This is a genomic window from Blastococcus haudaquaticus (assembly GCF_900230285.1).
Lineage (GTDB): Bacteria > Actinomycetota > Actinomycetes > Mycobacteriales > Geodermatophilaceae > Blastococcus_B > Blastococcus_B haudaquaticus.
In genome coordinates, this window is sequence record NZ_OCNK01000001.1 from 284,811 (window position 1) to 399,428 (window position 114,618).

Consider the following 114,618-nt stretch of genomic DNA (forward strand, 5'->3'; position numbering starts at 1 on the left):
TCGCCCAGGGGCTTGGCGTCGTCGATCCAGCCGAGGAACTGCCAGATGGCGCGGAAGTCGTCGATGTCGTTGATCAGCGGGGTGCCGGTCAGCGCCATCAGGAGCGGCCGCGGCACCCGCGACCGGATGCGCTCGGACAGCTGGAGCACGTGCTGGGAGCGCTGCGACGACTTGTTCTTGATGAAGTGCGCCTCGTCGACGACCATCCCGCGGAAGCCGAAGTCCCCCAGCCAGCCCACATGGCGGTCGAGCACCTCGTAGTTGAGGACGACGATGTCGGCGAAGCCGTCGACGGTGTCGCCGTTGCCCTGGACCACGGTGGCCGCGCGGTGCGGCGTCCAACGGCCGGCCTCGCGGGCCCAGTTGGTCTTGACGACGTTGGGCACGACGACGAGCAGCGGATAGGCGTCGGCCGCCTCGGCGGCGAGCAGCGCCTGGGCGGTCTTGCCGAGGCCCGGCTCGTCGGCGAGCAGGAAGGTCCGGTGTCCGGCCGCGGCCGCGGCGACCAGCTGCCCCTGGTGCGGCATGAGCTCGGCACCCGGCGGCGTGAACCGCGCGGTGGGGAACGGCAGCGCCATGCAGGCCGGCGCCCCGGCGCCGGCGCGCTCGAAGGAGTTGAACAGCGGGGCGAGCAGCTCCCAGCCACCGAGGCGGTTGGCGCGGGGTGCCCGCTGCGGGGCGGCGGAGAAGTCGGGGGCCAGGAAGGGGTTCGCCAGCTGCCGCGAGACCACCGACTGCGGCACGACCCGGCGCTCGGGAGCCGCGGGCGCGGTCACGGGCTCGGCCGGCGGCGCCTCCTCCACCTGGGGCTCGACGCCTGCGGCCCGCTGCAGCTCGCGCGCGAGGGCGCGGGCCGCGTCGGAGGCGACGGCGTCCTCGCCGAGCAGCGCGAGGAGCGCTGCGTCGCGGACGGCGGTCCTGGCGAGGATGGTGGCGATCCCGTCCAGGCGCTTGAGCTGCTCGGCCCGGTGAGCGGCGGTCGCACCCACCTCCGCCCGCACCCGGGCGCGCTCCTCCCGCGCCAGCAGCGCCACCGCCTGGAACTTCGTGCGCACGGCAGGCGTGACCCGGCCGCGCGACACCGCCGCCTCGACCTCCCGGACCGCCCGGGCGAGCACCGCGATCGCGTCGTCCCCGTCGCGGACCCGCCGCTGGTTGCGCGGTGCGGACCGGCGAGTGCCCGCCGGGGGCTGACCTCGTCGCGCCACGCACTTCCTCCTTCTGGTACCCGGGACCCCCGCCATGGCGGAGTGCCGCGCGCGGTCCCGTCCTCGTGGCGATGGCTGTCGCGCACAAAGTGGAACGGCCCTCACAGTGACTGTGAGGGCCGTTCCATCGTGGTAGCGGGGGCAGGATTCGAACCTGCGACCTCTGGGTTATGAGCCCAGCGAGCTACCGAGCTGCTCCACCCCGCGTCGGTAGAAGGAACTCTACCAGCCGCATCGAGGGGGCGGACACGGGCCCCGCGCCCGCCCCCTCGGAGGACGTCGGACTCAGCCCCCCGGCGTGGCGCCTGCCGCCTGCTGCGCCGTCTGGTAGGCGGTGACCGCCTCCTGCAGGTCCTCGAGGGCCTGCCCCTGACCGGCGAAGTCGCCGTTGCGCTGCGCCGTCTCCAGCGCCTGCAGCGCCGACTGGATGTCGGCGACCGCCTGGTCGAGCGACGGGCTGCCCGACGTCCCGTCCCCGGTGTCGGGAGGCGTCGTCGGTTCGGTCGGCTCCGTCGTCGGGTCGTCCGGCTCGTCGGTGGCCGGCGCGTCACCGCTGTCCACGGCCGACTCACCGGCTCCCGCACCGAAGACCTGGTCGAGCGCCTCCGACAGGGTGTTGGCGTAACCGACGCGGTCGCCGTAGTTGACCAGCACCTTCTGCAGCAGCGGGAACGAGTTCTCCCCCGTGCCCTGGACGTAGAGCGGCTCGACGTAGAGCAGCCCGTCCTCACCGATGGGCAGCGTCAGCAGGTTGCCGAAGACCGCCCGGGACTCCTGGCTGTTGAACAGCGTCAGGTCCGGTCTCACCTGGTTGTTGGTGATGAACGACTGCTGGACCTGCTGCGGGCCCCGGAACGGGGTGTTGCCGGGCAACCGCAGCACCTGGATCTCCCCGTAGGTGTCGGGGTCGCTGGACGCCGAGATGAACGAGGAGAGGTTCTCCCGGTTGAACGCGTTCAGCGCGCTGGTCAGCTGGAACGACGCCTCGTCGTCCCCGGGGCGCTGGGCCAGGATGTAGTACGGCGGCTGCGCGGCGTCGGTGTCCTGCGTCGGGTCGTCGGGCACCTGCCAGCGGTCGTTCTGGTTGTAGAAGTCGACCGGGTTCGACACGTGGTAGCGCGTCAGGATGTCCCGCTGCAGCTTGAAGAGGTCCTCCGGGTAGCGGACGTGGCTCATCAGCTCCTCGGGGATGTCGTCGTAGTCGGTGACCGTCTCCGGGAACGCCTTCATGTAGGTCTGGAGGACCGGGTCCTCCTCGTCCCACTCGTACAGCGTCACCGTGCCGTCGTACGCGTCGACCGTCGCCTTCACCGAGTTCCGGATGTAGTTGAACTGGTTGTTCGGCAGCGCCGTCGTCCCGGCCCCCGTCAGCGAGTCGGCCGCCGTCGTGCCCAGGTCGCGGAGCTCGGCGTACGGGTAGGCGTCCGACGTCGTGTATCCGTCGAGGATCCAGGTCACGCGCCCGTCGATCACCGCCGGGTACGGGTCGCCGTCCACCTCGAGGAAGGGGGCCGCCTTCTCCACCCGGTCCCGCGGGTCACGGACGTAGAGCACCTTGGACTCGTCGTTGACCGCACCGGAGAGCAGGAAGTTCCGCTCGCGGTAGTAGATGGCGAAGGTCAGCTGCCGGAAGAAGCTGCCGATCTCCACCCCGCCCTCGCCGTCGTAGGTGTTGTTGACCTGCCCCTCGTCGGAGGCGCCGTCCTCCGGACGGTCGAACTCGCGCGGCTCGGAGTCCTCGGGAGCGCCCACGACGGAGTACACGTCCTGGCCGTTCTGCTGGATCAGCTCCCCGTAGTAGATGCGCGGCTGCTCGACGTCGATGTTGCCGACGGTCGGCAGGTCACGGGTGGTGAAGTTCGGCTCGCCGCCCTCCTGGCCGGCCACCACCTCGTTCGCCGGCGCGGCGACGAAGCCGTTGCCGTGCGTGTAGACGGTGTGCCGGTTGATCCAGCTGTCCTGGTTCTCCGACAGCCCGGAGCTGTTGAGCTCGCGCACCGCGACCACGTAGTCCCGCGTCTCGCCGTCGATCGTGTAGCGGTCGATGTCGAGCTTCTCCGGGAAGCCGTAGACGTTGCGGATCTGCTGGCGCGCGGTGAAGGTCTCCGACAGCACGTTCGGGTCCAGCAGCCGCGCATTCGGGATCGTCTCGGTGTCGTTGCGCAGCTCCGCCTGGGCGGCGTCGGTGTCCACCGAGTCACCCGTGGCGTCCTGGGCGTAGTTGACGTACTCGATGTCGGAGAGGTTGTAGGCGTCGAGCGTGGACGCGATCGCCCGCTCGATGTACGGCGCCTCCTTCTGGTCGGCGCTGGGTCGGACCACGAACTGCTGCACGATGGCCGGGTAGGCCACCCCGATGACCAGGCTCGAGATCAGCAGCAGGACCAGCGCAGCCGCCGGCAGCAGGAAGTTGCGCACGAAGATGTTGGCGAAGAAGGCGATCGCGCACACGGCCGCGACGAACACCAGGATCGTCTTCGGCACCAGCAGCGCGTTGACGTCGGTGTAGCTGGCGCCGGTGAAGACGTCACCGCGGTCGGAGTAGACCAGCCCGTAGCGGTCCAGCCAGTAGGCGACCGCCTTGAGCGCGACGAACAGCCCGAGCAGGACCGACAGCTGCACGCGCGCCGCCGCGGTGAGCTTCTGCCCCGGCGTCTGCAGACGGAGCCCGCCGAACACGTAGTGGGTGAGCACGGCGCCGATGAGCGCGAGCAGCACGATGGCGAACCCGAAGCCCAGGGCCAGCCGGTAGAACGGGTAGTCGAAGACGAAGAACGACAGGTCGACGCCGAACTGCGGGTCGGTCCGGCCGAAGTCCGTGCTGTTGCGGAAGGTCAGCCAGGTCTGCCAGCTGCCCTGCGCCGTGAACCCGGCGAACAGGCCGAGGACGACGGCCACCGCGGTCAGCACCAGCCCGCGGCGGGGCTCCAGCGACTGGCGGTAGCGCTCGAGGTTCTGCTGCTCCAGCGACATCGGCCGGAAGGTCGGCCGGAACCGGTAGGCCAGGTGGATCGACGCCGCGACCAGGCCACCGGTGGCCACGCCGGCGACGGCGAACAGCAGCGCCCGGGTCTGGAGCTCCGTCCAGAAGACCTCGGTGTAGCCGGTCTCGTCGAACCAGAGGTAGTCGACGTAGACGTTGGTCAGCGTGCCGATGGCCGTGAACAGCACCAGCAGCACGGCGACGGCGCCGAGGACCAGCTTCGCGCGGCGCGACAGGGTCGGCACCGGCACGGGGGGCCGCATGGCCACGAGCGCTCTCCTTCAGTTGCGTTGAGTTGCAGACGTGCGGTGTCCCCGGGAGCGGAGCCGCATCGGGTCGAGCACGGTCGAACGGTCCGCGGGAATCCCCGGTCATCCCAGCACAACGCGTGGGCGACGCCGGGGTTCCCCGCGTGGTGAGGGGGTCAGCAGGTCTCCGGCGTCCGTCCGGCACGCAGGTCCGCGAGCGCGTCCAGGGCGTCGTCGAGCGTGGCGACACGAGCCAGGGGGAAGCCGGGATCCGCCGCGGCGGCGGCCTCGGCGCAGTTGCCCTCGGGGACCAGGAAGAGCTCGGCGCCGATCTCGCGCGCGGCGACCATCTTCAGCGGGATCCCGCCGATGGGCCCGACCGCGCCCTCGGCGTCGATCGTGCCCGTCCCGGCGATCACCGCTCCCCCGGTCAGGTCGTCGTCGCCCACCAGATCGAGGATGCCCAGCGTCAGCATCAGCCCCGCCGAGGGACCACCGACGTCCTCCACCTGGATGTCCACGTCGAAGGGGGCGACCGGCTGCTCGAGGATGGTGATGCCCAGGAGCGAGCCCTCGCGCTCCTCGGCCGGGCGGGTGGTGACCGTGGCCGTGCCCGGCTCGCCGAGCCGCGTGTAGGACACCGTCACGGTCGAGCCACCCGGGATCTCTGTCAGGACCTCGTCGAGGGTCTCGGTGTCGGGCGTCGGGACGCCGTCGACGGCCTCGAGGGCGTCCCCCTCCTCGAGGGCGCCGTCGGACGGGGAGTCGTCGGCGAGCCCCTGCACGACCACCTTCACCGGGTAGCCGAGCCGGCCCAGCGCGACGGTCATCGCCGCCTGCTCCGACGTCAGGAACGCCTGCCGGTTGGCCCGGCGGGTGTCCTCCTCCGAGCGGTCCGGGGGGTAGACGGACTCCTCGGGGACCACGCTCACCTCGTCGTCGAACCAGCCGCGGACCGCCTGCACCAGGCTGAGGCCTCCTCGGCTGACCCCGACGGTCGTCAGGTTCAGGTTGCCCTCGACCTCGTTCCGGTCCCGGCCCTCGACGCTGATGATCGGCTCGCCGTCGATGTCCCCGAGGGTGTTGAACGTCGGTCCGGGCACCTGCGCGACGTAGGGCACCGGCAGCGTCGTCCCCAGGAGTCCGAAGAGGACGAGGAGCACGACACCGGCGGTCAGGACGGCGATCCGGCGGGTCACGACGGGCGAGCCTATGCCGCGGTCCTGGGAGATGCCGTCCGCCCAGGGCGCAAGGAGGTGCGCACCCGGCGAAGATCACGCGTCTACCGTGGACGCATGAGTGACGTCCCGTTCGGCTTCGGACCGTCCGACCGCGACCCCGAGCGCCGGGAACCCGGCCCCGGGGGCAACCCCGCCGGCGACCCCTTCGGCCTCGGCGCCCTGTTCGGCGGCATCGCCGGCGGCGGCTCGCCGGAGGACGTCATGGGCAAGATGCCGCTGTTCGCCGAGCTGCAGAAGCTCATGAACTGGTCCGGCGGCCCGGTGAACTGGGACCTGGCCCGCCAGGGCGCGATCAGCCAGCTCGCCGCGGGGCACCAGCCGTCGTCGGACGCCGAGCGGACCGCGGTCGCCGAGTCGCTGCGCCTGGCCGACCTCTGGCTGGACCAGGTGACCGAGCTGCCGTCGGGCATCGACCGGACGGCGGCCTGGTCGCGGGTCGAGTGGGTCGAGAAGACGCTGCCCGCGTGGGGTGCGCTCATCGACCCGCTGGCGGAGAAGGTGGTCGCGGCGATGACCAGCGCGCTGCCCCAGGAGGCCGCGATGGCCTTCGGCCCGGTCGCCGGGATCATGGGCAGGATGGGCGGGCTGATGTTCGGCGCCCAGGTCGGCCAGGCGCTGGGGAAGCTCGCCGACGAGGTCGTCACCAGCACCGATGTCGGACTGCCGCTCGCGCCGGCGGGGGTCGGCGTGCTCGTGCCGCAGAACGTTGCTGCCTTCGCGGCCGGCCTCGACCGGCCGGCCGACGAGGTCCGGCTCTTCCTCGCGCTGCGCGAGGCGGCATCCCAGCGGCTCTTCGCGCACGTCCCGTGGCTGCGGCAGCAGCTGCAGGACGCGGTGCACGCCTACGCCCGCGGGATCACGATCGACCGGGAGGCGATCGAGCGCGGTCTCACCGAGGCGATGTCGGGGATGGAGGGGGGCATCGACCCCAGCAACCCGGAAAGCATCCAGCAGCTGCTGGGCAGCGGCGTCCTCGAGCCCGAGGAGACCCCCGAGCAGCACATGGCGCTGCGCCGCCTCGAGACCCTGCTGGCGCTGGTCGAGGGCTGGGTGGACACCGTCGTCGCCGAGGCCGCGAAGGACCGGCTGCCGGGGCACTCGGCGCTGGCCGAGACGATGCGGCGGCGTCGGGCCTCCGGCGGGCCCGCCGAGCAGACCTTCGCCACGCTCGTCGGCCTCGAGCTGCGCCCGCGCCGGCTGCGCGACGCGGCGACCGTCTGGGGCGCCATGACCCAGCAGCACGGGTCGGACGCACGCGACGGGCTGTGGTCGCACCCCGACCTGCTGCCGACGTCCGACGACCTCGACGAGCCGCTGGACTTCGTGGCACGGCAGGGCCTGGACGACGAGCTGGCCGCGCTCACCGCCGACGACGCGGAGAAGAAGCCGGACGACGACGAGGGCGGGGAGCGCGAGGGCTGAGAAAGGACCCCCTCCTCCCCACCCCTCGCCAGCTCGGGGCGGTGCCCTGGAGGGGGCCTCAGTCCACGAGGTCGGCGGAGTCGCCGTCGGGCACGGTGCCGTCCGTGGCGGCCAGCTCGACGCCCTCCAGGAAGCCGCGGGCGCGCTCGGCGAGCGGGTAGCGCGCGACCAGCGCCCAGAAGTTGGCGTCGTGCCCGGGCTCGAGCAGGTGCACCAGCTCGTGGACCAGGACGTAGTCCACGACGTACTCCGGCATCGACCGCAGCCGGCTCGACAACCGGATGCTCCCGTCCGCCGGCGTGCAGGAGCCCCAGCGGCGGTTCTGGTTGTCCACCCACCGGACGCTGACCGGCTCCGCCAGCCCGTCGAGATGGGCGGCCGACAGCATCCGGGCACGGACCATGAGCTCGTCGTCGCCACCCAGCGAGCGGCGGCGGCGCTCCTCGCGCGTCTGCAGCTTCGCGACCATCTGGGCCACCCAGCGCCGCTCCTCGGCCGGGCTGAAGGCCGCGGGGATGAGGACGACGGTGCGCCCCTTCTCCCGGTAGGCGGTCACCGTCCGACGGCGCCGCGCGCTGCGACGCACCTCCACGGCGCCGATGTCGCCGGGACCGCCGGTGAGGTCCGGACGCCCCGCGGGGCTCTCGTCCGCCGGTCGCCGGGGCCGGGCAGCGGCCACCGCGCGACCGACCCGGCCGGTGGAGGACGACGGGTCGATCGGCTCGGGGTACGCGTCAGCGTCGGGAGTCGATCCGGGCACGCAGGCACCGTAAGGCACCGCGGGGACAGCGCGCCTCCGCGAGGGCACCCACTCGGGTGCACGTCGCACGGACGGTGGACACGACCGCCGCTCCACCCGGTGACAAGGGTTGCGCGCCGTGGCCGGTCCACAGTGTTGATACCGGCGAATCCGCTGGTGGACGGCGCGGGATGCGGTTCCGCCGGGAACTTGTCCCCGGTCGTGTCCCCGGTCCGCGCACAGGGACACGCCGAGTGGTCCCCACGCGCTCCACAGAGTTGTCCACAGGCTGTGGGTGGGACGGCCCGGACAGCGGCGACGGGCCGGCCGGCGTCGCCACCGCGGGTCCCCGCCCGGCTGTCGGCACGGGTAGCGTCCCTGGCCAACGGCGCCCGGCGCGTGCCGAGGCACCCCGAGTTCGAGGAGATTCCGTGGCGGAGAGCTACAACGGCTACTGCGTGAAGTGCAAGGAGAAGCGCGACTTCGACGGCGAGGTCAAGGTCAGCGAGTCCGGCCGCCGCATGGCACAGGGCACCTGCCCGGTCTGCGGCACCAAGATGAACCGGATCCTCGGCAAGGCCTGACGAAGCACCACCCTTCCCCCCACGCCTCGCACGCTCGGCGCGGGACCCTGAAGGGCGGCCGCTCCAGCACGTCACCACGGCGGCGCCCCTCAGGGGCGCCGCCGTTCGTCGTCCGGGGGCCTGTGGACGACGGCAGCGGCGGCCGGCCGCCGCTGCGACGCTGCCCGGGTGAGTGACACCGTCCACCCCCTCCTCCCCGTCGCCACCCCTCTCCTGCACGACGGGCACGGCACCGTGCAGGTGGGCGGAGTCGATGCCGCCGACGGGCTGGTGCTCGGCCCCGACGGTGCCGCGGTCCTGGCCCTGCTGCGCGGCCTGGACGGCCGCCGGGCGCAGCGGACGGTCCTCGGCGACGCCGCCCGCGCAGGCCTCGATCCCGAGACCGTCGCGCAGGTCCTCGACGGTCTGCGGAACGCCGGCCTCGTCGTCGACCTCGACGCGACGGACCTGCTCGCCTCCGACACCGGGCCCGCCGCGGCCGCCCGGACCGCGGCGGAGCTGCCGACCGCACTGACCCGGCCCGGCGGCTGGCGGGCCCGACGGCAGGCGGCGGTCGTGGTGGACGGCGCCACGCGGGTCGGGACCCCGCTGGCGGCGATGCTGGCCGCCAGCGGCGTCGGCCGGGTGACGGTCCGGGACCCCGGCCTCACGGCTGCGGGGGACGCCGTCGTCGGCGGCCTCACCGCCGAGGACGAGGGACGCCCACGCGCCCTCGCCGCCGCCGACGCGGTCCGCCGGGCCAGCCCGCTCACCGACCTGCGGCCGCTGCCCACCGATGCGGTCGCCGACCTGGTGGTGCTCGCCCGCCCGTGGGCGGCCTCCGACCCCCTGGTCGCGGGGCTCCAGCGGTCCGGGGTTCCGCACCTGGTCGCCACCGTCCGGGGGCAGACCGGCGTGGTCGGCCCGCTCGTCGTCCCCGGGGCCACCAGCTGCCTGCACTGCGCCGACCTCCACCGCAGGGACGCCGACCCGCGCTGGCCCCGCCTGGCCGCACAGCTCACCGCGGCCGAGCCGCCCGCGAGCGGCTCGACGGTCACCTGCCTGCTCACGGCGGCCACGGCAGCTCTGCAGGTGCTGGCCTTCCTCGACGGCTCGGCGGCACCGGGGGTCCTGGAGGCGACGGTCGAGCTGCGCCCACCGCACAGCGGCCCACGGGTGCGCCGCTGGCCGCCGCACGCCGGATGCCCGTGCGGGGCAGCCGGGTCCACCACCGCCGGCAACCCGCCCACCCCCGCGAGCGACCCGGTCCCCCCTCCCGCGGGCACGGAACGGCCTCGGCAGGGAACAATGGGCGGCTGACCGAGCTCACGAGCTCACCGAGACGACACGGGGCCGCCTGACGGGGGCGCGACCGCCGGCGAGGAGGAACGCGTGAGTGACGACGGACCGGTGATGCCACGAGGCTCGGTCTCCCGGACCGCGCGGCTGGCGTCGCTCCCCCTCGGGGCCGCCGGTCGCGCCACGCTCGGCCTGGGCAAGCGGCTCTCCGGCCGGGACGCGGATGCTGTCGCCGCGGAGCTGCAGCAGCGCACGGCCGAGCAGCTGTTCGCCGTTCTGGGCCAGCTCAAGGGCGGGGCGATGAAGCTCGGCCAGACGCTGTCGGTGTTCGAGGCGGCCGTCCCGGAGGAGGTCGCGGCGCCCTATCGCGAGGCGTTGACGAAGCTCCAGGAGGAAGCCCCGCCGATGCCGGTGCGCACCGTGCACGCGGTTCTGGCCCAGCAGCTCGGCGGCACGTGGCGGACCCGGTTCGCCGAGTTCGACGACCAGCCGGCGGCCGCGGCCAGCATCGGCCAGGTGCACCGGGCGACGTGGCGCGACGGCCGCGACGTCGCGGTGAAGATCCAGTACCCGGGCGCGGCGACCGCCCTCATGGCCGACCTCAACCAGCTGGCGCGTTTCGCCCGGCTCTTCGCGGCGCTCTTCCCCGGGATGGACGTCAAGCCGCTGATCGCCGAGCTGAAGGCGCGGGTCGTCGAGGAGCTGGACTACGGGCTGGAGGCCGACGCCCAGCGCGCGTTCGCCGCCGCCTACGCCGGTGACGAGCAGATCGTCGTCCCGCGGGTGGTGGCCAGCGCGCCGAAGGTGATCGTCTCGGAGTGGCTGGAGGGGACGCCGCTGTCGCGGATAATCGCCGACGGCACCCGTGAGCAGCGGGACCGCGCCGGTCACCTGCTGGCCGTCCTGCACTTCTCCGGTCCGCAGCGGGCCGGGATGCTGCACGCCGACCCGCACCCCGGGAACTTCCGGCTGCTGGCCGACGGCCGGCTCGGCGTCATCGACTTCGGGGCCACCGCCCGGCTGCCCGACGGCCATCCCGAGCCCATCGGCCGGCTGCTGCGCTGGGCCCTGGCCGGCAAGGCGGACGAGGTGCTGGCCGACCTGCGGGCCGAGGGGTTCGTCCGGCCGAACGTGGAGATCGACGCCCAGGGGGTGCACGACTTCCTGCGCCCGATGCTCGACCCCATCGCGCAGCAGCACTTCCACTTCACCCGCGCGTGGATGCAGGAGCAGGCGGCGCGGATCGCCGACCCGCGGTCGGATGCCAGCCGGCTCGGCCGCCAGCTGAACCTGCCTCCGGCGTACCTGCTCATCCACCGGGTGACGATCGGCTCCATCGGTGTGCTCTGCCAGCTCGACGCGGCGGGCGACTTCCGCGGCGTCCTCGAGGAATGGCTCCCCGGCTTCGTGGAGTGAGAGTCGCGGCGAGTGGGACCCGGAGGGTTCCGCGCAGCCGCGACTGACCGTCGTCTGGCTGTGTCGTGCCGAGTGGGGCCCGGAGGGTCCCGCGATGGCGCGACGGAGGGCTCCGCGCCATCGGGGGACGGCTCCTGGCCGCGGTGTGCTCCGGAGGAGCACAGATCACTCAGTAGACGGCTGCGCTGGCTCGGGCGGCGCGACGCACCGCACGCTCCGCGCGACGAGCCGCGCGGCGGGCCAGGTAGAGACGACGTGCTCGGGAAGCCGCTGCGGCCTCCGCCTGCATCTCGCTCATTCTGCTCTGGGCCAGCTCGTGCTCGAGCATGTACATGGCAGTTCCTTCGGGACGGGTGCTCAGACCCCTGCCGAGCGACAGGGGGACGTGCTCGGTGCCGTTCATGCGGCGACCACCTTGCGGGGACGGCCCCGCGGACGCTTGCGGGCGATGACGGTGCCGCGTTCGAAGATCTCGCCGCCCCAGACACCCCAGGGCTCGGCCCGGTCCAGCGCGCCGGCCAGGCAGGCGGTCCGGATCGGGCACTCGGCACACAGCGCCTTGGCCTGCTCGAGCAGCGCCGGGCTCTCGGCGAACCACAGCTCCGGGTCCTCGACCCGGCACGGAAGGGGACGCCGCACCGGCGCGGGAGCCAGTGGCGCGGGTCGTCTCGGCGGGAAGCCCCCGGTCCAGGGGAGCCCGGGTCGGCGGTGGGACGTCGGGCGGTCGATCGTCTGCTGCACTGCCGCTCCTCCTCGTTCTCGTCGTCTGCGACGGCCGACGGTGTCCCGCCGACCGGAAGTCGGTGTCGGGAGTCGCGGACAAAGAAGAAGGCCGCGGATCCCGGGGTTCGGGTTCCGCGGCCTCGTGGAGGACCGGTCGAGCGCTTAGCTCTGCGGTCTCCTCGAGGAGTGGATCCCGAGGGTGGTGCCGTTGTTGTCGAAGGTCGTGCTCTCGTAGGCCGGGTTCACGACGTCGTGGCCGATGGGCCGGCGCGTGGCGGGGCGGAGGCGGAGCGCGATGGCGGCTGCGGGCAGACCCGTCCCCTGGACCGGGGCGAAGGGCGCGGCGATGCGCAGTGCCGGGTTCTCGAGGGAACCGGTGCACAGGCCCGGGCCGAAGACCGGGCGCACGTCGAGGCCGCCCGTGCCGAGGAGATCGGCGGGGGCCTTCGTCCACATGGTGCTGATCACGAGAACCCCCTCCTTCCACGGTGTCGGCCCTGGCTGGACAGCCAGGAGCACGGGGCGTCGAGCTCTTGTGTGCGGGAACACTATGACTCCGGCGCGGAGCGGGTCAATCGAATTAACCGCGACTTCGCCAGGACGTGGACAGCCGTTCGGTCCGCGGCGTCCGAGCGCCGGAGGACCGGGGCCGCTCAGCCCGTGACGGCCGCCAGCACGTCCTCGCCGTACAGCTCGAGCTTGCGGGCACCGATGCCCGGCAGGCCGGAGAGCTCCATCAGGTTCGTAGGCCGCGTCTCGGCGATGGCCTGCAGCGTCGCGTCGGTGAACACGACGTAGGCCGGCACCGACGCCGACTGCGCCGCCTGGCTGCGCCACGCGCGCAGCCGCTCGAAGAGCTCCCCCGCTTCACCCTCGAGGACCACCTTCTGCCGCTTCGCCGGCCGGCGCCCGGGCGCCGGCGCCGTAGGGCTCGACCCCGGGGCGAGGCCGTCGAGGAACCGGCTGCGCGGACGGGCCCGCTTCGCCCCCGGGTTGCGGCCCAGCGACCAGGACAGCGTCAGCTGCTCCCGGGCGCGGGTCACCGCGACGTAGAGCAGGCGGCGCTCCTCCTCCACGGCATCGGGCCGGGACAGCGACTGGGCGATCGGCACCACGCCGTCGACCAGGCCCACCACGAAGACGACGTCCCACTCGAGGCCCTTGGCCGCGTGCATCGACGCCAGCGTCACGCCCTGCACGGTCGGCGCGTGCTGGGCGTTCGCGCGCTCGGCGAGGTGCCCCACGAAGCCGGCGAGGTCGAGGGCCGGGTTCTCGGCGACCAGGTCGACGGCGAGGTCGACGAGCGCCGCGAGCGACTGCCAGCGGTCGCGGGCCGCTCCTCCGGCGGGCGGGCGGTGCTCGGCCCAGCCGACGGACGCCAGCACGTCGCGGACCGTCGGCACCAGGGCGCCCGGGTCGCTCCCGCCTGCGGCGGCGCCCCGCAGGAGCAGCACCGCCTCCCGCACCTCGGGCCGCTCGAAGAACCGCTCGCCGCCCTTCAGCACGTAGGGCACGCCGACGTCGGCCAGCGCCGCCTCGTAGACCTGGGACTGGGCGTTGATCCGGAAGAGGATCGCGATCTCGGCGGCCGGCATCCCGGAGTCGATCAGCGCCTTGCACCGGGCGGCCACCGCGGCCGCCTCGGCCGGCTCGTCGGGGTGCTCGACGAAGGTCGGCTCGCCGGCGTCCGGACGCTGACCCAGCAGCCGGAGACCCGGCAGGCCCTTGCGCTTGGCCGCCTGCCCGATCAGCCGGTTCGCCAGGCCGACCACTTGCGGGGTGGACCGGTAATCGCGCTCCAGCTTGACGACGGCCGAGTCGGGATAGCGGTCGGCGAAGCCCAGGAGGTAGTCGGGGTCGGCGCCGGTGAAGGAGTAGATGGTCTGGTTGGGGTCGCCGACGACGCAGACCTCGGCCCGCCCGCCCAGCCAGGCGTCGAGCAGCCGCTGCTGCAGCGGGTTGACGTCCTGGTACTCGTCGACGACGAAGTGGCGGTACTGGGCCCGCACCTCGCGCGCCACCGCCGGGTGCTCCTCGATGGCGTAGGCGGTGACGAGCAGCAGGTCCTCGAAGTCCAGCGCACCGTCGCGCTGCTTGGCCGACTCGTAGCTGGCGTACACGGCGGCGACGGCCGCGGCCTCGAAGGGCGGTTCCCGACCGGCCGCCTTGGCCCGCGCGGGGTAGTCGTCGGGCGTGGCGAGCGTGGTCTTGGCCCACTCGATCTCGCTGGCCAGGTCGCGCAGGCTGGTGCGGTCGGTGGACAGCCGCGACCGCGAGGCCGCCGTGGCCACCAGGCGGAGCTTGTTCTCGACCAGCGACGGCATCGGGCCGCCCAGCACCCGGGGCGCGAAGTAGCGCAGCTGCCGCATCGCCGCCGCGTGGAAGGTCCGGGCCTGCACTCCGCCGACGTCGAGGGCGGCCAGTCGCCCCCGCAGCTCACCGGCGGCGCGGGCCGTGAACGTCACGGCCAGCACCTGCTCCGGGACGTACACCCCGGAATGGACGCCGTAGGCGATGCGGTGGGTGATCGTGCGCGTCTTGCCCGTGCCCGCGCCGGCGAGGATGCACACCGGCCCGACGACGGCCTGTGCCGCCTCGCGCTGCTCGTCGTCGAGGGCGGCGAGCACGGCCTCCGCCCGGGAGGCCGGCTCGGCGCCGGGTCGTACGGCTCCGACCTGCGTCATCGTCGCCTCCCTCCGGGTCGCGGTCCACGTGCGCCCTGATCCTCTCAGCAGGGAGGGACGCCCCGGGGAAGCATCCCCAGGGGACGGGCGTTGACAGTCCTGCACACCGGCCACCCCTCCTGGGGGTGGACCGTCCCGGAGCTACCAGGGAGGATCCCCCTCGATGACGTCGACCCCCACGGCCCCCGTGACCATGTACACCACTGACTGGTGTGGTTACTGCGTGCGCCTCAAGAAGCTGATGCAGCGCGAGGGGATCGCGTTCGACGAGGTCAACATCGAGCACGACGCCCAGGCCGCGGAGCTGGTCATGAAGGCCAACGGGGGCAACCGGACGGTGCCGACCCTGCTGTTCGCCGACGGCGTCGCCCTCACCAATCCCACCATCGACCAGGTCAGGGCCCAGTTGGGCCCCGTGCCGGAGGCGTGAGCAGCAGGTGATCCCCGGTCCCCGGCCCTCGGCAGGGCATGATCGCCCCGCAGAGGGCCGTGACCGCGGCACCGAAGCCACCGGGCGGCCGGTCCCGGACACGTCGAGGGAGGCCGCCGCCGTGATCCCGGCTCCCGAGACGTCGTCGACCGGCGCGTGCCCGGCCCCGCCGGTCGCCCTCACCCGCACCCCCCGCGGCTGGTCGGTGCAGTCGCCCGCGGGCAGCGAGGCCGCCGGCGACCTGGTCGAGGGACTCTCCCTCGCCGACATCGTCGCCGAGGAGTTCGGCGTGCTCACGGAGCCCGACCGGACGGCCCGCCGGTCCGCCCGGGGAACGGCGACGGCGCCGGCGGAACCGATCGACCCCGCCGCAGCACGGGTGGCCGAGCTCGAGCGCACGGTCGCGCAGCTCGAGCACGCCCTGGCCGCACGGGTGTCGACCGAGCGGGCCATCGGCGTCCTCGCCGAACGCCACGGCACGGACGCCCGGGCGGCGTTCGAGGCGCTGCGCCGGGACGCCCGCTCGCAGGGGCGGCCCGTGGCGGAGCTCGCGCGCGAGGTGCTCGACGGCCTCGGCGCCGCGACGGCACCCCCGGCGACGCCGCCGGCTCCACCGGCCCCGGGCGGCCGGTCCCTGGCCGCGCCCGGCGTCCGTCCGCCGTCCGTCGTCGTCGCCGTGGCACCGTCGGCCCGGCGTCCCGCGAACGTGCCACCTGTCGTGACCGCTGCGGACGGCGTTTCCTGACCCGACCGGAGCCGCTCGGCCCGCAGGCCCTCACCGATCGTCTGGCCGCCCTGCTGGCGGCGTCGGAGCCCGAGCCCGGAGCGGCAGCGCTGCGCGTGGCCGTCGACGGTCCGGACGCGGCCGCCCCGGCCGAGCTCGCTCGCGCGGTGGCCGACCGCCTCCCGGCGCTGGGGCGGCCGGCCGTCGTCGTCCCGGCGGCGGGGTTCTACCGGCCGGCCTCGCTGCGCCTCGAGCACGGCCGCACCGATCCCGACGCCCGGTACACCGACTGGCTCGACGCCGGCGCGCTCGCCCGGGAGGTGCTCACGCCGCTGGGCCCCGGGGGCTCCGGGACGTACCTGCCGGTGCTGTGGGACGTGGCCCGGGACCGGGCCGCGCGTGCCCGCCCGCAGCCGGCCCCGGAGCGGGGCGTCGTGCTCGTGCCCGGAGCACTGCTGCAGGGGATCGGGTTGCCGTTCGACGTCGTCCTGCACCTGCGGATGTCACCGGCGGCCCGACGGCGGCTGACGCCGCCGGAGCAGGCCTGGGAGCTGCCTGCCTTCGACCGTTACGACGAGGAGGTGGACCCGGCGGGCCTGGCCGACGCCGTCGTGCTGGCCGACCACCCCGACCGGCCGGCGTTGCTGCTCGCGGGCCGGTTCAGCTGAGGTCGCGGTTCAACCAGCGGTCGAGGATGTTGCGGGCGATGGAGACGGGAGGCGGCAGCGCCGCCGGCCCGGCCCCGCTGCGCAGCTCCTCCCGCGTGAACCAGCGGGCCTCCTCGATCTCGGTGGGGTCGAGGACGATCTCCTCCTCCCCCTCCACCCGCGCGACGAAGCCCAGCATCAGCGACTGCGGGAAGGGCCAGGGCTGGCTGCCGACGTAGCGGATGTCGGTCACCCGGAGACCCACCTCCTCGGCGACCTCGCGGACGACTGCGGCCTCGGCCGACTCCCCCGGTTCCACGAACCCCGCGAGGATGGAGAACCGGCCGGGCGGCCAGACCGCCTGCCGACCCAGCAGCACGCGATCCGCGCCGTCGTGCACGAGCATGATCACGGCCGGGTCGGTGCGCGGGAAGATCTCGGCACCGGTGCTGGGATCGCGCTGGCTCCAGCCGGCCCGCTCGATGGTGGTCGCCGTGCCGCTGAGCGGGCTGAACCGGTTGCGCTCGTGCCACTCCAGGATGCCGATGGCCTCGACCAGCAGGCCGGCGTCGAGGTCGCTCAGGTCGGCCCCCGTCTCCCGCAGCCCCGACCAGGAGTCCACCGCCCGGCCGTTGACGGTCAACGAGCGCTCACCCCGGACCGCGGCGTACGGGACGCCGTCCGCCTCGCCCAGGTACACCGCGCCGACCGGCAGCTCCGGCTGCTCGTCCCAGACCAGCTGGGGGCCGTCGGACCCCTCGGCCACCGGGACCGTGCGCTGCGCGTCGACGGTGAGCACGCGGACCGGCCGGCCCTCGCAGGGGTCGGGCAGGGCGCGCGCGAGGTGGTTCCGGTCGTGGGCGACCCGGGACAGCACCGGGACGTCGCCGACGGTCGGCCGGCTGTCCTCCGGCCAGGCCGACGCGGGGACCGTCATGCCGGCGTGCTCGCTCGCACGCTGACCGGCGCGAGGGCGCCCAGCGCCCCGGCGACCCGCTCGGCATCGCCGACGACGATCGCGGTGAGCGCGGTCGATGACAAGTAGCGGTGCGAGGCCTCCTGGACCTGCTCGACGGTCACCTCGGCGAGCGCCTGCTGGTGCTCGGCGAGCCAACCCGGGGGGAGGCCGGCGCCGACGAGGGCGGAGACGGTGCTGGCCAGGCCGGCGTGCGTCGCCGTCGACAGCGCCATGCTGCCGAGGATGTACCGGCGGGCCCCGTCGAGCTCGGCCTCGGTGACCGGCAGCAGCGCCATCCGGCCGAGCTCGTACCAGGTCTCCAGCAGGGCCGGGGCCGTGACCTCCGTGGCGACGTCCGCCTCGACCAGGAACGACGAGCCCGCCGCCTGGTGGTCGACGGAGCTGCGCGGGCTGTAGGTGTAGCCGCGCCGCTCCCGGATGTTCTCGACCAGGCGGGAGGAGAAGTAGCCGCCGTAGATCATGTTGGCCAGGCGCACCGCGGGCAGATCGGGGTCGGTCCGGCCAGGGGCGGGTCCGCCGAGCCGGATGTTGGACTGCACCGCACCGGGACGGTCGACCAGCTCGATGCCGGCTCCCAGCAGGTCCGGCGCCGGCGGCGCCTCCACGGCGTGCCCCGTGCCGGCCCACTCCCCCAGCGCCGCGGCGACCGCGTCGGCGGCGGCCGCCGGCTCGATGTCACCGACCAGGACGAGCGCGCTGCCGGCGGGCAGCAGCCGCTGCCGGTGCAGTTCGCGCAGCGCGTCGCCGTCGACGGCGCTCACCAGCGCGGGATCCGGCAGCGTGATGGCGTAGGGGTGGTCGCCGTACCGGCGGGCGGCCAGCGCGCCGCGCGCGATGACCCCGGGCTGGGAGAGCGCGATCCCGATCCGCTCCGCCACCCGGTCGCGCTCGCCCTCGACCTCGTCGTCGGGGTAGGTGGCGCTGGTCAGCAGCTCGGCGAGGATGCCCAGCACGGGAGCGAGGCCGCCCGGCAGGAGGGTCGTGGCGAACAGCAGCCGGTCGGGGTCGCTGCCGACCGACAGCTCGGCCCCGTGCCCCTGGAGCAGCTGGGCGATGCCGGTCTGGTCGTGCGCCGCCGTCCCGAGCAGCACCGCCCCGGACAGCACCGAACCGCGGGCGGTGTGCAGGCCGGCGTCCGCCGCCGTCGTCGCGGCGAACGGCACGCGCAGGCGCAGCTCGATCAGCGGGACACCGGGCCGGGGCACCACGACCAGGCGCAGCCCGTTGGGGAGCGTCGACTCCACCGCCGTCGGGACCGGCTGGGGGCGCGGCTCACCGAGCGGCGGGATCAGGGACAGGTCGAGACTCATCGCCGTCCTCCGGTGGCACGCAGTTCGAGCACGGCGGCGGTGCCCGGATCCAGGCCCCGGGCTGCGGCCTGGACCTGGTCGGGCGTCACGGCGGCGAGCCGGGCGGCGAGCTCTCCCGCGAGCTCGGCGCGGCCGTGCACGAGCTCCGCCGCGGCGAAGCCGAGGGTGCGGCCGAGCACCGAGTCGGCCTGGCGCAGGAGCTGGGCCTCGGTCCGCGCCTGCACGCGCTGCAACTCGTCGGCCGGGACGCCGTCCTCGGCGATGCGGCGCACCTCCTCGTGCACCGCGGCCTGCACCCGCTCCGCGGGCACGGCTGCGGGGTGGTGCACCTGGGTGGTCAGCAGGGTCGCGTCCCGGACGTCGAAGGGGTCGCCGAACAGGCCGACGTAGCTGCTCTGCGCAATCGCGATGCGGTCGCCGTGCACCAGCCGCCGCTCGAGCCGGGAGGCGTCGCCCTCGCTGAGCACCTCGGCCAGCAGCACCGTGCCCAGGTAGCTGTCGAAGTTCCCCACCGGGTCGGGCACCCGCCAGCCGATGGCCAGGGCCGGCGCGGGGGCCAGCGCGTCCTCGACGACCGCCGTCCGTGCGCTCGTGGGCGCCGGCTCGCCCGTGGGCGGGAGCGGGGGCACCGGGCGGGCGGCGACGGGGCCGAACCAGCGCTGCACGAGCCGCTCGGTCTCGGTCACGTCGAGGTCGCCGCCGATGCAGAGGACGGCGTTGCCCGGCGCGTAGTAGCGGGAGAAGAAGTCGGTGGCGTCGTCGACGGTGGAGGACTCCAGGTCGACGAAGGAGCCGTAGCCGTCGTGGGTGTTGGCGAAGCTCTCGAAGGCGATCTGCGGCAGCTGCAGCCAGGGGAAGGCGCCGTAGGGCCGGTTGAGCACGTTGACCCGGATCTCCTCCTTCACCACGTCGATCTGGTTGCGAAGGTTCTCCTCGGTGATCGCCGGCGCGGCCATGCGGTCGGCCTCGAGGAAGAGGGCCCGCTCCAGCGCCTCGGCCGGCAGCGCCTCGAAGTAGTTCGTGTAGTCCTGGTGGGTCGAGCCGTTGAACGTGCCGCCGGCGGCCTGGACGAGGCGGGCGTGCTCCATCTTCGGGACGTTGGCCGATCCCTGGAACATCATGTGCTCGAAGAGGTGGGCGAAGCCCGTGCGCCCCTCGGGTTCGTTGCGCATCCCCACGTCGTAGAAGACGCTCACCGCCACGACGGGCACGCTCCGGTCCGGGGCGAGGACGACGCGCAGGCCGTTGTCCAGGGTGAACCGCTCCACCGGGTGCCGCAGGGTCAGTTCCGTACCGGCTGCAGTCACGCCGACGACAGTAATCGGGTACGGGACGATGGACCGGTCGCGGGGCCCGGAGGGCTCCCGACCGGGACATGTGGAGACGCTCAGCGCAGCCCGGGAACGGCTCCTGGAGGCGGTGCGATCCGGAGGATCGCCATGTCAGAGCACGTCGACGTCCTCGATCACCCGGTCGATGACGCCGTACAGCTCGGCGTGGGTGTTGGGGATGGAGATGTAGAGCAGCGCCGGCGTCGTGCGGCCGACGTCGATCAGCAGCAGCGCGGCCCGCTCGCCGCTGGCGTCGTAACCGGGCGCGTCCCAGGCCAGCTGGAACTCGTAGAGGTACGCCGCGTGCCCGTCGACGTCGCGGGACTCCTCGCGCAGCACCGTGCGCTCGTTGGGCCGGGGGTAGTAGTTGAAGCGCACGCTGTCGGCGACGGCCAGCGTCGTGCTCTGCAGCGTCGAGGGCCCCGACCAGCCGAGGCCCTCGGCCAGCGGGCCCGACGTGCACTGGGCGATGAAGGTCGAGCCCTCCGGGGTGAGGTCCTGGGTGACGAAGTACTGCCCGGCCATCGCGGTGACCTCCGCCTGCATGCCGAGGTCGAACTCGTACCAGTTCTCGCCCAGGTAGGGGTAGGAGATCCCGGACGCCTCGTCGATGATCCGCACGGTCCCCGGGGGGAACTCCGGGCCGACGGACGGCGCGGGCACGCCGGACGGTGCCGGGTCCTGCGCCACTGGGTCGGCACCGGACCGCCCGAGGAACACCGCCGCGACGACGACGGCGACGAGCACCAGCACCGAGACCCCGACGATCCAGGCCGTGCGGGCGCTGCTGCCCGGCGAGTCCGGTTCGGCCGGCGGCACGGGTGGCGGCAGGGGTGCTGGAGGAGCGAGGACGGGCGAGGACTGCACGGCCACACCGGGACCGGCCGGCGTCGCGACCTCCGACCAGCTCACGCCGTTCCACCAGCGCACCAGACCCGCGGTCCCGTCGGGGTCGGGGTACCAGCCGGGTGGCGGGGCCGGCTGATCGGGTCCGGTCACGCCGCCAGCCTAGGTCCGCGCGGACGACCGGTACGGTTCCCGCCTCTGGGAGGAGGTGCCGTGTCCCCTGCTCCACCGGCCGCGGACCAGGCGGCCGTCGTCGCGCGGCTGCGCGCCGCCGGCTGCGTCTTCGCCGAGGAGGAGGCGGGCCTGCTGCTCGCCGGCGCCCAGTCGGCGACCGAGCTGGAGGAGCTGGTGCGCCGCCGCGTCGGGGGTGAGCCACTGGAGCAGCTGCTCGGCTGGGCGGAGTTCTGCGGTCTGCGGATCGCCGTGGCACCCGGGGTGTTCGTGCCGCGGCGCAGGTCGGAGCTGCTGGTCGAGCAGGCCGCGGCCCTGGCTCCCTCGTCGGCGGTGGTCGTCGACCTCTGCTGCGGATCGGGTGCGGTCGCCGCGGCGCTGACCGCCGTCCTGGACCGGCCCGAGGTACACGCCTCGGACGTCGACCCGGCGGCGGTGGCCTGCGCACGGCGCAACCTGCCGCAGGCGCAGGTCCACGCCGGCGACCTGTTCGACGCGCTGCCGGCGGCGCTGCGCGGGCGGGTCGACGTCCTCGTGGCGAACGTGCCGTACGTGCCCACCGCAGCCATCGCCCTCATGCCGCCCGAGGCGCGCGACCACGAGCCGCGCGTGGCGCTCGACGGTGGCGACGACGGCCTGCGCGTCGCCGGCCGCGTGGTGGCCGGGGCCGGGCAGTGGCTCGCCGCGGGTGGGTCCCTGCTCTTCGAGGTCGGGGAGGCGCAGGTCTCGGCCGCGACCGCGCTCGTGGTCGACGGCGGGCTGGTCCCGAGGATCGTCACCGACGACGAGACCGGGGCGACGGTCGTCGTCGGCACCTCGTTCCGCGGCCGACCGGGTCAGTAGCCGCGGTCGGCGCTGTCCTGCCACCAGGAACGCAGGTCCGACAGTCCCTCCGTGCCGCCGCCGCGCAGTTCCGCGAAGCCGACGACGCCGAGGTCGTCCCAGTACCAGCGGAGCTGGGGGTCGCCGTCGGGGTCGACGCTGCAGGCGATCCGGCCGACCTCCTCGTCGTCGGAGTTCCTCAGCTGCACCCACCCCTCGGGCGTGTCGGAGGTTCCGCAGTCGTAGACGTTCTCGAGCTCCGCGAGCTCGCGTTCCCGGACGACGGACTCCACCTGCGCCTGGGCGGCGTCGGCCGCGAGGACGGAGTAGGTCGCCGTCGGGAAGCCCTCCGGCTGGCCGTCCGCGGGGCAGCTGAGCACGTACAGCTCGTCGCCGCCCGGCGTCCCGGCGCTGCACTCGTCGCGCTGGAGTTCGGCGGGGAGCGCGAACCAGACCAGGCGCTCGGCGGCGTCCCTCCGCCCGTCGCGGGCGTCGTCGACGCGACCGTCGAGGACCACGAGGACGACCGTCATCAGCACCACCGCGGCCAGCGCGGCGGTCGCGACGATCCACGGAGCGCGGGCGGCGAGGTCCCGCCGCTGCGGCACTGCCGGGACGCCGCCGGGCGGCCGCTCCCCCGCGGTGCCCCCCAGCCGGGTCCGGGATCGTCCGCCGTCGCCGTCCACCGCGCCGACCGTCGTCGGGACGTCGTCCGGCGGGGGCAGGGCGACACCGCTGGCAGCCAGCGCGGCACGTGCGGCGGCCGCCAGTCGGCCGGCGGTCTGCCAGCGGGCCTCCGGGTCCTTGGCCAGCCCGCGGAGGACGACGCCGTCCAGCGCGGCGGGCAGCGCCGGCACCAGCCGCGACGGCGGCGCCGGGTCCTCGTGCAGGTGGGCGTACATCAGCGCGATCGGCTCACCGGACGCGAACGGGCGGCGGCCGGTCAGCAGCTCGTAGAGCACGCAGGCCAGGGAGTAGACGTCGGAGCGGGCGTCGGGCGCGTTGGGCCCGTACCGCTCGGGCGCCATGTACTCCGTGCTGCCGATTGCGGTTCCCGTGGCGGTGAGCGCCGGGCCGGTGCCCTCGTCGGCCACCCGCGCGATGCCGAAGTCCGCGAGGTACGCGAAGTCCTCCCCCGCCGCCGAGGTCGCGAGGTCGCCGCCGTCCGCGCGCGGGACGAGGAGGACGTTGGACGGCTTCACGTCGCGGTGGACCAGCCCGCCGGCGTGCGCGGCATCGAGGGCGCGGGCGATCTGCCCGATCAGGTCGACCGCCCGGGCGGGGTCCAGGGGGCCGCTGCGGCGCAGCAGGGAGTCGAGGTTCTCGCCCTCGACCAGCCGCATGTCCAGGAACAGCTGCCCGTCGATCTCGCCGTACCGGTGGATCGGGATGACGTGCGGCTCGTTGAGACGCGCGGCGATCTGCGCCTCGCGCCGGAACCGGCTGCGGTAGCTCTCGTCCTGCGCCCACTGCGGGTGCAGCACCTTGAGGGCCACGTCCCGCTCGTGCTCGGCGTCGTGGGCGCGGAGGACCCGGCCCATGCCACCGCTGCCCAGGACGCCGAGGACCCGGTACGGGCCGAAGCGCTCCCCGGGGGGCGTGCTCACCGACCGCCTCGCGGAAGGGCGGCCAGCTCCCGCCAGAGGTGCGCGGCGGCTTCGGCGCCCCGCGGCAGCATCGACAGCAGGACGCGCTCGTTGGGTGAGTGGATCCGGTCGGTGGGCAGGCCGATGCCGAGGAACAGGAGTGGGGCGCCCAGTGCCTCGACGAGGTCGGCCTCGGGACCGCTGCCGCCCTCCCGGGTCAGCAGCACGTCCTCCGCCGGGGTGTCGAAGGCCTGACCGATGGCGCGAAGCAGGGCGTCCATCGCCGGGGAGTCCAGGTCGCTGGCGCACGGGGACACGCCGCCCGGCGGGGTGTGCACCTCGGCCTCGATGCCCTCGGGGGTGTGGGCGTCCACCCACGCCCGGAGCTGCGGGCCGACGTCCTCCGGTCGCTGGTCGGAGACCAGGCGGAAGGTGATCTTCGCGTGCGCATCGGCCGGGATGATCGTCTTGTGCCCGGGGCCGGTGTAGCCGCCCCACATGCCGTTGACCTCGGCGGTCGGCCGGGCGCCGGTGCGTTCGAGCGTGCTGAAACCCGCCTCGCCGTACGTGGCCCGGGATGCGGCCGGTCCGTCCAGCCAGGCCTGCTCGTCGAAGGGCACCCGGCTCATGAGCTCGCGCTCGCGGTCGCCGAGCGGGCGCACCTTGTCGTAGAAGCCGGGCAGGGTGACGCGGCCCTGGTCGTCGTGCAGCGCCGCCAGCAGCTGGGCCATCGCGTGGAGCGGGTTGGGGACGGCGCCGCCGAAGGAGCCGGAGTGCAGGTCGACGGCCGGTCCGCGCAGGGTGATCTCGGCGTCGGCCAGCCCGCGCATGGCGGTCACCGCGCTGGGGACGTCGGGCGCGGCCATGCCGGTGTCGCTGACGACGACCACGTCGCAGTCGAGGCGGTCGCGGCGGTCCTGCAGGAGCGCCGGGAAGTGCGGCGACCCGGACTCCTCCTCCCCCTCGATCAACACCTTGACGGTGACCGCCGGGGTGTCGCGGCCGGTGGCGGCGAGGTGCGCGCGCAGACCCAGCAGGTGGACGACCAGCACGCCCTTGTCGTCGCTCGCACCGCGGCCGTGCAGCTCCGGGCCGTCCGGGCCGTCGACCCGGGTCGGCTCGAACGGCGGGTGCACCCACAGTTCCGGCGGGTCGACCGGCTGGACGTCGTGGTGCCCGTAGACGAGTGCGACCGGCGCGTCGGCGTCGGCCGATGGCCACTCGGCGAAGACGGCGGGGGCGCCCGGCGTCGGCCAGATCTCGACCGTGGGGAAGCCGGTGCGGCGCAGCGCGTCGGCGAGCCACTCGGCGCTCGCGGCGACGTCGGGCGCGTGCGCGGGGTCGGCGGAGATCGACGGGATGCGGACCCAGGCCTCGAGGTCGCGGTGCAGGTCGTCGAGGTGCTCGAGCACGTAGTCGCGTTCGGGACTGCTCACGACGCGGAACGGTAGTGCCGTCGGCGCGCGGACCCGCGTCCGGCTAGCGTCCGGGGCATGGGCGGAGAGCTGCTGCGGACCGACGTCGGCGACCTGACCTTCGACGTGCGCGTCGACGGTCCCGAGGACGGGCGGCCGGTGCTGCTGCTGCACGGATTCCCGCAGACGTCGGCGTCCTGGGCGTCGGTCACCCCGCTGCTCGCGCAGGCCGGGCTGCGGACCTATGCGCCCGACCAGCTCGGCTACTCCCCCGGCGCCCGCCCGGACGAGGTCGAGGCCTACGCCATGCAGAACCTCGCGCAGGTGACGGCGGACCTGATGACGGCGCTGGAGACCCCGGTCGCGGACGTCGTCGGGCACGACTGGGGCGCGAACGTCGCGTGGACGCTGGCGGCCTGGCACTCCGACCGGGTCCGCTCCCTGACGGCGGTGTCGGTTCCGCACCCGACCGCCTACACCGCTGCCTTCCGCGCAGACCCCGAGCAGAAGGAGCGGTCGAGCTACATCCGGCTGTTCTGGCAGGCGGGCAAGGCCGAGGAGGTGCTGCTCGCCGACGACGCGCGGCGGCTGCGGCGGATGCTGTCGGGCGGCGAGCAGGACTCCGGGATCCCGGCCGAGGCGATCGAGGAGTACGTCGCCGTGCTGTCCGCGCCGGGTGCGCTGACCGCGGCGCTGAACTGGTACCGGGCGATGAGCTCCGACACGCGGGTGGACCCGGTCGAGGTGCCGACGACGTACGTGTGGAGCGACAAGGACATGGCGATCGGGCGGACCGCGGCCGAGGCCTGCGCCAACTACGTGACCGGCGACTACCGGTTCGTCGAGCTCGCCGGCATCACGCACTGGATCCCGGAGCAGGCGCCGGAGCAGCTGGTCCGCGCGATCCTGGACCGCGTCGCGAGCAGTTGACCCACACGGTCCGGTTCGCTGCCACCCCCGCTGAGCACACCGGCTGGGACGTCTTGCCGTACCTGGACGACGTTCCTCTCACGGAACTCGTGGCGGACTACGAGCAGGCCCGCGACTTCGACGTGGTGGGCGGCTACGGACCGCTGTGGTTCGACGCCGGCAGCCGGGAGGTCTTTCGGCGGACCTTGCTCCCACGGCCGGCCGACAGACCTGCACGCCGGTGGCTGCCCGGCGGCTCTCGGCGTGGTCATGTGAGCCTGCTCGAGTGCGAGTGCGAGGTCCCCGGGTGCTGGCCGTTCCATGCCCGGATCGACCAGATCGACGGGCTGGTTCGCTGGCACTCCTTCGCTCAGCCGCACCGCCCGGACCGGGACTACTCCGGCCTGGGTCCCTTCGAGTTCGAGCTGCCTGCCTACCGCCGCGCGGTCGACGTACTGCTGGATCGGTGAACCGCGCTGCCCGTGACGCTCAGTCGTCCGCGCCGGTGACCAGGTTGAGCAGGCCGGCCTCGCCGAGCAGGTCGACCGGGCGCAGGGTCACGTTGGCGGCGACGTGGTGGAAGCCGGCGCTGACCCGCTCCACGGGGACACCGGTAAGCCTGGCCCAGCCGAGCCGGTAGGCGGCCAGCTGCACCGCCGCGGCAGCGAGCTCGGCGCCCGACGGCGGCGGTCCGGTCTTCCAGTCGATGACCTCGAAGCCGCCGTCCTCGCGCTGGAAGACCGCGTCGATCCGCCCGCGCAGGGTGAGCGGACCGAGCGGCGTCTCGAAGGGCACCTCCACCTCGGCGGGCTGGCGGTCGGCCCACTCGCTGGCGAGGAACGCCGCCTGCAGCTCCGCCAGCGCCCCGTCCGGAGCGGCGAACTCGTCCCCGGATCCGGGCAGCTCGTCGAGGTCCACCAGCTTGGCCGCGCCGAACCGTTCCTCGAGCCAGGCATGGAAGGCCGTCCCCCGCCGGGCCTGGGGAGCGGGCGCCGCCGGCATGGGTCGGCGCAGCCGGCGGGCCAGCTCGGCCGGATCGCGGCGCAGGGTGACCAGCGCGGACACCGACAGGTGCGAGGGCAGCGGGACGTCGACCGTGGGGCTGGCGTGCCGGGCGCGCTCGCGCAGGAGCAGGTCAGCGTCGCGGACCCACTGCTCGACCAGCGGGTCACCGCCGTCGAGGACCTGCTCCGCGTCGAGCGGGTGCGCCGCGGTGCCGGTGACCAGGTCGGCGGCGGCGGTCAGCGCGCGACGACGTCCGAACGACAGCGGGTCGGCGGGCCAGATCCCGACCGGCCACTCGGCCAGTGCGGGGTTGGTGGCGTCGTCGGCGGGCGGCTCCGCCCAGTGCACGACGGTGCCGGCGCCGTCCTCGCAGGCCTGCCGGGCGGTGAGCAGCAGGGACGACGGTCCGCAGGGCTTGACGCCGTCACGCCACCAGCTGCCGGAGCACAGCAGCAGGTGCCGCGCACGCGTGACCGCGACGTAGCCGAGCCGGATCTCCTCGGCGGTGCCGAAGTCCTTCCACTCCTGGACGTAGTCCTCGAGCGCCTGCCGGACGGCGGCCTGGTCGCCCGAGCCCGGCACCGGGAGGCGCAGCCGCGGCAGCTCCTCGCGGTCGGTGAGCCGCAGGTCGGCGGGGACGGCGCCTGGGTCGCGGATCCAGGAGTCGCTGGTGTCGGCCTTCGACGGGAACTGGTCGGTGGTGAGACCGGGAACGGCGACGACGTCCCACTCCAGCCCCTTCGCCGAGTGACCGGTGAGCAGCTGGACGGCCTCGGGGTTGACCGCGACCTCGCCGGGTTCCAGGCCGCGCTCGCGCTCCTCGGCGTCGCGGAGGTAGCCGAGGAAGGCCGGCAGCGAGGGCAGCTCGGCCAGCTCGGTGAACTCCGCGGCCACGCCGTGCAGGGCGTCGAGGTGCGCCCGCGCACCCGCCGGGCTCGCGCCGGGGGCACTGGCGAGCTCGGTCTCGAGGCCGAGGGCGCGGGCGACCTCGTCGACCAGGTCGGGCAGGGACTCGCTCAGCCGGTTGCGCAGGTGCGCCAGCTCGCCGCCGAGCCGCCGCAGCCGCCGGTAGCCGGCCTGCGAGTAGGCGTCGGGGCCGCCGAGGTCGTCGAGCGCCTCCACGATGCTGCCGCGCTCCGCCGGGGCCTCGACGACCGGCTGACCATCGGCCGGGGCGGCGGGCCGGCGGGAGTGGACGAGGGCGCGCGCCCGCGCCTCGAGGGCGGCGAGGTCGCGAGGGCCGATGCGCCAGCGGGCCCCGGTGAGCAGGCGGCCCAGCGCGTCTCCCGCCGTCGGGTCGACCAGCACGGTGAGCGTGGCGATGACGTCGGAGACCTCGGGCACCTCCAGCAGTCCGCCGAGGCCCACGACCTCGACCGGCAGCCCGCGCTCGCGCAGGGCGGCGGCGATGCCGGGCAGCTGTTTGCGTGCCCGCACCAGCACCGCGACCGTCGGCCGCTTCCCGTCCCTGCCGCCGAACTCGGGGTCGGTGCCCAGCCAGCAGGCGGCCAGCCGGTCGGCCAGCGCCTCGGTCTCGTCCGCGATGGTGTCGTAGAGGCCGACGGTGACCGCCCCCCGGCCGGCGGTGGGCGCGGGCGCGAGGTCGGGCAGGGGCTGCTCGGGCGGCGGCAGCATGCCGGACACCGCGTTGGCGACGGCGAGGACGGCGTCGTCGTTGCGCCAGCTGGTGGCCAGGGTCAGCCGCTCGGCGGCGCGGCCGGGCAGGCCGGGGAAGGTGCGGTCGAAGCGCTCGATGGTGCCCGCCGAGGCTCCGCGCCAGCCGTAGATGGACTGCCTGGGGTCGCCGACGGCCAGCACCGGGTGCCCGCTGTCGCCCCCGAAGAGCGCCTCGAGCATGCGCAGCTGGCCGACGCTGGTGTCCTGGTACTCGTCGAGCAGCACGGCCTTCCAGCGGGCGCGCTCGCGACGGCCCACCTCGGCGGAGGCGACGGCGATCCGCGCCGCGTAGGCGACCTGGTCGGCGTAGTCGATGGCACCGGCCGAGCGCTTGCGGGCCTCGAACGCCTCGACCAGCGGCAGGAGGGCGACCCGTGCCTTCTGCCGCGCGAGCATCTCCACCACCGGCGCGTACGGCCCCTTCTTGCGCGGGGCGTCGGCGTAGCCCGCGATGTGCGACTCCAGCCGGGCGGTCCAGGCACGCAGGGCCGCCGGGCTGATGTCGTGCTCGCCGAGGTCGGCGGCCAGGGCCAGCACGTCCTCGACGGTGGTGAGCAGCGTGAGCGGGACGTCGCTCATGTCGCCGGTGTACGCCGTGACCACCTGCGCGGCCTGACCCCAGCACATGGCCGGGCCGAGCACGCCGGCACCGGGCTCGACGCCGATGCGCAGACCGTGCTCGGCCACCAGGGCGGCCGCGTAGCCGTGGTAGGTCGAGACGGTCGGCTGGGCGATCTCCAGCCGCTCGCGCAGGTCTCGCTCGGTGTCCGGGTGCCGGGCCAGGGCACCCAGCCGCAGCCGGATCCGCTCGTTGAGCTCGCTGGCCGCCTTGCGGGTGAAGGTGAGACCGAGGATCTCCTCCGGAGCCACCACGCCGTTGGCGACCAGCCAGGAGACCCGCGCCGCCATCGTCTCGGTCTTGCCCGACCCGGCACCGGCGACGACGACCAGCGGCCGGTCGGCCGGCGCCTCGACGACCCGGGCCTGCTCCGGCGACGGCGCGTAGGAGAGCCCGCAGCGGGCGGCGACCTCCGCCGGCGTCAGCCACCGCCGGGCTGCCGGCTGCTCAGGTACGGCGACCGAGAAGAGGTCGTCGAAGGACAGCTGCTCGGCGGATGCGCCGGCTCTCGGCGTCACGCCGTCACCTGCCGGCCGGGCTCCTGCAGCGGGCAGCTGCGCCGGGCCGGGCAGCGCGCGCAGTGCGACCCGGTGCGCACCTCGAACGTCGCCGCGCCCATGCCCTCGCCGACCTGCGCGAGCAGCTCCCCGGCCCAGGTCTCCCCCACCGGCACGTCGGACGGCAGCGGCTCCTGGTGCTGCTCCTTGGCCTTGGCGCCGGTGCCCACCTGGAGCAGTGCCGCCCCGCCGGGCACGCTGCCGTGGTCGCCGAAGGCCCCCGCCGTGATCGCGACCTGGTAAGCCGCCAGCTGGCCGTGCTCCTCGGTGTTCTTGGCCGCGGTCTTCCCCGTCTTGAGGTCGACGACGACCAACCGGCCCTGGGCGTCGCGCTCCAGCCGGTCGACCTGTCCCCGGATGCGGGCACGGCCGACCGTCACGTCGAAGTCCTCCTCGGCGCCGATCAGCTCGCGTCCGTTCGCCGCGTGCCAGCGGAGGAACTTGTCGAGCATCTCCTGCGCGGTGATCCGCTGCCGCTGGTCGGACCACCCGGGGCCGAGGTCCAGCTGGTCGAGTTCCGCGGCGAGGACCGCGGGCGCCTCGGCCGGCGGCAGCCCGTCGGCCACCTGCTGGGCGACCGCGTGCACCGCAGATCCGACGGTGCGGGTCGTGTCGGGGGACGCCTCCGCCCCGACCGCGCCCAGCACCCACCGGAGCGGGCACCGCTGGAAGGTCTCGATGGCGGACGGCCGGACCCGGACGGCGTCCTCCTCGGGCACCAGTGGGGCGTCGTCGGACAGCGGGGCCAGCCCCCACCAGCTGGTCGGCGCCGCGCCCGCGACCCCCTCGTCGGCGAGCCGGCGCAGCACCGAGGCCGCGGCCGACCGGCGGTGCGCCGGTGTCTGCGGATCGGTCAGCGCCCGGCGCAGGTCGGCCACCAGCGCCGGCAAGGTGAGCGAGCGGGGCAGCTCGGTCAGCGGCCGGCCGGCCTCGGGCGGCGGCGCCACGAGGTCGAGGAAGCGGGAGGCGGTCGCGCCGGCGTCGGGGCCGTCGAGGGCACCCTCGACCGCGGTGACGACCAGGCGCCTCCGGGCGCGGGTGGCGGCGACGTAGAACAGCCGCCGCTCCTCGGCGAGCGCGAGGGTGCGGCGGTCGACGGCGGTGCCGTCGACCCCTGAGGCCCGCTCGACCAGTTCCTCCGTGCCGAGCAGGGTGGACCGCTCGCGCAGGTCGGGCCAGACGCCCTCCTGCACGCCGGCGACGCAGACCAGGTCCCATTCGAGGCCCTTGGACGCGTGCGCCGTCAGCAGCCGGACGGTCTCCCCCGCCACCGCCCGCGCGGCGCCGGTGTCCCCCGGCAGCTCCTGGGCGGAGAGGTGCGCGACGAACGCGCGGACGTCCGCGGAGGGCAGGCGGTCGACGAAGCCGGCGGCCGCGTCGAACAGCGCGACGACGGCGTCGAGGTCGCGGTCGGCCACCGCGCCCGAGGGCCCACCGGCCGCGCTGGCCTTCGCCCACCGGGGGGCCAGCCCGCTGGCCTGCCACATGGCCCAGAGCACGTCCTCCGCCGTGCCGTCGTGGGCGAGCGCGAGGCGGCCGGCCGAGAGGACGGCCGCCACCCGCAGCGCGGGCCGGGCGACGTGCTCGGGCAGCGCGTCGAGCAACGTGTCGTCGCCCAGCGCCAGGGCGAGCGGTGCACCCCGCTCGGCCGGGTCCACGCCCTGCTTGACCAGGGCGATCCGGACCGCGCGCCGGAGCCGCCGCAGGTCCAGCACCGTGGCACCGCCCAGGGGTGACGCGAGCAGGGCCTCCGCGGCCGGCTCGTCCAGGCCCACGGCGGTCCCCGCGGCCTCGGGACCCGCACCGGGCGCCGGGAGGAGGGCACCGAGGGCGGTCAGGAAGGGGGCGACGGCGGGCTGACCGGCGAGGGGCAGCTCGTCGGCGGAGACCGCGACCGGGACCCCCGCCGAGGCCAGCGCACGGCGCAGCGGTCCGAGCGCCACGGCGGTGCGCACCACGACGGCCATCTCCGACCACGGCACGCCCTGGAGCAGGTGCGCCCGGCGCAGGACGTCGGCGAGATAGGCCGCCTCCACCGCGGCGGACCCGAAGACGTGCACCTCCGCCGTGCCGGGGTCGGTGGCCCCGCCGGCGACGAGACGACGGTGCTCCCACGGCCCGGGCAGCCCGTCGGCCACCCGGCGGGTGATGCGCAGCAGCTCGTCGCCCGACCGGCGGCAGACCCCGAGCGACACCCGCCCGGCGGCCCGCCCGTCGGTGTGCCGGAACCGCTCGGTGAACTCGACGATGCCGCGAGGCTCGGCCCCACGGAAGGCGTAGATGGCCTGATCGGGGTCTCCGACGGCGACGAGGTTCCCCCCTCCCCCGGCGAGCAGCGCGAGCAGCTCCACCTGGGCGGGGTCGGTGTCCTGGTACTCGTCGACGAAGAGCCAGCGGGCCCGCTCCCGTTCCTGGCGCAGCAGCTCGGGGTCGTCCTCGAGCTCCGCGATCGCGGCGCGCACCAGCTCGGCGGGGTCGTAGCCCGACGCGTCGCCGCGGCTGACCGTGGCGAACGTCGTCACGTTCTCGTACTGCTCCTGGAACGCCGCGGCGAGCACCCAGTGGTCGCGACCGGTCTCCCGGCCCCAGGCCGCCAGCTGCTTCGAGCCGACCCCGCGCTCGGTGGCGCGCATGAGCAGGTCGCGCAGCTCGGTGCGGAAGCCTGCTGTGCCGAGTGCCGGCGCGAGGGCCGCCGGCCAGCGGACGGCACCTTCCTCCTCCGCGTCGCCGCGGAGCAGCTCGGCCACGACGGCGTCCTGCTCCGCGGAGGTGAGCAGGCGGGGCGGGGCGTCGCCACGGAGCAGCGCGGCGCGGCGGAGGACGCCGTAGGCGTAGGAGTGGAACGTGCGGGCCAGCGGCTCGCGGATGGTGCGGGCGACGCGTCCGGTGATGCGGGTGCGGAGCTCGGCGGCCGCCTTGCGGCTGAAGGTCAGGACGAGGATCTGCTCGGGGTCGATGCCCGCCTCGATGCGTGCGGCGACGGCCTCGACGATCGTCGTCGTCTTGCCCGTACCGGGGCCGGCGAGGACCAGCAGCGGGCCGGACCCGTGGTCGACGACGGCCTGCTGGGTGGGGTCGAGCTGCGGGGCCGAGAGCCGTGCAGCCTCACCGACGACGAGCCGGTAGACCGGCGCCGTTCCCCCCTGTGCCACCCCCCGATGGAATCACGGCGGACCGACACTTCGGGTGCGGCTGGTACGAGTGGGAGCAGCGCCTCAGATCAGGGCGAGGGCCGCCTCGACCTGGACGGCCTCGAGCATCAGGTCGGCTGCGGTCGTCAGCCAGCCGGCGACCTGCAGCAACGGCCACTCGCCCTCGTTGTCCAGGGACGCCGTCGCTGCGACGAGCGCGGCCTGGGCCACGGCACTGCACGCGATGTTGTTCATGCCCTGGTAGTCGGCATCCGCGGCGCCGGGCTGTAGGTCACGCCCGGAATTGGTCCGCACGGGGCAGCCGGATACGCGCCCGCAACGCAGCCGATCACCCCGGGACATCGCGGAGCCACAGCACGAGCGTGCCGGGCCGGCCGGAGGGGTCGGCCGGCGCGAATCCGAGCCGCTCGTACAGGTGCCGCGCCGGGTTGCCCTCCTCCACGCTCAGGCTGAGCGCACCCAGTGATCGGCGTCGCGCCTCCGTGAGCGCCGCCTCCATCAGCCGCGCACCCAGGCCGGCGCCCCGGTAGCCGGGGAGCACGCACACGCTCAGCTCGGGGACGTCGGCACGGACGAAGCCGTAGCCCGGGGCGTCCGCCGGGAACGTCGTCGCCCAGACCACACCGGTGGGCTCTGACCCGATGGTCGACACGAACCCGAAGTCGGGGACCGATCGGTAGTAGGCAGCCAGGTGCGGATCGTCGTCCACCTGGGCAAGGGTGAAGCGCTGCCGGCACCAGTTCACGTTCAGCCACGTCGCGACGCGGCGCAGGAAGGTGTCGGACACCTGCAGAGGCCTCATGGCCAGCGGACCTCGGACAGCACCACGCGCCCGTCCCGCATGGGCACGCCCTCGGCGGCCAGCAGCTCCAGCTGCCGCACGCGGACCGGCTCCGCGACCGTCCCGTCGGCACGGACGACGCGGTACCAGGCCACCGCACCCCCGCCGGAGGACAGCGCCCGCGCGACCCGGCGGGGACCGATGCCGATCAGCTCCCCGATCGCGCCGTAGGTGGTCACCCGGCCGGGCGGGATCCGGTCGACGACGTCGAACACCGCCTCGTCGACGTCGGCGGGGTCGGGTGTCACCCGACGATCATGGCAAGCGATGTCCCTGAGGCGGCCAGAACCGGGGCCGGAATCTCCGGCGGAGGGGCAGCGTCCGCGGGAGCGACGGCTCAGCCCCGACGACCGAACCGGGCCAGCAGCCGGGTCTGCGGCGGCGCGGAGGCCGGCACGTCCAGCGCCGGGTCGATGATCCCGGGGATCCCGTCCACCGGCAGCCGCTCGGCGTAGACGAGACCGGCGGTCACCAGCTCGCCGTCCAGGACGACGTCGCCGTCGGTGGCCCGGGCGAGGTCCCAGGCGTGCACGGTGAGGTCCGCCGTCATCTCGAAGATGTAGTCGGTGGCCGGGGTCGGGCCGCGGGAGAGGTGCACGGTGCGCACCAGGGCGTCGTCCTCGGCGAAGGCGGAGAGCGAGCCGTCGGCGGCGGTCTCCCAGCCGGCGACCGGGTCGTCGCCGAGCAGGTCGTCGGTGCCGTCGGGGAAGCGGCCCTCGATGAGGTCGACCGGTTCCCCGGCCAGCAGCGGCGGCACCCACAGCTGCTCGGTCACCAGGTGCGCGACGAGGTCGGCGACGGTCCACCCGGGGAGCGACTCGTCGTCCCACTGACCAGGCTCCACGGCGTCGACCCGGTCGGTGAACTGGTTCTGGGCGCGCTGGAAGAGCTCGAGCAGCTCCACGGGCGAGAAGTCAGCCATGCGGGACAGTCAACATGCCGAGGGCCTGGCCCGCTCCCGGGGCGGGGAAGCGGAACCAGGCCCTCGGATCCTGCGGTCGACAGGCCGGCCACGCAGCATGTCGACAGTTCGTGGCGTCAGTAGGTGGGGAGCGCCTTGTCGATGCGGGTCGCCCACGCGGTGACGCCGCCCTGGACGTGCACGGCGTCCTTGAAGCCGGCGTTCTTGACCGCGGCCAGTGCCTCGGCCGAGCGCACACCCGTCTTGCAGTGGATGACGATCGGCTTGTCGTTGGGCAGCTGGGACAGGGCCCGGCCGGAGAGGATCTCGTCCTTGGGGATCAGCTTCGCGCCGGGGATGGAGACGATCTCGTACTCGTTCGGCTCCCGGACGTCGATCAGCTCGAAGTCCTTGCCGGCGTCCATCATGTCCTTGAGCTCGTCGACGGTGATCGTCGAGCCGGCCGCCGCCTCCTGGGCCTCGACCGAGACGACGCCGCAGAAGGCCTCGTAGTCGATGAGCCCGGTGATCGGCTCGCCCTCGGGGTCCTTGCGCACCTTGATCTCGCGGAACGTCATCTCGAGGGCGTCGTAGACCATGAGCCGGCCGAGCAGCGTGTCACCGATGCCGGTGATCAGCTTGACCGCCTCGGTGGCCTGGATGGCGCCGACCGTCGCGCAGAGCACGCCGAGCACGCCACCCTCGGCGCAGCTGGGGACCATCCCGGGCGGCGGGGGCACCGGGTACAGGTCGCGGTAGTTCGGGCCGTGCTCGTTCCAGAAGACCGAGACCTGCCCGTCGAAGCGGTAGATCGAGCCCCAGACGTAGGGCTTGTTCAGCAGCACGCACGCGTCGTTGACCAGGTAGCGCGTGGCGAAGTTGTCGGTGCCGTCGACGATGAGGTCGTAGTCGGCGAAGATCTCCAGCACGTTCTCGCTGTCCAGGCGCGTCTCGTGCAGCCGGACGTCGATCAGCGGGTTGATCTCCTTGATCGAGTCGCGCGCGCTCTCGGCCTTCGACCGGCCGACGTCGGACTGCCCGTGGATGATCTGGCGCTGCAGGTTGGACTCGTCGACGGTGTCGAACTCGACGATGCCGAGCGTGCCGACGCCGGCCGCGGCCAAGTACATGAGCACGGGCGAGCCGAGGCCGCCGGCGCCGACGGCGAGCACCTTGGCGTTCTTCAGTCGCTTCTGCCCGTCCATCCCGACGTCGGGGATGATCAGGTGGCGGCTGTAGCGGCGGACCTCCTCGATCGAGAGGTCGGCGGCGGGCTCCACCAGGGGTGGCAGGGACACGAGTTGCTCCTCAGTTCCTCGACAACGGCCCCAGGGACCGGCGTTCATGCGGACAACAGCGTGGCACGCAGCGGGATTCCCCCGGTCCGGCACCCGGTTCTGTCGTACCCCTCCTCCAGGCTCCGGGCTGCTCGCCGTCGGGGCGGGCCCCTGGGACCGCGAGGAGGCGACGTGCCGGATCGGCGCCCGCACATCGGTGTGGCCACCTGCCGTCTGGCACCCGATCTCGACGAGGACGGGCCCCTGCTGCTCGACGCGCTGGCGGCAGCCGGCGCCGACAGCAGCGTCGGTCTCTGGGACGACGACGCCGTCGACTGGGGGTCCTTCGACACCGTGCTCGTCCGCAGCACCTGGGACTACCCCGTCGCGTCGCGACGAGTTCCTCGCCTGGTCGCAGCGGTGCCGCCGGCTCACGAACCCGGCTGACGTCCTCGCCTGGAACACGAACAAGCGCTACCTCGACGACCTGTCCCGAGCGGGGGTCGCCACCGTTCCCACCGCCTTCATCGGGCCGGGGGACGCCGTCCCACGCGGATGGGGCGCCGGCGGCGACGTCGTCGTCAAGCCGGCGGTGAGCGGCAGCGCCGCGGACACCGGACGGTTCCGCCGTCCGGACGAGCCGGCCGCGGCGGAGCTCGTAGCAGCCCTGCACGCTCAGGGCCGGACGGCGATGGTCCAGCCGTACCTCGCGGGCATCGACACCGAGGGCGAGACGAGTCTGGTCTTCCTGGGCGGCCGCTTCTCGCACGCCGTCCGCCGTGAACCCCTGCTCGCCGGGAGCGGAGTGCGCCGGCCCGTCGTGGTGGCGGACGTGCTCGCCACGGTCCGCGCTGTCGAACCGACCGGCGAGCAGCTGTCCCTGGCGGAGCGGACGCTGGACGCCGTCCCCGGCGGCCCGGGGCGGCTCGGTTACGCCCGCGTCGACGTCATCCCGGGCCCGGACGGGCCGGTGCTGCTGGAACTCGAGGCGACCGACTGCTTCCTGTTCCTGGCCTTCGCCTCGCCGGCTGCCCGGATGCGTCTGGCCGAGCACGTGCTGCGGCCGGTCACGGGCACCCGCCCGAGCTGACCCGCGGTCGGATGCCGCTCAGGGATAGGGCCAGGCGTTCTTCTGGCAGCCGTCCAGGCCGAGGGTCTGCTGCTGCATCACCGGCGCCGGCTGGCCGGCGCCCGGGCAGTCCAGGTGGCCGTTGCCGAACACGTGGCCGACCTCGTGGTTGACGACGTAGAGGCGGTAGGTCGCGACGTCGCCCTCGTAGTCGGGAACGGCGGTGGCCCAGCGCGCGAGGTTGATGACGGCGCGCTCCCCGTAGCGGCAGGAGGTGTAGCCGCCGGTCCCGACGCCGGGGCAGTACCTCTCCATGCTGCCCGGGCTGACCAGGCTCACCTTGAAGTCGAACGCGCCGGCCTGCGCCTCGGCGACGCCCACGCGCTGGAAGGAGCGCTGCCCGCCGTTGCCCCACGAGCGGGGGTCGCCCAGCGTGGCCTCGACCGCCTGCGCAAAGCCCGCGCCGTCCACCCCGATGCCGTCCTCGACCTCGACGATGAAGCGGTTGAGGGGTCCGGCGCCGTAGACCCCCGAGCTGCCGTCCACGACCGAGAGCGATCCCGCTCCCTCCTCCACGTAGCTCTCCACGCCGACGGTGGGCGCCGGCTCGGTGGGGTCGACGTCACCCTCGGCCGGCGCGGGAGGAGCAGCCTCCGCGACCGGCGGTGCCGTCGACCGTGCCGCCGTCGTGGCCGAGGCGGCTCCGGTGGTCCCCGTCGGCACCCGGGGTGTGGTGAGGGCGAGGTCCACGAGCACCGCGATGGTGGCGAGGGTCAGGATCGGGATCGCGTAGGCCCGCCATCCGTAGCGCTGCACGAAGGTCGCGAGGCGCCCTCGCGACTGCGCGGACGTGCGGCCGCGCAGCGGCTCGGGGACGTCGGTCCGGGCGACGAGCGGGGCCGGCCGGTCGGCGGTGCGCACCGCCGGGCCACGGGGAGGGACCGTGCGTGCCGACGACGGGAGCGGGGTCCGGGCGCGGGCACGGCGGTCCGCACCGGGGCGACCGCCCGGAGGACGGCCGTCACCGGAGCGTCCTCCTCCTGGCGGCACTCGTGCTCCTCGTCCGTCCTGCGGCCTCAGCGGCTCAGCGTCTCACGCTCCGTGGCGTGTCGACAGCAGCGTGCGGCTCACGGCACGCCGCCGTCTCCTCCACCATCCCCAGCACGGCCCGGGCCGTCTCCTCCGGCGCCTCCAGCATGGCCACGTGACCCACCCGGTCCAGGATCGCCAGCCGGGCGTCGGGGACGACGGACGCCAGCCGTGGGGCCATCGAGGGGTCGACCAGCTTGTCGCGAGCCCCCCACAGCACGAGCGTCGGCGCCTGCAGCGTGCGCGCGGCCCGCCAGGCGTTCGCCGCCCCCACGCGCAGGTAGGACGTGATCAGCCCCCGCATGCTGCGGGTCAGCGCGTGGTCGGCCCACGGCTGCTCGGAGCGCTCGCGCATCTCCTGGACCGCCTGCTCCACGCGCTCCGGCGGCACCCTGCCCGGTTCGCCGAAGCACATGCGGATCATCGCCCGGACGCTCTCCTCCGGCGTGATGCCACCCATCCTCCGGGCGGCCAGCGAGGGGATGCCGGGCACGAGGAGGAGCAGCAGCGCGCGGCTGAACGCGGGCGGCACCCGGTAGACCGGCATGGCCGGCGACACCAGCGTGAGGGTGGCCACCAGGTCGGGACGACGCGAGGCGACGAGCAGGCTGGCCAGCCCGCCCAGGGAGTTGCCGAGCAGGTGCACCGGCCGTCCCTGGGCCGGTCCGGGCTGGGCGATGACGTGCTCCAGGACGTCGATCACCGCCCGGACGTGGCCGCGGATCGAGTACCGGCCGCGCGGCGGCGGTTGCGATCGGCCGAACCCCGGGAGGTCGAGCGCCCAGCCGTCGAAGCGGACCGAGAGCAGCGCCGCGAGGTCGGTCCAGTTCGTCGACGCGCCGCCCAGCCCGTGGACGTAGAGGGCCCGCTCCCGCGGTGCCTCGTCGTCGGGCCCGTCGATGGGCCCGGTCCACGGGGTGGTGCGCACGAAGACCTCGCCACCGCGCACGGGCAGCGGCCCGCCCGGCCAGGGCGGGACCAGGGACGTGAGCTGGGGCAACGGGGTGGCCGACGGGCGTGCGGCCGGGACATCGGCCGCCGCGACGTCGGGCGGAGGGGCCTCGGACATCACATCGACGGTAATCCCCGGCCGGGCGACGTGCGGCCGGGGAACCCGCCGGTAACATCCCCCGTGCCATGCAGCCGCCCCGTCCCGCCATCGTGAACAGCCGGCGCACGTCCCGGCTACCCCGGGGGGCCCGCCGGCTGCAGCTGCTGCGCGCCGCCCAGGACGTCTTCGTCGCCCAGGGCTTCCACGCCGCGGCGATGGACGACATCGCCGACCGGGCCGGCGTCAGCAAGCCGGTGCTGTACCAGCACTTCCCCGGAAAGCGGGAGCTCTACCTGGCCCTGCTCGAGGAGCACGTCTCCGAGCTGGGCGAGCGGGTCGCCCAGGCGATGGGCGGCACCGATGACAACCGGGCGCGCGTGGACGGCGCCGTCGGGGCGTACTTCGACTTCATCGACGCCGAGGGCGAGGCGTTCCGCCTGGTCTTCGAGTCCGACCTGCGCAACGACGCCGACGTCCGGGCCATCGTCGACCGCGGGACCAGCGTCTGCGTCGAGGCGATCGCCGAGGTGATCGCGGCCGACACCGGCGGCGACCCCGAACGCGCACTGCTGCTGGCGTCCGGACTCACCGGGCTGGCCGAGACCAGCGCACGCTGGTGGCTGCCCCGCAAGGGCACCGTGTCGCGCGACGAGGCGGTGTCACTCATGTCCTCGCTCGCCTGGCGGGGCATCTCCGGCTTCCCGCGCGTCGACGGGGACCAGCGCTGAGAGAACGGCCGGTCGGGCGCCTCGCGTTCGCTGACGGCGCACCGGCGCGCCGGGCCCCCTGGCCCGCGGCTGGGCTAGCGTGGGGGCAGTCGCGAGAACCGAGGAGGCATCGCCCACGTGGAAGTCAAGATCGGCGTCCAGCACTCCCCCCGGGAGCTGGTCATCGACAGCCCCAAGACCCCCGATGAGATCGAGAAGGACATCGCCGCGGCCATGTCCGGCTCGACCAAGGACGGCCTGCTGACCCTGGTCGACGAGCGGGGTCGTCGCGTCGTCGTCCCCGTCGACCGGATCGCCTACGTCGAGATCGCACAGCCCGACCAGCGCCGGGTGGGCTTCATCGCCGGCGCCTGAGGTCCTGAGACGGCCCCGGTGCAGGGGCCCGCGCCGAGCTTGCGAGGCGTGGGGGGCACCGGGGTCCTTTCACAGGTCGACGACGGTCCGCCAGTGCTCCCGAGGGCCGGCGGTCTCGGCCACCAGCTCGGCGTAGAGGGCGGCCACGCGGTCGGGGTGGATCTGCCGGTCCTCCCCCACCAGGCCGCGCACCGTCACCGTGGCCACGTGGATGCCCTCCGGTGCCAGAGCCCTGGCCTGGACCTCGGTGAGCGCGCGCAGCGCCGCCTTCTGCACGCCGAGGCTCGCCATGGAGGTGATCGGCCGGTCGGCCGAGCCACTGCCGGTGACCAGGACCGTCCCCGAGCCGCGCTCCCTCATGCCGGGCAGCACCGCGCGGACCGCCGTCTGCAGACCGACCACCCCTGCCGCGAGGTCGGCCAGCAGGTCGCCGGGGGCCAGCTCCGGGACGGCCGACTGCCGGCCGACGGAGACGTTGTAGAGCAGGACGTCGACCGGGCCGAGCGCCGCGGTGAGCGTGTCGACGGCGGCGGTCAGCGACACCGGGTCCCCCGCCTCGGCCGCCGCCCACTCGGTGCGCACCCCGTCGGCGCGGAGCGCGGTGCCGAGCTCGGCGAGCGCGGCCTCGCGCCGGGCCACCAGCCCCACGGCGTGACCCGCGGCGGCGAAGCGGCGGGCCGTGGCGGCCGAGATGCCCGGTCCCGCGCCGACGACGAGGAAGTGCTGCCGAACGGCCCCGGCGCAGGGGCCCGCGTCGAGCGTGCGAGGCGTGGTGGGCATCGGGGTCCTTCAGGGGTTGAGACCGAGCGCCTTCATGCGCTTGGTGTGTGCACTCGTGATGCGCTCGATGAGGAGCGCCACGCCCCGGATGTCGCCGGTGCCCGCGATGATCAGCTCGGCCAGGCGGTCGTGCTCGGCGATGACCGCCTGCGACTGGCTCATCGCCTCGCCGACGAGCCGGCGGCCCCAGAGGGACAGCCGGCCGGGGACCTTGCGATCGGCCTTGACGGCCGCGCGGACCTCGCGGACGGCGAAGTCCGCGTGGCCGGTGTCGGCGAGCACGTCGAGCACCAGCGCCCGGTCGGGGTCGGGGAGGAACGCGGCGATCTCCCGGTAGAAGTCGGTGGCCAGTCCGTCGCCGACGTAGGCCTTCACCAGACCCTCGAGCCAGGTGCTCGGCCGGGTGCTCTCGTGGAAGGCGTCGAGGGCCGGGACGAACGGCGTCATGGCCACGGCCGGGTCGACACCCAGCTCCGCCAGCCGGTCGGTGAGCTGCACGTGGTGGGTGATCTCCGCCGCGGCCATCCTGGCGAGCGCGGCCCGGCCGGTCAGGGTCGGGGCGAGCCGCGCATCCTCGGCCAGCCGGTCGAACGCGGTGAGCTCCGCGTAGGCGAGGGCGCCCAGCAGATCCACGACGGCACTGCTGTCGACCGGGGTCGTCACACACATCTCCTGGAGCCGCGGGGTCGCCGATGCCGGGCGCAGCAGGTGGCGCAGGTCACCCCCGGAGCGCGGCGCGCAGAGGCTAACCGGTCGCCGCGCTACCATGGGAATCGGTGTACCCCCGGGTGCGCTGTGAATCTGTGCGCTGACAACCGCTGGATGACGCCCGCAACGGGCTGTCTCCCGGGCCTGACGCCCGGTCTGCTGGCCGCGTCGGCGCTGGAACCTCGATCCCGCGACAACCGACCGGGACAGGTCCGACGCGGCGGAATTCCGCGGCCGGAGCCGGTCCCCCCAGCAGACCAGAGGCGAGAGCACTGACCTCCACCGAGAACACCCCCACGTCCCCCAGCACCGACCCCAGCACCGACCCCAGCACCGACGAGGCCACCCAGGCCCCCACCGAAGCGGTCGCCCTCGAGCACGCCGAGACCGGCGCCCCCGCTCCCGAGGAGCTCGTGTCGCAGGTCGAGGAGCTCGGCGGCGCGCCCGTCGCGCCCGACAGCCCGCTGTTCAGCGACTTCGACGTGCACCCCGACGTCATCGCCGCCCTGGCCGAGGTCGGGATCACCCGCACCTTCGCCATCCAGGAGCTGACCCTCCCGCTCGCGCTGGCCGGCCACGACCTCATCGGTCAGGCCCGCACCGGCACCGGCAAGACCCTCGGCTTCGGCGTGCCGATGCTGCAGCGCGTCGTCCCCCCGGCCGAGGGCGGCGACGGTGTCCCGCAGGCGCTGGTCGTCGTCCCCACCCGTGAGCTGTGCGTGCAGGTCTCCCGCGACCTGTCCGCCGCCGGCGCCAAGCGCGGCATCCGCGTGCAGGCCATCTACGGCGGCCGGGCGTTCGAGCCGCAGGTCGAGTCGCTGCAGAAGGGTGTCGAGATCGTCGTCGGCACGCCCGGGCGGCTGCTGGACCTGGCTCAGCGGGGCAGCCTGATCCTGGGCAAGGTGAAGGTGCTCGTCCTCGACGAGGCCGACGAGATGCTCGACCTGGGCTTCCTGCCCGACATCGAGCGCATCCTGGCGATGGTCCCGGACAAGCGGCAGACGATGCTGTTCTCCGCGACGATGCCCGGCCCGATCGTGACGCTGTCGCGGTCGTTCATGACCCAGCCGACGCACATCCGGGCGCACGGCAACGACGAGGGCTCGACCGTCCCGCAGACGACGCAGTTCATCTACCGGGCGCACAACCTGGACAAGCCCGAGCTGCTCTCCCGCGTGCTGCAGTCGCGTGACCGCGGCCTGGTGATGGTCTTCTGCCGCACCAAGCGCACCGCGCAGAAGGTCGCCGACGAGCTCGTCGACCGCGGGTTCGCCGCCGCCGCCGTGCACGGCGACCTCGGCCAGGGCGCCCGCGAGCAGGCACTGCGGGCCTTCCGCAGCGGCAAGGTCGACGTGCTGGTCGCCACCGACGTCGCCGCCCGTGGCATCGACGTCACGGGCGTCAGCCACGTCGTCAACTACCAGTGTCCCGAGGACGAGAAGACCTACGTGCACCGCATCGGCCGCACCGGCCGCGCCGGCAGCACCGGCGTGGCAGTCACGCTCGTCGACTGGGACGACATCCCCCGGTGGCAGCTGATCAACAAGGCGCTGGACCTCGGGTTCACCGACCCGCCGGAGACGTACTCGACGTCGCCGTGGGTCTACACCGACCTCGACGTGCCGACGACCGCGACCGGCCGGCTGCCCCGCTCGCAGCGCACCCGCGAGGGCCTGGACGCCGAGACCCTCGAGGACCTCGGCGAGACCGGCAAGCGCAACCGGCCGGCCCCGTCCGGTGGCCGCGGGGACTCGGGCGGGCGGGGCGACCAGCGTGGCCCCTCCGGCGGACGCCAGGGCGAGCCGTCGACCCGGTCCGGTGACGGCGAGGAAGGCGGCAAGAGCCGTCCGCGTCGCCGTACCCGCGGTACCGGTACGCCGACCGCCGAGGGCGCCGAGGCAGCTCCGGCCGCGGCGTCGGACAGCGCCCCGTCCGAGGGCTCCTCGGGCAAGCCCCGCCGCCGCCGCCGTCGCGGCGGCGCCAACCGTGGTGGTGGCGGCTCCGAGTCCGCCGCCTGATGAAGGACCCCTCTGCCCCCCACCGCTCGCACGCTCGCGGCGGGGCCCTGCAGAGGGGCCGTTCCATTCCGTCCCGTCCGCCGTTGCGGGTCTGGGTCTGGGCGGCGGCCACCGTCGCACTGCTGCTCGTCGCGACCCTGCTGTGGCGGGGCTCCGACGCTGCCGCCACGACGAGCACGACCGCAGCGCCGGCCGACGTCCCCTCGGGGACGCCGGCCGGTGCCGTCTCCGAGGCCTGGGCCGCCGAAGGGACCCTCCTGCCGGGGACCGTCGTCGGTCAGGGCCGGGTGCTCGTGGGGTCGACCCACGGCGTGCAGGCGCGGGACCCGCTCACCGGCGACGAGGTCTGGCGCTACACGCGCTCCAACGCGCGGATGTGCGGGCTCACCGCCACCGACGGCGTCGCGGTCGCCGTGTTCGCCACCGAGGACCGGTGCGACGAGGCGGTCGCCCTCGACGCCGGGACCGGTGTCCGGGTCTGGACCCGCAGCCTCAACCTCGCCGGGGACGCCGTCCTCGACTCCACGTCGGCGATCGTGCTGGCCAGCAATCCCACCGGGGTCATGACACTCGACCCGACCGGCAACAACGTGCGCTGGCGGTACCCCGCTCCCGAGACCTGCCGCCTGCTGGGGGCCGACGCGGGAACCACCGGCGTCGTCGTCCTCGAGCGCTGCGGCGACGCGACCGACGTGACGGTCCGCCTGCTGGACGGCTTCGCGGGTTCGGAGAACTGGAGCCGCTCCCTGCCCGTGGGCGAGGGGGAACCGGTGCAGCTGCTGGGAGCCGACGTCGTGGTGACGGTCCGCGTCGGCGACGAGGTGCAGACCCTGACCGGCCCCGACGGCACCGAGCTGTCGCGGATGCCGCTCCCGGAGGGGACGACGGACGTGCAGCAGGTGACGGCCGGGACGGTGTCGCTGGTGCGCACGGACGCCGTCGTGACCGCGCTGGACACCTCGTCTGGAGCTCCGCTCTGGGACGCACCGGCGGTGGGGCTGCCGGTGACCGCCGCCGGCCCCAAGGACGCCGCCCGCCCGGCCCCCATCCTCCTCCCCGACGAGGACGGGTTCTCCTCCCGCGATCCGCTCACCGGCACCGAACTCGGGCGCTACGCCGTCGAGGGGCCGCCCTCCGGCGGCGCGGCCTCGGCGGTCGGACCGGTCGTGGTGCTGCGCCTGGACGACCGGGTGCTCGCCTACTCCTGACCCGCGGCTGCACGCGTCGCCGCGGCGGGGTTCACTGGGGACCATGGTCCTGCCCGGCGGCCCCGATTACACGGTGCCCCTCGCCATCGCCCCCGACGACCTGCGGCAGCTCGCCGACCACGACGCCGAGCACCGGACGTTCCCCGGCCGCGCCGGGCCGCTGGCCGCGCTCGACACCGGCGGCGAAGCGGTCCGCGGGACCGCCCTGCTCGTCGCCGGGTACACCGGCAGCAAGGAGGACTTCGCGCCCCTGCTGGCCCCGCTGTCCGACGCCGGATACCGCGTCGTGGCGATCGACCAGCGCGGGCAGTACGAGTCACCGGGCCCCGACGACCCCGCCGCCTACTCCGTGCAGGAGCTCGGGCTGGACGTCGTGGCGGTCGCCCGGGTCCTGCGCGCGGAATCCGGCGAGCCGCTGCACCTGGTGGGCCACAGCTTCGGCGGCCTGGTCACCCGTGCCGCCGTCCTGAGCGAGCCGGACCTCTTCACCTCGTTCACGCTGCTCGGGTCCGGCCCCTCGGAGCTGACGGGCCGCCGCGCGGAGCTGCTCGACCACCTCGGCCCGCTGCTGGACGCTGGCGGCGTGCCCCTGGTGCACGAGACGCTCGAGCAGGTGGCGATGACCGATCCCAAGGCGCAGGCCGTGCCGGCGCCGACGCGCGAGTTCTACTCCCGCCGCTTCCTGCGCAACTCCGCGGCGGGGCTGCGCGGGATGGCCGACGCGATGCTCTCCGAGCCGGACCGGGTGGCCGAGCTGGCCGCGGTCGGGCTGCCGCTGCTGGTGGCGCACGGCGAGGCCGACGACGCGTGGCTGCCCTCCGTGCAGGCAGACATGGCGCAGCGGCTCGGTGCCCGCCACGAGGTCATCAACAACTCGATCCACTCCCCCGCCGTCGAGAACCCCCCGCGCACGCTGGAGGTGCTGCTCGACTTCTGGGCCGGCGCCTCGGCATCGTCGTGACCGCGCTCCCGTCGGGCTGGACGGCCGAGGAGGACCGGCTGGGCTTCTTCGGGCCCGACAGCATCAGCTGGCGGATCCATTCCGACCCCTCGTTCTCGGTGGGCGGCCTCCGGGCGCTGCTGCTCCAGGCGCTGCACCCGGTGGCGATGGACGGCGTCGCCCGCTTCTCCGGCGGCTTCCGCGAGGAGCCCTGGCCGCGGCTGATCCGTACCGCCACCTACGTGGACACGCTGACCTTCGGCACCCGCGCCGAGGCGGTCCAGGCGGTCGAGCGCGTGCGCGGCATCCACCGCCGGCTGGGGTCGACCGAGGAGACGACCGGCCGCACCTACCGGGTGGACGACCCGGACCTGCTGCTGTGGGTGCACTGCTGCGAGGTGGACTCGCTGCTCAGCGTCGCCCGCCGCGCCGGGGTGCCGCTCAGCGACGAGGACGCCGACCGGTACGTCGCCGAGCAGGTGACCTCGGCCGAGCTGATCGGCGTCCCGCGTGCAGAGGTACCGGCGTCCGTGGCCGCGCTGGACGAGTACTTCACCACGATCCGCCTCGAGCTCGCCGTCACGCCGGCCGCCCGGGACGCCTACCGGCTCATCACCGTGCCGCCCATGCCGACGTGGGTGCGGTACCTGACGCCGGCCCAGGGCGCCTGGGGCGGGCTGGCGGCGCTGGCCGTCGCGCTCCTGCCGCAGTGGGCACGCCGGATGTACTCGTGGCCCGGGCTGGGGCTGACCGACGCCGCGGCGACGGGGGCGCTTCGGGCGTTCCGGCAGACGACGCTGCGGCTCCCCCAACGCGCCCGCCGGTCTCCGATCGTCTGGGCCGGCTGGGACCGCGTGGCGGAGGCTCCGGCCGCCTAACCGGCGGCGGCGTCGTCCTCCGGCAGGAAGCTCCAGGTCTCCCGGGCCGGGACGGCGGCCTGCCCGGTCGGGCAGCTGGGCCGGAAGTCGCACCAGCCGCACTGCGTGCCGGGAACGGCGGGGAACGCCGCGTCGGGGTCCTCCCCCGCCGCCATCCGCTCCGTGGCGTCGGTGATGTCGACGGCGATGTCCTCCGCGCGCCGGGCGTGGTTGGCCAGTGACCGTTCGGTGTGGTCGAAGGCGGCGACGGTGCCGCTGGGCACGTGGTGCAGCTCCACCCGGCTGCACGGGCGGCGCATGGTCCGGCGGACGGCCAGGACGTAGAGCGCCAGCGCCTGCGAGCCGCAGGCCTCGTCGTCGGTGCAGACGGAGCGGCCGGTCTTGTAGTCGACGACCACCAGCTCGTCCCCGCGCTCGTCGATCCGGTCCACCCGGCCCGACAGCGTCATGCGCTCGGTCATGGTGCTGACGGTCCGTTCCCGCGCCCGTGGCTCCTCGGTCGGATCGAGCCCCGCGACGTAGTCGGTGAGCCAGCCCGCCGCACGGGCCCGCCAGCGGTCGGACTGCTCGGTGTCCCGGAAGCCGGCCGGCGTCCAGTCCGCGTACAGCAGCTGACGGGCCGCGCCGGGTGTGCGCTTCTCGACGGGCAGGTCCCACCACGAGGACAGCACCTTGTGCAGCGCCGTCCCGACCGTGTGGTGCGCGAAACGGGGGCCGCGGGCCGGGGTCGGCCGGTCGACGTTGGCGTACCGATAGCGGCGCGGGCAGTCGGAGAAGTCGGCCAGCGACTTGGGTGAGGCGCGGAGCAGCCGCTTCGGCATACCGGGCAGGAGTGCCTCACCGGCGTCCGACACGTTCCGCATGCCGGCCACGGTAGAGGCCCCTGCCGACGGTCCGTTCTCAGTCCCGGAAGGGCGCGCTCCCCGTGCCGGCGGCGAGGATCGCCTGGAACTGGTCCGGCGCCGTCGTGCAGGCCGCGATGGGGGTCGTCTTGTTGGTGCCGTGGTAGTCGCTGGAGCCGGTCACGATCATCCCGAGGTCGTCGGCGAGGCTCCGCAGGTGCCGCCGCTCGTCCTCGGAGTGGTCCGGATGGTCGACCTCCAGGCCGAGCAGACCGGACTCCACCATGGCCGCGACGGCCTCGTCACCGACGACGCGGCCACGCTTGGTGGCCAGGCCGTGGGCGAAGACGGGAACGCCACCGGCCGCCCGGACGAGGGCGATGCCCTCGCGAACGTCGGTGTCGGCCTTGGTCACGTAGTAGGGGCTGCGGTGGTGCAGCAGGGTGGCGAAGGCGTGGTCGACGGAGTCGGCGGCCCCGGCCTCGACCAGGGCGCGGGCGATGTGCGGGCGACCGACCACGCCGCCCTCGGAACGCTCCACGATCCGGTCCCAGGTGATGCCGTAGCCCGCGTCCGCGAGCGCACGGACGATGCGCTCACCTCGCTCCAGCCGCTCGTCGCGGAGCCGCGCCCGCTCCGCCGCGAACCCCGGGTGGAGCGGGTCGAAGAGGTAGGCGAGGAGGTGGACGCTGATCGGCGGCTGGTCGTCGGGGAACCACCGGCAGGACAGCTCCATGCCGGGGACGACGGTCAGGCCCGCGGGTCGGGCGGCCTCGGCCACCGACCAGCCGGCGGTGGTGTCGTGGTCGGTCAGGGCGACGACGTCGAGACCAGCCGCGCGCGCGGTGGCGAGCAGCTCGGCAGGGGTCTCGGTGCCGTCGGAGACCGAGGAGTGGGTGTGCAGGTCGATCCGCATCGCCGCCCAGCCTCCCGCACTCCGGTGACGAACGCCCGCTGCGGGTCCCGCCGCGCCGGCCGGGGCTCGGGAGTCAGCCCTGGCGCGGCAGGCCCTGGATCGGTTCCGTGTCCTGGCGACCCGCGGCCGGTGTCGGTGTCGGTGGAGGCGGGGGCTCGGGGTTGCCCTCGTCGTCCCCGCTGGCGGCCGCGCCCCCGCCGGAGCCGCCGCCCCAGTCGCTGCTGAACAGCAGGGCGCTGACCCGGCGGTAGAGGACGTCGGCGCCCGGCAGGAAGGTGATCTCCGACAGCGCCTGCTGCTGGCCGGCCGACTCGAACCGGAAGGTTCCGTACCCGAGCAGTTGTCCGAGCAGGGTCTCCTTCCAGGTCAGGTCGGTGATCCGGCGCAGCGGCAACAGGGTCACCGTCCGCACGATGACGCCGGAGGTCAGCAGGACGCGGCGGGTGCTGACGATGAAGTGCCGCATCCACCACTCCCCGACCCGCAGCCCGTAGTAGACGAGCGCGCCCACGATCACCAGGAGCCCGGCGGAGCTGGTCACCCGGTTCTCCGGGTCGAAGAGCAGGAGCCAGACGCCCGCCACGAACACGGGCAGGAACTTGGCGGTCGGCTCGATGAGCACCGCCCAGTGCCGACGGGTGGCGACGACCGCCGTCTCGCCGGGCAGCAGGTACTTCTCGACGTCCTTGCTGGCCCGGGGCGGGAGCTCGAGGGGCGCGGGACCGGTCACGCGGCGGGGCGGGCTAGACGAGCGAGCCGACGAACTGGGCGAGGGAGGACGCCGCGTCGCCGAGCGCCTGCCCGGCGCTGCGCACCAGCTCGGCGGACTGCTCGGGGGCCTGGATGACGTAGAAGACGACGAATGCCACGACCAACCAGGTGACGACCTTCTTGAGGTTCACCGCCACCTCCACGGGTGAGCTCGTGCGGGCAGGCTCGGGTGCTTCGAGCCTGCGGGTACAGGGTCCACCCGGGTGCGGCGGACGGCTTCGTCCCATGGGTAACAGATGCCCCAGCCGTCGCACGGGCGACGCGCCGATCATGAAGCGGACCGGTCGGGTTCCGGGTCACCTGCCCGGGAGCAGGTGCTCGCTCGGCGGCCCCAGCGGAAGGTCGGGGTAGATGCGGTCGCGCAGGTCGAGGAGCTGGAGCTGCTCGGCCAGGAGCCAGGCGGCGCTCATGGGCCACATGACCAGCCACAGCCAGACGCCGTAGGCCTCCCCCACGAAGGCGGCGCGGTCGTCCGTCGTGGGCACGGCCCAGAGCGGGGCGTGCTGCCCGGCCGCCTTGACGTCGACCGAGGACGGGCCCTCGATCACCTCGCCCGGGTCGAGCCCGGGCAGTCCCGCGTACCCGCAGCCGACACCCGTCCCGGGTTCCTCGGCCACCAGCACGAGTTCGGCGGAGCCGCCGAGCGGCGCGGGGCCCGCGCAGTCGACGACGATGGCGCGGGCCCCGGGCTCCCCGCCCCACGCCATCCCGGTGACCGACCAGCCCACCGGCATCGGGTCGGGCACCCACGCGGGGACACGGGCGTCGGCAGTGACCGCCGAAATCGCGTCGTGAGCGACGAGGACCGTGTGGTGCAGGGGTGTGACCGCACCGTGCACGTGGCACCAGGCCTCCGCGGTGGAACCGGGTCGGACGACCAGGGCCTCGCCGCATCGGGGGCAGACCGGCGTGACGCTCATCGGGCATCACCGTCCTGGGACAGCCGGGAATCGTCAAGCCGGTGCGCGGAGGCACGGCGCGCCGGCACCCACTCGATGCGTACCGTGCCGGGCGTGCCCGCCGACGGAGTCCGCGACGGGGACCGATCGGTCGTGGCGTGCGTCGGCGCGGTGGTGCTGGACCCGGCCGGCCGGCTCCTGCTGATCCGCCGCGGCCACGATCCGCACGCGGGCCTGTGGTCCCTCCCCGGAGGGCGGGTCGAGCCCGGCGAGACCCTCGAGCAGGCGGTCCGCCGGGAGGTGCTCGAGGAGACCGGCCTGACGGTGCACGTCGGATACGTCCTCGGGCGGGTCCGCATCCCGGCCGGCGACGTCGTGTACGAGGTCGCGGACCTGAGCTGCACCCTCCATCCGCCGGACCAGCGGGCGGTCGCCGGAGATGACGCCACCGACGTCGTGCTCGCCGACGCGGCCACTCTGCACCGGCTGCCGTGCACGCCGGGCCTGGTGGAGATCCTCCGGGGCTGGGGCGTGCCGGTCTGACCCTCCTCCGTCCCGCGCCGCCCGGAGCTCATGCCGCCGCTCCGGTCAGCGGGGCGTGGGCTCCGGACGACCCGGCTGCTCGCCGCCGCGGGCCTCGCCGTAGGACTGCTTGGGCACCATGACCTTGCGGCGGAAGATGCAGACGACCGTGCCGTCCTGCTTGTAGCCGATCGTCTCGACGTACACCACGCCGCGGTCGTCCTTGGACTTGGACGGCGTCTTGTCGAGGACGGTCGTCTCGCCGTAGATCGTGTCGCCGTGGAACGTGGGGGCCACGTGGCGGAGCGACTCGACCTCCAGGTTGGCGATCGCCTTCCCCGAGACGTCCGGGACGCTCATGCCGAGCAGGAGCGAGTAGATGTAGTTGCCCACGACGACGTTCTTGCCGAAGTCGGTCGTCTTCTCCGCGTAGTTCACGTCCATGTGCAGCGGGTGGTGGTTCATCGTGAGCAGGCAGAACAGGTGGTCGTCGTACTCGGTGACGGTCTTCCCGGGCCAGTGCTTGTAGACGGCCCCGACCTCGAACTCCTCGTAGTACCGACCGAACTGCATCTGCTGGCTCCCGACCTCGGTGAATGAGCCGGGCGTCCGGCGTCGGGGGCTGCCTCCCGCTCGGCAGGCGACCGCCCACCACGACCGGTGACCCGTCTGGACGGGTCGTGATCTTACGGGCGGCCGCCTGCCACGGCTCCGCGTGCCGCCGACCGACGGCACCGCGGGCCGGACAGGCGGCGCGGGAGGACGCCCGGGCTCAGATCAGTGCCCCGATGCGGGCCGCCATGTCGGCCTCGTGCTGCTGGTACGAGGAGGCGACGTTGCCGAGCAGGGTCCCCATCCCGGTCAGCGCGTCGCTGACCCCCTGGGCGGACATCCGCCACTGCTCGTAGAGCTCGCTGAACTGGACGGCCGCCTGGCTGTCGGTCCACCCGTCCAGGACCGAGGTGTTGATGCTGCTGGACAGGCCGGCGTGCCTTCCGGCGGTCTCGGCGGCCTCGGCACGGCACTGCCCCGCCATGGTGTGCAGGGTCGCGATGTCGACCTTCACGGTTCCTCCTCGGGTCCGGGTCCCTCCCGGTCGGAGCGAACGCTAGGTCGTCGGGCGCCGCCCCCTCCGCTTCTGTCCACAGGGCCCCGGTTGTCCACAGAAGCGGCCGCTCCGCCCCGGAGGACCGGCTCTCTCGTCCAGGATCCGGGCGTGACCACCTCACTCCCCGGCAGCGCCGTCGGCACGGTCGCCACCCGGTGCTGGACCCTGTCGGGCGACACGGGGACCGTCGACGTCGAGGTCACCGCGGCGCCCCAGCACCGTCTCCTCGATGTCCTGCCGGTGCTGGGCCGCATGCTCGGGCGGCCCGTCCGGATGCTCTGCGCCGGAGGCGGATGGCTGACCGACGAGACCCCGCTCAGCGATCCGGCACTCGACCACGGCGCCGTCCTGGGCCTGGACCGACAGCTCCCACGTCCGGAGTTCGAAGGTGGGTCCACCGCGCTCGAGCTCCGGGTCATCGGTGGACCCGACGCCGGGCGCTCCGTACCGCTCGGTCAGGGCCGGCACGTCATCGGCCGCGGGGGCGATTGCGCCATCCGGCTGCCCGACCCGGACGTGTCCCGTCGGCACGCAACGGTCCGCGTGGGCGGCGGAGCGGTCACCGTCGCCGATCTCGCGTCCAGCAACGGCAGCCGGCTCGACGACGAGGAGCTCACCGCCGAGCCGCTCGAGTGGTCTGCAGGCGCGGTCCTCCGGTTGGGCGCCAGCGCCCTGACCCTGGCCGGCCAGTCCGTCCCGGCCCCTGTCCCGGGGGCGGGACCCGACGGACGACGGCAGTGGCGGCCGGCACCCCGTTTCCCCCCGGCGGTACCGGACGTGGAGATCCGGTTCCCGCAGCCACCGACCCCGGCTCCTCGGCGCCGCCTGGCCTGGGCGGCGGTCGCCCTGCCGGCCGTCGCCGGCGTGACCATGGCCTGGCTGCTGCACACCCCGACGTTCCTGTTCTTCGCGCTCCTGAGTCCGGTGGTGGCCCTCGGGACCTGGCTCTCGGACCGCTGGTCCGGTCGCCGCAGTGGTCGACGCGAGACCCTCGCCCACGCGCAGGAGGTCGAGGCCGCCGAGGCGCTGCTGGTGGACGCCGTGCGGGCCGACCTCCGGGCTGCCGAGGACGCTCATCCCGACCTGGCCGCACTAGCCGCGGCCGCGCGACGGAGGACGCCTCCGCTGTGGAGCCGCGCCCGGCAGGACGAGGACGCTCTCGCCGTGCGGATCGGCAGCGGCCCGGGCCCCACCCGGGTGATCCGCGTCGAGGCTGAGGGCACACGTGCTCCGGCGTCCGCGCCGCACGTTCCGGTCGTGGCCGACCTCCGCGCGACCGGTGGGCTCGCCGTCGTGGGTCCGCGCGAACGGACGGCAGGGGTGCTCAGGTCCGTGGTGGCACAGCTGTGCACCCTGCACGCCCCAGGAGAGCTCGACGTCGTCCTCGTGACGCCCCTCGACAGGCTGGCTTCATGGCGGTGGACCCGCTGGTTGCCACACCTGGACCGGGACGCGGTGCACCTGCGGCCCGATGCCCCCGCGAGCACCACGCAACCGGACGACGACGAGGTCGCCCATCGCCTCGCCGCCCTCGTAGCGCGGAGACGCGCCATGGTGGCCGGTCCGGCACCGGCACGGCCCGGCTGGCTGCTCGTGGTCGTCGACGGTCCATTGGATGCGCGGAGCGCCGCCACGCTGCGAGCGGGGCGGGACGCGGGGCTGGTGACGGTCACCGTCGCCGACGACGTGGGGGACGTGCAGGTCGAGGTCGACGCGCTCCTCCGGCTGACCGGTGAGACCGGCGACATCGGCGTCCTGACCCGGCGTGGTGCCCCGGACCGCGGTGCGCTGGCCGTCGATCGCCTCCCGGCCGCGCAGGCCGACCGGCTGGCGCGGGATCTCGCAGCGCTGACACCCGCGACCAGCGGGAACACGCTCCCCCGCCACGTCCGGTTGGTCGACATGACCGCCGGCGCCCAGGCGGACGATCTCGTGCAGTGGTCCCGCGACCGGGACCGGCTGGTCGCGACGGTGGGGCGTACGGCGGACGCCCCGGTGCAGGTGGACCTGTGCCGTCAGGGACCGCACGCGCTCGTCGCCGGGACCACCGGTTCGGGCAAGTCGGAGCTGCTCCAGACGCTCATCGCGGGGCTCGCACTGAACCACCCGCCCGACCGCTGCTCGTTCCTGCTCGTCGACTACAAGGGAGGCGCCGCCTTCGCCGAGGCCGCGTCACTGCCGCACACCGTCGGGCTCGTCACCGACCTGGACGGGCAGACCACCGCACGGGCGCTGCGGTCCCTCGGCGCCGAACTCACCCGCCGGGAAGCCGTGCTGGCCGCTCACGGGGTCGCCGACATCGCGTCCCTACCGGCAGCGGCCGACCTGGCCCGTCTCGTCATCGTCGTGGACGAGTTCGCCGGACTCTCGGAGGAGCTGCCGGAGTTCGTCCCGGGCCTGGTGGCGATCGCCCAGCGCGGACGCTCGCTCGGGGTCCACCTGGTGCTCGCCACGCAGCGGCCGAGCGGGGTGGTCTCCCCCGAGATCCGCGCCAACTGCAGCCTCCGGATCTGCCTGCGCACCACCGACGAGGCGGAGTCCCGCGACGTGCTGGGGACGCCAGACGCCGCCCACCTCCCACTCGAGATACCGGGCAGGGCGTGGCTCCGGTCAGGGAGTGCTCCACCGACGGCGCTGCAGGTGGCCCGGGTGGCCGGTCGCCCGGCGGCGCGGAGCGCCGACCGGCCCACGGCGCGGCGCTGGGTCTGGCCCGCGGCATCACCGAGCGAGGAGGACCGACGCCCCGAGGCCGGCGACAGTGATCTGGCCAGGATGTGCCGGGTGCTCGCGGACCACTGCCGGACCGCTGGGGTGCCGACTCCCCACCGCCCATGGCGTCCGCCACTCGCCGACCGCATCACACCGCAGGAGCTCGAGACGGGGCGTGCCGGGTCGCGGCCCGACCTGTTGCCGGTGGCACTCGTCGACCGCCCGGAGCAGCAGTCCCAGGACGTCCTCGAGCTCGATCTCGCCGAGGGCGGCACGTGGCTGGTGGTCGGTGGCCCGCGGAGCGGACGGACCACCCTGCTCCGGACGGTGCTCGGCGAGGCGGCCGGGCGGCTGGGGCCCGACGAGCTCCATGTCCACGTCCTGGAAGCCGGCGCGGGGCCGCTGTCGGCGGCGGCGGACTTGCCGCACACCGGCACGGTCGTGAACGGCGAGGATGCCCTGCGGACCGTCCGACTGGTCGACCGTCTCGCCCAGGAGGTGGCGGCCCGACGGGCGGGGACCGACGCAGACCGCCGCCCACGGATCCTGTTGCTGGTCGACGGTGTCGAGGCCGTCAGCACTCTCCTCGACGAGAGCGACCCGGGCCGGGGCTCCGCGAGCCTGCTGCGGTTGATGCGGGACGGGGGCGCGGCCGGTCTCACCTGCGTCGCCACCGCCGATCGGGCCGTCCCGGGCGGGCGGCTGGCGGCTGTGGCGCAGCAGCGCCTGGTGCTGCCCCTGACCGAGCGGGCCGACTACGCCGTGGCCGGCATCCCCACCGCCAGGGTTCCGGGGCACCGCCCGCCGGGCCGCGCCCTGGTGGGTGAGGACGGCCGGGAATGCCAGATCGCACTGCCCCGGCCGATCGTGCCGGCCCACCCGAGGGGGCGGCCGTTCCCCGAGCCGTTGCGCGTCGTCGAACTGCCCTCCGATCCCCGGCTGCCCCTTCCGGCGCCCCCGAGTCCCGGGAGCCCGCCGGTCCGCGAGGGTCTCGTCCTACCCGTCGGGCCTGGTGGCGACGAGGGCCGTCCGCTGACCGTGGATCTGCACCGCACCGGGGGCCTGCTGGTCACCGGTCCGCCGGGGAGCGGCCGCACGTCCGCGCTCACGGCCTTCGCCCAGCACCTCCAGGCCCTCGGCGCTGCCGTCCTCCTCCTCGGACCGTGGGCACGGAGCCCCGAGGTCGGCCAGTCGGTCCCGGGCGCCGTACTGCTCGACGGAGCAGATACTGCGGGAGTCGACCGGTGGCTCAGCGATCTCGCCGGGCGCCGGGGGGTCGTCGTGGCCGACGACGTCGGGGCACCCGCCCAGGCGCCCGCTCTTCTCCTCCCGGCCCTCGGTAGCGCCGGGCTGCCGCTCATCGCGGCAGCGCACGCCGGACAGCTGTCCTCTCACTACCAGGGCCCGGTGGCGGTGTTGCGTCGCGGCCGGTCCGGCCTCCTGCTGTGCCCGGGACCCGGCGACGCGGAAGTCCTGGGCGTCCGGCTCCCCCGCACGCCGGTGCCGCAGCGCCCGGGCAGCGGCTGGCTGGTCAGCGGCACCGCGCTGCAACGGGTGCAGGTCGCCCGGCGCCGCCCGTCTCCACCGGCGGAGGACGACCGCCAGGCGGAGGGTCACAGCAGCTCGAGCGCCGAGCCCATCTCCTGCCGCGCGTACCAGGCCAGCTCGTGACCCTCGGCCTGGTCCACGACGAACTGCGCGTCCTCGCTGCCCATGTCGGCCTCCAGCACCACGTTCACGGCGGCCCGGACGTCGTCCTCCGCGTCGGCACCGTCGATGTGCGCACTGGCCACCGCGGACACGTCGACCGCCGTCTCGATCCTGACCGCTCCACGATCGGTGTCCGGGTCGTCGATCGGCTGCACGGCGGCGTCCGGGACGTCCGCGGCCACCACCACGCGGCGCCGCGCCGCGGTCGGATCGATGTCGACGAGTCGCAGGCTGGCACGGGCCGCGGCGAGGAGCGCCGCGTACTCGAGCTCCTCCTCGTCCGCCTCGGCATCGCTGACCTCGTAGAACTGCCGCAGCTGAGGCGTCACCGCGAAGGCCGTGTGCGGCCCGGGCAGGGTGCCCTCGTCCACCAGCGTCCGCAGGACCGTGGTGGTGGCAGGCAGGTACACGCGCACCCGGGTCGCTCCCTTCGTCGGAAAGAGCGACCGTATCCCGCGGCGTCGCTCAGCCGGCCGCCTCCACGAGCTCGGCGACCTCCTGCTCGACCAGATCGGCCAGGACGTCGACGTCCCCCACCCCGTCCCTGTCGGCGTTGAAGCCGAAGTAGACCCGGCCGTCGTAGCTCGTCATCCCGATGGAGAGCCCCTGCCCACGGGCGAGCGGGACCACCGGGAACACCTCGAGCATCCGGCTGCCCGCCGCGTACAGCGGGACCTGCGGACCGGGCACGTTGGTGACCACGAGGTTGAACAGCCGGCGCGACAGCCCCCGCGCGGCACGGGCTCCCAGCGCGTGCAGCGTCGGGGGCGCGAACCCGGTAAGCGCGATCAGGCTGTCGGCACCCACCGACTGCCCGTGCAGGGCGACCCCCCGCATCGCGTAGCTGAGCCTGGTGAGCCGGACCCGCGGGTTGGGCTCACCGACCGGGAGGTCCACGAGGTAGGAGGACACCCGGTTGCCGGCCTGCGCGTCCTCGTCCTTCACCGACACCGGCACGAGAGCCCGCACCGACGTCCCGGCCACCACCGGCTCGCCGCGCGAGAGCAACCACTCCCGCAGTGCCCCTGTCACGACCGTCAGCAGGACGTCGTTCACCGTCCCGCCGTGCGCCTTCCGGATCCGCTTGAGGTCCTCGAGCTCCGCACGCGCGACCGCGACCCGCCGCTGCCGCCCGACCGACGCGTTCAACGGGCTGGTGGGCGCCGACATGATGGTCTTCCGAGCCGTGCGCAGCAGCCCTCCGGCCACCCCGGTGAGACGAGCGGCGGTGGATCGGACATCGGTCACCGCGCCCCGCACCGTGTCCACGACGGCCGAGGGACGGCGCACGTACTCGTCGAGCGCCTCCCACACCAACTCGGCGGCGCCGGGCGCACGCTGGGGCCGCCACGGCTCGGCGGCCGGCGTAGGAGCGGCCGGGTCGACGTCGAGCAGCACCTGGCCGATGTCCAGCGCACCCAGCCCGTCGACCAGCGCGGGGTGGGTCTTCGTGACGACCGCGACCCGGCCGTCGGAGAGCCCCTCGACGAGGTACGCCTCCCACAGGGGGCGCCGACGGTCCAGCGGCCGTGAGGTCAGCCGGGAGACCAGGTCCAGCAACTGGTTCTCGGTGCCCGGACGGGGCAGCCCGGACCGACGGACGTGGTAGGCGATGTCGAAGTCGGCGTCGTCCACCCACACCGGGTTGGCGAGCTGGCCCGGAACCTCCATCACCCGCTGGCGGTAGCGAGGGACGAGGGACAGCCGCGCCTCGATCAGGTCGGCCAGGGCGTCCACTCCGCCGGGCGGTCGCTCGAGGATGAGCACACCGCCCACGTGCATCGGGGTGTCCGGTTCCTCCAGGTAGATGAAGGACGCGTCCAGTCCGGTCAGCCGCTCGACCATCGGTCTCCTCACGGTCAGTGGCCCACGCTACGACGGCACGGGGATACCGCTCACCTCGAGGATCGCGCAGCCACCCGGTCGCGCCGTCGGCCCCGTCGGGCCGAGGGCAGCTGGACCCCGGCCACCGCTGCGGCCAGTGCCTGCAGCTCGACCCGCAGAGGAGAGGCCCCGGCCACCTCCGCGAGCGTGCGTCCCGACGCCAGAGCGGCGTCCGTGGCCCGGCGGTCCGCGGGAAGGAAGAACCGCACCTCGCGGCCTGCGAAGCGCTCGAGCGCCTCCCCGATCTCCCGGCGTGGGTCGCCGGGTACCGGTCCGCGCCGGACCTGGTTGACCACGAGCACCGGGTCGACACCGGGAAGCACGTCCCGGAGTTCTCCGAGGGACCGGATGCTGCGCTGGAGGGCCACCGGGTCGGCGCCGCTGACGCACACGACGGTGTCGGCCGCCTCCAGCACCGCCAGCGTGGCTCCGTTGCGCCGGGGAGCGACAGTGTCGAAGGAGAGCTCCTCGTCATCCTCGAGGCTGAACGCGCAGTCGACCACCGTCACGTCGGCCAGGCGCCGCGCCTCCTCGAGCACCGCAGTCACGGCCCGCGGACGCAGTTCCGGCCAGCGATCGGCTCGCGCCAGCCCGGTGAGCACCCGCAGCTGGGGACGGACCGCCCACGCCAGCCGGACCAGTCCGGCGGCGTCCAGGGTGCCGCTCGCCGCCAGCCGGGCCGCGCCCGCCAGCCCCGGCGACTCGTCGAGCAGCCCGAGCAGCTGGGCCACGACCCCGCCGTAGACGTCGGCGTCCACGAGCAGCGTGGAGACGTCGAGACGGGACAGCTCGTCGGCGATCCCGACCGCGACCGTGGTCCGGCCGGGTGCCCCGGTGGGCCCCCACACGGCGATCACCCGTCCCCGCCCGGCCGGCCGGGACCCGGGGAGCTCCGCACCCCCCAGCACCGGCAGCGCGGCACGCGGGTCGGCGACGTCCCGGATCGCCGACGACGTGCCCGCGACCGCTTCCCGCAACGCCCGGGCGATCGCGTCCGGGTCTGCGTCGGCAGGGAGCACCTGGAGCACGCCCAGCTGTCGCAGCCGCTCGGCGGCCCGCTCGTCGCCCGGCTCCACCAGACCGACGACCGCCACGCCGGCCGCCTCCAGCCGCGCGACCGCGTCGCTGTCGAGCCGCCGGAGCTCGGCCGAGAGGAGGGCAGCCTGTCCGGTCCCGGTCGCCGCCACGGCGAGCAGCTCGGACACGTCCACGCAGCGCCGGACCACCGTCACCCCGTGGTCGTCGCGGTCGAGCGCGCCGACGAGCTCGGACTCCCATGCGGCGCCCGTCACCGCCGTGAAGACCTGCAGGGCCATCAGCCGGCAGGTCCCGCCGGTGCGGGCGGGGTGACCCCGTCAACGGGGCTCCCGGTGGCCGGGGCGTCGCCCGCGTCGCCGCGACGTGGCGTCACCGTCCCGGCCGCCACGCCGTCGCCGTCCACCGACTCGTGGACCACGACCACCAGCGGGCGCCCCGCGATCGCAGCGAGCACGTCGGCCGCGTCGTCCGCCGACACGGCCACCACGACCTGCACGGCGGTGGTGGGCGTGGAGAGGACACCCTCCGAGCGCCCCGAGAGTGCCTGGACCGGCGCCCTGGAGACCACGAGGGACACGCTGCCGTCGGCGACCGCTGTCGCGCCGGCGGCCGGATCCGCGACGGCGTAGACGTCGACGAGCTGACCTCGCCGCAGTCCCGGCGGCACGTATCCCGACTGCACCGGCAGGGCGAGCTGCACGAGCTCGTCGCTCTCCTCGAGTGCCGACCGGGGCAGCAGCTCCCCCTCGCGCACCGCGCGCGCCAGGGTCCGCCCCTCCGGCCGGGTGTCGGTGGAGAGGTAGGCGCCGGCGGCGGCATCCAGCCGGACGTCGACGGCGAGCAGGTCGTCGGAGGTGAGCTCGGTCCCCGCTGCCAGGTCACCGGCGACGGCCCACACCGGCACGGTCGCGTCCGCGGCGCTCACGACGCGGGCCCCGAGCAGCACCGAGGTCAGCACGAGCAGGACGCCGAGCACCAGCCGGAGGTCCAGCCAGCGGGGCGGGCGCACCCGACGAGGGGTCGGACCCGGCAGCGCGTCCGTCGCCGCGGACGGGGCGACCGGGGTCCGGACGGCGGTCACTGCACGCTCACCTCTTCCAGCACGTCGTGGCGCTCGACCGCCGGCGATCGAGCGTGTCGCTCTCCTACGTACCGGCATGACGGCGTTCGAGTGCAGATGATGCGTCATGCGCGCGTTGGCGCGCACTCGTCATCCACACGTTCGGGTGTGGAGAACTGGCACCTGTCCCCGAACGGGCTGACAGACTGGCCGCGACCGGACGGAGACGACTGATGCCCACACCCCGATTCCTGACCCTCGACGACGTCGCGGAGATCCTCAACGTCTCGTGGTCGCAGGCGTACGCCCTGGTGCGCCGCAAGGAGCTGATCGCCATCCAGATCGGTGGCCGCGGTCAGTGGCGGGTGGAGGTCGACGAGCTCGAGCGCTTCATCCAGCAGAAGTACGCCGAGGCGCGCGCCGGCACGGTCCCGGCCGAGCCGGCCGCGCCGTCGGAGGCGCCGTCGGAGGCAGTGTCGGAGGCGTAGTCGGCGGAGTAGTCGGAGGAGTAGTCCTCCGGCACCCGTTACCCCGCAGGGCCTCAGCCGAGGCCGGGTAGACCCGTCCGCACCACGGCGACGGCGTCGATGACCACGGCCCGCACCCCTTGGACCGCCTCGCTCCGGCGCGGGGCGTCGCCGGGATGCTCCGCGAGCTCGACGAAGTCGGCCCCGACCCGGTCGAGGGTGCCGGTGAGCGTTCCGCCGTCGTCGAGCACCACCTGGACCGCACTGCGGTCCCGCGCCAGGCCCCGCAGCGCCCACCGCAGGTCCAGTCGGCTGCGTACGGCCCCGGCCGGCTCGGCCGGAGCCGTCCGCCGCCCGAGCCCTCCGACAGCGCGCACGGCGCCGAGCGCGACCAGCAGCTCGCGGCCCTGACCGTCGTCCAGCAGGAACCAGTCGACCCCGTGGTCGACCAGGGTGCCGGTGACCTGCCCGGCCCCTCGGACGGTGATGTGCAGCGGTGAGCCCTGTGCCCCGGCGAGCCGCTCCCTGAGGTGCACCGCCCCGACCTCGGCGCGTGACCGGGACGCCGACTCGGCGCGCTCGGACGCCATCTCCTCGGCCTCGAACTGCGACTGCAGGTCCTCGAACAGCTGCTGCCAACGCATCGCGCACCTCCTTCGTCAACCCTAGATCTACACCAATGCTTGCGTTTGCGTGTGTTTGCTCGCTTTAGTGTGTATCCAGCAATGAGGGAGGCGAGCAATGACGGTGCGACGACTGGCGCTGACCGGAGCGTCCATGGGTGTCGTCGCGGTGGTGCTCGCAGCGCTCACCCCGGAGGCCACCGCGATGACCGGAGCGCTGGCTGCGCCCCAACAAACCGTCGACACCGTCGGCGCGGACGCACTCGTCCTGGCCGCCGCGGGACTCCTCGCCTGGGTGGTGTGGGCATGGGGAGCCCTCGGCCTGGCCCTCACCGCCGCGTCCGCCCTGCCGGGGGCGCTCGGCGGCGCGGCCCTTCTGGCCACGCAGGTGGTCCTGCCGGCCGGGGCCCGGCGCGGTGCGGCACTCGTCCTGGGGCTCGGTCTGGGCGTGGCCGCCCCCCTGACCGGGGTGGCAGTCACCGTCATGGCGCCGCCCGCCGCCGCCGCTCCCGCCGCTCCCGCCGCTCCCGCCGCGCCGGCCGACGCCGTACCGGACTGGCCGCACAGCGCCGCCCCGGCCGTGGCACCGGAGGTCGCGCAGGTGCCCGACTGGCCCGCCGACCTCGCCGTCCCCGCGACCGACGGATCGCACGTGGTCGTGCGGGGCGACTGCCTGTGGCACATCGCCTCGTCGTGGCTCACCACCCGGGCCGGGGCGCCACCGACGGACGTCGAGGTCGCGCAGGCGGTGCGGACGTGGTGGGCGGTCAACGCGGACGTCATCGGTCCCGACCCCGACCTGCTCCTCCCCGGTCAGGTGCTCCGCGCCCCCGAGGGGTCATGAGCCCGCGCGTCACCTCCCCGCCGACGACCGCCCACCCGACACCGAGCCAGGGAGTCCCCCGATGACCGCCTCCACCCGCGCACCCGAGCCGCTCGCCCAGGCCGCACCCCGGCCGTTGCGGCTGAGGCTCGTCGCGACACCGCAGCCCCCGCTGGAGGACGAGCGGCTGCCGCTGCGACTCGTCGTCCCGGGCGCCGCCACCCCGCGACCGACGCACCGTCCTGGTCCCCGTCCCCGGGCCGGGCGCGTCGTCGGAGGACCGGACGCGGACTTCGGTCCGTCCTTCTCCACCCGGGCCGATCTCCCCGAGCCCCGCGACACCGGCCGACGCCTGATCGTCTGCGCCCTGGAGGCGCTGACCGGGCGGCGACCGCTCACCCAGGTCCGGTCGATGGTCTCGCTCGGGGTCTTCACCGCACTGAGCCAGGGCCGCCGGCCACGCTGGTGCACCGAGGGCTCCGCCCCCCTGCTCGTCGGCCCCGTGCACGTGTGCGAGCCGGTCGACGGCGTCGCCGAGATCAGCGCCGTCGTCCGTCGGGGCGGCCGGGCGCACGCCGTGGCCGCCCGGCTGGAGGGCATCGACGGGCGCTGGCGCTGCACCGCCCTGCAGATCGGTTGAGGCCCGTCCGGAGGCTCGCCCCGAGCGTGCGAGGGACGGGGTACTTCATCAGCGGCCGGCAGCCCCGTGGCACTGCTTGTACTTCTTGCCCGACCCGCAGGGGCAGGGCGCATTCCGCGGGGTCTCCTTGGTGCCGGAGACCGTCGCCGACTTGGCGGCCTTCGCCTTGCCCGACTCCCCTGCCGAGGCGTCCAGGCTGGGCGCGGAGTAGCTGAGCTGCTCCGGGCTGCGCCGCGGCGCCTCCAGACCCTTCACGTCCAGCTCCGGCCCGGTGCCCGACGGCGCCGGTGCCACCGGGGCGGCAGCAGCCGCAGCCGGCTTGGCAGCTGCCGACCGACGGGCGGTGGGCGTCGCCGCCCCGTTGCCCGCTGCGGCCGGAGCCGGCGCGACAGGAGCCGACGGAGCCGCGGCCGACTGGCCCTGCGCGGCGAGCTTCGCCTCGGCCGCCTGCCGGGCCAGGACCCGGGCGGTGCCCTCCTGAGCGGCGGCGAGCGCCTTGGCCTCGGCCTCGTCCTGCTTGGCCTTGGTCTCGGCGTCCTGCTGCTCCTTGGTCTTCACCTCGAGGTTGAACAGGAAGCCGACGGACTCCTCCTTGATGCCGTCGAGCATCGCCCTGAACATGTCGTAGCCCTCGCGCTGGTACTCCACGACCGGATCGCGGTTGGCCATCGCGCGCAGGTGGATGCCGGCCCGCAGGTAGTCCATCTCGTAGAGGTGCTCGCGCCACTTGCGGTCGAGCACGCTGAGCAGCACCCGCCGCTCGAGCTCCCGGGTGACCTCCGAGCCCAGCGTCGCCTCGCGCTCCTCGTAGGCGCGGTGCACGTCGTCCAGGAGCTCCTGCTTCAGGACCTCGGCCGTCAGCGAGGACTGGTCGCCGTCGCTGACCCGGTCCAGCAGGTCCTGGATCTCCAGGCGCACGGGGTAGAGGGCCTTGAGGCCGGTCCACAGCTGCTCGAGGTCCCAGTCCTCGGCGTAGCCGATCTCGGTCGCGCCGTCGACGTAGGCGCCGATGACGTCGTCGACCATCGACTGGATCTGCACGTGGAGGTCCTCGCCGTCGAGCACCTTGCGGCGCTCGTCGTAGATGACCATGCGCTGGCGGTTGAGGACCTCGTCGTACTTGAGGACGTCCTTGCGGACCTCGAAGTTCTGCTGCTCGACCTGGGTCTGCGCCGAGAGGATCGCCCGGCTGACCATCTTCGACTCGATCGGCTGGTCGTCGGGCACCCGGAGGGTGTTCATCATCGACTCGAGCATCGGGCCGTTGAAGCGGCGCATCAGGTCGTCGCCCAGGGAGAGGTAGAACCGCGACTCCCCCGGGTCGCCCTGACGTCCGGAGCGACCGCGCAGCTGGTTGTCGATCCGCCGGCTCTCGTGCCGCTCGGTGCCCAGCACGTAGAGACCGCCGGCCTCCACGACCTGCTCGTGCTCGGCCTTCACCTGCGCCTTCGCCTCGGCCAGGGCGTCGTCCCAGGCCGCCTCGTACTCCTCCGGCGTCTCCGCGGGCGACAGGCCCCGGGCGCGCAGGTTCTCGTCGGCGATGAACTCCGGGTTCCCGCCCAGCACGATGTCGGTACCGCGACCGGCCATGTTGGTGGCCACGGTGACCGCGCCGAGCCGACCGGCCTGCGCGATGATCGCGGCCTCGCGGGCGTGGTTCTTCGCGTTCAGCACCTCGTGCGGGATGCCCCGCTTGAGCAGGTACTTGGCCAGGATCTCGGACTTCTCGACGCTCGCCGTACCGGCCAGCACCGGCTGACCGGCCTCGTGCCGCTCGGCGATGTCCTCGACGACCGAGTCGAACTTGGCCTTCTCCGTCTTGTAGATGACGTCGGAGCGGTCCTCGCGGACCATCGGCCGGTTCGTCGGGATCGGGACGACGCCCAGCTTGTAGGTCTGGTTGAGCTCGGCGGCCTCGGTCTGGGCCGTACCGGTCATCCCGGACAGCTTCTCGTAGAGCCGGAAGTAGTTCTGCAGCGTGATCGTGGCGAGCGTCTGGTTCTCGTCCTTGATCTGCACCTTCTCCTTGGCCTCGATGGCCTGGTGCATGCCTTCGTTGTACCGGCGGCCGGACAGCACGCGCCCGGTGAACTCGTCGACGATGAGGACCTCGCCGTTGGTGACGATGTACTGCTGGTCCTTGTGGAAGAGCTCCTTGGCCTTCAGCGAGTTGTTCAGGTAGCTGATCAGCGGGGTGTTCGCCGCCTCGTACAGGTTGTCGATGCCGAGCTGGTCCTCGACGAACTCGACGCCCTCCTCGGTGATGGCGACGGTGCGCTTGCCCTCCTCCACCTCGTAGTGGACGTCGCGCTTGAGCATCGGGGCGATCCGGGCGAACTCCCCGTACCACTTGGCGCTGGTCTCGGCGGGGCCGCTGATGATCAGCGGGGTGCGGGCCTCGTCGATGAGGATCGAGTCCACCTCGTCGACGATCGCGAAGTGGTGGCCGCGCTGCACGAGGTCGGCCTTGCTCCACGCCATGTTGTCGCGCAGGTAGTCGAAGCCGAACTCGTTGTTGGTGCCGTGGGTGATGTCGCAGGCGTACTGCTCGCGGCGGACGTCGGGGCGCTGGCCGGAGACGATCGTGCCGACGGTGAGGCCGAGGAAGCGGTGCACCCGGCCCATCCACTCGGCGTCGCGCGAGGCGAGGTAGTCGTTGGTGGTGACGACGTGCACGCCGTCGCCGGCGAGCGCGTTCAGGTAGGCCGGCAGCACGCCGGTCAGCGTCTTGCCCTCGCCGGTCTTCATCTCGGCGATGTTGCCGAGGTGCAGCGCGGCCCCGCCCATGAGCTGGACCCGGTAGTGCCGCTGCCCCAGCGTCCGGGTGGCCGCCTCGCGGACGACGGCGAACGCCTCGGGGAGCAGCGCGTCGAGGGACTCCCCGTCGGCGTACCGCTCCTTGAACTCGTCGGTCTTGGCCCGCAGTTCCGCGTCGCTGAGCGCGCCGGTCTCGTCGGCGTAGGACTCGACCGCATCGGCGATCTTGGACAGACGTCGGACGAGCTTGCCCTCGCCGGCACGGAGAAGCTTCTGGAACACCACGACCCCAGCGTAGGCGGCCCGCGCGCCCGGATCAGCCAGTACGGCCCGGTCGGTCCGTCCGTAACCTTCCCGCGTGCCCCACGATCCCCACGCCCTCGGCCCCGGCCTGCTCGAGCTGCTCACCGAGCGGCACCTGGCCACCCTCACCACGCTGCGCGCCGACGGCACCCCGCACGTGGTCCCGGTCGGCGTCACCTACGACCCGGCGACCGCGACCGCCCGGGTGATCACCTCCGGCACGTCGGCGAAGGCGCGGCACGTCCGCGCGGGGCAGCAGCGCGTGGCGGTCTGCCAGGTGGAGGGCCGGCGGTGGATCACCCTCGAGGGGACGGCGGTTGTGCGCGACGACGCGGCCGCGGTCGCCGACGCCGTCGCCCGCTACGCCGTCCGCTACCGGCAGCCGCGGGAGAACCCGGCCCGCGTGGTCATCGAGATCTCGGTCGACCGCGTGCTGGGGAACGGTTGACACTCCCCTGGTGACCCAGCAGCTCACCGCCCTCGACCTCAGCGGGGTCGACCTCGCCACCGAGTCGATGCGCACGCAGCGCCTTCTCCTGCGCCCGTTCCGCATCGACGACGTCGAGGCCGTCCACCGGGCCTCCCAGGACGAGGACACCCAGCGCTGGATCAGCGCCATCCCCGTGCCGTACACCCGCGAGGACGCGCGCCGGTTCGTCGAGGACATGGCCATGCGCGAGCGCACCGACCGGCTCGGGCTCTCGGTCGTCGTCGAGGACGAGGACGGCTTCGCCGGCACCGCCGGCATCTACCTCCGGCCCGGCCGGCTCGGCCCCGAGATCGGCTACACGGTCGCGCCGTGGGCCCGGGGTCGCGGCTACGCGACGGAGACCGCGCGGGCGCTCGCCGACTGGGGACTCGCCCACGGGGCGCCGCGGGTGCACCTCTACGTCGACGTCCGGAACGATCCCTCGCTGGTCGTGGCCCGGCGGGCGGGGTTCACCCGGGAAGGCGTGGTGCGGGGCTGCCTGGAGTACCGGGACGGGACCCGCGGGGACGCCGCGCTGTTCGGCCGCCTGCCCGGCGACTGAGCGCGCCGGTCGGCTGCGGGTGGGCGGCAGATCCGCCGCCCACCCGCAGCACCGGTCAGACGGGACAGGTCAGACGGGGGAGACGGCCTGTGGCTGGGCCGTTCGGGTGGGGACGGCGCCGTTCTGCGGCACCTCGGTGAGCCGGATGAGGCCGTAGTCGTAGGCGTGCCGGCGGTAGACGACCGTCGGCTGACCGGTGTCGGCGCACTGGAAGAGGAAGAAGTCGTGGCCGACCAGCTCCATCTCGTGCAGCGCCTGGTCGACGGTCATGGGAGTGGCGGGGTGGTGCTTCTCGCGGACGACGCGCCCCGGCAGGTGCTCGTCGAGATCGGTGACGTGCGTCCCCTCGGCGAGCTGACGGTCCAGTTCGAGGGCATCCACGGCGCCCATGTCGGCGACCATGTTCCCGGCCACCCGCACGCTGGCCGGTGTCCGCCGGCCGTGGTGCACCCGGCGACGGTCCGCCGCGCGACGCAGCCGGTTGTCGAGCTTCCCGGTAGCGAGGTCGAGCGCGGCGTAGAAGTCGGGGCCGGCGGCTTCGGCCCGGACGACGGGGCCCTTGCCCCGCAGGGTGATCTCCACGCGCTGGCAGGTGTCGGACTGGCGAGGGTTCTTCTCGTGGAAGAGCTCGACGTCGATGCGGGACAGCTTGGCGTCGAACCGCTCCAGCTGACCGACCTTGTCCTCGACGTGTTGGCGGTAGTGCTCCGGAACCTCGACGTTGCGACCTCGGACCACGATCTCCATGGGACCTCCCGGTTGAGCCGGTTGTAGGTCACTTCGACGCTAGTCCCTGTTCACCTGTCCCGACAGTCGATCGAGAGGGCCGCGGCGGACGATCTGGACCCGTTGGCGGACAACCTGCAGGTCGGGTCGGGAAGGGCCGTCCGGAGGCGTCCGCGGGGTCGTGGCGACGACCGCGGCGAGCAGCGGCGGGCTCCCCGGTGGCAGCCCGGACGCGAGGGCCGCGGCGGCCTCGGTGAGCGTGGCGCCCGTCGTGACGACGTCGTCGACGAGGACCAGCAGGGCACCCGGCGGGGCGATCGCACCGGCGGCCCGCGCGAACGACCCGGCGAGGTTCGCCCGCCGCTGTGCGGTGGACAGCCCCGCGGAGTCCCGCACCCGACCGCGCCGGGCGAGCAGCCGCGCCTCGGTCGCCGGGATCCCTGCGGCACACAGCTCGGTGACGGCCCGGGCGGCCAGCTCCCGCACGTGGTCGCGACCCCGGGAGCGCAGGGCCGCCCGTGAACTGGGCACGGGGACGAGCGCCACGGACCGCCGCGGCCCCGGCACGGCGGAGACGACCGCCGCCACGGCCAGTGCGAGCGCGGCACCCAGCGGAGCGGCCAGCTCGACCCGCCCGCGCTCCTTGAACTCGATGACGACGGGGCGCACCCGACCGGCGTACGCGCCCGCCGCCGCCGTCGGCGGGAAGCCCCACGGGACGCGACGCGGTGCCGCGGTGCAGGGCCGGGCGAGCAGCGCGGCGCACCCGGGACACAGCATCGGGCCGGGGATCCCGCAGCCGGCGCAGGTCCGGGGCAGGACCAGGTCGGCCAGCGCGGCGATCACGGCCCGGCCCACCCCGTCAGCCTGACGCCTGGGCGGCGCCCGCGCGCCGCCCGTCGCCGATATGTGGACGCCGGGCTACAGGGGGTAGAAGGGCGCCGTCCCGGGCAGCGGCTCCTGGCCGCGCACCAGCGTCGCCCAGGTGCCGCCGAAGAGCTGCCAGATGGTCCCCCCGGCGTCCACCAGCGGCTGCCGGTTGGGCGCCGCCGCGATCGACCGCGGCTGGCTGGGCAGTCCGGCCGTGGGCAGCTCGGTCAGCCCCCAGCCGTCGACACCGACGGACCAGGGCACGATCCGGTCCTCCCCCGGGTCCCCGGCCAGGACCAGCAGGCTGCCGCTGTCACGCCACGCGACGTCGACGACGCGGGTCAGGTCCGGCGCGATGGCCCGGAAGTCCCGCAGCGCCACGCTCCCGTCCTCGGCCCTGACCACCGTCCCCACGTAGAGGCCGGAGCCCTCGACGACGAGCGCCGCCCGCGCCCCGTCGGGCGAGAGCCGCAGCACCCGGGTGACGCCGAGCCCCTGGAGCGTCGGCGTCGTCACCGGTTGCGGCGACCCCCCGGCCTGCAGGCGGACGACGGAGGTCCCGTCCCGCACGACCCAGACCTCCGAGCGCGTGGCCGCCGTGCTCGGCGAGCTCAACCGCTCCGCCGTCAGCACGGTGGCCAGCTCCCCGTCGTAGGGGCCGGCCAGCAGCGTGGCCCCACTGGCGTCGGACCGGATGCCGACGAGGAAGGACGGCTCGCCGGTGGCGTCGTCGATCGAGACCGCCGCGTCGCCGAGGCCGTAGGCGGCCTGGCCCGCCGGGCCGGGCGTCGGCTGCCCCGCCGTCACCGTGTACACCCCCCCGGCGTAGAGGTAGTGGCCCGTGGACGCGAGCGGGACGGCCTCGGGGTCGAAACCGGCCCAGTCGCCCCGCGTCTGCACGTCGGGCACGTCGGCGATGTCCACCGGCTCGCCGTCGATGCGGACCTCGACCGAGCGGATGGTGACGTTGCCGAGCTGGGTCAGGGTCCAGACGAGCTGCGCCGAGATGGCCGACAACGCGGGCGACGGCTCCGCCGCCAGCCCCGTGAGGTCCACGACGGCGGCCTGGTCCGCCAGCGTCACGGCGCTGCGCAGGCGGGCGCCGTTGAGCGGGTTCCGCACGCCCGCGGCCAGCGGAGCCGACGGTCCGGCGAGCAGCCGGTCGACGAGCGCCGTCGGCAGGGCCTCGCCGGCGACGACGTAGCGCGGATCGGGCACCAGCCGCTGCCCGGTCTCGTCCAGGAAGTAGACCGCGGCCTCCTCGTAGAGCCGCTGGAAGTCCGGTTCCAGGATGATCAGGCCGTCCGGTGGGTCGGTGATCCGCCACTCGTCCTCGACCTGGACCACGGTGAACTGCCGGGTGAAGGTCGCCGCACCACCGACGACGAAGCTGCCCCGGTCGTCGATCGTCCCCACCGGGTTGGCGGTCACCTCCACCGCACCGGTCTCGGTGGTGACCGTGGCGTAGTCCGGACTGATCACGGTGATGCCGGCCTCGTCGGACCACGTGCGCCCCGCCTCGGGCGCCAGGTGGTCGCGGGCCACCGGATGGCCGGGCCGCACGCTGGCCGCCGCGTCGATGAACGACCGGACGACCTCCTCGGGCGTGGCACCCGGCTCGGGGGGCAGCGGCTCGATGCCGACCACCTCGGCCGGACGGGCCGGCGCCTGGGTGATCTGCACCGTCGACGAGTTCATCGGCACCGTCGAGCAGCCGGACACGAGGAGCGCCAGCGCCAGCACGACGAACCGGCGCACCCCGGTCATACCGGCGTCCCCGGACGCCGGATGAAGGCCGGGCGCAGGGGCAGCGGCGAACTGGTCAGCTCGCCCCCGGCGGTCAGGGGCAGGGTGAGCCGGAACTGCGCACCCGCGCCCTGCTGACCCCAGACCTGCAGCCAGCCGCCGTGCAGCCGGGCGTCCTCCAGGCTGATGGACAGCCCGAGCCCACTGCCGCCCACCGTGCGCACCCGCGACGGATCGGCCCGCCAGAAGCGGTCGAACACGTGCTGGGCATCGGCCGAGCTGAGCCCGACACCCTGGTCGCGCACGGTCACGGCCGCGGCGGTGCGGTTGGCCGCCAGCGTGATCTCGATCGGGCGTCCGGCCCCGTGCTCGATGGCGTTGCCCACGAGGTTGCGCAGGATGCGCTCCACCCGGCGCGCGTCGACCTCGGCGATCACCGCCTCGTCGGGCCGGCTCACCAGGAGCTGCGAGTCGTGCCGCTCGGCGAGCGCCGCCATGCCGTCGACGACCCGCGCGACCAGCGCACCGAGGTCGGCCGGCTCGGAGTCCAGCTCCGCGGCGCCGGCGTCGTAGCGGCTGATCTCCAGCAGGTCGGTGAGCAACCGCTCGAAGCGGTCCAGCTCCGCCCGCAGGAGCTCGGCCGACCGCGCCACGTGCGCCGGGAAGTCGCCGCGGGCCTCGTGCAGGATCTCGGCCGCCATCTGCACCGTCGTCAGGGGCGTGCGCAGTTCGTGGGAGACGTCGGAGGTGAACCGCTGCTGGAGCTGGGAGAGGCCCTCCAGCTGGGTGATCTGCCGCTGCAGGCTGTCGGCCATCGCGTTGAAGCTCGTGGCCAGCCGGGCGAGGTCGTCCTCACCCCGGACCACCATGCGTTCCTCGAGCTGGCCCTCCGCCAGCCGCTGCGCCGTCCCGGCCGCTCGGCGGACCGGGTCGACCACGAGCCGGGTGACCAGCACGCCGATGCCCACGACGAACAGGGTGAGCGCGATCCCGCTGATCACCACCGTGCTGCGGATCAGCGAGAGGCTCTCCGCCTCTTGCTCCAGGGGGAAGGCGTAGTACAGCTCGACCTGCTGAGCACCGTCGGCGTCGCTGGGCACCGCGGCGCCGATGAGCAGGGTCGCCTGCGGCTCACCCGAGAGGTCGGGCACCGCGTGGTACTTCCGCGACTGGCCGCCCGAGGCGACATCGGCCCGCAGGGCCGCGGGCAGCGCGTCCAGGACCGCCCGCCGGCTGTAGGCCGGCCGCTCGATGTCCCCGACGCGGTGGACCATGACCACCTCGAAGTCACCGGCCGCACCGCCCCGCTGCAACAGGGCGGTCACCGTGCGGTCGAGGGTCGAACGGACGCTCGCGGCGTCACCCGGCGCGATCGCGGGCAGCTGGGTCTGGGCGTAGGCGACCCCCGACTGCGCCTGGTCGATGGCCGCCTCCTCCTTGACCGACAGCAGCTGGTCGCGGATCTGGCTGAACAGCACCAGGCTCACGATGATCACGACGGTGCCGGCCACCACCATCGTGATCGCGCCGATGCGCACCTGGAGCGACGACCGCCAGGCGTGCAGCGCCCGGGCCGTCCCGCGCCGCAGGGACGTCTGCAGCCGGCGACGGCCACGGCCGGCGCGCCGCCGCAGGCCCCGGCGGATCCGCCGGGCCTGGCCGCCCGCCGCGCCCCGCCGGTCCGGCCCGGGCGCCGGCGCGGGCGCCTCGGAGCTGCCGGTCGGCAGGGCGGTGCGGGTCACCGCCCCATTGTGCGGGTCGCAGCGGCCATCGCTGTCAGGACGGGCCCGCCTTGTACCCGACGCCACGGACGGTCAGCACGACCTCGGGCTTCTCCGGGTCGCGCTCGATCTTGGCGCGCAGCCGCTGCACGTGGACGTTGACCAGCCGGGTGTCGGCGGCGTGCCGGTAGCCCCACACCTGCTCGAGCAGCAGCTCGCGGGTGAACACCTGCCGGGGCTTGCGGGCCAGCGCGACCAGCAGGTCGAACTCCAGCGGCGTCAGGGCGATCGCGACGCCGTCGCGGGTGACCTGGTGGGCCGGGACGTCGATCTGCACGTCGCCGATGGCCAGGTTCTCCGCCTGCCCGGTCTCGCCGCGGCGCAGCTGTGCCCGGACGCGGGCGACCAGCTCCACCGGCTTGAAGGGCTTGGTCACGTAGTCGTCGGCGCCGGCCTCCAGCCCCTGGACGACGTCGATCGTGTCGCCCTTGGCGGTCAGCATGACGATGGGCACCGTCGACTGGGTGCGGATGTCCTGGCAGATCTGCAGGCCGTTGCGACCGGGCAGCATCAGGTCCAGGAGCACGAGGTCCGGTCGCGTCTGCTGGAAGACACCGACCGCGCGGTTGCCGTCGGAGACGAAGGCGGGCTCGTAGCCCTCGCGCCGCAGCACGATGCCGAGCATCTCGGCGAGGGCGGCGTCGTCGTCGACGACGAGGACACGGCCGCGGCTGGGCCCGTTCTGCGGAGCGGTGGGTGGCACGGCGACCATTCTGCCTGTCTGGCGGGGAAAGCGGCCCACCCGTGAGGGTGAGCCGCTTTCCCCGGTGACCGGATGGAACGGCCCCCTCCCAGGGGCCCGCGCCGAGCGGAGCGAGGCGTGGGGAGGGAGGGGGTCCTCTCAGTAGCGGTAGTGGTCGCTCTTGTAGGGACCCTCGACCGGGACGCCGATGTAGTCGGCCTGCACCTTGCTGAGCTCGGTGAGCTTCACGCCCAGCGCGTCCAGGTGCAGGCGCGCCACGTGCTCGTCGAGCTTCTTCGGCAGCACCGTGACTCCGGGGGTCTGGCCCTCGTAGGCGGCCCGGTTGTTCCACAGCTCGATCTGGGCGAGCGTCTGGTTGGAGAACGACGCGCTCATCACGAAGCTGGGGTGCCCGGTGGCGTTGCCGAGGTTCAGCAGCCGGCCCTCGGAGAGCACGATGATCGTGTGGCCGTCCTCGAACCGCCACTCGTCGACCTGCGGCTTGATCGTCGTCCGGACGACGCCCGGGGTCTTCGCCAGGCCGGCCATGTCGATCTCGTTGTCGAAGTGACCGATGTTGCCGATGATCGCCTGGTGCTTGGTCGAGGCCAGCTGCTCGGCGGAGATGATGTCCTTGTTGCCGGTCGTGGTGATGATGATGTCGGCCTTGCCGATCACCTCGTCCAGCGTGGTCACCTCGTAGCCGTGCATGGCGGCCTGCAGGGCGCAGATGGGGTCGATCTCGGTGATGATCACGCGGGCGCCCTGGCCGCGCAGCGACTCCGCGCAGCCCTTGCCGACGTCGCCGTAGCCGCAGACCACGGCCACCTTGCCGCCGATCATGACGTCGGTGGCGCGGTTGAGACCGTCGATCAGCGAGTGCCGGCAGCCGTAGAGGTTGTCGAACTTGCTCTTGGTGACCGAGTCGTTGACGTTGATCGCCGGGAAGAGCAGGCGGCCGTCACGGGCGAGCTCGTAGAGCCGCATGACGCCGGTGGTGGTCTCCTCGGTGACGCCCTTGATGCCCTGGCCGATGCGGGTCCAGTACTGGCCGTCCTCGGCGAGGGTGCCGCGGAGGGTGTCGAGGATGACCGCGTACTCCTCGGAGTCGGCGTCGGTGGTGTCGGGGACGACGCCGTCGGCCTCGAAGCGGGTGCCGAGGTGGACGAGCAGGGTGGCGTCCCCACCGTCGTCGAGCAGCATGTTCGGGCCGACGACCGCGCCCGACTCGTCGCGGAACTCGAACAGGCGCTGGGTGCACCACCAGTACTCGGGCAGCGACTCGCCCTTCCAGGCGAAGACCGGAACACCGGCGGGCTGCTCGGGGGTGCCCTCGCCGACGACGATCGCCGCGGCGGCGTGGTCCTGGGTGGAGAAGATGTTGCAGGACACCCAGCGGACGTCGGCACCGAGCGCGGTCAGCGTCTCGATGAGGACGGCGGTCTGCACGGTCATGTGCAGCGAGCCGGCCACGCGGGCACCGGCCAGCGGCTGCGCGTCGCCGTACTCGGCGCGCAGCGCCATGAGACCGGGCATCTCGTGCTCGGCGAGCTCGATCTCCTTGCGGCCGAAGCCGGCCAGGGAGAGGTCGGCGACCTTGAAGTCGGCCGAGCCGTCGGGGGTGGTCAGGGTGGTCGGGCGGGTGCCAGTGCTGGCAGTCATGTCGCTCCAGGGTGCGTGCCGGTGCCGTGCGGGCGATGCAGGAGGTGATCGGCGCACGGCAGCGGGCTCTCGGCGGTCGCTGAAAAGAGCGAGCGTGCCGAGGCTTCGGCGGGGCTCGTACCGCCGTCCACGATACGTCGTGACCGGTCCGTGACAAAGCCCCCACACCGACCCCCACACACCGGCCCCAGCACCGACCTCCTCCACGGCACCGCCCCCCGTCGGCGCCGGGCGGGGAGGAGGAGGCGGCGCTCAGGCGAGGTTCGTCGTCGCCCGGTGGACGACGCCCGGGCCGCGTGCGGTGACCGGTGCGCCGGCAGGGACGAAGGCCGACTGCCCCTTGTCCAGCACCACCTCGCCCTCCGGCGAGGTCAGCACGACCGTGCCTTCCGTGCACAGCAGCAGCTGCGGCCCGCCGGTCGTGAGCGTGCCCTCCTGCACACCCAGCTGGCACCGGGTCAGGTCGAAGTCCTCGACCGGCACCGGGTAGCGCAGTCCGCCCGGGCCGAGCACCGGATGGATGACCGGGACCCGCCCGTCGGTGAAGTCCAGCACCTCGATCAGCGCCGCCAGGTCGACGTACTTGCCGGTCAGCCCGCCGCGCAGCACGTTGTCCGAGCTCGCCATGATCTCCACGCCGGCGCCCGAGAGGTAGGCGTGCAGGTTGCCGGCGGGCAGGAACACCGCCTCCCCCGGCGAGAGCTTGAGGTGGTTGCACATCAGCGAGATGACCACGCCCGGGTCACCGGGGTAGGTCTCCGCCAGCGACGCCGCCCACCGGTAGGTGTTGATGAACTCCGGGTCGTGGGCGGCCACGAAGCGGGCCGCGGCCTCGGCGACCGCGCTGACAAGGACCGCACGGTGATCCGGGTTCAGGGCGAGCAGCTGCGGGATGGCCGCGCGCAGCCCGCCGCGGGCCAGGGCCGCGATCGTGGGCTTGAGCTCGGGCACCTGGAGCTTGGCCAGGCAGTGCAGCGACTCCTCGACCGGGCGGAAGCCGCACAAGGCCTCGACGGGGGTCAGCGCCAGCAGCAGCTCCGGCTTGTGGAACGGGTCCTTGAACGTCCGCGTCGCGTCGTCGCGCGGAACGCCCGCGGCCTCCTCGGCGGCGAAGCCGGCCTGCGCCTGCTCCGGCGTGGGATGCGCCTGCAGCGACAGGGGCTTGTCGGCGGCGAGCACCTTCAGCAGGAACGGCAGACGCGAGCCGAACCGCTCGCGGACCTCGGCCCCGAGCAGGAGGTCGGGCTGTTCCTCGATCGCCTTGTCCAGGGAGGTGCCGTTGGACAGCACGCTGGGGGCATCGGGGTGCGCCCCCATCCACAGCTCGGCGTAGGGCTGGTCGGCCGGGCTGGGCTCACCCAGGAGCTCGGGGATCACGGTGCGCGAGCCCCACGGGTAATGACGCACGGTGTTCTGCAGCTGCCACATCGGCGCGACACTATCGCCCACCCGCCCGGCGGGCGGGCGCCGCGCACCACCGGCCCCAGTGGTGGTCTGCGGCAACGCGGCCCCCAGGGCGGCACCGTCGCCGCTGCGCCGCCCGTGCTGTCAGACCGCGGCGCGCACGTCGGGGGCCCCGAGCCGGGCGGCGTCCGCCGTGTGGTCGTCGGGCATCCGCTGGGACTCCCGTTCCGCCTCGACGCGCGCCGTGTAGTGCGCGACCTCGCGGCTGGTCCGCTCCTCGTCCCAGCCGAGCGCCGCAGCCATGAGCCGCGCGACCTGCGGCGCGGACTCCACGCCCCGGTGGTCGGTCTCGATGGACACCCGCGTCCGCCGGGTGAGGACGTCGTCCAGGTGCAGGGCGCCTTCGGCGAGGACGGCGTGCACCACCTCGGCGGACAGGTATCCCGGCGCGCCCTCGAGCGGCCGGGCCAGCGCCGGGTCGGAACGCGCGAGGTCCAGGACGTCGCCGGTGCGGTCACCGTGCCGGCGCAGGAGCCGCGCGACCGTCGACTCGGGTACGCCGCTGCCGTCGGCGAGCTCCGCCGCCCGGTCACGGACGTCGGCCCAGCGGTGCGCGCCCACCAGCGGCAGCCGGGCGGTCCGGGAGGCCGGCGCGCCGGGCAGACCTGCCACCGCCGCGTCGACGGCGTCCTCGGCCATGACCCGGTAGGTCGTGTACTTGCCGCCCGCCACGAGGACCAGGCCGGGGACCGGGGTGATGACGGCGTGCTCGCGGGACAGCCGGCTGGTCTGGTCGGACTCCCCGGCCAGCAGCGGGCGCAGCCCGGCGTAGACACCGAGGATGTCCTCGGGGGTGACCGGACGCACGAGCACCCGGTTGACCTGGTCGAGGATGTAGTCGATGTCCGCGCTGCTGGCCGCGGGGTGGTCGCGGTCGAGCCGCCACGGGGTGTCGGTGGTCCCGATGATCCAGCGCTCGTCGCCCCAGGGGATGACGAACAGGACGCTGGTCGGCGTCCGGAGGATGAGCCCGGAGGGTGTGCCGCCGGCGGTTGCCAGCGCGTCCCCGTCGATGGCCGCGCGGGGCACCACGAGATGGACGCCCTTGGAGGCGCGGACCTTCAGGCTGGGCGCGTCCGCACCGAGCATGGCTCCGACGTCGTCGCTCCAGACGCCGGTCGCGGCCACGACGCTCCGGGCCCGGACCGTGAAGGACGACCCGTCGGTCAGGTCGGCCACGCGGGCGCCGACGACCGGCGAGTCCGGTCCGTCGCCGTCGCCGTCGCGCAGGAGGTCGACGACGCGGGCGCTGGATAGCACCCGGGCGCCGTAGCCGGCAGCCGTGCGGACGACGGCCAGGGTGTGCCGGGCGTCGTCCACCTGCGCGTCCCAGTAGCGGATCGATCCGCGGACGACGTCACCGCGCAGGCCCGGGAACGCCGCGAGCGTCTTCTTCCGCGAGAGGTGCCGGTGGCGCGGGATCTCCCGGCCGCGGGCGAACGCGGCACCGAGCACGTCGTACAGGGCGACGCCCGCGCCGAAGTAGGCGCGCTGCCAGACCGGTGCGGTGAGCGGCAGCAGGAAGGGCAGCGGTGTGACGAGGTGCGGGGCGATGGTCTGCACCAGCCGGGCACGCTCCGACAACGCCTCGTGCACCAGCGGGAACGCGAACTGCTCGAGGTAGCGCAGGCCGCCGTGGATGAGCTTGCTCGACCGGCTCGACGTGCCGGCCGCCCAGTCCCGCGCCTCCACCAGCGCGACGGAGAGCCCGCGGCTGGCGGCGTCGAGCGCCGCCCCGGCACCGGTGACGCCGCCACCGATCACGAGGACGTCGACGACCTCGTCCTCCAGGCGGGCGCGGTCGGCGCGGCGGCGCGCCGGTGACAGCAGCGTGCGGTCGGTCTCCCCCGGGTGCATGACTCCTACTGTCCCCCACCCGCGCCCGGCCCCGTCCGGAGGCTCACGGCGAGCCAGGTGACGTGCTGGAACGGCCCTCCTGCAGGGGCCCGCCGCGAGCGTGCGAGTGGCGGGGGGCAGGGGGGTCCTTCTTCAGTGCGCCTCGGCCGGCTTCTTGCGCCGGTGCACCGTCAGGTTCATGACCAGCACGATCAGGGCGCCGACGACGAGCCCGAGCAGCGCACTGCCGAGGGTGTTCACGATCCAGCCCACGACGCCGCCGACCGCGCCCGTCGCCTCCTTCGCCGCCTCCTCGAGGTGGTGCACGAACTCGTAGATCGGGTGGAAGCCCAGCTCGTCGGTGCCCACCAGGATGATGTGCCCGCCGACCCAGAGCATCGCGGCCGTCCCGACGATCGTCAGGGCGGTCAGCAGCTTCGGCATGCCCTTGACCAGCCCGCGGCCGAAGGCGGCCACCCCCTTGCCCGACCTCTGGGACAGGCTCAGGCCGACGTCGTCCATCTTCACGATGACACCGACGACGCCGTACACCAGCACGGTGATGCCGACCGCGACGACCGCCAGGATGATCGCCCGGGACACGAACGCCTCGGAGGCCACCTCGTTGAGCGAGATGACCATGATCTCCGCCGACAGGATGAAGTCGGTGCGGACGGCACCGGTGACGATGGTCTTCTCGTCCGGGAGCGCCTCCTCCACGGATGCGTGCGCCTCGGCGTGCCCGCTGACCCGGTGCCAGATCTTCTCCGCGCCCTCGTAGCAGAGGTAGGCCCCGCCGATCATGAGGATCGGGGTCAGCAGCCAGGGCAGGAACTGGCTGAGCAGCAGGATCACCGGCAGGATGATGAGCAGCTTGTTGCGCAGGGAGCCCAGCGCGATCTTGCGGATGATCGGCAGCTCGCGTTCGGCGTTCAGCCCGTGCACGTACTGCGGCGTGACGGCCGTGTCGTCGACGACCACCCCGGCGGCCTTGATGCTCGCCCGGCCGGCGGCGGCCCCGATGTCGTCGATCGACGCGGCGGCTGCACGCGCCAGCACCGCCACGTCGTCCAGCAGCGCTACGAGTCCACCCGCCACGTGAGGGTCCTTCCGGTCGTGAGCACCAGCGTGCTGTTCCAGTGATGGTGTCTGTCGGGTCCTGCGGTGCGCGACTGCGCGCCGGCCGTCGGGGTGGACTACCCGGCGAGGGGCGGTCGAACGCGCCGGGGCCGCGCCGGCCGTGTCACGGTCGCCGCGCCCGCTCGTTGTCCACGGCCAGGGCCAGGTAGACGGCGGTGAAGTCGGCCACGGCCAGCTGCCTGGCCAGCCGGGGCAACCGCGCGAACCGGCCGGGCTCGCCGTGCTCGGCCAGCCCGCTCACCGGGACGGTGTGCGTGGCCGCGGTGCGCAGCACCTCGTCCATGGCCGCCGGCGCCGACCGTGGTTCGCGCTCGCCCGCGCCGGGTCCGGGGGCGTCGGTGTCGCGGATGGTGAGGAGCCGCAGCCGGCGACCCGGGTCGTCGGCGCGGTCCCGGAAGAAGTCGTCGGCGTCCCGCGGGGCCAGCGGGCCACCGAGGACCGCGCAGGCGGCGACGCGCTGGTCGGGCAGCCGGAAGGCGCTCGCGGGCAGCCCGGCCAGGGTGGCGAGCTGGTCGACGATCCGGGTGGCGGCCGCGTCGGCCATCGGGCCCTCCGCGGCGATGACCGGCAGCGCGTCCAGCAGCTCCAGGGCCAACGTCTTGGCCGGGTTCACGAAGGAGTCCTGAGCGGGACCGCACTCCATGGCGATCTCGTCGAGGGCGGCTGCGATCGCCTCCGGATCGGCGACGTCCGCGGGGAGGAGGCCGAGCTCCCGGACCAGGAGGAGGAGCGGCGTCAGCAGGGACCACAGCGTGGTGTGCCGGGCCCTCGACGCGGGCAGCGCCACGTACGGCGCCCGGGCAGCGGAGCAGGCTGCGTGCAGCGGCGCCTCCTCCGCCCCGATCCCGACGAGGGACACGCCCCGGCGGGCCGCCTCGTAGGCGGGGGCCACCGCGTAGGCGCCCGCCCCGGTGCGGGTGACGACGACCGCGATGTCGCTCGGCCCCGTCCACACCGGCAGCGTCGGCCCGGGGACGACGTCGACGGTGACGGGGCTGGACGGGCCCAGCAGGGCACGCAGGACCGACGCGGCGACAGCGCCCTCCCGTCGCGCCACGATGACCATTCCGCGGGGGCGCCCGCCCCCCGTGACGCGCTCGAGGCCCGCCTCTGCGGTGAGCCGGGCCGTCTCCCGCACCTGGGCGCCGGCGCCCGCCACCGCGAGCAGCAGATCTCTGGGGTCGCGGGCACGCAGCAGCTCGAGGTCGTCGAGGACCTCCTCGGCGAACTCCGGGGTCACAGGTCTACCGCCATCGGGTCCTCGGCCCTCAGCTCCGGTGCCGGGCCTCGTCCAGCAGCAGCACGGGGATGCCGTCGCGCACGGGGAAGGCCCGGTCGCACGTCGTGCACAACAGCTCGCTCGCCGCCTCGTCGACGGTGAGCGGGCTGTGGTGGGTGTCGGGGCAGGCCAGGATGGCCAGCAGCTCGGGGTCCAGACCCAGCGGACCGCTCGACGTCGCCCCGGTCACGCGCGCACCATGCCCAGGATCTGGTCCCGGAGCTCGGCCATCCGCGGCTCGTCCGGCGCCTCGACGTTGAGCCGCAGCAGCGGCTCGGTGTTGCTCGCCCGCAGGTTGAACCAGGCGCCGTCGGGCAGCTGGACGGTCAGGCCGTCCAGCTCGTCCACGGTGACGCCCTCGTGCGCCTCGAAGGTGGACCGGACCTCCGCCGCCTTCGCCGGGGCGTCGGCGACGGTGGAGTTGATCTCGCCCGACGCGACGTACCGGCTGTAGGCCGCCGTGAGCTCCGAGAGCGGGGCGGACTGCTCCCCCAGCGCTGCCAGCACGTGCATGGCCGCGAGCATCCCCGTGTCGGCCCGCCAGAAGTCCCGGAAGTAGTAGTGCGCGGAGTGCTCGCCGCCGAAGACGGCGTCGGTACGGGCCATCTCCTCCTTGATGAAGGAGTGGCCCACGCGGGTGCGGACGGGCTCTCCCCCGTGCTCGCGCACGATCTCCGGGACCGCCTTCGAGGTGATCAGGTTGTGGATGATCGTCGTCCCGCGGCCCTTGGCCAGCTCGCGGACGGCGACCAGCGCCGTCACCGCCGAGGGACTCACCGGGTCGCCGTTCTCGTCGACGACGAAGACGCGGTCGGCGTCCCCGTCGAAGGCCAGGCCGATGTCGGCCCCGTGCTCGCGGACGGCGGCCTGCAGGTCGACCAGGTTCGCCGGGTCCAGCGGGTTGGCCTCGTGGTTGGGGAAGCTGCCGTCGAGCTCGAAGTACAGCGGCACGATCTCCAGCGGCAGCCCGGAGAGGACCACCGGGACGGTGTGCCCGCCCATGCCGTTCCCGGCGTCGACGACGACCTTCAGCCGGCGGATGCCCGACAGGTCCACGAGCGAGTGCAGGTGTGCCGCGTACCCGGCGAGGACGTCCTGGGAGCTCACCGTCCCGATCCGCTCGGGCTCCCGGTCGTAGCTGTCGCGCTGGGCCCACTCGCGGATCGTGGCCAGGCCCGAGTCCTGGCCGATCGGCGCCGCACCGGCGCGGCACATCTTGATGCCGTTGTACTGGGCGGGGTTGTGGCTGGCGGTGAACATCGCTCCCGGCATGTCCAGCGAGCCGGCCGCGTAGTACAGCAGGTCGGTGGAGCCCAGCCCGGCCTCGATGACGTCCACCCCCCGACTGATCACGCCCTCGGCGAAGGCGCGGGAGAGGGGGATCGAGGACTCGCGCATGTCGTGCGCCGTGACCACGGAGGTCGCGCCGCTGTCGCTGACCACGAACTCGGCGAACGCGGCCCCGATGGCACGGCTGGTCGCCTCGTCCCACTCGTCAGGGACGACCCCGCGGACGTCGTAGGCCTTGATGATCGTCGACAGGTCCGGCAACGCAGCTCACCCTCGTCCTCGCGGCAGTTCGTGCACCCCGGGCGGCACCCGGCCCGCCGACCCTATAAGGACCGCGCTGCTCGCCACCGAGGAAGGACCCCGACCCCTGGTGCTCGCCCGCTCGGGCGAGCCGCCGGACGGTGTCGTCGACGGCACCTCGCGACGGGCTCAGGTGAGGTCGGGCAGGACCCGGAGGTGGCCGCGTCGGGTTCCGCTGCCGTCGTCGGCAGGGTTCCGCGGGGGCTCGGGCCGGGCCGCCTCGCGCACGGCGTCGGCGAGCGCGAGCAGGTCGTCGCCGGTCGGCCCGGCGTCGTCCAGGTCGATCTCGTGCCGGACGACCTCCCAGCCGCGCGGCACGGTCAGCCGCTCGGCGTGGAACTCGCACAGGTCGTAGCTGTGCGGCTCCGAGAAGGTCGCCAGAGGGCCGACAACGGCCGTCGACTCCGCGTACACGTAGGTCAATGTCGCCGCTGCCGGTTGCGCGCAGCCGCTGCGCGAGCAGCGACGTGACTGCCTCACCACCGGTTCCTCACGCATCGCACAGTAATCGCGCAGAGCGATCCATGGGAGCAGGCACACCGGAAATCTGGCCATGGCCGGACGACGGCCGGACAGCCAGCCCCATCCTGCACGATGACCCCGTGGGCACCGACACCGGTCCCGCCTCCTCACCCGGCCGTAGGCTCGCACCGCCATGACCCCGCCCGCACCCGCTCCCCGCCCCCGTCGCACCGCCTCGCGGCGGGACCGGCACGGCCGTGGGCTGCGCGGCCGGCTGGTGCCCGCCGAGGTGCCGCTGGCCCGCTCCAGGGCCGAGCAGTTCGACGATCTGGTCCTCGACGCGGTCGAGGACATCGAGCGCCGCTGGGAGCGGGAGCTCGCCGGCGTCGAGTTCGCGGTCGAGGACGTGCCGTGGGTCGAGCACACCAGCCCCGACGAGGTGGTGCACGACGCCGACGTGCTGGACGACGGCTCGGTGCCCCTGGCCCGGGTGCTGCCCGCCCACCGCGAGGGCGAGCGGGAGGTGCCACCGCGCATCGTCGTCTACCGGCGACCGCTGGAGATCCGGGCGCACGACCGGGAGGATCTCGCCGAACTGGTGCGCGACGTCGTCGTCGACCAGGTGGCCGTCCTCCTCGGCCGCGACCCGGAGGAGATCGACCCCACGGGCTGACGGAGGACCCGTACGGCGGCCCGTGGAGCGGGCAGCTCCATCACGCCGCGGGTCGTCGCCGGGGGTCCTGGGATGCTGACCGCGATGGAGATCCCCGTGACGGCCGGGCCGTGGCTCGTGCTCGGTGTCGTGCTCGGGCTCCTCGTGCCCGTCCTCGCGGTCGCCGTGGGTCTCCTGGGGCGGAGCCGCGGTGCGGACGCACCGCCGCCTGCCCCCGACGAGCCGGAGCAGGACGACCTCCCCGGCTTCCTCGCGTCGCCGCCCGGCTCCGTTCCCGGCCCCGTCGCGCCGGTCGCGGCCTGGCCCCCGCTGAGCAGCCCGCCCGCCGCTCCCCCGCAGCAGGCCGCGCCGGGGCGCGAGGACCGGAGCGGGCTCCGGCTCCTGGCCACCATGGCCGTCGGCGCGCTGCTGCTGATCGGCGCCGCCGCGGCCGTGGCCGCTGTCCGCACGCCGGACCGGCCCGCGGTCGGGACGCCGACCACCGCGGACGACCGCGACCCGGCGCGCAGCAGCGCCCCGGCCCGGTCCAGCGACCTCGCGGCGGACCTCACCTTCGGCGGCGTCGTCCTGGAGCGACACGCGGTGGGCGTCACCGTGGCCCGTCCCCGGGTACGGGTGACCACGGAGGACGGTCGCACCACCGCGACGATCGAGCTGGCCACGTTCAACTGCCTGCGGACCGACGCCCCCGCGGACCCGGAGGCCGCAGGGTGCACGCGGTCGGTCACCGAGGTCGCGGAGCTGTCCACGCCGCAGCTCGATGCACGGAGGGACGGTGGCGGCGTGCGCGTCTCCGGCGCCTTCGCCACCTCCCGGCCCGCAGCCGGTTCCGCGCCGGTCGCCACGGGGCGCGTGTACGACGTCGTCGTCACCGCCCGGCCGCGGGACGGCGAGAGCTCCGGGGGACGCACGCCCGCGACCGGGGTGCTCGAGGTCGGCGGCGAGCGGGTGGGCAGCGGGGACGACGGGGACGACGTCCTGGTCCGGGGCGGCTGAGGCTCAGGGCCAGCGGCGGGCCGGGTCGGTCAGGCGGACCACCGGCGCGCCCATGGCGTCGCCCAGGCCCCCGACGTCGCTGAACCCCCACCACGGCCACCGGTCGAGCCCGTCGACGAGGGTGAGCAGGGCGGCCCGCGGCCCGTCGGTCCCCGGGATCACGGCGACCTCCAGCTGCCCGATCGCCACGTGCAGCCGCGCGGCGGCACGCAGGAACGCCCGGTCCCGCGGCCCCGGCACCCGGGCCAGCAGCGTGGGCAGCCACCGTTCGAGCTCGCGGGGGTCGCCGCTGCGCAGCACCTCGCCCCGGCCGTCCAGCTCGTCGACGACGCCGGTGCTGCGGGCGTTGGCGATCAGCCCGTCGGGCAACCGCGCGGCCAGCGCCCGCGCCGTGGGATCGCCGGTGGGCAGGCCGGCCAGGTCGAGCCGGTGGAACCCGCGGACCCCGCGCAGCAGACCGGCGATGCCCGCGGCGAGGAGCTCCGCCGCGTGCTCGTCGCGGGCCAGCAGGCGCGCCGGGGGGCGGCCACCCGGCGCGGGCCCGACTCCGTCGCCGAGCACCCCCACCCGGACCCACGGGCCACTGCGGCGCAGGGTGAGGAACGCCACCGCCTCGGGGCGGCCCCCGGTGTGCGGTTCGACCAGCACAGCGACGGGCCGGCCCGCACCACCGCCCACACCGCGGCGCGCGGCGCCGGCGTTGAGGACCGCCGTGAGCCACGGCCCCCGGGCGGTCACGGGAACCCGCAGCTGGGCCATCAACGGTGCCGCGGCGCGCACCTCACGGGCGACCCGGGCGCGACCGACGGCGATCCGGGTGAGCACCCCCGCATACGACCACAGCCGCCGACGGGATCCGTCAGCGGCTGCGGGTCGGCCCGAGGGGTCAGGCCGTCGAAGCTCTGGTGTCCTTCGTCAGACTGCGCGGCGGCGCAGGCGGCGGCGCTCACGCTCGGACAGGCCGCCCCAGATGCCGAAGCGCTCGTCGTTGGAGAGGGCGTACTCCAGGCACTGCGCCTTGACCTCGCAGCCGGTGCAGATCTTCTTCGCCTCGCGGGTGGAGCCGCCCTTCTCCGGGAAGAACGCCTCCGGGTCGGTCTCGGCGCACAGCGCCTGCTCCTGCCACGACTGGGCGTCCGCCTCGGCGCCGATCCCGAGCAGGCCGGCGATGCCCGCACCGCCCATGCCCACACCGCCCATGCCCTGGCCGCCCGTTCCCTGGCCGCTGATGCCCTGGCCGGTTCCGGCCCCGAAGCGGTCGGTCGACCGGTCGGTAGCGCTGACGTAGTCGCTCAACCACGAAATCTCGGCCATGTCGGTGCGTCCCCTCTCGCTCTTGCCCCGGTGCGCGGTTCCCGGGACGCTCCCGGACCGGCCTGCACTCGATGACATCGACGGAATTACACGCGTGTCGTTGCCTGCCCGTCAACTTTGCTCGGTGTAAGCGACACGCCACACCAGCCCCATCCGTACCAGGCGTTCGTCAGATGCTGTCCCAACCCTCGACACGCCCGTGGAACAGTCGACAAGTGCCCATCGGGCACCATGTGTTTCGTGCAGATCGTGGTGCTGGCAGGTGGGACCGGAGGGGCTCGATTCCTGCGCGGAGTCCGGGCCGCGCGGCCGGACGCGGAGATCACCGCCGTCGTGAACACCGGTGACGACGTGACGCTGCACGGTCTGCGGATCTGCCCGGACCTCGACACGGTCATGTACACCCTCGGCGGCGGCATCGACGAGGAACGGGGTTGGGGCCGGGCCGAGGAGAGCTGGACGGTCAAGGCGGAGCTGGCCGCCTACGGTGCCGACCCCGACTGGTTCGGCCTCGGCGACCGCGACGTCGCCACCCACCTCGTCCGCACCCGGATGCTCGACGCCGGCTACCCGCTGTCGGCCGTGACCGCGGCGCTGGCCGACCGCTGGCAGCCCGGCGTCACCCTCCTGCCGATGAGCGACCAGCGGGTGGAGACCCACGTGGTCGTCGAGGACCCGGACACCGGCCGGCAGCGCGCCATCCACTTCCAGGAGTGGTGGGTGCGTCATCGCGCGGCGCCGGAGCCCCGGGCCTTCGTCCAGATCGGGGTGGACGCCGCCCGGCCCGGTCCCGGCGTCGTGGAGGCGTTCTCCGGCGCGGACGCCGTCCTCCTGGCGCCGTCGAACCCCGTGGTGTCGATCGGCACCATCCTCGGCGTGCCCGGTCTGCGCGCGGCGCTGCAGTCCTCGCCGGCCCCGGTCGTGGGGGTCTCCCCCATCGTCGGCGGGGCCGTGGTCCGCGGGATGGCCGACCGCTGCCTGCCCGCCCTGGGCATCGAGGTCAGCGCCGAGGGGGTGGGCCGGCACTACGGAGCACGCTCCGACGGAGGCCTGCTCGACGCGTGGCTCGTCGCCCCGGACGACGGCGCCTCCGTCCCGGGCGTCGACGTCCGGCAGGTACCGCTGCTGATGTCCTCCCCGGACACGACCGAGGCCCTCGCCCGCGCAGCCCTGGAGGCCGCCGCCGCGGCGCGCGGCCGCCGATGAGCGAGCCGCCCGCCGGCATCTCGGTCCTGCCGGTCGAGGGCCTGCCCGAGTTCACGCCGGGCGACGACCTGGCCGCGGCGATCGCGGACGCGGCGCCCTGGCTGGCCGACGGCGACGTCGTCGTCGTCACCTCCAAGGCCGTCTCCAAGGTGGAGGGCCGGCTCGTCCACGTCCCGCCCGGTGCCGACCGGGAGGCGATGCGGCTGCAGGCGGTCGAGCAGGAGGCCGTGCGGGTGGTCGCCCGTCGCGGCCCGCTGGCCATCGTCGAGACCCGGCAGGGCTGGGTGGTGGCGGCCGCCGGCATCGACGCCTCCAACATCGGCCAGGACGCGCTCGTCCTGCTCCCGGAGGACGCCGACGCGTCGGCCCGGTCCCTGCGCGCCCGGCTCGGCGAGCTCCTGGGCGTCGACGTCGCCGTGGTCGTGAGCGACACCTTCGGCCGGACCTGGCGGGAGGGCCTGACCGACGTGGCGGTCGGCGCCGCCGGAATCCCGGCGCTCACCGACCACCGTGGCGCCGTCGACGCGTGGGGCAACCGGCTGGAGACCACCCGGGTCGCCGTCGTCGACGAGCTCGCGTCGGCCGCCGACCTGGTCAAGGGCAAGCTGTCCGGCGTCCCGGTGGCCGTCGTCCGCGGTCTGCCGGTCGACCGTCCGGAGCCCGACACCGGCACCCGGGCGCTCGTGCGGCGCGCGGCCGACGACCTCTTCCCCTACGGGGCGCGGGACCTCGTCGGCGCCCGCCGGCCCGGTACGGGCCTCGCCGCGCGCGCCGGGGAACGGGAGGCCGTGGCCCAGGCCTTCCGCGTCGCCAGTTCCGCGTTGCCGGAGTTCCCGGTCGTCCTGCGTCACGGCGGGGCGGGCGACGGCGTCGTCGACGTGCACCTCGGCGACGTCCCGAGCCTGACGACGGCGCTCAACCTCGGCGCGCTGCTGGGGGCGGCCATCGTCCAGCTGCACGCCGAGGGGTGGACGACCCGCTGGGAGCCGGTCGGCACGCCGGGCGGCTCCTCACTCGTCGGGAGGTTGTGGCTCGGCACGCCCGCGTCGTGACCACGTCGTCTTCAGTAGCGTCGGACCCGTGGAGATCCGCGAACTCGCCGTACCGGACAGCTACGTGCTCGATCTCGTGCCCCACGGCGACTCGCGCGGCCGCTTCACCGAGTGGTACCGCGCCGACGTCCTGTCCGAGGTCACCGGGGCCGGGCTGACGCTGGCCCAGGCCAACCACAGCGTGTCCGCGCGTGGCGTGCTGCGGGGCGTCCACTTCGCCCTCGTGCCACCCGGTCAGGCCAAGTACGTCTACTGCCCGGCCGGGAAGGTGCTCGACGTGGTCGTCGACGTCCGGGTCGGCTCCCCCACGTTCGGGGTGCACGACGCCGTCGTCCTGGACAGCGAGCAGCCGCGGGCGGTCTACCTCTCGGAGGGGCTCGGGCACGCCTTCCTCTCGCTGGCCGACCACAGCTCGGTGACCTACCTCGTGTCGACCGGCTACTCCCCCGGCCGCGAGTTCGGCGTCGACCCGATGGACCCGGAGCTCGACCTGCCGTGGCCGTCCGGTCTCGAGTTCGAGTTCTCGGCCAAGGACCGGGCCGCCCCGACGCTCGCCGAGGCCCGGGAGAAGGGGCTGCTGCCCACCATGGAGCAGTGCGCGGCCCGGTACGCCGAACGCCGTACGCCGTCGCACTGAGGGCGGACGTCCGGTCCTCCCTTGTGGGGAGGACCCCGCTCGGCGCCGGGTTCCGGGCGCGCGCACGGATACGGTGACGAGGTGCGAGGCATCATTCTGGCGGGCGGCACCGGCAGCCGGCTCTTCCCCATCACGCAGGCCGTCAGCAAGCAGCTCATGCCGGTCTACGACAAGCCGATGATCTACTACCCGCTCTCCACGCTGATGATGGCCGGGGTGCGCGAGGTGCTGGTCATCACCACGCCCGGGGACCAGGACGCCTTCCGGGACCTGCTCGGCGACGGCAGCCGGCTGGGCATGCGGCTCGAGTACGCCGTCCAGCCCCGGCCCGAAGGACTCGCTCAGGCCTTCCTGATCGCCGCGGACTTCCTCGACGGCGAGGCGGCGGCGCTGGTGCTGGGCGACAACATCTTCTACGGCGCCGGGCTCGGAACGGCGCTGAGCCGCCTCCCCACGCCCGCCGGCGGGCACGTCTTCGCCTACCACGTCGCCAACCCCCGCGAGTACGGCGTCGTGGAGTTCGACGCCGAGGGCCGGGTGCTCTCCATCGAGGAGAAGCCCGCCCGGCCCAAGAGCTCCTACGCGGTGCCGGGCCTCTACTTCTACGCGGGCGACGTCGTCGAGGTGGCCCGGGGCATCACGCCGAGCGCGCGGGGCGAGCTGGAGATCACGGCGGTCAACGAGCACTACCTGCGCGAAGGACGGCTGACCGTCACCGCCCTCGACCGGGGCACCGCCTGGCTGGACACCGGCACGTTCGCGTCCCTGCGACAGGCCACGGAGTTCGTCTCCGTCGTCGAGGAACGCCAGGGCCTCAAGATCGGCTGCATCGAGGAGGTCGCCTGGCGCAACGGCTGGCTGGACGACGACGGGCTGCGACGTGCCGCCGGACCGCTGGGCAAGAGCGGCTACGGCGACTACCTCCTCGCCCTGCTGAGCGAGCGCGTCTGACCCCCGCCCCTTCCCGGAGGGCGCGCGCCGCTCAGATCGACCGGTAGTCGGTGGGCGCGAAGCGCGGGCCGTGGCGGGGACGGCGAGCCCCGCCGACCAGCAGCAACCGGACCACCCGCTGCCGCTGACCGCGCCACGGCTCCAGCAGCTCGAGCATCTCCGCGTCATCGGTGTTCCGCTGCCCGGCGAGCGCGAAGCCGACGATGTTCTTCAGGTGGTAGTCGCCCACGCTGACGGTGTCGGGGCAGCCGAGGGCCCGCTGGACCACCTCCGCCGCCGTCCAGACGCCGATCCCGGGGACGGAGCACAGCCGCTTCCGCAGCGCCGCCGAGTCGCCCGCGACCTCCGGCTCGAACTTCGCGGCGACGGAGGCCACCGCGCGCAGCGCCCGCCGCCGGGCGCCGTCCAGACCGCAGCGGTGCCACTCCCAGTCGGTGACCTCGAGGACCCTCCGCGGCGACGGCGGCACGCGCATGCCCTCGGGGGCGGGCCCGGGCGCCGGTTCGCCGGCCAGGCGCAGCAGCTCGCGCCACACGCGGTTGGCCTCGACGGTGGTGACCTTCTGCTCGAGGACGGCGGGGGCGAGCGCGTCCCAGGTGCGCCCGGTGCGGCCCAGCCGCAGCCACGGCGTGCGGCGGTGCAGGTCCCCGATCAGCGGGTGGCCCCCCGGGTCGAACTCGTCGCACCGGTCCGAGGCACCGAGCCATCCGGGCACCGCCGCGGCGGCCCAGCCGGCGCCCGGTCCCCACGCCGAGATCCGCACGGCGCCGAGGGACATCGAGATCCGCACCGTCGCCGGGCCCTCCGGCGTCGTGGTCGTCCGCCAGAGCCCGTCGTCCGCGATGCGGAACGTCGGGTCGCCGGTCCCCCGCCGGTTCGGCGACAGGCTCCGGACGACGTCCAGCGGCCAGTCCGGCCGGAACTCCGTCTCGACGGCGGCGGCCGGCACGGTGCTGGTCAGGACGTTCCCCCGGGGTGGTTCGGTCAGGTGGTGGCGGGCGGGGCCGTGCTCAGCGCCGGGCCATGCTCAGCGCCGGGCCATGCTCAGCGCGGCGCCATCCGCAGCGCGCCGTCCATCCGGATGACCTCGCCGTTGAGGTAGCCGTGCTCGACGATCGCGAGCGCGAGCTCGGCGAAGTCGGTCGGGCGGCCGAGGCGCTTGGGAAAGGGTATGCCCGCCGAGAGCGCCGTCCGGGCCTCCTCGGGCAGGCTGCCGAGCAGCGGCGTGTCGACCAGGCCCGGGGCGATGGTGCAGACCCGGACGCCGACGGCGGACAGGTCCCGCGCGGCGGGCAGGGTCAGGCCCACGATGCCGCCCTTGGACGCCGCGTACGCGACCTGGCCGATCTGACCGTCGTAGGCCGCGATCGAGGCGGTGTTGACGACCACACCCCGCTCGCCGTCCTCCTCCGGCTCGGTGGCGGCCATGGCCGCGGCGGCCAGCCGCAGGACGTTGAAGGTGCCGACCAGGTTGACCATGACGGTGCGGGTGAAGGCGCCCAGGTCGTGCGGTTCCCCGGCTCGGCCGACGGTGCGCTGGGCCCAGCCGATGCCGGCGCAGTTGATCGCGATGCGCAACGGCCGGTCCTTGCCCGTCGCGTCGGCGATGCCCGCCTGCACCGACGCCTCGTCGGTGACGTCGGTGCGGACGAACGTCGCGTCCCCGCCCAGCTCCCCGGCCAGCGCGGCGCCCTTGTCCTCCTGCAGGTCCAGGATCGTGACGGCGACCCCGCGGGCGGCCAGGGCTCGGCTGGTGGCCTCGCCGAGCCCGGAGGCCCCACCCGAGACCACGGCGGCGACGTCGAAGTTCTTCATGCCCGGCAAGGTATCCCGGCGCCCCGTGTCAGCCGAACCGCGACCCGTGCCGGCGCTCCACCTCGGCCAGCAGCTGCTTGACCCGTTCGGCGTCCCCGGCCGGGCAGACCATGGTGACGTCGGCCGTGTGCACCACGACGCTGTCCCGCACGCCGACCAGGGCGACCAGGTGCTCGGGGTCGTCGCTGAAGACGATGTTCCCGGCCGCGTCGAGGGCGACGACCATCCCGGAGACGGCGTTGCCGGCCTCGTCGGTGCTGAGGGTGCTGGCCAGCGCCGGCCACGAGCCGACGTCGAGCCAGTCGACGTCGAGGTCGACGACGAGCACGCGCCCGGGCTCGGCCGCGGCCGGCTCGAGGACGGCGTAGTCGACGCTGATCTTCGGCAGGGTCGGGAAGACCTCGGCCAGGACGGCCTCACGGTCCGGCCCGGACGGCGCGGCCACGATGCGGGCGAGCCCGTCGGCCGACGCCGGCAGGTGCTCGCCGAGGGCGTCGAGGACGGTCCGGGCCCGCCAGACGAACATGCCGGAGTTCCACAGGTACTGACCCGAGTCGAGGTACTGCTGCGCCGTCGCGAGGTCCGGCTTCTCCCGGAAGGAGGCGGCCTCGGCCACCCCCGCCACCTCGGTGGCCGGGCCGCGCTGCACGTAGCCGAAACCGGTCGCCGGCGACGTCGGCGTGATGCCGAGGGTGACCAGCGCGCGCGGCCGGGCGGCCAGGGCGTCGTAGGCGGTCTCGAGGGCGGCCGCGAACCGCTCGACGGGCCGGATGACGTGGTCGGCGCTGACCACCGCCAGCTCCGCCTCGGGGTCGACGTCGGCGACCAGCGCGGCGGCGAGGCCGACGGCGTTGGCGGTGTCCCGCGCCACCGGCTCGAGGATCAGCCGGTCGGCCCGCAGCTCGGGCAGCGCGGCGGCGACCTGCTCGCCGTACCGGGCGGCGGTGCACACCCAGATCTGCTCGGCCGGCAGCAGCGCCCGGAGCCGGGCGAAGGCCTCGGCCAGGAGGCTGTGCGCGCCGCCGGTCCCGTCGGCGACCACGTCGAGCAGCTGCTTGGGACGCTCGGCGCGGGACAGCGGCCACAGCCGAGTCCCCGAGCCTCCGGCCATGATCACCGCGTGCCTCATGTCACCCCTTCTTCTGCAGCCGGCGCCCGCCGGCCGCCCGTCCGGTCCTCTGCAGCGCCGCCACCGTCCACCGCGGTCGGGCTCCGGCTGCCACGCGCCCGCTGATGTAGGCCAGCCCCATCCGGGCGCCCAGTCCGGCGCGCAGCGCGGCCCGGAGCGGCGCGTACCGCCGGCCGGGGTAGCGGCGGGACAGGTATCGCAGCGCGCTCGTGTGGTGCACCCGCTGCATGCGGTGCGGTTCCCGCCGGGTGGAGTGACCGCCCTCGTGCACCACGACGGCCGAGGGCGCGTACACGTGCAGCCAGCCGGCCTGCGACATGCGGTCGGCCAGGTCGACGTCCTCGAAGTACATGAAGTAGCTCGGGTCGAAGCCGCCCACGGCGTCGAACGCCTCCAGGCGGACCAGGAGGCAGGAGCCCGACAGCCAGCCGGCGGGGCGCTCCCGCGGCGCCTCGCTCTCCCGCCGGTACCGCGCCGTCCACGGGTTGGCGGGCCAGGCCCAGCCGAGCAGGGCGTGCCCCGCACCGGTGGACAGCTGCGGCAGGTCGCGGGCGGAGGGGTACAGCTGACCGTCCGGGGTCCGGATGGCCGGGCCCGTCGTCGCCGCGCGCGGCCACCGCTCGGCGACCGCGAGCAGCTCGTCGACGGACCCCGCCTCGAACCGGACGTCGGGGTTGGCGACCAGGGCGTAGGTGCCCTCGGCGCCGGCGAGCCCGGCGTTGGCGGCGGCGCCGTAGCCGATGTTCCCGCCGGTGCGCAGCAGGGTCACGTGCGGGAACCGCTCGGCCGCGGCCTCGGGCACGCCGTCGGTGGAGCCGTTGTCCGCGAGCACCACCTCGACCGGACGGGTCGTCGCCGTGGCCAGCGACTCCAGGAAGCCGTCGAGGGTCTCCCCCGGCGAGTACGTCACCGCCACCACGCGCATCGGCCGCGTTCCCGAGCGCTCGTCCACGACCTCGACCCTACGGTCCGCGCCCGTGGGCCGAAGTCCGACCCCCACTGGGTCGGCCCGCACCCGGTCAGCCCGCGGCGGCGCGCGCGAAGGTCCGCAGGTGGGCCTCCGCCGAGGCCGCCCAGGTGAACTCCGCCGCGCGGGTCACCGCCGCATCCGCCAGCTCCGCCCTCCGGGCCGGCTCCGTCAGCAGGCGCACCAGTCCGTCGGCCAGGTCTCCCGGCGTCGACTCCACGTACTCGACGGCGTCCCCGCCCACCTCCGGGATCGCCAGGTGGGGGCTGGTGAGCACCGCCGCACCGCAGGCCATCGCCTCCAGCACGGGCAGGCCGAAGCCCTCGCCCAGGCTGGGATAGGCGACCACCTCGGCGCCGCCCAGGAGCCCCGCGAGCTGCTCGAGCGGCAGGTACCCGGGGGCCAGCACCTCGAGGTCGTCGGGGACGGCGGCCAGCGCCGGGTCGACCCGGTCGTCCCAGCCGCGCCCGCCGGCCAGGACCAGCGCCGGCGGATCGTCGACCCGCCGGCAGGCCTGCTGCCAGCCGGCGATGAGCGCCGGCACGTTCTTGCGCGGCTCGATCGTCCCCAGGAAGGCCACGTAGCGGCGCGCCGCCAGGCCCAGCGTGGCGCGTGCCTGCTCCCGCTCCTCCGGCGAGGGCAGGTGGAAGCTCACGGGGTCGACACCGTGGTGGGCGACGTCGACCCGCTCGCGCGTCGCGCCGGCCACCCGCGCCAGCTCGTCCAGGGTCGCCCGGGAGGGCACGACGCACCGGGCCGCCAGCCGCAGGGAGGCCCGCGTCCACGTGCGGAAGAACGTCCGCTTCACCGGCTGGTGCACCTCGGGCGAGGTGAAGAACGTCGCGTCGTGCAGCGTCGTCACCACCGGCAGACCGGCGCGCAGCGGGAACGTGTAGTGCGGGCAGTGCAGCACCTGCGCACCCACGGCGCGGGCCACGCGGGGGAGCCCGACCTGCTCCCAGGCCAGCCGGGCGGGACGGCTCTCGATCGCCGGCGGAGCCGCCACCACGTCGGCCGAGGGCAGCAGCGTCCCGTACAGCTCGAGGTCGCGGGCCTGGCAGACCACGGCCAGCGACGCGCCCACCTCCTGCAACGCAGGCAGCAACTGGTCCACGTAGCGGCCGACGCCCCCGCGGTCGGCCGGGACGGCGGTGGCGTCGACGAGGACGCGCGTGCGGGCTCCGGCCCCCATGACCCCGCCCCCCATGACCCGCCTCCCGCTCGTCCGTCGGTGGACGCAGCACACGATACGGGCGGCGCACCGGGCGACCACCGGACCGGTCAGAGCCGGCCGTACAGCTCCCACATCCGCCGGGCGGTCGTGTCCCAGGAGAAGTCGGCCGCCCGTGCCGTGCCTCGGGCCGCGAGCGAGCTCCGCAGGCCGGCGTCGTCGACCACGCGGTGGATGGCCTCGGCCAGGGCACCCACCTCACCGACGGGAGTGAGCAGCGTCGCGCCGCCCCCGACCTCGGCCAGCGCGGGGTCGTCGGAGGAGACGACCGCCGTGCCGGCGGTCATCGCCTCGAGCACGGGGAGGCCGAAACCCTCGGCCCGGCTCGGCGCCACCAGGGCGGTCGCCCTCCGCAGGACCACCGCCAGGTCGGCGTCGGCGAGCCGGCCCAGGCTGCGCACGCGACCGGGCGGCAGCCCGGCCCGGGCGGCCAGCGCGTCCGGGGCGACGCCGCCCCACCCCGGCTGGCCGACGAGGAGCAGCGGCACGTCCGGGCCCGCGGGGTGGGCCAGTGCCTCGATCAGGACGTCGAGGCCCTTCCGGGGTTCCAGGGTCGCCAGGCTCAGCAGGAAGGGTTCCTCGGGCAGACCCAGGCGACGGGCGCGCTCCGCCGCGTCGTCCGGCTCGGCGAGACGACCGCTGGCCCCGAGGTGGGCCACCTCGATCGGCGCCCTCGGCTGCAGGTAGCGGGCCAGGTCGTCGGCGACCGCGTGGGTCGGGACGACGATCGCGTCCGCGTGCCGGGCCGCACGCTCGGCCATCGCCCGATGCCACCGCACGCCCCGCGCGGTGAGGGTCTCCGGATGCGTCCACGGCACCGCGTCGTGCACGGTGACCACCAGCGCCCCCCGGCGGACGGGCGGGAGCAGCAGGGTCGGCGCGTGCACCACGTCGGCACCCGTCGGCCGCGGGCCGACCCCCCGCTCCCAGGCGGCCACGAGCGCGCGGCGCGGCAGCGGGAGCCGACGAGGCCCCGACACCCCCGGCAGCCGGGCGGCGGCGGTCCGGCGGTGCCAGGCCGTCCACCCGGTGACCGCCGCCCCATCCGGGGCCGTGGTGGCGAGGGCCCCGGCCAGCTCGGTCGAGTACCGGCCCGTCCCCGCGGGAACGGGCGCGAGCACCTGCTCCAGCAGGACCGCTACGCGCACGTCCCCGTCACTGCGCCAGCTCGGTGGCCCGGCGGATGCCGCCGGCCACCTGGTCGTAGAGCTCGTGGAAGCGCGGGTCGAGCGCCTCCCGCGGCGGGAGCTGGGACTTGCCCTGCTCGGTGGGCTCGCGGGTGCCGGTGGTCAGCGCGTGGACGAGCCAGAGCACCGACACGAGGTCGCCGTCGAAGTCCGTCGACGACGTGTCGGCGTAGTCGATCAACCGCGCCGTGGTGCCGTCCCAGAGGATGTTCCACGAGCGCACGTCGTTGTGGAACAGGCCCTCGCCGTGCAGCTCGCGCAGCGCCGCGAGGATCTCGCCGACGATGGCGTCGATCTGCTCCGCGGGCAGCGGCGCACCGGTCTCGAGCAGGTCGCCCGCGACACGGCCGTAGACCACGGTGGCGACGTCCCCGGAGACCTCGTAGTCGATCAGCCGCGGGGCCCGCGAGAGGTGCTGGATGCCGATCAGCGCGGAGATCTCGTGCGTGATGAGACGGGCGTTGGCCGAGGTCCGCTCCGCCAGCCGGTACTGCTTGATGAAGACGCCGTCGCCCCACATGTAGCGGCGGCTCTCGTGGTCCACCACCGCGGCCGAGCCCGGGTATGCCTCCGCCCTGCTGCTCGTGACCGCGTACTCGCGGTCGTTGACCGAGACACGCTCCTTCCGGCTGACCACGTACAGCGGACGCGCCTTGTCGGACAGGTGCGTCCCGAACATGCCCAGCTGCACGATCTCCACCTCGTCGCGCACCAGCGCGAAGATGTCGAGCTCGTCCTCGGGAAGGCTGGCGTCCCAGAACAGGTCGGGGTCCTCGCCCTTGCGGGCCAGCTCCAGCACGAGCACGGGCACCCGCTGCAGCAGGTCGCGCATCAGCACCTGCGTCTGCTCGAGGCCCTGGTGGTAGACGACGTGGTGCAGGACGCTGAGCAACGTCACGACGTCGAACTGCCCGGGGCCGATCGTGGCCACGCTGTCGGCGTCGAACAGCTGGGTGCGGATGCGGCTCGGGACGCCGTTCAGCTCACCGATCAGCTGCGCGACCTCGGCGTTCGCCGGGTTGCCCTCCCAGCCCTCGGTGACCATGCCCCGGTCGGCGAACCAGTAGCAGACGAAGCCCAGGGAGGAGCCCACGTCCAGGAGGCGCTTGCCGCGCACCCGGCCGCCGAAGTGGTTCTCGATCGCCCGGCACCGGTCCACGCTGTCGCGGGCCGGCTCGGCGATCACGCCGGGCAGGCCGTAGGCGGGCTGGTAGGGCTCGACCTGGGCGGCGAGCGACCGCAGCTTCTGCAGGCGGAAGTCGAACTGCTGGAAGTGGTTGACCCGCAGGTCGACCTGGCGCACCAGCTCGCTCAGCCCGGACAGGTCCTCGTCGATCCGGTCGAGCCGGTCAGGGAGCCCCTGGAGGTTCTGGACGCCATCGATCGCTTCCGGCGCCAGCCGGGCGATCGCCGCTCGAAGCTGCTTGCGCATGCGTGTGGTCCCTTTCGCTGCTGTGCGCGTGTTCGGAGTGGGGCGCCGTTCGCGGCGCACCCCGTGGGGGGCTGGGCCTCAGGCCGTCGAGCCGCGGTCGGAGGAAGGGTCCGCCGGCGCCGGCGCGCCGGCCCCGTTCCCGCCGGTGCCGGGCCGGACCGCGCCTTCCACGGCGGCCAGGCGCTGCTCGAGCGTGTCGAGGCTGGCCACCACCGCCTGCTGCAGCAGCAGTTCGTGGTGGACGACCGGGTCGACCTCCCACGAGATCAGCCGACGGACGGCGCGCTTGAGCTGGGACACGCCGGGCCGCAGCGAGGTCGCGGGCGGGCGGGAGAAGGGCGGCAGCCGCCGCACCGGCAGGGTCGCCGTACCGGGCGTCGGCGCGGTCTCGCGGGCGACCGCGGCGCCCGGCGTCGCGCCGGCGAACGCCACCTCGCCGCCACGCACCAGCCGGGCCCGCTCGCGCACCTGCGACTGCACGGCGGTGAACAGGTCGTCGCCGTCGAGGTTCCAGGCGCGTTCCTCGGCAGCCGAGTCGTCCACGCCGAGCACCTGCCGCATGGCGGCCGCCAGGCCGGCGTCGTCGTCGACCAGCGTCACGAGCCGGTCACCGGCCTGCTCGGCCAGGCCGCCCACCCGGGTCGCGATGACCGGCCGCTCGTAGAGCGCCGCGCGCTCCATCACACCGGAGGACCAGATGTGCCGGTAGGGCAGGACGACGGCGTCGGACGCGACGATCCACCGGTCGAAGAGCTCGTCGGAGATGTAGCCGGCGTGCAGGGACGCCCCCGGCGTCGCGGCGCACAACCTGTCCAGCTCGTTGAGGTAGGCGACGAAGTCCGGCTCGTCCAGGCGGGTGGACCCGACGATGTCGAGTCGGGCCCCGTGGGCGGCGAGCCCGGAGAAGGCGTGCACCGCGCGGTCGAAGCCCTTGTGCTCCTGGATGAAGCCGATGCACAGGAAGACCGTGCTGTCGGGGTCGATGCCCAGCGAGGCGCGGGCCTCCTCCCGGGTGGCCGCGGACCGGCGGACGAAGGCCTCGCCGTGCTGGGCGAGGTGGGCCATGGCCGGATCGACGGGCACCACCTCGAGGAAGCGGTCGCGCTCGGTCTCGCTGTGGAAGAACAGCGCCGTCGCGCTGCGGAAGAGGAGGCGGCTGGCCTGGGCGCGCACCCCGCCGCCGCGGGCGTCCTCGTACTCGAACTCGTGGACCCACACCTCGACCTGGGGGGCGATCTTGAACGCCACGGCCAGCGCCGCGTCCACCGCCGCCCGGTGCGTGGGGTCGCTGGAGCGGTAGAAGAACGCCGGGTGCCACTGCAGGACGATCTTGTCGTAGGCCCGGACGCGACGGGCGAGGGCAGCCCCGAAGCGGGGGCCGGCCTGGAAGTCGAGGTGGTGGTGGGCGGCGGAGGGCTCCGGCGACAGCACCTCCACCTGGTGCCCCTGGCGCTCGAGGTGGGCCACGGCCTGGGCCGCGTACGTCGCGATCCCGTCCCGCTTCGGCGGGTAGGGCGACACCATCAGGATGCGCATCAGCCGGCCACCTCGACAGCCGGGGCGGCGGTCGCCGCAGCGGCGGGAGCCGGCGCGGTCGTCCACGAGGTCAGGGACTGCTCGACCCGGGTCAGCACGTCCTCCCACTGGTAGTGGTCGAGCACGTAGCGGCGACCCGAGGCGCCCAGCCGCTCGGCCGCCTCGGGGTGCGCGGCGAGGAACACCAGGGCCTCCTCGAACTCGTACCGGTCGTCGTAGACGATGCCGGCCCGGCTCCGCTCGATGTGGTACCGGACGACGCCGCCCTGCCCGACGCCGACGACGGGGGTCTCGGCGAGCCAGGACTCCATGATCGTCCGGGAGAACGCCTCGTACCGGCTCGGCTGGACGTAGGCCGTGGCCGCCGCGTAGGCGTCGTTGCGGTCCTCCTCGGAGAGGAAGCCGAGGTCGTGCACCCGGTCGGCCACCGACGCCGGCGGGTTGACGTCACCGGCGCCCATCGTCACCAGGTGGAAGGGCAGCCCCCGGGCCACGACCGAGCGCGCGAACATCTCGAGCAGCTCGTCCCAGCCCTTGGCCCCTTCGCGGCGGCCCGCGTAGAGCAGGAACGGCTCGGTGATCCCGAACTTCTGACGGAATCGCTCGGGGTCGTAGCCCTCGGGCACCTCGACGCCGCAGCCGACGACGTCGTGCGGGGCCAGCTGCGGGAAGATCGAGTGCGCCAGCTCGTGCTCGGGCTCGGTCTGCAGGAACAGGCCGGCGACGCCGCTCAGGACCGGCGCGAAGATGCTCTGGTAGGCGTAGGGCTCGTCGTGCAGGCAGGTCCAGAGCACGGAACGGGTCGGGTGCACCTGGCTGCAGGCCACCGAGGGCCAGAAGAGGTAGGGCCCGAAGACGATGGCCCGGTACTCCTCGCCGCGGGTGAGCAGGTGCTGGTAGAGCCCGGGGATGCGCACGTCGTCGTTGAGCCAGCGCTCCTGCTCGACCAGCGGGATCTGCTCGCCGCCGAACATGCGCATGCCGATCTCGTCGCGGTCCCGCCCGGCGGTGGACTTGACCGCCTCGAAGCGACGGACGGTGAGCCCGTCCTCCACCGCGACACCGACCGGCAGCTCGTTCTTCCAGGTGAAGTAGTCCAGCGCCGCCGTGGTCAGGACCTCGACCTCCCAGCCCCGGTCCTGCAGACCCATCGCCAGGTGGCGGAGCACGATCTCCGCGCCGCCGATGATGTCGGGCCCGAATCGAGCCGGGACGAAGGCGATCTTGCCCGTCCGGTCCACAGGGGGCTGCACGTCGGATGCACTCCTCGCAGTCGTGTCGGGCCCGGTGTTCCCCGGGTCCCTGGAATCGGTCATCGGGGGCCGGTCATCGGGTCTCGGCAGTCGCGGCGCGGGCCGCCCCGGCCTCGACCGGGCGCACCTGCACCTGGGCCGGCATCCGCACCAGCCCGTCCTGCCACTCGGAATCGACGATCTTGAAGTTCTTGATCCGCGCGGCCCGGGCGTAGTGCGGTCCGTTGACGCCGTGCGCGGCCAGGCTGACGTGGTAGCCGCCGTCGATCAACGGGATCGATCCGTAGCTGAAGGAGACCCGCCGGGAACCCTCGATCGGCTCGAGCTGCAGGTTCATCAGGTGCGTGTTGGACGCGTAGCAGTTCTGGTCCATGTGGTTCTCGATCTTGATGCCCACGGCCCAGTCGGTCACCCGCCGGTCGGAGGTGACGGTGCACTCCACCCCGAACGGTTCGCCCGGGCTGAAGGTGTCCTTCGGCTGCCCGGCGCCGTCGGTGATGACCACGTCGGAGATCCGCATCGGGGTGTAGGTCGCCGCACCGGTCACCGTGTCGTCCGCGCGGGCGGCGGCCTGCTCGGCCTCCACCTCGGCCTCCTCGTTCCACGCGTCCCGGATCATGCGGATCGCCTGCGTGGGGGCGCCGTCGTACTGCATGACGCCGTGGTCGAGCAGGACGGCTCGCGAGCAGAGGTCGCGCACGAGGTCGAGGGCGTGGGTGACGAAGATGATCGTGCGCCCCTCGCGCATGAACGACCGGATCTTGTCCAGGCACTTGCGCTGGAACGCCTCGTCGCCGACCGCGAGGACCTCGTCGATCAGCAGGATCTCGGGGTCGACGTGCACCGCGACGGAGAAGGCCAGCCGCACGTACATGCCGGACGAGTAGAACTTGACCTGGGTGTCGAGGAACTCCTCGATCCCGGAGAAGTCCACGATGCTGTCGAAGTACTTGTCCGTGTCGGCCCGGGACAGGCCCAGGATGGACGCGTTCAGGTAGACGTTCTCGCGACCGGTCAGGTCACCGTGGAAGCCGGCCCCGAGCTCCAGGAGGGCCGCGAGCCGGCCGCGCCGCTCCACGTACCCGTCGGTCGGGCTCAGGATGCCCCCGATGACCTTGAGCAGGGTCGACTTGCCGGACCCGTTGTGGCCGATCAGGCCCATCGACGTCCCGGCCGCGATCTCCAGGTCGATGTCGCGCAACGCCCAGAACTCGGACTTGTTCTGCTTGGTCGTGCGCGCGTTGATCAGCCGCTCCTTGAGCGACTTGTTGGCGTTGATGGCGAACTTCTTGCTGACATCCGAGACGCGGATGACGGTGGTCATGGGTCAGAGCTCCTGGGCGAAGTCGCCCTGTGCGCGGGCGAAGTAGCGTTGCGCCAGCCAGAGGGCCCCGAGGCCGATCACCAGGAACACTCCGAGGCGGGCCCACAGGTTGGCGTCGAGCGTGTACTCCGGCCCCATCGTGTAGAAGGCCCGCTGGAATGCCGCGATGACGTTGAGCATCGGGTTGGCGAGGTAGATCTCGAGCAGCAGGCTGTGCCCGTTCTCGGTGAAGTTCTTGATGGGCAGCACGACCGGGTAGACGATCGGCACGAGCCAGAACAGCAGCAGCGTCACGATCTCGATGAGGTGCTGCAGGTCGCGGAAGTAGACCGTCGCGGCGGCCAGGAAGAGCCCCATCGCCAGGCCCCACACCAGGCAGACCGCCAGGGCGAGCGGCACCAGGGCCAGGTCGCTGGTGACGGCGACCCGGTTGTCGGTGAGGACGGCGGTGATCCCGATCGCGCCGATGAGCACGATCATCTGCAGGAAGAAGTTCACCAGCGCCGCGCCGACGACCGAGAGCGGGAAGATCTCGCGGGGGAAGTACGTCTTCTTCAGCAGCCCGCCGTTGCCGACGATGGAGCCGGTGCAGCCGCCGAGGATGTCGGTGAACAACCCCCAGACCACCAGGCCCGAGAAGATGAAGACGGCGTAGGCCGGCTGCTGGTTGCCCAGGAAGATCGTGAACGCCAGGTAGTAGATGACCAGCTGGGCCATCGGCCGGACCAGGGTCCAGAAGAAGCCGAGGACGCTGTCCTTGTACTTGACCTTCAGTTCCTTGCGGACCAGCTGCCCGAGGAGCTCGCGGTAGCGCAGGATGTCGACCAGGTCGGTGAAGGACCCCCGGAAGAAGCTCCGCGGCGGGTTGACCCGTTCCATGGGGAGGGACTCGACCGCCTCCGCCCGGTTGATCGCCGGCGGTTCGCGGAACGCATCGGTCGCATCGCCGCCGGTACCCCGCACGTCGGTGCCCGTACTTGACATGGTCGTTCCATCCTCATCGCTGACGTCGCTTCAGGGTAGGCGAGCCGCGCTGCACGCATGCTCCCGAGCGAAGGACCGACCAGTGGCCGGTTCGACCTCGGGCACCCGCTCGCCCCACACCCGGACACGTTCCTCGCGCACCCGCCGGGTCGTCCGGCGACTACCTCTATCGTCGGCCCCGTCATGGACGTACTCCTCGACGGCACCCCAATGCTCGGGCACCGGACCGGGATCGGACAGTACGTGACGAACCTGTACCGAACACTGCACGACCGGCCGGATGTGACCCCACGGCTATACGCCTTCACCATCCGCCACGGGAGTCGCCCCCCGGACGTGCATCCCGGTGCGTGGACCCGCCGGATCCTGCCCGCCCGGCTGCTGCAGCAGCTCTGGCTGACGCAGGACCGGCCGAGCGCCGACGTCCTCCTCCCCCGGGCCGACGTCCTGCACGCGACGAACTTCACCTCGCCCCCGAGCCGCCGGGCGCGTCGCGTCGTCACGGTGCACGACCTGGCGTTCCTCCGGCTGCCGGAGACCGTCCACCCCCAGACCCGCCGGGCCGCCGAGCTGACGATCCGCCAGGCCCGCCGGGCGGACGCCGTCCTCACGCCCAGCGCGGCGGTCGCCGCGGAGATCCAGGAGCACCTCGGCATCGCCGGCGACCGGGTCCACGTCACGCCGCTCGGCGTGGACGACGCCTGGGCGGCGGCCGCGCCGCTGGCAGCGGCGGAGCGCCGCCGTCTCGGCCTGCCCGACCGCTACCTCCTGGCCGTGGGCACCCGCGAACCGCGGAAGAATCTCGGCGCCCTGGTCGCCGCGCACCGCGCTGCCGGCACCGGGCGGGTCCCACCGCTCGTCCTCGTCGGCCCGGCCGGATGGGGGCCGGAGATCACCGCCGATCCCGGCGTGCACGTGCTCCCCTACCTCCCCGCCGAGGAGCTGCGCGGCCTGGTGGCGGGCGCCACCGCGCTGGTCTTCCCGTCCCGCTACGAGGGCTTCGGCCTGCCCGCGCTGGAGGCGATGGCCACCGGCACCCCCGTCCTCGCGAACGACATCCCGGTGCTGCGCGAGGTGCTCGGCGAGTGCGGGACGTTCGTGGACGCCGACGACCGGGACGCGCTCGTCGCCGCCCTGGAGGCGGTCGGATCGGGCCGGCTCGAGGACGGCGACGCCGAGTCCGCCCGTGCGGCCCGGCGGGAGCGGGCCCGCTCGTTCACCTGGGCCCGCTGCGCGGACGCCACCGTCGCCGCCTACCGCGCCGCCGGCGCCCCGGACTGAGGCCGACGTCGACCCGTGGGACCCGTTCGCACCGGCCGACACACCTGTCCCCGGACATGACAGGGAGCACACCGCGCCGGGTACCGTTCCCGGGAGCCACCTCCGGCCTCCGGGTGACGGGGAGAACGGGCACCGCTGCTGCGCCTCGACCACTCCCTCGGGAGTCGTCCCGGAACCGCCGGCCGTGGCCGCAGGGACACAGATGAGGGAGCCTTCGTGACGACGACACCGGTGCAGAACGTCGCGCCAGAGACGCACGCCGGCGACCAGGTCCACGCGGCCCGGGCACGCAACGGCCGACTGGAGTTCCTCGACGCGCTGCGGGGCATCGCGGCGCTCGTCGTGGCCGTCCAGCACCTCGGCGAGGTCATCTGGCCCGAGCTCGTCGTGTTCTCGCACGTGTGGTGGCGGCCGGGCGAGTTCGGCGTCCTCGTCTTCTTCATCTGCAGCGGGTTCATCATCCCGGCGTCCATGGAGCGGCGCGGGAACCTGTCGGAGTTCTGGATCGGCCGGGTGTTCCGGCTCTTCCCGCTGTACCTGTCCGTCCTGCTCCTGGCGCTGATCGCCTTCGCGACCCCGTGGGCGGCCCCGGGAGGGGACTACCGCATCGTCAGCGACTCGCTGATCAACGCGACGATGCTGCAGGTCTTCTTCGAGCGGCCGCTGGTCATCGGTGCCTCGTGGACGCTCGGCTACGAGATGGTCTTCTACCTGCTCATGACGGTGCTGTTCATGCTGGGCTGGCACCGGCGGTCGGCCGGCATCGCCATGGGCCTGGTGACCGCCGCCCTGGTGCTCGGCGGATTCCTGGTGCCGTTCTACCTCATCCAGCCGCAGATCCGGCAGTGGCCCGCGGTCGTCATCGGCCTGATCGCCCTGGCCGTGGCGATCATCGCCCCCCGGCTGGCGGGACGGCAGCGCGTGGTCGCGCTGAGCATCACCCTGCTGATCCTGATGCTGTTCCTCAACCGGCCGAACGACCTCTGGTTCTCGCTGCTGCTCCTCGCCTCGATGTTCACGGGCACGGTGCTCTACCGGTACGACATCGGGGAGCTGCCGAAGCGGACCGCCGCCGCGGTGTTCTGCTTCGCCGTCGTCGGCATCACCCTGGTCATGTACTGCTACCAGGTCGGCGCCCCGGACCCGGAGACCGGCGCGACCCCGCGCTGGTGGACCGAGGCGGGGACGTTCGTGTCGGCGTACCTGGTCTTCGGGGCACTGTTCCTGCTGCGGAGGTTCGCCTACCCCCGCGTGCTGGTCTACCTCGGCACGATCAGCTACTCCGTCTACCTGGTGCACGCCCTCGTGCTGCTGCTGCCGAACCCGCCGCTGCCCGACGTGCCCGCGTTCGCCGTCCTGCTGGGCGCCACGCTCGTCCTCTCGGTGCTGACCTACCACTTCATCGAGAAGCCGGGGCAGCTCGTCGGCCGTCGGATGATCGCGCTCTACCGCGAGCGACAGGGCGGCCGGGCGGCAGCAGTGCCGCCCGCGAAGCCCTCGGGAGAGCCACCGGCCGAGGAGCGGGCTCGGACCGCCGCGGCCCCGGGTCCCGAGGTCACCGACCAACCCGCCGACAACACGGCGTCGACCGCACGCTGAGCCGTCGGGCGAGCGTCCTCCCGCCCTCCCCGGGGAGCTCCCAGCGCCTGGCTGCGACGGGCCGACGGACGACGACGGTCCCCTGGCTCACGGCGACCTGCGCCGCACCCTCCCAGCGCCTGACCCCTGGGTGCCCGTGCGGCGTCACGGGGGCGGGCGGGACCGCGCACCGGCCCACCGCTGGTGGTCGACCAGCGCCACCACGGACCGGCGGGCAGCGACGGCGGCGGTGAGTAGGCCGCCCGGTGCGCGACTCCGCCGGGCGGCGCCGCCGAGGGGACGCGAGCGTTCCTGCCCCCGGGCGCACCGCTGCACGTCGCCGACCCCGCCGTCGGCCGACCGGTCACGTGCCGGGGACGCACCAGCGCCGGGCGCCGAACGCCTCGCTGACGGGACCTGCCGGTGGGGCCCCCGGTCACCTGGACCGGGGGCCCGACCGGATCAGGTGTAGGTGATGGTGGTGGTGTTGGTGGCGGCGGTCCAGGTGATCCGGCCGCCCTGGAAGTCCGCCCGCACGCCACCGGGAACGGCGTACTCACCGCTGGTGGGCAGCCCCAGCCGCGACCACTCCGCGCCGACCGAGTCGTAGGCGGCACCGACCGCGCCGTAGACCACCTGCACGCCCGTGCCCGCCGAGGAGAACACCTTGCCCCGGGCGAACACCTGGAACGTCCCGGCACCGGTACCCAGCCGCGTCTCGTCGATGATCGGCAGACCCAGCCCGCTCACCCCGCCCCAGGCCGTCCACCGCCGGCCGATGTCACCGGCCACCAGGAACGCCTGCGCCGACCCGTTGGGCTGGTAGATCCCCGCACCCGACGCGAACGCCACGAACTGGCCACGCCCGTCCGACGTCGCCCGCTGCACCGCCACCGGCAGCCCCAGCGACGAACCCAGCCCACCGGCCGCCGACCACCGGGCACCGATCGGCCCGGTCAGCGCCACCGCACCCGAGGACGCCGTCCACACCACCGTGCCGCCGGTGAACTCCACGTACCAGCCACCACCGGACGTCGGCGCCTCGTCATGAAGCGGCAGACCCAGCACCCCACGCGCCCCGCCCCGGGCCAGCCACACATCCCGGATACCACCCAGGACCAGCCGCGTCCCCGACGACGTCCACACCAGGGTGTACCCCCGGGAGAAGTCCTGGGTGAACGCGCCACCAGGCACGCCCACCTCACCGGTGGTGGGCAGCCCCAACCGGGACGCCCCACCGGCAGCAGCCCACGCCTGAGCCAGCCCGCCCCGCAGATCGAAGGCACCCGTCGCCTCCGACCAGTACACCTCCCCGCGCTGGAACGTCTGCTTCCACGCACCGGCCACCCCCGCCACCGGCACCTCACCACCGGTCGGGTAACCCAGACCCCACTCCGCGTTCGTCCTCAACCACCGATCCCGGATCGCGCCCCGCATCACCTGCGCCCCGGTCCCCGGCGACCAGTAGATCGACGTGCCCCGCGTGAAGTGGTTGAACGCACCCCCCGCGCCGGCCTGCCCCTCATCGGTGGACGGCACCCCCAGCACCTCAGCACCACCGGACGCCAGGAACACCCGCAGGATCTCCCCCCGCACCACCCGCACATCCGTCGCGCCCGACCAGTACAACCGCCCGTTCGCATACTCCCGGAACGAGAACCCGGCCCCCCACCGCTCGCCACCCACCGGCGCACCCAACGACTGCCGCAACCCCGCATCCGAGGCATACCGGGCGTCGATGGCCGAGAGCGGCACGTCGAAGGAGAACCAGTTGCTCTTCAGGGCTCCGGCGGAACGGATCTGGTTGCCGGTGACGGTGACCGCGGTCGCCCCTCCGCCGGAGGCCACGCCCCGCAGCACCACCTTCAGCACCCTGCCGCCCCACTCGCCGCGCCCGTCCCGATCGGTGATCTCGAGGGAACGCAACGTCCCCACGGCGGGGAACGCTGCCTGCAGCTCGCCCGCGGTGATCGTGTCCGACCAGCGGTGCGCGCTCGAGGAGACGATGCCGTCCCACGGGTCCTGCCGGGCCAGCGTGTACGACGTGCCGCCGTCGGCGGTCCATCCCCCGTTGGACGAGGAGAACTCCGCGTTGATGGTCGCTGCGCCACTGCGCCGGACGACGTTGTTCGTCGCGTCGATGGCCGCGTTGGTGGCGGGCTCCTCCGAGAGCGTGAGCCTGCCGTTGACCCAGGTGCGCGCACCGCCGTAGACCTGGCAGGCCGTCGTGTCGCAGATGTCCCACATCTGACCCGCGGGCTTCCGCTCGATCTTGTACAGCGCGTAGGTGCGGGCGGCGATGCTCTGCGCCTGCAGTGCCGCGGCCGGCCAGGAGGCCGGCATCTCCCGCGGCACCACCCCGCGCAGGTAGTCCTGGAACGACAGGGCGTTCACGGTGGCCAGACCGCCACCGTCCGCGATCCCGATCAGCGAGCCCCGGAACCCACGCACGTCGCCGGGGCGGAACATGCGCACGATCTCCGGGCCGGAGAACTGCAGGGGGCCCTCGGTGATCTGCCGTCCCGCGAAGGTGAATGCCTGCCACGAGCCGTCGGCCACCTGGAAGTGGACGCCGTAGCCGACGGACCTGCCGGCGGAGTCGTACGCGCGCACGATCCGCCAGGCCGCCGGACCCGCGGGCAGCCCGGTGGTCGTCCCGTGCTTCAGGTCCTGCACGACCAGACCGGCGTCGGGCAGGACCGTCAGGGGGCCGTCGGAGGTGGTGATCCGCACCTTGACGCCCCACGGGGCATTGGACTGGCTGGTCGTCCCGGCGTAGTAGAAGTCCAGGATCTGCCCGGCCGACGCGCCGGTCGTGGCCGCTCCGTAGGCGCCGTACTGGGACATGCCACGCCCGTGGCCGTAGCCGTGGCCCACCAGGGGGATGACCCCGCCGGCCGGCACGACGGCCTTGTCCGACGCCGCCTGCGCCTCGGGCGACCGCACGACCGTGGTCGCCAGGGCGGCCGTGGTCAGGAACATGACGAGGCCGGCGGTCCCCCACCGTCGCCAGGGACGCGACCCGGCCTTCCCGGAGACGCTCACGTGTAGCTGATGGTGGTGGTGTTGGTGGCGGCGGTCCAGGTGATCCGGCCGCCCTGGAAGTCCGCCCGCACGCCACCGGGAACGGCGTACTCACCGCTGGTGGGCAGCCCCAGCCGCGACCACTCCGCGCCGACCGAGTCGTAGGCGGCACCGACCGCGCCGTAGACCACCTGCACGCCCGTGCCCGCCGAGGAGAACACCTTGCCCCGGGCGAACACCTGGAACGTCCCGGCACCGGTACCCAGCCGCGTCTCGTCGATGATCGGCAGACCCAGCCCGCTCACCCCGCCCCAGGCCGTCCACCGCCGGCCGATGTCACCGGCCACCAGGAACGCCTGCGCCGACCCGTTGGGCTGGTAGATCCCCGCACCCGACGCGAACGCCACGAACTGGCCACGCCCGTCCGACGTCGCCCGCTGCACCGCCACCGGCAGCCCCAGCGACGAACCCAGCCCACCGGCCGCCGACCACCGGGCACCGATCGGCCCGGTCAGCGCCACCGCACCCGAGGACGCCGTCCACACCACCGTGCCGCCGGTGAACTCCACGTACCAGCCACCACCGGACGTCGGCGCCTCGTCATGAAGCGGCAGACCCAGCACCCCACGCGCCCCGCCCCGGGCCAGCCACACATCCCGGATACCACCCAGGACCAGCCGCGTCCCCGACGACGTCCACACCAGGGTGTACCCCCGGGAGAAGTCCTGGGTGAACGCGCCACCAGGCACGCCCACCTCACCGGTGGTGGGCAGCCCCAACCGGGACGCCCCACCGGCAGCAGCCCACGCCTGAGCCAGCCCGCCCCGCAGATCGAAGGCACCCGTCGCCTCCGACCAGTACACCTCCCCGCGCTGGAACGTCTGCTTCCACGCACCGGCCACCCCCGCCACCGGCACCTCACCACCGGTCGGGTAACCCAGACCCCACTCCGCGTTCGTCCTCAACCACCGATCCCGGATCGCGCCCCGCATCACCTGCGCCCCGGTCCCCGGCGACCAGTAGATCGACGTGCCCCGCGTGAAGTGGTTGAACGCACCCCCCGCGCCGGCCTGCCCCTCATCGGTGGACGGCACCCCCAGCACCTCAGCACCACCGGACGCCAGGAACACCCGCAGGATCTCCCCCCGCACCACCCGCACATCCGTCGCGCCCGACCAGTACAACCGCCCGTTCGCATACTCCCGGAACGAGAACCCGGCCCCCCACCGCTCGCCACCCACCGGCGCACCCAACGACTGCCGCAACCCCGCATCCGAGGCATACCGCCGCTCGATCGCGGACATCCCGCCGTCCACCTGGGCGGTGACGCGGCTGCGGATGTCGTCCATGCGGCTGAAGGCGTACTTCCCCGGACAGGCGGTGGAACCGACGTCGCGGTGGGCGAAGACCGTCGGCAGGTTGACGACGACGCCGGCCGCGTAGCGGGAGGTCCCGCCACCGCCGGAGGTCAGGTTCGTCCGCCCGCGGGGGTCCACGCCGTAGAGGGAGAGCTTCCAGGCGATGATGTCGGCGACTGCGTCGAGCATGCCCTGCGGCGGGACCGCGGTCTCGTAGTTGCCGAGCATCGAGACGCCGAAGGTGCCGGTGTTGAAGCCTCCGGCGTGAGCGCCGATGACCGTGCTGGCGAGCCCGCCGAAGCGGCCCTCCCACAGGCGTCCGTACTTGTCGGCGATCACGTTGTAGCCGATGTCGCCCCAGCCGCGGCTGACCGTGTGGTACCGGTAGATGGACCGCATGATCGCCGGGACGTCGTCGGCGGTGTAGTTGTTGCTGTCCGCGGTGTGGTGGATCGTCGCGGCCTTGATCGTCGGCGCGTACTGCGGGGCCCAGGTGCGGATGCGCTCGTCCGCCCCCCACTGCGCCCGCGAGAAGACCGGCGGCAGCGCGAGCGCGGCGTCGGCGGTGTCCTGGATGTCCGGGGTCTCGAGGTGGGCGTCGGCCACGCTCTCGCCCGGGTCGACCAGGTCGAGCTTGACGTCGGTGGGAGCGGCGCCCGACCGCGTCACCAGCTCGACCTCGACGCCGGTGCTCGGGCCGGTCCACAGCGGCGACGTGCCACCCCGCGTCTCCTGACCGGAGTCGGCGTTCTGCTCGGCGTCCTCGACGCCGACCGTGGTCCACTCGCCCCAGGCGCCGTCGGCGCTCCGGGCGCGCACCTGCACCAGGGTGTCGACGACGGCCGGGTCGTGGGCCCAGGTCACGCCGACCAGGGAGAACTCGGTGTCGAGCTCCTGGACGGCGAGGACGGGTGCCTGGTCGGGAACACCCTGGACAGCGGCGGTGGTGCCCTCCTGGACGGCGGCAGCCTCTTCCGGCGCGGCCACCGACCCCAGCGGGATCTCCTCGGCCGCGGTCGTCACCGGCTCGGCCTCGGGCGTGGGCTCGGCGTAGACCGGCAGGACGAGGATCGTCCCGGACATGGCGAGAAAGGCGATGGAGCCCGCAAGGGTGCGGCGCACGGAAATCCTCCGGTAGAACGGTTCGCGTCGGTGCCCGCGGATGTCGAGCGGCCGGCTTCGCGCGCCTCCAGAAACGAGGCGCGCGCGCCGGCGTCGAGGCCCGCGGCATGGACGTGATCCAAGGTAGGTGACGACGCCGTCACGTAGCGTCTCCGACCCGCCGATTACGAACCCTTCGCCGGTGTGACCTTGCTAGGTCAGCGAGCCGACCGCAGGGCGCACCGGCGGTGGCTGCTCGGCCGCCGCAGGGGCCTCGGCTCCCCGGTCCCGCGACCAGGACCGGGAGGCCAGCGCGGCTGCCACTGGCAGCACCACCAGGAGCGGGAGCCCGTACCGGTGGTCGTACACCGCGGTCGCCGACGGGACCGCCACCAGCGCGACCCCGGCGACGACGCAGAACACTGCATCGAGGTTGTCCCGCCAGCGCGGCCGCCGGCGGTGCGGCACGAGGCCGGACAACCCCACGACGACGAGCCCGCCCAGCAGGAAGTCCGGCGTGTGGACCCAGTCCTGGTAGCGCGCCAGGACGTCGGCCGGCGCGGACCGCAGGACCGGTTCCACCGGTTCGAGCTCGAAGCCCTGGCGCGACAGCTGTGCGGGGCAGTCGAGCGGGCCGGCCGCCTCATGGGTGTGCGAGGCGGGGAACCACCAGTAGGCGGCGCAGGAGTCGTGGGCACCGGCCGTGCGGCCGGGGAGGAAGTAGTCAGCCGTCCGCCCGGCCGTCCCGCCGAGGTACTCCATGGCCTGCCCGCGCAGGACGAGTTCGGAGAACTCCCGCAGGTCCTCGTCGGTGTACCGCCCGCTGTTGGCCGGGCTGTCCGGGTGCCACACGAAGAAGTCGGGATTGGGTCGCTCCTCCTCCGGACCGTCGGGGCAGAGGCCGCGCAGCCCGGCCGGGACGTCCACCTTCTCGCAGTCGGCGAACGGAGCGACCCGTCCGTAGAGGAAGTGGCCGGTGTAGTCGCTCAGTGCGTAGACGCCGGTGTGCCCGTGGAACCAGACGACGTAGGGCAGGACCACCGCGGCCATCCCGACGGCCGTCGCCGCGACGGCCGTCCAGCCGACGGTGCGCCGCACCAGCCGCACGAGGAGGTAGAGGCCGACGACACCGATGACTGCGAGCCCCACCGTGCGCGTCAGCAGCCCGAGTGCGAGGACGGCGCCGGCCGCGCCCGCCGCCCACCACGGCGGCCGCTCGTGCCACAGCACGAGCACAACGGCGATCGCGAGCAGCAGCACGTAGAGGGAGTCGGCCATCACGTAGTGCTCGAGCATCACGACGTAACCGTCGAGCAGCAGGGGCGCCACGGCCAGGCAGGACACCCACCGGCGCACCCCTCGGTGCTGCAGCAGGGCGTACACCAGGACGGCGGCGACGACCCCGAGGACGTGCTGGACGACGACGAGGTACCGGAAGCCCAGGAAACCGTCGACGAGCGCGAGGAAGCCGGAGTAGCCCCAGGTGCGGTGCACCTCGGCGTCGCCGGTGCGGGCCACCTCCAGGTAGGAGAACGAGTCCGCGAAGGAGAAGGCCGGCACGTAGGCGAGGGTCGCGAGCACCCGGAGCGCGACACCGAGACCGACCAGGGTCAGGAGACCGGCGTGCCGGACCGCGGCCCGACCGAGCCGGGTGACCACGCCGCGGCCGACCCGGCGGAGGCGGCCCGGTCCGGCGCCCTCCTCCGGGCTTCTCGGCATGCCCGCGAGGCTAGCAACGCCCCGGCCCGGCCTGCCTGCGGAGCGGTGGTGAGCCGGTTCCGCCCCGGGCGATGTCACGGACCGGTCCCGCTGGGGCGGCTGGGTCCGATGTGAATACCCGTGCCCCAGGGGAGTTCCGTGGCGTCCGGCAGCGGGTGTCGGAAGGTCCCGGGGCGACGTCAGCATGCTTACCATCGGATCCAGCCGATCGGCCCAGCTCCATCGCGGCCGGCGAACGACACGGTCGGGCCAGACCGATCCGATCCCAGTCCCCGAACGTGAGGAAGCCGGTGAGCCGACAGCGCGACCCGCAGGTGATGCCGGCCGGTGGCCCGGCACTCCCGCCGCGCCTGGACCCCCGCGCCGGCCGTCCGCCGCGCCCCAGGACCACGCGTCGCGGCGGCGAAGAGCTCCGGCGACCGGCAGCTGCCGGCGGGGCACGCCGTGGCGGACGCGACGCGGCCACCACGCACGACCACCACGCCCGCGGCTTCGGTCAGACCCTCGGCCTGACCGTCCTGAACACGATCCTCCCCGGCACCGCCTTCCTGGCGGCCGGCTACAAGAGGACCGGCGCCCTCCTGCTCGCCGCGTTCGTCGCACTCGTCGCCATGGGCGCCTATCTCGCGACGGCCGGCCAGGAGCTCGCCGTGCGGCTGGCGGTCAGCCCCACCGGGCTGCTCCTGATCATCGCCGCGGTCGTGGGCCTCGCCATCGTGTGGTCCCTCACCGTCATCGCCGGCTACCGGGTCCTGGCCCCTGACTCCACGACCGGCGGCCAGCACGTCCTCGGCAGCGTGCTCGTCACCCTGCTGGCACTGGGCGTCGCGGCGCCGGCGTTCGAGGCCGCGCACCTCGCGTCGGTCCAGCGCAACCTCATCACCGGCCTCTTCGGCGACGACGTGGAGTCCGCGACCGTCCCCGAGGCCAAGGCCGACCCGTGGGCCGACAAGGAGCGGGTCAACATCCTCCTGCTCGGCGGTGACGGCGGCGACGGCCGGACCGGCGTCCGCACGGACACGGTGATCGTCGCGAGCATCGACACGCAGACCGGCGCCACGACGACGTTCAGCCTGCCGCGCAACCTCGAGGAGCTGCCGTTCCCCGAGGACAGCCCGCTGCACGACGTCTACCCGGACGGGTTCGACGCGGGCAGCGAGAGCGAGAGCCTCCTCAACGCCGTCTACCGGAACGGCCCGGCCGCGCACCCGGACATCCTCGGCCCGACGGACAACCCCGGGGCGGACTTCCTCAAGCTGGGTGTCGGCGAGGCGCTGGGCCTGACGCTCGACTACTACGTCCTGGTCAACCTCGACGGTTTCAGCCAGCTGATCGACGCGCTCGGCGGCATCACGGTGAACGTCAACTACTTCGTGCCGGTCGGTGGCGACCCGGGAACCGGCTCGCTGCCCGACGACTACATCGCGCCCGGACCGAACCAGCACATGGACGGCACGCGCGCTCTGCAGTACGCCCGCGGCCGGTTCGGTCTCTCGGACTACCAGCGGATGGACCGTCAGCGCTGCATGATCAACGCGATCGTCGGAGCCGCGGACCCCATGACCATGCTGAGCCGCTACCAGCAGATCGCGGCGACGACCCAGGACATCGTGAGCACCGACATCCCCCAGGCCGTCGTCGGTGACTTCGCGGACCTGGCGCTGAAGGTGAAGGACGCCGGCATGCAGAGCGTCGTCTTCGACGACTCCGTCATCCGGCCCGCGTACCCCGACTTCGACCTGATCCGGTCGACGGTCCAGGACGCCCTCGCCGCGACCCCGTCGCCCACGCCGACCCCTGCGGAGCCCGCCCCGGCGGGCGGGGCGACGACCGGGACCGGCGGCGCGCCGGCTCCGGCACCCACGGAGCCTGCTCCGGCCTCGGAGTCCCCGGTGACCAACGCCGCCGACGCCTGCGCCTACGACCCGGTGGCGGCCAGCGAGGCCCTCGAGGAGGGCGAGCCGCCCACCCGCCGCTGAGTCCACCCCGCCGCTGAGCCCGGCCGCGCGCCGGGCTCGGCGCCCCCGCGGTCGGGCTCCGTCGCTCGCGACCTGGGATCCTGGGCGGCATGCGTGTCGCCGGACCTGCCGCCCTGCTCGCGAACGCCCGGGACCGTGACCCGGCCCGGCCCCTGCTGACGCACTACGACGACGCGACGGGTGAACGGGTCGAGCTCTCGGCCTCGACCCTGGACAACTGGGTGGCCAAGACGGCGAACCTGCTGCAGGACGAGTTCGACATCGGCCCCGGCAGCACCGTCGCCGTCGCCCTCCCGGTGCACTGGCAGACCGCCGCGGTCCTCCTGGGGGCGTGGAGCTGCGGGGCCACCGTCGTCGACACCGCGGCCGAGGACGACGGCCGGCTCACCGGCGTCGACGTCGTCCTCGCCGAGCGGGAGCGGCTCCCGGCGATCGAGGAGACCACCGACGCCGAGCTCCTCGGCCTCTCCCTGCACCCGCTGGGGGCGGGGATGACCGGGTACGCCGGGCAGGCCCGCGACTTCGCGCTCGAGGTGCGGACCGCCGGCGACCGCTTCGTGCCCTACGGCGTGCTCGACCCGGCCGCCCCCGGCCTGGTGGCCGGAGCGCTGGAGCTGACCCTCGGCGGCCTCGTGGAGGCGGCCGGGGAGCTGGCGGGCCGGCTCGGGATCGTGGCCGGGGACCGGGTCATGGTCGACGAGCGGACCGCCGCGGAAGCAGGGCCGGTGGCCTGGCTCCTGGCACCGCTGGCCGCCGGCGCCTCGCTGGTCCTGTGCCGCCACGCGGTTCCGGAGGCGCTCCCGGGCCGTGCCGCGACGGAACGGGTCACCGCCACCCTGGGCTGCCGGGTGGACGGGGTCCGCGAGCTAGGCCGGCCGGCCGAGGCCGGCTGACCCGTTGCGCCCCGGGCGCGCGGCCTGCGACGGCCCGGCCGGGGGTGCGCGGCGTCAGCCGCGGTGCGCGCCCACCGGGCGTGCGCCGACCGCCCGCGGGGACGGGAGG

General features: G+C 74.1%; 103 protein-coding genes and 1 tRNA gene (2 of these 104 running past the window's edge). 35 read left to right on the top strand and 69 right to left on the bottom strand.

All coding sequences use genetic code 11. The features are described from left to right. From CRP30_RS01410 to CRP30_RS01425, 4 genes are all read right to left on the bottom strand, one after another. Window positions 1-1,208: the 5' portion of a DEAD/DEAH box helicase gene (locus CRP30_RS01410; protein WP_097182189.1), read on the bottom strand. Its footprint begins 916 nt before the window's first position; only the first 1,208 of its 2,124 coding nucleotides appear in the window; the start codon lies at window positions 1,206-1,208; the stop codon falls past the left edge of the window. 130 nt (window positions 1,209-1,338) lie between these two features. Next, window positions 1,339-1,415: transfer RNA gene (locus CRP30_RS01415), tRNA-Met, on the bottom strand. A 78-nt stretch (window positions 1,416-1,493) separates the two neighbouring features. Continuing rightward, window positions 1,494-4,454 carry a UPF0182 family membrane protein gene (locus CRP30_RS01420; RefSeq protein ID WP_235003215.1) on the bottom strand — a complete coding sequence of 987 codons (2,961 nt, stop codon included), beginning with the start codon at window positions 4,452-4,454 and terminating at the stop codon, window positions 1,494-1,496. Between the two features lie 161 nt (window positions 4,455-4,615). After that, complete coding sequence (locus CRP30_RS01425; RefSeq protein ID WP_097182191.1) at window positions 4,616-5,638, bottom strand: YlbL family protein; 1,023 nt, start codon at window positions 5,636-5,638, stop codon at window positions 4,616-4,618. Window positions 5,639-5,734: 96 nt separating this feature from the next. Here CRP30_RS01425 and CRP30_RS01430 point away from each other — a divergent pair, with 96 nt between their 5' ends. Further along, window positions 5,735-7,102, top strand: coding sequence for a zinc-dependent metalloprotease (locus CRP30_RS01430; RefSeq protein ID WP_097182192.1), 1,368 nt, complete (start codon window positions 5,735-5,737; stop codon window positions 7,100-7,102). A gap of 58 nt (window positions 7,103-7,160) precedes the next feature. Here CRP30_RS01430 and CRP30_RS01435 read toward each other — a convergent pair whose 3' ends face one another. Continuing rightward, window positions 7,161-7,862: a M48 metallopeptidase family protein gene (locus CRP30_RS01435; RefSeq protein WP_235003106.1), complete on the bottom strand. Its 702-nt coding sequence runs from the start codon at window positions 7,860-7,862 to the stop codon at window positions 7,161-7,163. Window positions 7,863-8,272: 410 nt separating this feature from the next. Here CRP30_RS01435 and CRP30_RS22630 point away from each other — a divergent pair, with 410 nt between their 5' ends. The 3 genes from CRP30_RS22630 (at window position 8,273) to CRP30_RS01445 (ending at window position 11,119) form a co-directional block, all read left to right on the top strand. Continuing rightward, a complete protein-coding gene (locus tag CRP30_RS22630; RefSeq protein ID WP_012950213.1) occupies window positions 8,273-8,425 on the top strand; it encodes a DUF5679 domain-containing protein in 153 nt (50 codons plus the stop codon). Window positions 8,426-8,593: 168 nt separating this feature from the next. Then, entirely contained in the window at window positions 8,594-9,724 is a 1,131-nt protein-coding gene (locus CRP30_RS01440; protein WP_097182193.1) for a ThiF family adenylyltransferase, read from the top strand. Between the two features lie 72 nt (window positions 9,725-9,796). Then, window positions 9,797-11,119 carry an ABC1 kinase family protein gene (locus tag CRP30_RS01445; RefSeq protein ID WP_235003107.1) on the top strand — a complete coding sequence of 441 codons (1,323 nt, stop codon included), beginning with the start codon at window positions 9,797-9,799 and terminating at the stop codon, window positions 11,117-11,119. Window positions 11,120-11,288: 169 nt separating this feature from the next. Here the strand turns inward: CRP30_RS01445 and CRP30_RS01450 are convergent, their stop codons facing one another. From CRP30_RS01450 to CRP30_RS01465, 4 genes are all read right to left on the bottom strand, one after another. Next, on the bottom strand, window positions 11,289-11,522 hold the full coding sequence (locus CRP30_RS01450) for a putative WhiB-interacting protein (protein WP_097182194.1): 234 nt from the start codon (window positions 11,520-11,522) through the stop codon (window positions 11,289-11,291). Further along, on the bottom strand, window positions 11,519-11,860 hold the full coding sequence (locus CRP30_RS01455; RefSeq protein WP_304528890.1) for a WhiB family transcriptional regulator: 342 nt from the start codon (window positions 11,858-11,860) through the stop codon (window positions 11,519-11,521). The genes CRP30_RS01450 and CRP30_RS01455 overlap by 4 nt, the downstream gene beginning before the upstream one ends. Window positions 11,861-12,004: 144 nt before the next feature. After that, window positions 12,005-12,310 carry a hypothetical protein gene (locus tag CRP30_RS01460; protein ID WP_097182195.1) on the bottom strand — a complete coding sequence of 102 codons (306 nt, stop codon included), beginning with the start codon at window positions 12,308-12,310 and terminating at the stop codon, window positions 12,005-12,007. Between the two features lie 185 nt (window positions 12,311-12,495). Continuing rightward, window positions 12,496-14,526 carry an ATP-dependent DNA helicase UvrD2 gene (locus CRP30_RS01465; RefSeq protein WP_097182196.1) on the bottom strand — a complete coding sequence of 677 codons (2,031 nt, stop codon included), beginning with the start codon at window positions 14,524-14,526 and terminating at the stop codon, window positions 12,496-12,498. A 163-nt stretch (window positions 14,527-14,689) separates the two neighbouring features. Here CRP30_RS01465 and CRP30_RS01470 point away from each other — a divergent pair, with 163 nt between their 5' ends. The 3 genes from CRP30_RS01470 (at window position 14,690) to CRP30_RS01480 (ending at window position 16,348) form a co-directional block, all read left to right on the top strand. Further along, a complete protein-coding gene (locus CRP30_RS01470) occupies window positions 14,690-14,956 on the top strand; it encodes a mycoredoxin (RefSeq protein ID WP_097182197.1) in 267 nt (88 codons plus the stop codon). A 121-nt stretch (window positions 14,957-15,077) separates the two neighbouring features. Then, window positions 15,078-15,701 carry an ANTAR domain-containing protein gene (locus CRP30_RS01475; RefSeq protein WP_097182198.1) on the top strand — a complete coding sequence of 208 codons (624 nt, stop codon included), beginning with the start codon at window positions 15,078-15,080 and terminating at the stop codon, window positions 15,699-15,701. Window positions 15,702-15,796: 95 nt separating this feature from the next. Continuing rightward, window positions 15,797-16,348 carry a nucleoside/nucleotide kinase family protein gene (locus CRP30_RS01480; RefSeq protein WP_235003108.1) on the top strand — a complete coding sequence of 184 codons (552 nt, stop codon included), beginning with the start codon at window positions 15,797-15,799 and terminating at the stop codon, window positions 16,346-16,348. On the opposite strand, the gene nudC is transcribed toward CRP30_RS01480, so the two are convergent. The 4 genes from nudC to CRP30_RS01500 all read right to left on the bottom strand — a co-directional run bounded on the left by nudC (window position 16,341) and on the right by CRP30_RS01500 (window position 20,946). Further along, a complete protein-coding gene (nudC, locus tag CRP30_RS01485) occupies window positions 16,341-17,264 on the bottom strand; it encodes an NAD(+) diphosphatase (RefSeq protein WP_097182199.1) in 924 nt (307 codons plus the stop codon). The genes CRP30_RS01480 and nudC overlap by 8 nt on opposite strands. Beyond that, window positions 17,261-18,616, bottom strand: coding sequence for a M16 family metallopeptidase (locus tag CRP30_RS01490; RefSeq protein ID WP_097182200.1), 1,356 nt, complete (start codon window positions 18,614-18,616; stop codon window positions 17,261-17,263). Before CRP30_RS01490 ends, nudC begins: the two co-directional genes overlap by 4 nt. Next, a complete protein-coding gene (locus CRP30_RS01495) occupies window positions 18,613-19,923 on the bottom strand; it encodes a M16 family metallopeptidase (protein WP_097182201.1) in 1,311 nt (436 codons plus the stop codon). Before CRP30_RS01495 ends, CRP30_RS01490 begins: the two co-directional genes overlap by 4 nt. A gap of 135 nt (window positions 19,924-20,058) precedes the next feature. Beyond that, window positions 20,059-20,946, bottom strand: a complete 888-nt coding sequence (locus CRP30_RS01500) for a DUF2510 domain-containing protein (protein ID WP_097182202.1) — start codon at window positions 20,944-20,946, stop codon at window positions 20,059-20,061. 60 nt (window positions 20,947-21,006) lie between these two features. Between CRP30_RS01500 and CRP30_RS01505 the strand changes: the two genes are divergently transcribed. After that, entirely contained in the window at window positions 21,007-21,807 is an 801-nt protein-coding gene (locus CRP30_RS01505; RefSeq protein ID WP_200814493.1) for a putative protein N(5)-glutamine methyltransferase, read from the top strand. Here CRP30_RS01505 and CRP30_RS22120 read toward each other — a convergent pair. Further along, entirely contained in the window at window positions 21,801-23,393 is a 1,593-nt protein-coding gene (locus CRP30_RS22120; protein WP_099459138.1) for a serine/threonine-protein kinase, read from the bottom strand. The genes CRP30_RS01505 and CRP30_RS22120 overlap by 7 nt on opposite strands. Next, on the bottom strand, window positions 23,390-24,808 hold the full coding sequence (locus CRP30_RS01515; RefSeq protein WP_097183060.1) for a M20/M25/M40 family metallo-hydrolase: 1,419 nt from the start codon (window positions 24,806-24,808) through the stop codon (window positions 23,390-23,392). The genes CRP30_RS22120 and CRP30_RS01515 overlap by 4 nt, the downstream gene beginning before the upstream one ends. Before the next feature lie 57 nt (window positions 24,809-24,865). Between CRP30_RS01515 and CRP30_RS01520 the strand changes: the two genes are divergently transcribed. After that, a complete protein-coding gene (locus tag CRP30_RS01520) occupies window positions 24,866-25,717 on the top strand; it encodes an alpha/beta fold hydrolase (RefSeq protein WP_097182203.1) in 852 nt (283 codons plus the stop codon). After that, window positions 25,714-26,166: a hypothetical protein gene (locus CRP30_RS22905; protein WP_097182204.1), complete on the top strand. Its 453-nt coding sequence runs from the start codon at window positions 25,714-25,716 to the stop codon at window positions 26,164-26,166. Before CRP30_RS01520 ends, CRP30_RS22905 begins: the two co-directional genes overlap by 4 nt. Before the next feature lie 19 nt (window positions 26,167-26,185). Here the strand turns inward: CRP30_RS22905 and CRP30_RS01530 are convergent, their stop codons facing one another. The 7 genes from CRP30_RS01530 to moeZ form a co-directional block, all read right to left on the bottom strand. Further along, window positions 26,186-29,515, bottom strand: a complete 3,330-nt coding sequence (locus CRP30_RS01530; protein ID WP_097182205.1) for an ATP-dependent helicase — start codon at window positions 29,513-29,515, stop codon at window positions 26,186-26,188. After that, a complete protein-coding gene (locus CRP30_RS01535; protein ID WP_097182206.1) occupies window positions 29,512-32,706 on the bottom strand; it encodes an ATP-dependent helicase in 3,195 nt (1,064 codons plus the stop codon). The genes CRP30_RS01530 and CRP30_RS01535 overlap by 4 nt, the downstream gene beginning before the upstream one ends. 63 nt (window positions 32,707-32,769) lie before the next feature. Further along, window positions 32,770-33,000, bottom strand: a complete 231-nt coding sequence (locus tag CRP30_RS22210) for a hypothetical protein (protein WP_143278381.1) — start codon at window positions 32,998-33,000, stop codon at window positions 32,770-32,772. A gap of 34 nt (window positions 33,001-33,034) precedes the next feature. Beyond that, the gene (locus CRP30_RS01540; RefSeq protein ID WP_097182207.1) at window positions 33,035-33,508 is read right to left on the bottom strand and encodes a GNAT family N-acetyltransferase; all 474 of its coding nucleotides are present in this window, start codon (window positions 33,506-33,508) and stop codon (window positions 33,035-33,037) included. Continuing rightward, a complete protein-coding gene (locus tag CRP30_RS01545; protein WP_097182208.1) occupies window positions 33,505-33,795 on the bottom strand; it encodes an MGMT family protein in 291 nt (96 codons plus the stop codon). Before CRP30_RS01545 ends, CRP30_RS01540 begins: the two co-directional genes overlap by 4 nt. Window positions 33,796-33,884: 89 nt before the next feature. Continuing rightward, window positions 33,885-34,469 (bottom strand): TIGR03086 family metal-binding protein, encoded by a 585-nt coding sequence (locus CRP30_RS01550; protein WP_097182209.1) that lies wholly within the window; start codon window positions 34,467-34,469, stop codon window positions 33,885-33,887. Window positions 34,470-34,585: 116 nt separating this feature from the next. Further along, the gene (gene moeZ / locus CRP30_RS01555) at window positions 34,586-35,746 is read right to left on the bottom strand and encodes an adenylyltransferase/sulfurtransferase MoeZ (protein WP_097182210.1); all 1,161 of its coding nucleotides are present in this window, start codon (window positions 35,744-35,746) and stop codon (window positions 34,586-34,588) included. Between the two features lie 171 nt (window positions 35,747-35,917). Here moeZ and CRP30_RS01560 point away from each other — a divergent pair, with 171 nt between their 5' ends. Both CRP30_RS01560 and CRP30_RS01565 read left to right on the top strand, forming a co-directional pair. Then, entirely contained in the window at window positions 35,918-36,172 is a 255-nt protein-coding gene (locus CRP30_RS01560) for a DcsG N-terminal domain-containing protein (protein ID WP_097182211.1), read from the top strand. A gap of 145 nt (window positions 36,173-36,317) precedes the next feature. Further along, window positions 36,318-36,815, top strand: a complete 498-nt coding sequence (locus CRP30_RS01565) for an ATP-grasp domain-containing protein (RefSeq protein ID WP_097182212.1) — start codon at window positions 36,318-36,320, stop codon at window positions 36,813-36,815. Between the two features lie 18 nt (window positions 36,816-36,833). On the opposite strand, the gene CRP30_RS01570 is transcribed toward CRP30_RS01565, so the two are convergent. Further along, window positions 36,834-37,715: a DUF3152 domain-containing protein gene (locus tag CRP30_RS01570; RefSeq protein ID WP_097182213.1), complete on the bottom strand. Its 882-nt coding sequence runs from the start codon at window positions 37,713-37,715 to the stop codon at window positions 36,834-36,836. Between the two features lie 163 nt (window positions 37,716-37,878). Beyond that, window positions 37,879-38,952, bottom strand: coding sequence for an alpha/beta fold hydrolase (locus CRP30_RS01575; protein WP_097183061.1), 1,074 nt, complete (start codon window positions 38,950-38,952; stop codon window positions 37,879-37,881). Between the two features lie 68 nt (window positions 38,953-39,020). Here CRP30_RS01575 and CRP30_RS01580 point away from each other — a divergent pair, with 68 nt between their 5' ends. Next, window positions 39,021-39,662 (top strand): TetR/AcrR family transcriptional regulator, encoded by a 642-nt coding sequence (locus tag CRP30_RS01580; protein WP_097182214.1) that lies wholly within the window; start codon window positions 39,021-39,023, stop codon window positions 39,660-39,662. Window positions 39,663-39,779: 117 nt separating this feature from the next. Next, entirely contained in the window at window positions 39,780-40,016 is a 237-nt protein-coding gene (locus CRP30_RS01585; protein WP_097182215.1) for a DUF3107 domain-containing protein, read from the top strand. Window positions 40,017-40,085: 69 nt separating this feature from the next. Here CRP30_RS01585 and CRP30_RS01590 read toward each other — a convergent pair whose 3' ends face one another. Continuing rightward, window positions 40,086-40,796 carry an SDR family NAD(P)-dependent oxidoreductase gene (locus CRP30_RS01590; RefSeq protein WP_097182216.1) on the bottom strand — a complete coding sequence of 237 codons (711 nt, stop codon included), beginning with the start codon at window positions 40,794-40,796 and terminating at the stop codon, window positions 40,086-40,088. 9 nt (window positions 40,797-40,805) lie between these two features. Then, on the bottom strand, window positions 40,806-41,459 hold the full coding sequence (locus CRP30_RS01595) for a ferritin-like fold-containing protein (RefSeq protein ID WP_235003109.1): 654 nt from the start codon (window positions 41,457-41,459) through the stop codon (window positions 40,806-40,808). A 458-nt stretch (window positions 41,460-41,917) separates the two neighbouring features. Between CRP30_RS01595 and CRP30_RS01600 the strand changes: the two genes are divergently transcribed. From CRP30_RS01600 to CRP30_RS01615, 4 genes are all read left to right on the top strand, one after another. Continuing rightward, window positions 41,918-43,522 (top strand): DEAD/DEAH box helicase, encoded by a 1,605-nt coding sequence (locus tag CRP30_RS01600; protein WP_200814494.1) that lies wholly within the window; start codon window positions 41,918-41,920, stop codon window positions 43,520-43,522. 83 nt (window positions 43,523-43,605) lie between these two features. Then, window positions 43,606-44,730 (top strand): outer membrane protein assembly factor BamB family protein, encoded by a 1,125-nt coding sequence (locus tag CRP30_RS01605; RefSeq protein ID WP_235003110.1) that lies wholly within the window; start codon window positions 43,606-43,608, stop codon window positions 44,728-44,730. A 43-nt stretch (window positions 44,731-44,773) separates the two neighbouring features. After that, window positions 44,774-45,691 carry an alpha/beta fold hydrolase gene (locus CRP30_RS01610; protein WP_097182219.1) on the top strand — a complete coding sequence of 306 codons (918 nt, stop codon included), beginning with the start codon at window positions 44,774-44,776 and terminating at the stop codon, window positions 45,689-45,691. Beyond that, window positions 45,688-46,548, top strand: a complete 861-nt coding sequence (locus CRP30_RS01615; RefSeq protein ID WP_097182220.1) for an oxygenase MpaB family protein — start codon at window positions 45,688-45,690, stop codon at window positions 46,546-46,548. The genes CRP30_RS01610 and CRP30_RS01615 overlap by 4 nt, the downstream gene beginning before the upstream one ends. Here CRP30_RS01615 and CRP30_RS01620 read toward each other — a convergent pair. The 5 genes from CRP30_RS01620 to CRP30_RS01635 form a co-directional block, all read right to left on the bottom strand. After that, entirely contained in the window at window positions 46,545-47,411 is an 867-nt protein-coding gene (locus tag CRP30_RS01620) for a RecB family exonuclease (RefSeq protein ID WP_235003111.1), read from the bottom strand. The genes CRP30_RS01615 and CRP30_RS01620 overlap by 4 nt on opposite strands. A gap of 37 nt (window positions 47,412-47,448) precedes the next feature. Then, window positions 47,449-48,306 (bottom strand): PHP domain-containing protein, encoded by an 858-nt coding sequence (locus tag CRP30_RS01625; RefSeq protein WP_097182221.1) that lies wholly within the window; start codon window positions 48,304-48,306, stop codon window positions 47,449-47,451. A 73-nt stretch (window positions 48,307-48,379) separates the two neighbouring features. Then, window positions 48,380-49,036, bottom strand: a complete 657-nt coding sequence (locus CRP30_RS01630; protein WP_097182222.1) for a PH domain-containing protein — start codon at window positions 49,034-49,036, stop codon at window positions 48,380-48,382. A gap of 13 nt (window positions 49,037-49,049) precedes the next feature. Further along, window positions 49,050-49,208 (bottom strand): hypothetical protein, encoded by a 159-nt coding sequence (locus tag CRP30_RS22635; RefSeq protein WP_200814495.1) that lies wholly within the window; start codon window positions 49,206-49,208, stop codon window positions 49,050-49,052. A gap of 165 nt (window positions 49,209-49,373) precedes the next feature. After that, complete coding sequence (locus tag CRP30_RS01635) at window positions 49,374-49,997, bottom strand: DUF6758 family protein (protein ID WP_097182223.1); 624 nt, start codon at window positions 49,995-49,997, stop codon at window positions 49,374-49,376. 93 nt (window positions 49,998-50,090) lie between these two features. Between CRP30_RS01635 and CRP30_RS01640 the strand changes: the two genes are divergently transcribed. Continuing rightward, window positions 50,091-50,519 carry an NUDIX hydrolase gene (locus CRP30_RS01640; protein ID WP_235003112.1) on the top strand — a complete coding sequence of 143 codons (429 nt, stop codon included), beginning with the start codon at window positions 50,091-50,093 and terminating at the stop codon, window positions 50,517-50,519. A 45-nt stretch (window positions 50,520-50,564) separates the two neighbouring features. Here CRP30_RS01640 and CRP30_RS01645 read toward each other — a convergent pair whose 3' ends face one another. Together CRP30_RS01645 and CRP30_RS01650 are read right to left on the bottom strand one after the other, a co-directional pair. Further along, on the bottom strand, window positions 50,565-51,071 hold the full coding sequence (locus CRP30_RS01645; RefSeq protein WP_097182225.1) for a MaoC family dehydratase: 507 nt from the start codon (window positions 51,069-51,071) through the stop codon (window positions 50,565-50,567). A 199-nt stretch (window positions 51,072-51,270) separates the two neighbouring features. Next, window positions 51,271-51,564 (bottom strand): WXG100 family type VII secretion target, encoded by a 294-nt coding sequence (locus CRP30_RS01650; RefSeq protein ID WP_097182226.1) that lies wholly within the window; start codon window positions 51,562-51,564, stop codon window positions 51,271-51,273. A gap of 150 nt (window positions 51,565-51,714) precedes the next feature. Between CRP30_RS01650 and CRP30_RS01655 the strand changes: the two genes are divergently transcribed. Next, window positions 51,715-55,986 carry a type VII secretion EssC family protein gene (locus CRP30_RS01655; protein WP_097182227.1) on the top strand — a complete coding sequence of 1,424 codons (4,272 nt, stop codon included), beginning with the start codon at window positions 51,715-51,717 and terminating at the stop codon, window positions 55,984-55,986. On the opposite strand, the gene CRP30_RS01660 is transcribed toward CRP30_RS01655, so the two are convergent. Genes CRP30_RS01660 through CRP30_RS01675 form a run of 4 tightly spaced genes read right to left on the bottom strand, consistent with a single transcriptional unit; the run spans window position 55,929 to window position 60,028 of the window. Further along, the gene (locus CRP30_RS01660; protein ID WP_097182228.1) at window positions 55,929-56,441 is read right to left on the bottom strand and encodes a DUF6912 family protein; all 513 of its coding nucleotides are present in this window, start codon (window positions 56,439-56,441) and stop codon (window positions 55,929-55,931) included. The genes CRP30_RS01655 and CRP30_RS01660 overlap by 58 nt on opposite strands. A 49-nt stretch (window positions 56,442-56,490) precedes the next feature. Further along, window positions 56,491-57,870 (bottom strand): WS/DGAT/MGAT family O-acyltransferase, encoded by a 1,380-nt coding sequence (locus tag CRP30_RS01665; protein WP_097182229.1) that lies wholly within the window; start codon window positions 57,868-57,870, stop codon window positions 56,491-56,493. Between the two features lie 50 nt (window positions 57,871-57,920). Continuing rightward, a complete protein-coding gene (locus CRP30_RS01670) occupies window positions 57,921-59,225 on the bottom strand; it encodes a CpaE/TadZ family protein (RefSeq protein WP_097182230.1) in 1,305 nt (434 codons plus the stop codon). Beyond that, the gene (locus CRP30_RS01675) at window positions 59,225-60,028 is read right to left on the bottom strand and encodes an SAF domain-containing protein (protein ID WP_235003113.1); all 804 of its coding nucleotides are present in this window, start codon (window positions 60,026-60,028) and stop codon (window positions 59,225-59,227) included. Before CRP30_RS01675 ends, CRP30_RS01670 begins: the two co-directional genes overlap by 1 nt. A gap of 212 nt (window positions 60,029-60,240) precedes the next feature. On the opposite strand from CRP30_RS01675, the gene CRP30_RS01680 reads away from it, so the two are divergent. Then, window positions 60,241-60,495, top strand: a complete 255-nt coding sequence (locus tag CRP30_RS01680; protein WP_097182231.1) for a helix-turn-helix domain-containing protein — start codon at window positions 60,241-60,243, stop codon at window positions 60,493-60,495. Between the two features lie 53 nt (window positions 60,496-60,548). Here the strand turns inward: CRP30_RS01680 and CRP30_RS01685 are convergent, their stop codons facing one another. Then, a complete protein-coding gene (locus tag CRP30_RS01685) occupies window positions 60,549-61,118 on the bottom strand; it encodes a hypothetical protein (RefSeq protein WP_097182232.1) in 570 nt (189 codons plus the stop codon). A 97-nt stretch (window positions 61,119-61,215) separates the two neighbouring features. Between CRP30_RS01685 and CRP30_RS01690 the strand changes: the two genes are divergently transcribed. Continuing rightward, on the top strand, window positions 61,216-61,941 hold the full coding sequence (locus CRP30_RS01690) for a LysM peptidoglycan-binding domain-containing protein (protein ID WP_097182233.1): 726 nt from the start codon (window positions 61,216-61,218) through the stop codon (window positions 61,939-61,941). A gap of 61 nt (window positions 61,942-62,002) precedes the next feature. Next, on the top strand, window positions 62,003-62,560 hold the full coding sequence (locus CRP30_RS01695; RefSeq protein WP_097182234.1) for an Rv3235 family protein: 558 nt from the start codon (window positions 62,003-62,005) through the stop codon (window positions 62,558-62,560). Between the two features lie 48 nt (window positions 62,561-62,608). Here CRP30_RS01695 and secA read toward each other — a convergent pair whose 3' ends face one another. After that, window positions 62,609-65,602, bottom strand: coding sequence for a preprotein translocase subunit SecA (secA, locus tag CRP30_RS01700; protein ID WP_097182235.1), 2,994 nt, complete (start codon window positions 65,600-65,602; stop codon window positions 62,609-62,611). A gap of 73 nt (window positions 65,603-65,675) precedes the next feature. On the opposite strand from secA, the gene CRP30_RS01705 reads away from it, so the two are divergent. Continuing rightward, window positions 65,676-66,068: a pyridoxamine 5'-phosphate oxidase family protein gene (locus tag CRP30_RS01705; protein ID WP_097182236.1), complete on the top strand. Its 393-nt coding sequence runs from the start codon at window positions 65,676-65,678 to the stop codon at window positions 66,066-66,068. A 10-nt stretch (window positions 66,069-66,078) separates the two neighbouring features. Next, on the top strand, window positions 66,079-66,651 hold the full coding sequence (locus CRP30_RS01710) for a GNAT family N-acetyltransferase (protein ID WP_097182237.1): 573 nt from the start codon (window positions 66,079-66,081) through the stop codon (window positions 66,649-66,651). Window positions 66,652-66,720: 69 nt separating this feature from the next. Here the strand turns inward: CRP30_RS01710 and hpf are convergent, their stop codons facing one another. The 13 genes from hpf to CRP30_RS01775 all read right to left on the bottom strand — a co-directional run bounded on the left by hpf (window position 66,721) and on the right by CRP30_RS01775 (window position 81,907). Then, complete coding sequence (hpf, locus tag CRP30_RS01715) at window positions 66,721-67,398, bottom strand: ribosome hibernation-promoting factor, HPF/YfiA family (protein ID WP_097182238.1); 678 nt, start codon at window positions 67,396-67,398, stop codon at window positions 66,721-66,723. 39 nt (window positions 67,399-67,437) lie between these two features. Further along, the gene (locus CRP30_RS01720) at window positions 67,438-68,235 is read right to left on the bottom strand and encodes a ComF family protein (RefSeq protein WP_200814496.1); all 798 of its coding nucleotides are present in this window, start codon (window positions 68,233-68,235) and stop codon (window positions 67,438-67,440) included. Between the two features lie 63 nt (window positions 68,236-68,298). After that, on the bottom strand, window positions 68,299-70,014 hold the full coding sequence (locus CRP30_RS01725) for an LpqB family beta-propeller domain-containing protein (RefSeq protein ID WP_097182239.1): 1,716 nt from the start codon (window positions 70,012-70,014) through the stop codon (window positions 68,299-68,301). Then, window positions 70,011-71,735 carry an MtrAB system histidine kinase MtrB gene (gene mtrB / locus CRP30_RS01730; protein WP_097182240.1) on the bottom strand — a complete coding sequence of 575 codons (1,725 nt, stop codon included), beginning with the start codon at window positions 71,733-71,735 and terminating at the stop codon, window positions 70,011-70,013. Before mtrB ends, CRP30_RS01725 begins: the two co-directional genes overlap by 4 nt. Window positions 71,736-71,769: 34 nt before the next feature. Further along, on the bottom strand, window positions 71,770-72,486 hold the full coding sequence (mtrA, locus tag CRP30_RS01735) for an MtrAB system response regulator MtrA (protein ID WP_097182241.1): 717 nt from the start codon (window positions 72,484-72,486) through the stop codon (window positions 71,770-71,772). Window positions 72,487-72,615: 129 nt separating this feature from the next. Next, entirely contained in the window at window positions 72,616-74,118 is a 1,503-nt protein-coding gene (gene ahcY, locus CRP30_RS01740) for an adenosylhomocysteinase (protein ID WP_097182242.1), read from the bottom strand. A gap of 252 nt (window positions 74,119-74,370) precedes the next feature. After that, window positions 74,371-75,546 carry a mannose-6-phosphate isomerase, class I gene (gene manA / locus CRP30_RS01745; protein WP_097182243.1) on the bottom strand — a complete coding sequence of 392 codons (1,176 nt, stop codon included), beginning with the start codon at window positions 75,544-75,546 and terminating at the stop codon, window positions 74,371-74,373. Window positions 75,547-75,666: 120 nt separating this feature from the next. Beyond that, a complete protein-coding gene (locus CRP30_RS01750) occupies window positions 75,667-77,439 on the bottom strand; it encodes a glycerol-3-phosphate dehydrogenase/oxidase (protein WP_097182244.1) in 1,773 nt (590 codons plus the stop codon). Window positions 77,440-77,571: 132 nt separating this feature from the next. Next, a complete protein-coding gene (locus CRP30_RS01755; RefSeq protein ID WP_097182245.1) occupies window positions 77,572-78,516 on the bottom strand; it encodes a DUF808 domain-containing protein in 945 nt (314 codons plus the stop codon). Between the two features lie 145 nt (window positions 78,517-78,661). Next, window positions 78,662-79,798, bottom strand: a complete 1,137-nt coding sequence (locus CRP30_RS01760; protein WP_097182246.1) for an SIS domain-containing protein — start codon at window positions 79,796-79,798, stop codon at window positions 78,662-78,664. 28 nt (window positions 79,799-79,826) lie between these two features. Beyond that, on the bottom strand, window positions 79,827-80,027 hold the full coding sequence (locus CRP30_RS01765; RefSeq protein ID WP_255407324.1) for a Trm112 family protein: 201 nt from the start codon (window positions 80,025-80,027) through the stop codon (window positions 79,827-79,829). Beyond that, window positions 80,024-81,388 carry a phosphomannomutase/phosphoglucomutase gene (locus CRP30_RS01770; RefSeq protein WP_097182247.1) on the bottom strand — a complete coding sequence of 455 codons (1,365 nt, stop codon included), beginning with the start codon at window positions 81,386-81,388 and terminating at the stop codon, window positions 80,024-80,026. The genes CRP30_RS01765 and CRP30_RS01770 overlap by 4 nt, the downstream gene beginning before the upstream one ends. A 168-nt stretch (window positions 81,389-81,556) precedes the next feature. Further along, window positions 81,557-81,907 (bottom strand): DUF3499 domain-containing protein, encoded by a 351-nt coding sequence (locus CRP30_RS01775; RefSeq protein ID WP_097182248.1) that lies wholly within the window; start codon window positions 81,905-81,907, stop codon window positions 81,557-81,559. Window positions 81,908-82,082: 175 nt separating this feature from the next. On the opposite strand from CRP30_RS01775, the gene CRP30_RS01780 reads away from it, so the two are divergent. Both CRP30_RS01780 and CRP30_RS01785 read left to right on the top strand, forming a co-directional pair. Beyond that, window positions 82,083-82,562, top strand: coding sequence for a metallopeptidase family protein (locus CRP30_RS01780; RefSeq protein WP_097182249.1), 480 nt, complete (start codon window positions 82,083-82,085; stop codon window positions 82,560-82,562). Between the two features lie 84 nt (window positions 82,563-82,646). Then, the gene (locus CRP30_RS01785) at window positions 82,647-83,558 is read left to right on the top strand and encodes a hypothetical protein (protein ID WP_143278382.1); all 912 of its coding nucleotides are present in this window, start codon (window positions 82,647-82,649) and stop codon (window positions 83,556-83,558) included. Between the two features lie 3 nt (window positions 83,559-83,561). Here the strand turns inward: CRP30_RS01785 and CRP30_RS01790 are convergent, their stop codons facing one another. Continuing rightward, on the bottom strand, window positions 83,562-84,383 hold the full coding sequence (locus CRP30_RS01790) for a GNAT family N-acetyltransferase (protein ID WP_097182251.1): 822 nt from the start codon (window positions 84,381-84,383) through the stop codon (window positions 83,562-83,564). Window positions 84,384-84,473: 90 nt separating this feature from the next. Continuing rightward, window positions 84,474-84,743 carry a WhiB family transcriptional regulator gene (locus tag CRP30_RS01795; protein WP_200814574.1) on the bottom strand — a complete coding sequence of 90 codons (270 nt, stop codon included), beginning with the start codon at window positions 84,741-84,743 and terminating at the stop codon, window positions 84,474-84,476. Window positions 84,744-85,112: 369 nt separating this feature from the next. Here CRP30_RS01795 and cofD point away from each other — a divergent pair, with 369 nt between their 5' ends. The 4 genes from cofD to rfbA all read left to right on the top strand — a co-directional run bounded on the left by cofD (window position 85,113) and on the right by rfbA (window position 88,718). After that, complete coding sequence (cofD, locus tag CRP30_RS01800) at window positions 85,113-86,078, top strand: 2-phospho-L-lactate transferase (RefSeq protein ID WP_097182253.1); 966 nt, start codon at window positions 85,113-85,115, stop codon at window positions 86,076-86,078. Further along, window positions 86,075-87,130, top strand: a complete 1,056-nt coding sequence (locus CRP30_RS01805; protein WP_097182254.1) for a coenzyme F420-0:L-glutamate ligase — start codon at window positions 86,075-86,077, stop codon at window positions 87,128-87,130. The genes cofD and CRP30_RS01805 overlap by 4 nt, the downstream gene beginning before the upstream one ends. A gap of 28 nt (window positions 87,131-87,158) precedes the next feature. Continuing rightward, complete coding sequence (locus CRP30_RS01810; protein ID WP_097182255.1) at window positions 87,159-87,767, top strand: dTDP-4-dehydrorhamnose 3,5-epimerase family protein; 609 nt, start codon at window positions 87,159-87,161, stop codon at window positions 87,765-87,767. 81 nt (window positions 87,768-87,848) lie between these two features. Continuing rightward, entirely contained in the window at window positions 87,849-88,718 is an 870-nt protein-coding gene (rfbA, locus tag CRP30_RS01815; RefSeq protein WP_097182256.1) for a glucose-1-phosphate thymidylyltransferase RfbA, read from the top strand. Between the two features lie 31 nt (window positions 88,719-88,749). On the opposite strand, the gene CRP30_RS01820 is transcribed toward rfbA, so the two are convergent. The 11 genes from CRP30_RS01820 to CRP30_RS01870 all read right to left on the bottom strand — a co-directional run bounded on the left by CRP30_RS01820 (window position 88,750) and on the right by CRP30_RS01870 (window position 101,576). Further along, on the bottom strand, window positions 88,750-89,667 hold the full coding sequence (locus CRP30_RS01820; protein ID WP_235003114.1) for a DNA-3-methyladenine glycosylase family protein: 918 nt from the start codon (window positions 89,665-89,667) through the stop codon (window positions 88,750-88,752). Window positions 89,668-89,762: 95 nt separating this feature from the next. After that, window positions 89,763-90,533 (bottom strand): SDR family NAD(P)-dependent oxidoreductase, encoded by a 771-nt coding sequence (locus tag CRP30_RS01825; RefSeq protein WP_097182258.1) that lies wholly within the window; start codon window positions 90,531-90,533, stop codon window positions 89,763-89,765. 28 nt (window positions 90,534-90,561) lie between these two features. After that, window positions 90,562-91,662 carry a mannose-1-phosphate guanylyltransferase gene (locus CRP30_RS01830; protein ID WP_097182259.1) on the bottom strand — a complete coding sequence of 367 codons (1,101 nt, stop codon included), beginning with the start codon at window positions 91,660-91,662 and terminating at the stop codon, window positions 90,562-90,564. Window position 91,663: 1 nt separating this feature from the next. Further along, window positions 91,664-92,614 (bottom strand): glycosyltransferase family 2 protein, encoded by a 951-nt coding sequence (locus tag CRP30_RS01835; protein WP_235003115.1) that lies wholly within the window; start codon window positions 92,612-92,614, stop codon window positions 91,664-91,666. Between the two features lie 67 nt (window positions 92,615-92,681). Further along, a complete protein-coding gene (locus CRP30_RS01840) occupies window positions 92,682-93,836 on the bottom strand; it encodes a glycosyltransferase family 4 protein (RefSeq protein WP_235003116.1) in 1,155 nt (384 codons plus the stop codon). A gap of 74 nt (window positions 93,837-93,910) precedes the next feature. After that, complete coding sequence (locus CRP30_RS01845; protein WP_097182262.1) at window positions 93,911-95,008, bottom strand: glycosyltransferase family 4 protein; 1,098 nt, start codon at window positions 95,006-95,008, stop codon at window positions 93,911-93,913. Between the two features lie 7 nt (window positions 95,009-95,015). Continuing rightward, on the bottom strand, window positions 95,016-96,479 hold the full coding sequence (locus CRP30_RS01850; RefSeq protein WP_097182263.1) for a phosphotransferase: 1,464 nt from the start codon (window positions 96,477-96,479) through the stop codon (window positions 95,016-95,018). A 78-nt stretch (window positions 96,480-96,557) separates the two neighbouring features. Beyond that, window positions 96,558-98,015 (bottom strand): glycosyltransferase family 4 protein, encoded by a 1,458-nt coding sequence (locus CRP30_RS01855; protein WP_143278383.1) that lies wholly within the window; start codon window positions 98,013-98,015, stop codon window positions 96,558-96,560. Then, window positions 98,015-99,268 carry a glycosyltransferase family 4 protein gene (locus CRP30_RS01860; RefSeq protein WP_143278384.1) on the bottom strand — a complete coding sequence of 418 codons (1,254 nt, stop codon included), beginning with the start codon at window positions 99,266-99,268 and terminating at the stop codon, window positions 98,015-98,017. The genes CRP30_RS01855 and CRP30_RS01860 overlap by 1 nt, the downstream gene beginning before the upstream one ends. A gap of 73 nt (window positions 99,269-99,341) precedes the next feature. Next, window positions 99,342-100,592: an ABC transporter ATP-binding protein gene (locus tag CRP30_RS01865; RefSeq protein ID WP_097182266.1), complete on the bottom strand. Its 1,251-nt coding sequence runs from the start codon at window positions 100,590-100,592 to the stop codon at window positions 99,342-99,344. Between the two features lie 3 nt (window positions 100,593-100,595). Beyond that, window positions 100,596-101,576, bottom strand: coding sequence for an ABC transporter permease (locus CRP30_RS01870; RefSeq protein WP_097182267.1), 981 nt, complete (start codon window positions 101,574-101,576; stop codon window positions 100,596-100,598). A gap of 210 nt (window positions 101,577-101,786) precedes the next feature. Here CRP30_RS01870 and CRP30_RS01875 point away from each other — a divergent pair, with 210 nt between their 5' ends. Continuing rightward, window positions 101,787-102,857: a glycosyltransferase family 4 protein gene (locus CRP30_RS01875; protein WP_235003216.1), complete on the top strand. Its 1,071-nt coding sequence runs from the start codon at window positions 101,787-101,789 to the stop codon at window positions 102,855-102,857. Between the two features lie 216 nt (window positions 102,858-103,073). Beyond that, complete coding sequence (locus CRP30_RS01880; RefSeq protein WP_159961483.1) at window positions 103,074-104,456, top strand: acyltransferase family protein; 1,383 nt, start codon at window positions 103,074-103,076, stop codon at window positions 104,454-104,456. Between the two features lie 441 nt (window positions 104,457-104,897). Here CRP30_RS01880 and CRP30_RS01885 read toward each other — a convergent pair whose 3' ends face one another. The 3 genes from CRP30_RS01885 to CRP30_RS01895 form a co-directional block, all read right to left on the bottom strand. Beyond that, entirely contained in the window at window positions 104,898-107,480 is a 2,583-nt protein-coding gene (locus CRP30_RS01885; protein WP_097182270.1) for a SpoIID/LytB domain-containing protein, read from the bottom strand. Continuing rightward, on the bottom strand, window positions 107,477-109,939 hold the full coding sequence (locus tag CRP30_RS01890; protein WP_097182271.1) for an N-acetylmuramoyl-L-alanine amidase: 2,463 nt from the start codon (window positions 109,937-109,939) through the stop codon (window positions 107,477-107,479). The genes CRP30_RS01885 and CRP30_RS01890 overlap by 4 nt, the downstream gene beginning before the upstream one ends. 192 nt (window positions 109,940-110,131) lie before the next feature. Beyond that, the gene (locus CRP30_RS01895; protein ID WP_143278385.1) at window positions 110,132-111,637 is read right to left on the bottom strand and encodes a phospholipid carrier-dependent glycosyltransferase; all 1,506 of its coding nucleotides are present in this window, start codon (window positions 111,635-111,637) and stop codon (window positions 110,132-110,134) included. A 290-nt stretch (window positions 111,638-111,927) separates the two neighbouring features. Between CRP30_RS01895 and CRP30_RS01900 the strand changes: the two genes are divergently transcribed. Together CRP30_RS01900 and CRP30_RS01905 are read left to right on the top strand one after the other, a co-directional pair. Beyond that, on the top strand, window positions 111,928-113,616 hold the full coding sequence (locus CRP30_RS01900; protein WP_235003117.1) for an LCP family protein: 1,689 nt from the start codon (window positions 111,928-111,930) through the stop codon (window positions 113,614-113,616). An 89-nt stretch (window positions 113,617-113,705) separates the two neighbouring features. Beyond that, window positions 113,706-114,509: a TIGR03089 family protein gene (locus CRP30_RS01905; RefSeq protein WP_097182273.1), complete on the top strand. Its 804-nt coding sequence runs from the start codon at window positions 113,706-113,708 to the stop codon at window positions 114,507-114,509. A 54-nt stretch (window positions 114,510-114,563) separates the two neighbouring features. Here the strand turns inward: CRP30_RS01905 and CRP30_RS01910 are convergent, their stop codons facing one another. Further along, on the bottom strand, window positions 114,564-114,618 hold the 3' portion of the coding sequence (locus tag CRP30_RS01910; RefSeq protein WP_097182274.1) for an acyltransferase family protein. 1,136 nt of this gene lie beyond the right edge of the window; 55 of the gene's 1,191 nt are visible here — the last part of the coding sequence; its start codon lies beyond the right edge, outside the window — the gene reads right to left on this strand; it ends in the stop codon at window positions 114,564-114,566.

Excerpts from the sequence above, each read along its gene's own strand:
- CRP30_RS01870 (WP_097182267.1), bottom strand. The coding sequence starts at position 101,576 with ATGTCAAGTACGGGCACCGACGTGCGGGGTACCGGCGGCGATGCGACC.
- CRP30_RS01750 (WP_097182244.1), bottom strand. The coding sequence starts at position 77,439 with ATGCACCCGGGGGAGACCGACCGCACGCTGCTGTCACCGGCGCGCCGC.
- CRP30_RS01895 (WP_143278385.1), bottom strand. The coding sequence starts at position 111,637 with ATGCCGAGAAGCCCGGAGGAGGGCGCCGGACCGGGCCGCCTCCGCCGG.
- CRP30_RS01785 (WP_143278382.1), top strand. The coding sequence starts at position 82,647 with ATGGAGATCCCCGTGACGGCCGGGCCGTGGCTCGTGCTCGGTGTCGTG.
- CRP30_RS01470 (WP_097182197.1), top strand. The coding sequence starts at position 14,690 with ATGACGTCGACCCCCACGGCCCCCGTGACCATGTACACCACTGACTGG.
- hpf (WP_097182238.1), bottom strand. The coding sequence starts at position 67,398 with ATGGAGATCGTGGTCCGAGGTCGCAACGTCGAGGTTCCGGAGCACTAC.
- CRP30_RS01840 (WP_235003116.1), bottom strand. The coding sequence starts at position 93,836 with ATGGGGGGCGGGGTCATGGGGGCCGGAGCCCGCACGCGCGTCCTCGTC.
- CRP30_RS01550 (WP_097182209.1), bottom strand. The coding sequence starts at position 34,469 with ATGGCTGACTTCTCGCCCGTGGAGCTGCTCGAGCTCTTCCAGCGCGCC.
- CRP30_RS01490 (WP_097182200.1), bottom strand. The coding sequence starts at position 18,616 with ATGAGTCTCGACCTGTCCCTGATCCCGCCGCTCGGTGAGCCGCGCCCC.
- CRP30_RS01580 (WP_097182214.1), top strand. The coding sequence starts at position 39,021 with ATGCAGCCGCCCCGTCCCGCCATCGTGAACAGCCGGCGCACGTCCCGG.
- CRP30_RS01610 (WP_097182219.1), top strand. The coding sequence starts at position 44,774 with ATGGTCCTGCCCGGCGGCCCCGATTACACGGTGCCCCTCGCCATCGCC.
- manA (WP_097182243.1), bottom strand. The coding sequence starts at position 75,546 with ATGTGGCAGCTGCAGAACACCGTGCGTCATTACCCGTGGGGCTCGCGC.
- CRP30_RS01575 (WP_097183061.1), bottom strand. The coding sequence starts at position 38,952 with ATGTCCGAGGCCCCTCCGCCCGACGTCGCGGCGGCCGATGTCCCGGCC.
- CRP30_RS01825 (WP_097182258.1), bottom strand. The coding sequence starts at position 90,533 with ATGAAGAACTTCGACGTCGCCGCCGTGGTCTCGGGTGGGGCCTCCGGG.
- CRP30_RS01690 (WP_097182233.1), top strand. The coding sequence starts at position 61,216 with ATGACGGTGCGACGACTGGCGCTGACCGGAGCGTCCATGGGTGTCGTC.
- CRP30_RS01520 (WP_097182203.1), top strand. The coding sequence starts at position 24,866 with ATGGGCGGAGAGCTGCTGCGGACCGACGTCGGCGACCTGACCTTCGAC.
- nudC (WP_097182199.1), bottom strand. The coding sequence starts at position 17,264 with ATGACGGTCCCCGCGTCGGCCTGGCCGGAGGACAGCCGGCCGACCGTC.
- CRP30_RS01670 (WP_097182230.1), bottom strand. The coding sequence starts at position 59,225 with ATGGCCCTGCAGGTCTTCACGGCGGTGACGGGCGCCGCATGGGAGTCC.
- ahcY (WP_097182242.1), bottom strand. The coding sequence starts at position 74,118 with ATGACTGCCAGCACTGGCACCCGCCCGACCACCCTGACCACCCCCGAC.
- CRP30_RS01875 (WP_235003216.1), top strand. The coding sequence starts at position 101,787 with ATGCTCGGGCACCGGACCGGGATCGGACAGTACGTGACGAACCTGTAC.
- CRP30_RS01465 (WP_097182196.1), bottom strand. The coding sequence starts at position 14,526 with ATGACGCAGGTCGGAGCCGTACGACCCGGCGCCGAGCCGGCCTCCCGG.
- CRP30_RS01450 (WP_097182194.1), bottom strand. The coding sequence starts at position 11,522 with ATGAACGGCACCGAGCACGTCCCCCTGTCGCTCGGCAGGGGTCTGAGC.
- CRP30_RS01805 (WP_097182254.1), top strand. The coding sequence starts at position 86,075 with ATGAGCGAGCCGCCCGCCGGCATCTCGGTCCTGCCGGTCGAGGGCCTG.
- CRP30_RS01865 (WP_097182266.1), bottom strand. The coding sequence starts at position 100,592 with ATGACCACCGTCATCCGCGTCTCGGATGTCAGCAAGAAGTTCGCCATC.
- CRP30_RS01695 (WP_097182234.1), top strand. The coding sequence starts at position 62,003 with ATGACCGCCTCCACCCGCGCACCCGAGCCGCTCGCCCAGGCCGCACCC.
- CRP30_RS01540 (WP_097182207.1), bottom strand. The coding sequence starts at position 33,508 with ATGAGGCCTCTGCAGGTGTCCGACACCTTCCTGCGCCGCGTCGCGACG.
- CRP30_RS01620 (WP_235003111.1), bottom strand. The coding sequence starts at position 47,411 with ATGCGGAACGTGTCGGACGCCGGTGAGGCACTCCTGCCCGGTATGCCG.
- CRP30_RS01680 (WP_097182231.1), top strand. The coding sequence starts at position 60,241 with ATGCCCACACCCCGATTCCTGACCCTCGACGACGTCGCGGAGATCCTC.
- CRP30_RS01905 (WP_097182273.1), top strand. The coding sequence starts at position 113,706 with ATGCGTGTCGCCGGACCTGCCGCCCTGCTCGCGAACGCCCGGGACCGT.
- CRP30_RS01635 (WP_097182223.1), bottom strand. The coding sequence starts at position 49,997 with ATGAGCGTCACGCCGGTCTGCCCCCGATGCGGCGAGGCCCTGGTCGTC.
- CRP30_RS01685 (WP_097182232.1), bottom strand. The coding sequence starts at position 61,118 with ATGCGTTGGCAGCAGCTGTTCGAGGACCTGCAGTCGCAGTTCGAGGCC.
- CRP30_RS01625 (WP_097182221.1), bottom strand. The coding sequence starts at position 48,306 with ATGCGGATCGACCTGCACACCCACTCCTCGGTCTCCGACGGCACCGAG.
- CRP30_RS01645 (WP_097182225.1), bottom strand. The coding sequence starts at position 51,071 with ATGCAGTTCGGTCGGTACTACGAGGAGTTCGAGGTCGGGGCCGTCTAC.
- CRP30_RS01830 (WP_097182259.1), bottom strand. The coding sequence starts at position 91,662 with ATGAGGCACGCGGTGATCATGGCCGGAGGCTCGGGGACTCGGCTGTGG.
- CRP30_RS01795 (WP_200814574.1), bottom strand. The coding sequence starts at position 84,743 with ATGGGCGGTGCGGGCATCGCCGGCCTGCTCGGGATCGGCGCCGAGGCG.
- CRP30_RS01590 (WP_097182216.1), bottom strand. The coding sequence starts at position 40,796 with ATGCCCACCACGCCTCGCACGCTCGACGCGGGCCCCTGCGCCGGGGCC.
- CRP30_RS01420 (WP_235003215.1), bottom strand. The coding sequence starts at position 4,454 with ATGCGGCCCCCCGTGCCGGTGCCGACCCTGTCGCGCCGCGCGAAGCTG.
- CRP30_RS01855 (WP_143278383.1), bottom strand. The coding sequence starts at position 98,015 with ATGCGCATCCTGATGGTGTCGCCCTACCCGCCGAAGCGGGACGGGATC.
- CRP30_RS01430 (WP_097182192.1), top strand. The coding sequence starts at position 5,735 with ATGAGTGACGTCCCGTTCGGCTTCGGACCGTCCGACCGCGACCCCGAG.
- CRP30_RS01850 (WP_097182263.1), bottom strand. The coding sequence starts at position 96,479 with ATGCGCAAGCAGCTTCGAGCGGCGATCGCCCGGCTGGCGCCGGAAGCG.
- CRP30_RS01725 (WP_097182239.1), bottom strand. The coding sequence starts at position 70,014 with ATGACCGGGGTGCGCCGGTTCGTCGTGCTGGCGCTGGCGCTCCTCGTG.
- CRP30_RS01665 (WP_097182229.1), bottom strand. The coding sequence starts at position 57,870 with ATGGTCGAGCGGCTGACCGGACTGGACGCGTCCTTCATCTACCTGGAG.
- CRP30_RS01780 (WP_097182249.1), top strand. The coding sequence starts at position 82,083 with ATGACCCCGCCCGCACCCGCTCCCCGCCCCCGTCGCACCGCCTCGCGG.
- mtrA (WP_097182241.1), bottom strand. The coding sequence starts at position 72,486 with ATGGTCGCCGTGCCACCCACCGCTCCGCAGAACGGGCCCAGCCGCGGC.